This is a genomic window from Hymenobacter terrenus (assembly GCF_000972495.1).
Taxonomy (GTDB): Bacteria; Bacteroidota; Bacteroidia; order Cytophagales; family Hymenobacteraceae; genus Hymenobacter; species Hymenobacter terrenus.
On the sequence record NZ_LATM01000013.1, the window covers coordinates 1 to 115,343 of the forward strand.

Genomic DNA, 115,343 nt, shown 5'->3' on the forward strand with positions numbered 1-115,343 from the left:
CGTCGGGCTCGTCAGGCTCACACTCGGCGACGCGTTCGATACCGGCGGGGGAGTACCGCCCAATCTGACGCTTCTTTGCGCATCATAAAGAGAAACAGGGCTTACGGCAGTGCCAATAGATTCGGCATAGCCCCAGGGCTGATTTACATCGGCCGTCTGTTTCGCTTTATTGAGGTCTGTGTAGAATACCGTTTGTCCACTCTTACCTCGTACCCCAGCCGCGATAAACCCGGGAGCATTGTTGCCATTATAGGTAATAGCGTCGACGAAAATCGGCTGCAGGTTGTTGGTGTAAGGGCTTCTGTCGCCTACCTGCCAGTTCCACAGGGTCAGGCCGATGCTATGGCTAGGTGGAGTCGCTTTGTTGCCGGAGCCTCCGCCGGCGGCAATACCGCCGCTCAGATTGTCGAATAGGTTATAGATGGCAGGGTCACCACCGTGGCAGTCAATAGACGATGTTTCTTTACTGATGCAGTTTTTGTATACGTTTCCGGTTGCCGTATTTTCGATAGTCCAGGTATGATAAGCATTATTCCCATCAAGATTGGACATCAGGTTGTTCGTGGCCTCACCGTCCGTTGCAAAGCCATGATGCCCCTGGACACCGATGATTTTGCAGTTGTCAACCAAACAGTTTTTGGTGCTGCGCAGGTCCACCGCCATGGAAGCACCATCGTGCACAGTATTACGCACCCATCCATTTTCAACCCAGTCGAACCGGATGTGGTGATAACCATAATCAGCTTCCACAGTGGCATGATGCTTGAAAGTGCCGTTCCAGTCGGTTTTAAAACGCAGATTCTCAATGCCTACTTCCCGAATTACCGGATGCTCAGTAGCAAAGATTTTAGGCGACCACGCGGCTTTTAGTTCGAATCTTACCGGAGCATCTATTGTGATTTGATTGCCCGACTTCGCAACAACCTTAATAATCTGGCGGAATTTTATGGCATGGTTGCCGCTCGTTGCTCCCGGGAAGCTTCCGAAAGTGGTCATGCCCGGAGCCAATGCTTTAATTAAAGATTGGTCCGGGTCCTGTTGCGTTAGTGTGTAGCATTGATTTACAGTTATTTTAGATCCGTCTGCTACCGTAATCACCTTTGCATTTCTGGGCGCTGGGCTTGCGGTGGTGAGGGCAGTAGCACCCACGGATACCGGGTACCAGAAAGGCTCCTTCGTTCTTATATCTACGGATGATACCCGGAAGAAATTCGGATACTTTTGGGTTTCCCAACCATTCGCTGCATCGTTATTATTATTAGCGCGGTGGTCGTATAAAATGGTGCCGGTGGTACCACTGCCAGCTCCGCGCACAACTACATTATTGCCTGCTATCCTAACGGATTGGTTTTGGGTAGTAACATCGAAATCGAACGTACCGGCCGGAAACAATACGACGCCGCCCCCTGCGCTTACGGCGGCATCTACCGCTTTTTGAATGGCCACAATATCATCCAGTCCATCGTTGGCTACTGCACCGTAGCTCGTCACGTTGAAAATAGGTCCCGCTACGGTAGGCGGTGTTTCTCCCTGCCGGTACCCGGCATAAGAATAGTCCGGCAACTTAGACGTTTGTGGGTTGGCGAGCCAATCAGTATAAATTCGGGCTGTATTCTGTGCGTGTAGATGCGTTGATGCGCTTATTAAAAGCATCAACGCAAAAGAGGATTTTTTCATTCTAGCTCGGTTTGTGTGAAAGATGATGTATCGTGCATGAAAAGGCTTTTTTGCCTTCGTTAAGTCTACAGCTGCTAGTAAGAAAGCTAATGATTCAGTAAAGTCAAGATCTTAGACAAATACAGATTTTAATTAGTTCTTCAATTTCTGCTTATTTTAATTTGTATATCACTGTCGGAAGTATCACTCAACCTGCCTGGCTGCTGTGTTGCTGCAATAGGTTGTTCTGAGCGCATATCTGGGCTGATGTCCCCTTGCATAGTATTGTAATTACTACTGTTGGGCTTACAAATTTATGGGTGAATTGAATTAGAAAAATTCAATTTTAAATTAGCTAGAGTAGATTCATCTTTTATTGTATGCTAAAGATAATAGTGGTCGTTTAAAACCAAATTGCAATGCCTGATGCCGGATCTTAGTGACATGAATTATTTGTACGAAAAAAAGTTTGGGTTAATCGTGTGCAGGGTATTATTCTAATTTGAATTAAATGATTTATGTTAATTAAAATGCCTCTTTGGCGTTATCAAACTGGAATTTGCCCAAACATCTATCTCCGGGCATTTTTTAGACGATGACAAAATCTTTTGTCGGAAAAACTGGAGAAACCCAGGTACCAGGCTAAGCACGTACAATTCCCAGGCTGCAAGCAGGAGGAGCTTTGTTTCCTAAAGTTTCCCCTTATGCACCATATCCAATTCTCCCTCGCTGCCGCTCGCTTCTTGCTCCTTGCTGTTGGCCTGCTATTACTGTCTGCCACCGCTCAGGCGCAACGCCTCGACCCTTTTGAGGGGCGGCCCACGGACTACCAGGTTCAGCTAACCCGGTACTTCAAAACACCCGAACAAGAAAAGACCGCACGGGCCGGGCTACAGGATAGCGTCCGGACTTTTCAGCAAGACACGGCCTGGACACCGGCTAACCTAAAAGCCCGCTTAGACTTGTTTGAGTAGCTGATGTCCCGCCTGAAGCGTCACCTAATTCACCGGCGGCTGTCGAGCTCGGCAACAACCAGGACGCCTCGGCTAAGGCCGACTACCAGCAAATCAGTGCGGCCATCAATCAGCTGACCTCGTCTTGTAACCAGGGCATGCGTAAGCCTGCTATCATGGGCATTCCCGAGGCAAAAATCGCCGAGCTTGGCCTGACGCCTTATGGTCTTCTACTAAGCAGAGCCAAAACCGACGCCTCCCATGCCCTGCCCCCGCACGACCAGGCTATCATTGATAAAGTGGTCGACCCGATAAGTGAGGGCCTGACCGACCGGTACAGTCAAGTGATGGACCGGTTGAAAAAGCAGGTCGGGCCTGCGCCCCAGCTAGGCTCCTCATCAGCAGCTACGAATTCGTCCAAACTGAGCAAAAGCGCACAAGCAGCCGTCCTCGAAAAGCACACCAAAGTGCTGCTGCAGGCTTACAGCGAGCATCAGGAGGTGCTGGCCGCTATGCTCATTGATATTACTAAGCTCAACAATGCCACGGCCAAGCTCTACGGCTACTCCAATGCGCCTGGCCAAGCGTATGGTCTCCGCCTGCAGCTAACGGAGCCCCAAGTGAAGGAACTGCTCAATGAACTATCGTCCCACGCCGGGCTGATGAAAAAATATCAGCTTATGCATGCGCAGCAGCTCAAGCGTACGGTCGGGCTGGACACCGTGCACCGGTGGCACCTGTCGTTGCCGACGGAATACTCGCCCGCTCCCCAAACCTTTGCCGCCGCTCGTAAAAACATTCTACAGGCCCTGCAGCCGCTTGGCAGGGAGTACGTCAGCCGCTTCGAGCTCCTGCTCAACCCCAAAAACGGCATGATGGACATCACCGGCGGTCCGAACAGAGTTACGGAATACACGTCATTGGGCTATCCCGGCGTGCCGACTACCTTGTACATGAAGGAGTTCAGTGGTGAGTTTGGCGCCGTTAGTACCCTTGTCCACGAAGGGGGCCACGCCATTCACCGCCAGCTGATGAGCGACAACCACATCGTGCCGACCTATAGCAGCGGCCCCAATTTCTTATTTGAATGCTTTGCGTTATTTAACGAGTTTCTCCTGAACGACGAATTGCGGAGCAGGAGCAAGACCAAAGGAGAAAAGGCGTACTATACCAAGCAATTCTGCGATAAGCTGGCTCATGAACTCTTCGTTTCAGCCCAGGAAGGCGCTTTTGAACAGCAGCTTTATGACGGTGTGGTCGCGGATAAAATCAAAGAGGCCAGCGACATTGACAGCGTTTATGCAGGCGTCATGAACCAGTACGACGTCTTTTTCAAAGACGAGCCCGAGCGGCACACCGAGTGGGCCGGCAAGCGCCTCTTCTACATCGACCCGCTATACTACATAAACTACTTGTACGCTACCCTCGTCGCGGCCAAACTGTACGAGCAGGCGCACCAACACCCCAAGCGGTTTGCCACCCAGTATACTGCCTTACTGAAAAATGGCTTCGATGCTTCCGCTGAAGAGTTGCTGAAGAAGCACATGGACTTCGGCCTCAACCGCAAAGACCTGCTCGACGGCGCTCTGCAGTTGATGACCACCAAAACGGAAGAGCTCCACCAGCTATATCAACTGCCCAAGTGAAGCAGTGAGGGTTAGGTAGGTGAAATGCTACAACTACACTATAACGGTCCTGCTGCAGGCAGCAGGACCGTTTAGTTCTTACTCGGTTCGTTGTGACTCACTATTAATGGAGCTTGCCGGCAATTATGAAAACTGCACACGCCAACGACCAGTGCCATATGGGGCAAGCGGGCTATACCGCCTCATCGGGCTCGCCGAAGAAGTCGAGCAGGTGCTGGGTGAGGGCGGCGGGTTGCTCTTCTACCAGCCAATGGCCGGCGCCCTCCAGTACCAGGGGGCGGATATGGTCGGCCGCGACGGCCAGGGCCTGGGCAATGTAGGGGCCGCCACTGCACGCGCCGCCCACGGCCAGTACCGGCAGCGTGAGCTTGCGCTGGACGTTTTCACGGTTGTGCTCAGCATCGGTCCACACGGCGGCGTATAGGTTGATGCCAGCCCGGAAAGCGCCGGGCTTGCTCAGCTGGCGGGCGTATACCTCAAAATCTTCCTGCGTAACGGCATCCGGATTGCAGGAGAGGTGCCAGAATATCCAACTCAGGAACTTGCGCTCCTGCCCGCCCATGAAGCTTTCGGCCACATCGGGCAGGGTAAAGAGCGCCGCGTGCCAGTTCACCCCATTGTGCCAGTCGGGGCCGGGCGTGATGCCTTTTTCCCAAACGCCGAATCCGGGCAGGGCGTATTCCATAAATACCAGCCGCCGCACGCTTTCGGGGTTGGCCGCAGCGTAAGCGTAGGCTACTCCCGCACCCAAGTCATAGCCTACCAGGTTGATGCGCGAGTGACCCAGCTGTTGCAGCAGGCCGTGAATATCGGCGGCCAGGGTGCGTTTGTCGTAGCCGGTAGGCAGGATGCCGGACCCCCCGATGCCGCGCAAATCGGGCGCGATAACCAGGTAGTGCTCGGCCAGCGCCGGCATAATGCGCCGCCACATGTGCGAGTGCTGCGGAAAGCCGTGCAGGAGCACCAGCGGCTCGCGGCCGGGTTGGGCCTGGCCGGCTTGCAGGTAATGCAGGCTCACCTCGCCCACTTGGGCCCGGTGGTGGGTAATGGAAACAGCAGCAGTAGCCATGATGGGATGTTTTGGGATTGAAGGAAGAGTTAAAACTTGAAGGTGAACCAGGTAGCGAGGTAGTGAATGTTGCGGGCTGGCGGCGTTTCCTGGATGAATTGACCGGTATTGAAATAAGCGTAGCTGGCCGTGAGGGCGAAATACCGATGCAGCTGCCAGCTCGCATCTACTTCGGGCTGGGTGCCGAGGTAGCGCGCCCGGCTGGGGCCGCCGGGCCGCACGGGGAAGCCGGGCACGTTGTACACGCCATCGCGCAGGCTCTGGCGCCAGAAGAAATAGCAGTAGCCCAGCACGGTAAGGCCCGGCGCAGGTGTGAGCCGCAAGGTGGGCGCAAACCCCAGGATGTTGGGCGGGCCATTAGCTCCCACGGCCCCGAAGTACGCGCCCCGTGGCGCGGGTGGGGAAAAGGTCTGATTATCGGGGTTCGTGGGGTCTTTGTCACCGCTGTTGGCGCCCAGGTTGAGGCCCAGCGCCGGGTGCAGCGGCACTTGCGGGAATGCCAGCGTGGTGCTCGACGCCAGGGCCCAGGCTCGAATCCGGCCCGGGCCAAACGACCCCGTTTGGTAGGTGGCTTCCAGGTCGGTGCTGAGAGTGGCGGTGCGGTGCCAGAGGCGCCCGCCCCCCGAGTGGCGGGTTTCAGCGGCGCGGCCTTCGGTAAAAATGGCATTTTCGCGCTCGCTGCCAAGGTAATAGAGGTCGAGATTGAGGCTGGGGCTGAGCGGCCGGGTGGCGTAGAGGCCCCACAGCGCCTGGCGGAGGTCGGGGCCATCGTCGAAAATGCCACGGTTGGTTTCCACGGGCCGCACGCCAAAAGCATCGACGCGGCTCTGGCCCGCTTGCAGCACCACCCGCGCTCCGTCGAAGGTTTGGCGCACGTTGGGCAACTCCCGCACCGAGATGAGACGGCCCGCCCCGTATTCCAGCTCCTGCCGCCCGATCCGCAGCAGAATCGGAGCCTTGGTAGCCGCGTCTAGCGGCCCCAGGCCAATTTCCATAAAGCCCTGGTTGAGGTCTAGCTCGTCGATATCCGGTGGGCGGGGGCCGCCGCGCCGGCCGGTAGCCAGCCCGCTCTTCAGCTCCGCAAATACCCGCACGCGCGGTCCGAACTGGGCGCTGGCGTGCAGCATCGTGCGCAGCAGCCAGTAGCCGTTGGCGTCGGTGGGCACGGTGCCCCACTGCTCGTTCACGTACCGCTCGAAGAAGGGGCGTACTTCACCACCAAGCGTCAGAAACCATTCGGGTCGCGTATCAGGCGCATCGCGTAGGGGCAGGTACTTGAGTCGGTCGAGCCAATCGGTGCGGCGGCCGGGGTCGCGGAGGTAGCGGTAGTCTTCTTCGTAGCGCAGGGGCAGGGTTTTGGGAGGAGGGGCCACGGGCACGGTAGGGAGCACCACTGCTACCTCTTGCGCGTGCGTAGGCAAGGGGGGGGGGCCAATCCCCAGGCCAATTACCATCCCCAGCTTCACCAACCATGGCAGGGTGGCCAGGGCCGGGTGGAAGCAGGGCTTTAGTGGACGCATTGGCGTGGTTCGGGGATGAAAGCAGGGGGAAGGAGCACGATTTATCAGCCTGGCGGTAGCATCAGGCTGTAAGCCTTCGAACCAATGCAGCTACTTGACGAGTAAGCGGGGAAAGCCGTCCCAGTGGCGGGGCCGGCACCCAGGTAGATTTATCGGGTTACCGTTTGAAGGACATGCCGGTCAGCGGCGTTTGGTCGAGGTAGAGTACCCGGTAGTCGCGCTTCTGGAAAAGCCAGCGGCCATCAGCTTTCACCAGTTCATCGGTGTAGCAGGAGATGTTATAATTGCTATTGGTGCCATCGGGCTGGCCGCGGGCTATTTCGTTGACGTAGAAATTGGCCGTGGCCGTCTCGCCGGTCACGGTGATGTGGGCGCTGGTAGAAAGCTGCACGAAGAAGTCCCAGGAGCCGAGCAGGTGCTCAAAGGCCGCCACGATGTTCTCCCGGCCCACGAACTGCCGGCTGATGGGCGGGCCGATAATCCACTCCGCATCGGCCGTCCAGAGGGAGCGAAACAGCGCCGTATCCACGCGGTTGGCCGCGTCCGAATACTGCTCAGCCAGCTTTCGGATGGCGAATTCATCCTGCATTTGTTGAAGGTCCATGGGGAAAATAGGGAAAAGGGAGAGTGGTTGTATGGGAAATTGGGGCCGGGCTAGCGAGTCAGAATCTGCAGGCCCGCATTAGGAAGCAGGCCGGTGGTGGCGGCCAGCTGCACCCACACGGTAGCCAGCGTTTCGAGGCTGCGAGCGTGCCGTAGGGTACCCAGGTCCAGCGGCTGGTAGCCGGCCTCGGCAATGAGCTGGGCGGCCACGGCCTTGGCGGGCGCGTGGTCGCCGCAGTAAAGCACCGACGGATTCTGGTCGCCAAAGTGGCGCTTCGGGGCTTGCAGAATTTCGGCGAAGGTGGTGTTGAAGGCCTCTACCACCTGGGCGGCGGGCAGCAGCCTGGCAATTTCTTCGGCCACCGACTCAGTGCGCTCCGTGGGCAGGCCAATGGTCTGGCCCTCAAAGTCGGGGCGCAGGCCGCTCACGCAGGTAAGCACGGGCTTGCCGGCCATGGCATCGGCCACGCCGACGAGGGCTTCGGCCAGGGTGGGGTAGGGCACGGCCAGCAGCACGACATCGCCAAAACGTGCGGCCTCGGCTGGGGTGCCGCTGCTGGCGCCGAGCAGCTCGGCCACCTGCCGCCGGAGGGCCACCTCGTCGCGGGCAAAGCTCAAGCAAATGGCGTGGCCCTGCTGCGCCCAAATGGCGGCCAGCGCCCGGCCCATACTGCCCGCGCCGATAATTCCAATCTTCATAAGATATTCATTTAAAAGGGAGTTGCTTACTTCTGAAACCAGGCTGGATTTACATAGCCGAAATACTCCTGGAAGCCGGTCAGCCGGCCGTGCTCGATGCGCAGGCTGATGCTGTTGAACCCCTCGTAGGGAAAGCCGCCGGACACGGTGCCCACCGAATCGAATTGAAAGGAGAAGAGCGTGGCGCTGCTCGTAAGTTCGACGCGGGAAAACGTGAGATTATTGGGCGTTTTCTCCCGCTCGGCTATCAATTGGTGCAGCTTGGCCAGGCCCGCCGCGCCGGTGGCCTGCCCAGCCAGGGGGTAGGAAAAGTGCCGAAACTCCGGCCCCAGAAAGGCCTTAAATGCCGTGTAGTCGCCGGTTTTCTCACCCTGCTGCCAGGCCTCGAAAATGCGTTGGGCCAAGCCGGCGGCCGGCTCTGCTTCCGGGCTATTGGGGGCGGCGGCCAGCGCCAGTGGCATGGCCAACAGGGCCGCAGTGAGCAGCCCCACAAAGGGTGAAAATGCGCTCATGAGTTGGAAGTGAGGTTTTGAAAGAGTAGTGAAGTAGTGTGCCCGGCATTAATAAATGTCGGCTCGACGATGCTCCGCGTAGCTGAGCATAAGCAAAGCGCTTTGTGGACAAGCTTTTTGACTGATTTTCCTGGCTGCCGGAGCTACTACCCGGTCTGTTCCATGCTGGTCATCAAGGCTATGTCAATTTCGCCAAAGTATTCGCGGTAGGCGGCAATTTTGCCATCCCGCACGTCGAAGGAGGCGGCAATCCGGTTGTGGTAGGCGGTGCCGCCGAACAGAGTGCCGCCATCTTCAAGCTCGAACACCACCGTCTGGCCGTTGGTGGTGGTGCGAAAGGGTTCCTCGTAGAGGATGTGGGGGTTGGACGCTGCTATTTGCCGGTAGCATTCCGCGGCCCGTTCGCGCCCTTCGTTGCGACCCCGGAAAGGTCCCACTGGCATGTAGAACACGAAGTCGTCGGTGAGCAAATCCAGGTAGGGCTCCACCGGCGCGCCGGAGTGGATGGCGGCCAGCAGGCGCAGGGCGTGCCGCGCCGTTTCGATTGCCTCGCCCGCGCCGCCAGCCGCGGGGGGAGCTTGGCTTTTTAAGGATTCAGCAGACATGGTTAATATTCAAGAGTGACTCTTCGGAAGAGGTTAGGCTGTTGGCGAGGCTGTGCGCTGAAAGAAACGCAGCAAGGCCTCGGTTAAAAATTCGGGGGCCTCTTCCGCCACCATGTGGCCGCAGTTCGGGATAATGCCGCCCTCCACGTTTTCGGCCACCGCCGCCAGCTGCTCTTTCACGTAGGACGTGCCATACTGGCCACCGTAGCCGAGCACGGGCAGGGTGAGCTTGCCCCGCGCGATGACTTCGGCAAACCGGTCGGTGGTGGTTAGGGCGTCGCGATACCAGCCCACACTGCCCCGAATGCCGCCGGGCGCGGCGTAGGTGCGCAGGTATTCGCGTCGGTCTTCGTCGGTGATGGCCGCCGGATTGAACAGCATCAGCCCGTGCAGGTACTGCCAGAATTCCCGCTCCCGGCCAGTAATGAGCATCTCGGGCAGGTCGGCCGCGTGATTGAAGCCGAAGTGCCAGTAGCCGCCGAAGGTTTCCTTGCGGAAGGTGGTCATCTCGGCTAGGTTCACGGCCGGCAGCGGCTCGTCGAGGTAGGTGAGGCTGGCCACTTCGGCCGGGTGGTGGGCCGCGAAGAGGAAGGCAAGTAGGGCGCCCATATCTCAGCCCACCACGTGCACGGGGCCGGCAGAATTGGTCTGGGCCAATAGTTGGCGCAGGTCTTCCACCAAGGTCAGGCCATCGTAGCCGGTGGCGGGTTTATCGGAGTCGCCGTAGCCACGCATGTCGGGAGCAATAACCCGAAAACCGGCGTCTACCAGGCGCGGCGCCACGTGCCGCCAGGTGTGGGAGGTGCCCAACCAGCCGTGGATCAGCAGCACAATTTTGCCGATGCCAGCGGCGCGGTAGTGTAGCTTCACCCCACCGTTGACGTAGGCTCGTCAGTGTTCGAAGTTAGTGTAAGAAGGCATCAGCAAGTCCGTGAAAGGTGATCAGAAGAGTACGAGAACTACTTCTTGCCGGCCTCGGCAGTGTAGCCCGAGTAGAAGCCGCCCCAGGCGCTGTGTTCCTGGTAAATCTGCCCCAAAGTGGCCCCTTCCGGCTTTTTCCAGTCGCCGAGTAACTCGGAGCCGAGCGACACCCACGACGTCATCACAGCTCCGGCCTGGGTCAGGCGCATCATGGCGGCCTCTTCCACCAGCTTTTCATTCGAGCCTGAGCAGTCGGTTACTACGTACACCTCGTAGCCGGCTTTCAGGGCATCCAGGGCCAGGTGGGTTGTGCAGTTATCAATGGAAATACCGGCCAGAATCAGCTTTTTGCGGCCGGTTTTCTTCACCGCTTCCACAAACTTGGGCTCCTGCCAGGCGCTGACGGTGTGCCGCTCGATGCGCGGGGCATCGGGTAGGTACTGAGCCAGGGCCGGGTAGAACTTGCCACGGAATCCGCCCTCATCGCCGATGACGAGCGTGGGCAATTTGAAGAGCTTACCGACCTTGGTCAGGGCCGTCACATTGTTGTTAAACAGACTTTTGTCAATGGTTTTCAGGCCGGGGTCGAAGCCGGTGAGAAAGTCCACCATCACCAGGACGGAGTTTTGCGGCGTGAGCTTTTCCAGGTAGTTGGCGGGCGGTACTGCCGCTGGCTGGGGCGTTTTTTTCGGGTGAGGGTCACCGGCCCACGCGGCGGGTGGGGTGCTAAGGCTGCTGGTCAGAAGCAAGGCGGAGAGTAGCAGTTTGTTTTTCATCGAAGGTGTGAAGGGTTAAATGAAGGTTGAGAGAAAATGCGTGGCCGTGTGGCTGCCGGACCTAGGCAAGAAATAGGGCTGAAAAAAAGATTGGAGCATGCTGAGCAGTGAAACCAGCCGAAGCCGCAAGCCCCGTCGTTCGTCGTCGAGCGACCAGTATAGCTTCAATTCAATAAGCGAGAAGTAAGGAACCCAGCAGAATGACACTGGCCCGGTGTCTGCCGCTAAAGCCAAGTGCTATGCCAGACTCGCTAGGCAGCCATCGTTACAGCTCCTAAAAGATTATAAGCAAGCGAACTATAGTTTTTACACGAGTTGGCTGCTAGCACGAAAGCGCGAATACGCCTCCAACTAATTGGAATTATCTAACTCTGCCTCCAATATATTGGAGCGTGATGCTCTGAAATTTTGGCTCATTAGGGTGTTTCGTAATTTTCGGTATTCAAACACCAAAGCTCTCTTCATGCAACCCAGAATCATAAAACCAGGCAACGGCAACCGAACTGCTGCCGATGAGCGGGAGAAAGCCATGCTGCTGGCTGTGAGCCAGGCCATTGCCACGGTTCGCGACAAGCAGGAGCTGTTGGGGCTGGTGCTGGAGAAAATCAAGCCCATATTTGGGTTTTACGACTGCGGCCTGTTCGTGCTCGATGCCGATGGGCAGCACCATAGTGACTGGACCGCGCTGCTATCGGAAATCGACCTGGCCGCCGCAAATACGGGCTTGCGGGTAGCTGATCTGAGCCACCACCCGCACTCTGGTTCCATCATCGAGGCACACATGCAGCAGGCCGCGGCCGGCCCCTTAATTCTGGATTTTGAGGTGGAAATGCTGCGCCAGCCCAATTATTCCTCTTTTGCCCTCACCTTGGCTGGCGGATACCGTGAGGTCATGGCCGGACTGTTGCAGGTAGGAGGCCAGCCGATGGGCATGTTTTACGTGAACTCCCAACAAAGCGCATTTTTTTGCCCAGAGCAACTACCAAAATTTCAAGCTATTGTCGACCAGATGGCCGTCGCTGTTGCCAACATTCTGGCCAACGAGGAGCTACGCGCACGGGAGCGGGAGAAGAGCGTGCTGCTGTCTATCAGCGGGGCCATTGCTACGGTCCGCAACGCCGTAGAATTGCTGGCAGTCATTCGGGAAAAGGCGCAGGAGTTGCTGCCTTTCTTTGACACCAGCATTTTGCTGGTGGAGAAAGACGGGCTCCACCATTACGACCTGGCCGCGACCCTGCCGGGCTGCGATTCCGCAGCCAACAACCACGAATTGCACACAGCCGGCCTGCCCCGTGTGGCCCATCCGGATTCTTATGTTGCCCACGTCATGGAATTACTGGCCCGCACCGGTGCCCCCCTCATCGAGAACTACGAGCGCCGATTCACGGAGTTTGGCTATTCGTTATGTTCTACTCTGCATGAGGTGGGATATAGGGAAGGCATCGTCACTGAGTTGCGGTTAGGGGGAAGTGTCCTCGGTACTTTTTGGCTCAATGCCTTAGCGCCCGGCGCGTTTCGTCTCGCACAGTTTGAGGTGTTCCAAGCCTTGGCCGATCAGGTGGCGGGGGCCGTGGCCAACATCCTGGCCCACGAGGATATAGCGGCGCGCGAGCGGGAAAAAACCGTGCAGCTGGCCCTGAACAATGCTTTGGTTAGCAGTAAGAACCGCGAGAGTATGTGCCGCGCATTAGCCGAGCAGATGAACCAGCTCGTTCCCTTTTCCCTATTCGTGCTTTGCATCTGGCCCCTTGATGATGACAGCCGCTACCAGGTTACGCTCCGCCGCCAGCCCGACGGCCAGTTTGCCTCTATGCAGCGCGAGGTAGTACATCGTTCGCCGCCACCCCTGAGTATGGCCCAGCGAATGCGGCTGTTCGAGCGGCCGGGTCTTTTCACAGGGGCCGATTTTGAGGCGCTGTGCCGCGAGTACCCACTCTATCGCTTCGTGAGCCAGCAGTTTGGGGTGCGTTCCCATCTGCGACTGTCGCTGAACAGCTTGGCGGGTACGCAGGCTTCCATCGTGATATCGGGCATGGGCCCGACCGATTTCCGGCCGGCTGACTACCAGACGCTGCTACACCTGGTACCGCAGATTTCGCTGGCTCTGAACAATTTGCTGGCCTTCGAGCGACTCGAACAGCAGCGCCGCGAAAAGGCCGCACAGGTAGCTATTACTAACGTGCTGACCAGTGAATTGGCATTCAACGAATTGGTGCGGGAGCTCGCCCCGGCAATTGATTCGCTCGTGCCGTGCGACCTGCTGCACCTGTGCCTGCTGCCACCCCACACCACTGTGCCGGCGGCCGATATAGCCGTGGTGAAGGAAGCCGGTGGGTTCCGGGCCCTGTCGTGGGCGGAAGTGAATGACCACCAGCCAACGGAAGCGCTGGCCACGTCGTGTGACGAATTGCGTGCCCTGACGAACGAGACCCGCTTGTATGTGGGCGACGAGGTGAGTGCGGCCATTGGGCTCACGGGGCTGCTGCGGTATTTTCACGATGCGCAGGGTATGCGGGCGCTGCTCTTGGTACCGCTGCGGGTGGCCGGGCGGGTGGCGGCCGGCCTGCTGCTGGGCCACCGCTTCTCCTACGGGTTTTCGCCTACGGATGTGGTCAGAGTAGAGGCCCTGGCCGGGCAGATGGCGCTGGCGCTGGGTCACCGCTTCGCCTATGCTGAAATAGCAGCCCTCAAGGAGCAGCTGGAAGAGGAAAACAGCTATTTGCAGGACGAAATAAAAACCACCCACAACTTTGAGGAAATCATTGGGGCCAGCCCACCGTTGGTCGACTTGTTTCGGCAGGTCGGCCAGGTGGCTGGTACCGATACCACCGTGTGCATTGGGGGCGAAACCGGAACCGGCAAAGAACTCATTGCCCGCGCCATTCACAATCTTTCTCCTCGCCGCGACCGTCGCCTGATAAAGGTGAACTGCGCGGCGCTGCCCGCCCTGCTCATCGAGTCGGAGCTGTTTGGCCACGAGAAAGGCAGCTTTACCGGGGCCGTTGAGCGGCGCATCGGCAAGTTTGAGCTGGCCCACGGCAGCAGTATTTTCCTCGATGAGATTGGTGAATTGCCTTTGGAATTGCAAGCCAAGTTACTGCGCGTGTTGCAAGAGAAAGAAGTGGAGCGCGTGGGCGGCAAAGGCCCCATTGCGTGCGATGTGCGCATCATTGCGGCTACCAACCGCGACCTGGAGCAGGAGGTGCGCGCCGGCCGGTTCCGCCAGGACTTATACTTTCGGCTGCTGGTGTTTCCGCTGCTGCTACCCCCGCTGCGGGAGCGCAAAGAGGATATTCCCGCCCTGGCCACCCACTTCCTGTTTCAGTTTACCAAGAAGATGGGCAAGCCCCACAAAGGCATTTCAGCAGCGGCCCTGCGCGAAATGATGACTTACGACTGGCCCGGCAACATTCGGGAGTTGCAGCACGTGCTGGAGCAGGCCGTCATCGTTTCCACTAAGCCCTTGCTGGAGCTGGCCCGGCCCCTGCGCCCGGCCGCGTCTGCGTCCGTAGAGCATTGCCCAGCGTTTCGGCGGCTCAGCCTCAATGAGTTGGAACGCCAGCACATTGTGGCTACGCTGCGACACACCAACGGCCGTATTCGTGGGGCCGGCGGCACGGCAGAGCTACTGAACATCAAAGCCACCACGCTGGAGGCCCGCATGAAGAAGCTGGGAATTTCTAAGCGTTATGCGGTGACTTCTTAGGAAGATGCAGGTAGGGAAGGCGTAGAAGCCCTGAGTTTGTCGAGGTACTGCGTGTCATATACTCTGCTAATCTGCTTCATGCTTATTGCCGGAGGTATCATCCGTAATACCGGGAAGAGAAGCGGCTTGAGCCACGCCGGCAGGTTAACTACCTGGCCTATTTGCCGCGATAGTTGCACCGTGAGGTCGGCTTTGGCTTTGCGGAGACGTTGGTACTCGGCAAATGCTGGAGCGGGGGCATCGTGGGCGGCCAGGCAGGCCGCGATGGTGTAGGCGTCTTCCAGAGCCTGGCAAGCGCCTTGCCCCAGGTTGGGAGTCGTGGCGTGCGCGGCATCGCCCAGCAGTGCTACCGACCTGGCCGACCAGGTGGGCAGCGTGGGCAAATCAAACAGGTCGGCGCGGGAGAGCTGATGCTCGTCGCAGGCGCGCAAGACCTCAGCCACGGACGGCCCAAATTCGCGGGTGAGTTCCAGCAGGGTGGCAACAACGGTGCCGGGAGTATCCAGCTGTTCGGCTGGCGCGGCAGTGGTCACGAACACGTAAATCTGCCCGGCTTCCATGGGCACCAGGCCAACCCGCAGGCCCGGCGTGCTGCCCCAATACTCAACCGATTGGTGCGGCTGAGCCGTCGGAAGCGCACAGTCGACGACGGCGCGCCAGCACGTCTGGCCGGAGTAGCGCAGAGCCTTGGCACCGAAAATCGCTCGGCGCACAGCCGAATTGATGCCATCGGCGCCAATGACGAAGTCGCCGTCAACCGCGGACCCATCGGCAAAGGCTATCTGGGTTGCAAGGCGGCCAGTGGTTATGCCAATAACTTTTTTATTGGTTTGCACGGCCTCGGCCGGCAATGCATCGAGCAGAAGTTTTTGCAGGGCACTCCGGTGAATAACGCGCATGCCGTAGCCGAACTGCTTCGCCAAGGCATCGGCATCGACCATCGTCAGGGGGCGTCCGTCGGTGGTGGCAACGACTGCGCGCGACAGAGGCCAGCTTACTGCTTCCACCGCTTTTGACAACCCCAGCTGCGCACAGACACGCAGGGCATTGGGAGCCAGGACCAAGCCCGCGCCCACTTCGCGAATAGCCGTTGCCCGTTCGTACACAATCGTCCGGATGCCGCGCTGGTGTAACGCCAGCGCCGTAGCCAAGCCGCCAATGCCTCCGCCAATGATGATTCCTGGAGAATTCATATCAATGTGCTATATTTAGAACAAATGTACTAATTTGTGGCCTGATTAGAGCAAGTGTTCTAAGTTGTCTTATCTATAGATGTCAACCAAGGAAAAGATTCTCGCGGAGGCGCTGGCGCTGTTCAACGAGCGTGGCACCGATGTCGTGACAGTGCGCCACATTGCCCAAGCAGCGGGCATGAGCCACGGCAACCTGTGCTATCATTACCCCAACACCGATGCCATTGTCCAGAGCCTATACAATCAGCTGGTGGGCCACATCAACGAACAAATTACCGCAGTGGCAACGCCCGGTTTCGAGCTGATTGCCGCGGGGCAACTAGTAGCGCACGCCATGGAGGCATTGTACCGCTACCGCTTTCTGCTGCTTGATTTCGCCGGCATTATGCGCCGGATTCCGGCCATTCGCGACCAGCACCAAGCATTGCTCAAGCAACGGGGCCTGGTTTTTCGGCAGCTGCTGGCCTACCTGCGCGAAGCAGGGCTGATGAAGCCGGAGCTCTACGCTGGCCACGACGAGCACCTGCTTACCCAGCTGTTTATCGTCGGAGACTTCTGGATTGCCAGCGCCGAATGGCTTTATGAGGGAGAAGCGGCTGACAAGCTGCCGTATTATCAGCAGGTGCTGACGGCGCTGCTGGTACCCTTGCTCACGGAGCAGGGCTGGAAGCAATGGCATGAGGCCGCGGAACAAAGCCGCGAGAGCCAAACGTAGCCAGAAGCAAACGCACAAGGCGAAACGGCCGTTTGCTAAAGAAGCCGTGCAGGACAGAAGTTATAGGCTGGGCTACTGGCCTATTCTGGAGTGCGGTTTTAGACTTCGCTTGCGCTTTTGTCTACCTCAATTATGCCAAAACCCAGGGGAACTTTAAGCGCGTAAAAGCACTAACAAAACTTAAAAAACGCCATGAAGACCGAGTGGGACTTATTCGCCGATGTGCATAAGCGCCTGACAGAAGGGGAGGAGCTTATCACCTATTACTTTGTTGACCGCCCAACGTTTCCGCCCGATAGCCAGACGGGGCGAGTGCTCGATGAGCAGGGTACTGAATATGAGCTGGGCGAAGACTACAAACAAGCCTTGGAAGAGTGTATCCGGGCCCGGCATATTTCATGGAATATTCGCTTCCCCGAACGCACCATCAGCTTTGGGCCCGGCTTGAATAAGAGGAGCAACCGGGAAAAAGTAACCTTGACTATCAGTCCTGATTTCGACATCATCATCAAGTCAGACTAGCTGGCTAGGATGCGTTGACTGCTGCCGTTCAGGCGGCATATTTGGTGTTGATGAAACAAATAGAGGAACCTTCCAGCTTGGAGGTTTCCCGCAACTGCGGTTAATTAAAAAAGCCGCCCCATCAGTTGATGAGGCGGCTTTTTATTAAGCTGGTGTCCTGGATTAATTGCTTGTCAACAAGCAGGACGCCGCAGAAAAAGAGCGTTCTATTGCTTTTCTACCCGGCTCACGCTTGAGTGCTGGCCGGCCTGAATGCGCACGTAGTAGGTGCCCGGCCGCAGCTCAGCCAAGCAGGTTAGCGGGAGCTGGTGGGGGCCGGCATCCTGGGGGCCATTGAGCAGCGTCAGCATCTTTTTGCCGCGGCCGTCCAGCACTACCACGGTTACGGGGGCGGCATTGGGCAGCTCGTAAGTCAGGGCGGTTTTGGTTTCTACGGGGTTGGGGTACAGCTCGGCCTGGAACTCAGTCGCGGCGGTCCGGGCCAGGGCGGCGGGCTGATTGATAATCAGGTCCAGGTTGCCGGTGGCCGACCAGTTGTTGGCCGCGTCGCGCACCAGGCTCTTGATTTTGCCGGCCGGTGTGGCGCTGTTGGGCGAGGCCCGGCGCAGGTCTTTCGTGTTTGCCGGACCCACCGTGATGAGGCGGCTGGCGCCGCGCGACTTAAACACTTTCAGGTCATCGAACTCGACCTGCGCCTGGTTGGTGCGTAAGGAGATGTAGCTGCCACTGGTCAGCGGCGTGGAGTCGGTCCAACTCAGCACCAAGCGGTTGTTCTGGTACACGCGCACCTCGCCGGTGCTGGTGCTGTAGCTCACTTTGTAGTCGGCAAAGTCGCCCGCCGATACCATCGCATCGCCCACGGCCTGCTCCGTAAGCACGTTGTTGACGCTTTCGATAATGCGCACCTTCTGGTCGTTGTTTGAAAACCAAATCAGGTAGGCGTTGCCGCGCTCGCGCAGGGTTACGTCGCTGGCCATGATGTGGAGGCCGAAGCGGCCGGTGCGGGTCAGGTCGTCGCCCAGCACGCGGGCGGCGAACTGGTAGAGGTAGGTGTTGCCGGCCGTCTGTGAAAGGAAGGTGGAAATGGCTGTATTACTGGGTACCGCGTCATTTTGCAACAGGCGCCCCTCTGGCGTTACCGACCAAGTGCCCTGCCAGTCGTCGGCGCCGAAGGTGTAGTCGGAGTGAATGACGCCGGTGCCGAAGTTGTCGTTGTAGAAACCGTTGCCGCGGTTGGCGCGCCATTCGCCGGGAGTGGCAATATACTCCAGGGGCTGGTAGAAGCGCTCAACCACGCCCACGTTGTCGGCATCGGCGAAGTTCACGTTGAAGTCACCCGACTGCGTGCTGCTCCCGTCGGCCGTGGCGAGGCTGGTGGTGGGCACGGTGGCGTCGGTGGAGGTGGGTGGGGTAGAGGTGCCGTTGGGCGTGGTCGAAAGGTATTTCCAGCCCTGGCGCGGCTGGCCTACATCCGAAAACGTGCCTGTGGTAGAGGCATTGCCCCCGGCCGCCCGCCACTCGAAGTGGATGTGGTCACCAGTCGAAGTTCCCGTAGTGCCCTCAACCGCCAGCGCGGTGCCGGTTTGCACCGTTTGGCCCACCACCACTTTAAAGCTTTTATTGTGGCCGTAGTACGTCCGGGTGCCGTCGCCGTGCGACACCACTACCAGGTTGCCGTAGCCGCAGCCGCAGTTACCAGCCACCGTCACGGTGCCGGGTGCGGCCGCCCGCACCAAATGGTCGGCATTGTCGGGCGTGTCGAAGTCGATAGCCGCGTAAGAATGCTGCCCAATACCGTCGTAGATGGTGCTGCGGCTGCCCTTGGGCGTGTGCGGGCCCGAGGGAGCCGGCGTGCCGTGCCGCGACACATAGTACTCCAGGCCGGAATCCCACGGCAGGCGGTAGTCGATGGCCGAAACGCGGGCCGCCGTTTTTGGTGCGGCCGGGTCGGTGGCCGTTTCGGCATCGGCGGCGGTGAGGGGCGCGGCGGCCCAGCCAGCCACGGTGTGCGGCACGCCTTTTTGCTGCGCCACCACGGTCTCGGTGCGGGTGCCGAGGTCGTACACGGCCACTTCATCGGCGAAGCCGTGCAGCAGGTCGCGCTGCTCATTGGTGCTCACCGAGTACAGAAACTGGGTGCGGTCCGGCGACAGCACGGGGGTGGAAAAGTACTTCGGTGCCAGCCCCAACCGCTGCACCTGGCCCGTGCGCAGGTCGAAAGCCCACACGCCCTCGTGCTCAAAGTCGGTATCAAACTTCAGTGCCTCCAGGTACAGCACGTAGCGGTCGGCCGACCATGCGATGGGCTTCAGCGCATAGCCCGCCACCGGGCTGTCGGGCTGGGTAAACAGCTGCTGCTTGCTGCGCGTGCTGGTGTTGTACAGCCACAGGTTGTAGGCGTTACCGATTTCAGCGCGCTCCAGGTATACCCATTCCGGCTGGTGGGGCGACTGCAAGCCCTGGAAGAATACCATGCCGGCAGGTACCGTCAGGCGGGCATCAATTTGCTCGGGATAAAGCACCACCTCGGAGGTAGCAGCCAGGCGGCCGGGCTTGGTGGCCACTTGCTTGCCCAGCAGCCTGGGTTGCCCGGCGGGCGCCGCCATGTAGAGACGGTCCTGCTGGTAGAAGGTCGCCAGGGCGCTTTGGGCCTGGGCCGTCCAGGGCAACACGCAGCAGGCGGTAGCAACTGCGAGGCGGATTGATTTTTTCATTTGTGGAAGGAGATATGTGGAAAATGAAGGCAATAGAATACTGGCTGCTTAAAAGCAGGAGTGAGTTAAGCCCATAAAATGAGCGGCTCGTGGAAACTCACGTGCCTCCACGAGGCTGCCCCTTGGAGGTTCGTGAGGTTCCCTTAATCCTTCAGCACCCGGACTACCTGGCTTTTCTCCCCAGTGGATAGTTTCACGAGGTAGATGCCCTGTTTGCCCAGCGTTTGGGCTGGTACTGCCACCTGGTGGGCGCCGCGCAACTCCCGGCTCACGAGGGTTTTCACCTTAGTGCCCCGGCTGTCGTAAATGTCGATGGCTACTTCCGCGTCCGCATCCAGAGCGTAGCTGATGGTCAGCTTGCCGTCGGTTATCGGGTTGGGGTACACGCTGGCCATCGCCTCGTCCGCGGCTGGGCGGGCGGCTGCGGCCGGAATGGCAATATTCACGTCGAGGTTGCCCAGGGTCGACCAGTTGTCGGCCGCGTCTTTCACCAGCGACTTAATCTTGGCCCCCGGCGAGGCCGAGGTGCGGATGTCGTTGGTATTGGCCGCACCCACGGTGATGGTGGCGCTGGTGCCGCGCGCTTTAAAGACTTTCAAATCGTCGAATTCCACGTCGGCTTCGCTGGTGCGCAACGAGATGTTGGCCCCACTCGTGAGCGGTGTCGGGTCCTGCCAGCTCGTCACTAGGTTGTTGTTTTGATACACATTGATAGCGCCCGTGCTGGTATTGTAGAGCACTTTGTAGTCGCTGAACGTGCCACTGCTCAGCGAAACGGTGGCCACGGCCTGGGTAGTAAGCACGTTGTCGTTGACCTCATAAATCGTCACTTTCTGCTGGTCGATGGCGAACCAAATCAGGTAGGAGTTGCCGCGCTCGCGCAGGGTTACGTCGCTGGCCATAATGTGGAGGCCGAAGCGCCGGGCCCCCGCCGTGTTGTTCACTTTGGCGGCGAAGTTGTACAGGTAGGTGTTGCCGGCCGTTTGCGAGAGGAAGGTGGAAAGGGCCGTGTTGGTCGGCGTCACGTCGCTTTGGCGCAGCGTGCCGGCTGTCGTTTCAGCCCAGGTGCCCTGCCAGTCGGCCAGGCCCGGCACGTAGTCAGAGTGGAGGGTGCCGTTGCCGAAATTATCGTTGTAGAAGCCGTTGCCGCGGTTGGCGCGCCATTCGTCAGTACGCCATTCCAGGGGTTGGTAGAAACTGGCCGTCACGCCCACGTTGTCGGCATCGTTGAAGGTGGCTGTGAAGTTGCCGGTGGCACTAACCGGCCCCTCAATCCCGGTGGTGGGCACTTGCGAGTCGGCCGCCGTGGGCGATTGCAGGACGATATTCGTCGGTGTATAGTAGTGGTCGACTATCCAGAGGTAGGTTTTGCCGTTGTTGTGCCAGAAGCTGGTGCCGAACTGGCACATGCCGCGGCCGTGGCCAAACTTGGCGCGGCCTGCGCACAGCGGGTCCGAAATGCAGGGCGACACCGTGGTGCCGAGCCCAGCGAAGCCGTTGCCGCAGCCCGAGTTGTTGTTTTCCGATGAGTACTCGGCGAAGGCAATGCTTCCATTTTTTACCAGCACCATGCCCTGGGTGGCGTTGGCCGCGTCGCGGGTGGAGGCTACTTCGGTGCCATCCCACACCTGGCGGCAAGTGGTGCTGCTGATGTCGTAGTTGGTGGCAATGGGGCGGCTCACGTGGTAGGCCCCGTAGGAGCGGTAGGCAATGGCGCCGGCCCGCAGCGAGTTGGAGCCCCAGCTGGCAATCCATTCATTGTCGAGGCCGGTGCGCACGTACGACTCCAGCGAAAGCACCGTCACGTTGGAGCAGCTGTTGCACGAGCAGCTCGTGCCCACCCGAATGCTCGTTGGCACGGCCACGGCGGTGGCGCGGTTGGCCGGCTGGCCAGTGGTGGCGGGAGCAGCGGCTTTATGGTCCTGGAGCGGCTCAGGTTCGGCCCCGGTTTTATCGAAAAAGCCGTGGGGAGTGCTCAGCGTTTCGGTAGGCACCGAGCCCCGGCCGAGCCGGGTTTCGGCTCCTTTGGCCAGGGGCGCCAGTGCGGTTTTAAATGTGTAGTTCGCGCCGATTATCCGGAAGGCGGGCAGCTGGTAGCTGACGTAGCCATCGCGCGAAAAGGTCACATCTTCCCGTTGTTTCACAAATTCTTCCTTGGTCGAGCCCTGGCCGCTGAGTACCAATTGATAGTAGCCGGCCGCGTCGGATACGGCCGTGGCGGCCCCAATGCGCACCTCCACGCCGGCCAGCGGCGAGCCCTGCTCCCGGTCGCTCACGTAGCCGTCAATCAGGGTCTGGTTAGCAGCCGGTGCCGAGCGTTGCTGCTGGCGGGGTAGGAGGCGCTGGAGCGGGTCTAGCTGCACTTCGGCATTAAGCTGGGCCACGTCACCGGCCCGGAACTGCGTGGTGAGGGGCGCATACCCGGGAGCCGAAATTAAAAACGTGAGGTTGCCCTCGCGGTTCGGCAATGCCAACTTGCCATTATCCCGCGAAGCGAGGGTTTCCGGCCGCCCCGCCGGGCCCAGCAGCTCAACCCGGGCATTGCGCACGGCAAAACCCGTCTGCTGGTCAATAACGCGAAGCTCAATAGTGCCTTTCTGCGCCCAGGCGCCCAGGCTGATGAAGGCCAGCGCCCCGCTGAGCAGGGTAGTACGAAACGGTAGAGATGCCATCTATAGACTGTTGGGTAGTGATTAAGGAAAGGAGGAATAACTAGAATAAGTGTCGTGCTGAGACCGGGTGGAGGCCAGCCCCAGCACGACGACCTACCCTTAATCCTGGGTTTCCAGGATGATGTGGGAGCCAGCCGAGGCCAGACCTGGGATGAAGAACCGCAGGGGGACATTCAGCGTGGCGCCGGCCGCTACCGTTAGCGGCAGCGAATTGCCATTGACATCTGCCGTCAGCTCTTGCTTGGGGCGGTTTGTGGCCGAGGTGGCGGGGGTGATGAGGACTTTCACCGGTCCGCTTCCGTTAAACTGGAACGCCCCGTTGTAAAGGAGCTGGCGGTCGGCCGTGATGGCATTGGCCGCAAACCACACCCGCACCCGGCGCGGACGGCTCAGGGGGTTCTGCAAACGCAGGTTGATATTGTATTCGTGGTTGTAGTTGCCGCAGGTGCGGTAGGCCGAGTCACCCAGGCGCAGGGTTTGGCCGCTGCCGTTCTGGGAAGGTGGCGCGGTTTGGATAAACGAACTGTTGGGGATGGGGGTGTAGCCGGCGTAGTTCACCGTCAGGCCAATGTGGCCGATGCCCGCGGGCAGGGGCACCGGCGCATCAGCCGTCACTTTCGAGAAGGCATACACGCCGGCTTCCGTCCCAAAGGCCGCGGTGGAAGGCGGCTTGATGTTGCCCGCGGCAGGCCGGCGGGTGGCCGAAGCACTAGCCAAGGCGAGGCCCTCTTCTATCTTGTCGGTCGCCGTGGCCACCACGTAGGTGAAGACGCCGGGTGAGCCAGCATTCACGAAAAGCGTGCCGTCAGCGCTGCCGCTGGGGTTCATGGTTTTCAGGGCAACAAATACGGCCCCACCGGCCGGAATGACTTTGGTGGTCACGGTGGTGGGCAGCGTGAGCAGCCGCTCGCTCACGGTGTAGTAGTTCGACTTGCCGATGACCCCGTTGGCGTCGCCGGCCTCGCCCGATGTGAGGATGGAGCCCCGGTACGAAACGGTGATTGGCGTACTGTGCGGATTAACCAGGATGACTTGCAGATAAGCCAGTGCCCCGGTTCCGTTGAGGTGGCTGACGTAGATGTTGAAGTTGCCGCTCAGCCAGGTGTTGTTGCCCCCGCGGGTGGGGTGCGTGTAGGCGTGCTGCACGAGCCAGCCCGTGCTGGTAAATTTCTCCGGGTTGTTGCTTTTCACGAAGGGCACCCCGCCCAGCACCACATTGGGCAGGCCTTTTTGCCGGTTTTCGGGCACCACTACGCCAGTGCTCGTGAGAAAGCCGTTCGTCCAGGATTCGGCCGTGAGCGCGGGCGCGGGTACCAGGTCGGCCGCCACCGCATTGGATGTGGCCGTGGTGCCCGTCGGGGTAGGAGCAGGCGTCGTACTCTCTTCACGAGAGCAGCTGCTAGCTGCCAGCAGCGCAGTAATGCTCAGTGCCAGCGGCGCGGTAGTGCGCAGGGCTTTCAGGTGTTTTGTCATTACAAGAAAGGAAAAATGGGTTAGGAAAAAGTGAAAACTATTGGGAAACTATTGATAGATAACATGCACGGCCAGGAGCAGCGCTAGCTTACTCACTCGCTACCGCTTTTGGCCGGTTGCCGTACCCGCAAAGGAGATGAGGATTGGTTGGGGGGTAGAAGGGCTTAGTCCCGCCAGGCGTGAGCACCGGCCGGTGGCCTGGTCGCTCGCAGCGCGTGGTTGGGCGGGTAGCAGGGGGCCTGGGTTAGCAGGACTTGTGATAGAAGGGAGAGTGAAAGGCAGTTGATTAGCTGCTCCGAAGTTGCCGAGTCAGGCGCACTTCATCCTAGCGTCAGGAATACCTGATTGGACCAACGACGCCCTAGCCAGGACCAACGACAAAATTCCTTGGATCACCCCACCACCATTTCCCTCTACAATCCGATTTCGCCCCGCCGCCGGCTCCTGCCCGACTGCCTCAGATGTATTACTGCAACCACTATTATAGGTGTATAAAATAGCTGATACACAGAGCTGTGATTTAGTAACGTGCTTTTTTTATGATTCGTCAGCAGCCTTTTTTTGGTGAATTCGGTCTGGTTAGCGCATCCAAAATATTCTAGAATATCTCCCGGATCCACTCCCGCTTAACCTCGTTTGCCGGTCCCATCCTGGGGCAATGCATGATGCTAATGCGTCAAAAAAGGCCAGCCCCAGCGTGCATGAGCCACTCAGCTAAGCCCGACTCGAAAGAGTAGGCTCAAAGATTTCATATCCACTTGCCTTCCATGGTTAAGCAAGCTTCAGTTGCCATTCATGCTCCCGTGCGGGATGATGCATTCCGCATCAGCCGCAAGACCCTGCTTATCCTAACGGCTTTTACGGCGGGCTGCTATTTCGTCTTCTCCTTTGCTTCCACGGGGTTCTATCAGCAGGATGAGGTTGGCCATTTTCTGGGCATGCTCACCTTCTGGGACGACCCCAGGTCCATCCTGAGCAACTGGGCGAAGTTTGGCTACAAGCTCCTCTACGCCGTGCCCGCGCTGGCGGGGATAAACGCCGTTACGCTGCTCAACTGCCTGCTGGCTGCTGGTTCCGGCTACCTGGCTGCACGCGCCGTAGAGGCCCGGGGCAGCCGCATGGCGCTGGCCGCTTTCGTGCTCACGGTGGCCCAACCGCTGTGGGTGGCCCTGGCCTTCCGCAACTACTCCGAAATCCCCACGGCTTTCCTGCTCGTGCTGGCCTACTACCTCCACGTGCGGCGCCGCCCGCTGCTCTCGATGCTTTGCATCAGCTACATCTGCACCATTCGCCAGGAGTTTTTTCCTTTTCTGGGGCTCTACGGGCTCGATTTGCTGAGGCGCCGGGAGTGGGCCGCGGCTGGCTCGAGCATTCTTTTTCCCCTGCTTCAGAATTTCTACGGTGCGTATTTCTACGGCGACCCCATCTACCTCCTGCATCAGATTATGGGCCAATCCGGGAATACCCAGGACCTTTATCCGCGCCAGGGTTTCGGTCACTATTTCCTTACCAGCATGGTCATTTTCGGGCCAGCCGCCGTCACGCTGCTGGTGCACTACCTCGGCTGGAGCACGCTGAAGCGGCAGCGGCCCGACTGGTACCTGGTCGTGCCCATCGTCGGCTACCTGCTGCTGCACTGTTTCTTCAACTGGAAGGGGGCCGCGGTCGGCCCTTCTACCGGCGGCAACCTGCGCTATTTGCTGGTTGTCTCGCCGCTGGTAGCCGTAGCCGGGGCCTACGGGCTGGCCGCCACCCTTGGCCACAAGGAGCGCTTCAAGGCGGCCTACTGGCTGGGGCCCCTGCTGGTAGGCACCTTCTTATACCTTAATTATAAGAACAATGGGGTTAAGCTCACTACCGACCCCGATGACAAGCCCGGCCTTGGAGTGCTCATGGCCTGCACCGCGCTGTTGCTGCCCGGCACGGCGCGGCTGCTCAACTATTCGGTGGCCGGCGTAGCCGCCTTCGTCGCCTTGCTGAACGTGCGGCCCATCAAGCTGAGTGAGGAAGACCGCGCCATGCAGGACCTGGCCTATTGGTTTCGGCGAAACGAAGAGCAGTATGCCGGCCGACCCATCTACGTCAATCACACCATGTTTTTCTACTGGCTCAAGCGCAGCCGTTCCCAGTTCACACCCGCCGCCCGCTACATCGACCAGCCCAATGTCGATGCCGCCCCCAAAGGCAGCCTCTTTCTATGGGATAGTCACTATAGCTACCGCCTCAAACACAATCCCAAAGCCATCAACTATGATTATTTTCTCCAGAGCCCCACGCTCTACAGCCTGCAGGAACAATTCGTGACCCCCAGCCAATCCTTCGCCATAGTAGTCTTTGAGAAAAAATAGCGCAGTATGGGTTGTCATCCATGAAGTAAGGTCTTGAAACTGTTATTAGGAAGTCATCCAGAACCCCCCGAAATGTTATGCCCATCTGGCGTCCGCGCAGCCGAAGCATGCCGAAAACCGACTTCCTAAACAGCTTCAGTAGTTTTAAATAGCTTCTAAAGAATCCGCCCTAGCTTCTTCGATTTGCTGATGGTAGACGAGGGTCACTCGGGCAGTTGGTCCTGTTGAGCGCCACGGAATCGACGCAGGGCGCTTACCTGCTCAGCAGAAAGCCCCGCTGCCGACTGGCAAGCGCGGCTTTTTGCTGGCGCCAGGGGGGCAGCTAGGCGGGGAGGGCGGCGCGGCGGGTAGCGCCCGCTTTCGGCGTGTTGGCCCGTGGCCGGGCTAACGCGCCGAAACAGCGTCAGCTCGGCCTGCGTGAGGCCAAACCAAGCCCGGACGCGGGCCGGCAACCGGGTAGAAAGAACAGTAGAACGCGGCATGATAAAGGCCTATGATATTATTCCATTTTGCAAAAATATCATAGCACATGGCTATGATCCCGCTATGATATTATTTCATTTTGCAGAAATATCATAGCCATTAGCGGTGGGCCGGTAGTGCGCCGCGAAGGCGTACGTCAGAAGCAACCACCGGTGCCCAAGGCGGACGCCAGATGAGCAGAACGTTTGAATTTCCTTTGAGCGACTTCCTAAACAGCTCCAGTAGCTTCAACATGAAATGGGTTGATTGAAATTATTTTTCAGGCCGCACACAACATTTGATTCCTGATGCTCGTTAAAGGCAAGTTCAAAGCCGCGCTTTACTAGTGTCGGCAATTTTTCCACTAACCTTTTGGTATTTTGAAAAAGCAACTCTTCCTTCTCGCCCTCTTGTTCGCCACTGGTGGCTACTCGGCAAGTGCTCAAACCAGCACTACCACGACTAAGCAGACCACCGTTACGCCGGCTGCTCCCGCTCCTGCTGCTCCCGCCGCAGTAGAAAGCACTCCTGCCCAGGCGCCTTCCACCACCGTGGAGACGACAACGACGACGACAGAGCCCGCTTCAACCACCACCTCTGCCCCCGCCGTAGCGGTGCCGGCCGATGCCAAGGTGAAGGAAAAGCGTAACAAGACGAAGATTAAGCCGAAAGACTAAGGCCTAATCGGCTTTTAGCCATTACCAAAGCCCGGCCGCAAACACTTGCGGCCGGGCTTTCTGTTGAATTGAGGGCCACCCAGCGCATTCAGCGACGAAATCAGCTGAACCGCGGCGCTGGTTATTCCCTGACTAGCTGCTCTTCCTGCCGGTCAGGCCCGTTAAATAATTCGATTAACTGCTAGATACTCTATCACCTAATGGCCGAACTGATAACAGTACTCGAAGATAGTTAGATGATTATCGAGTGATAAGTGGCTGGCGCGTCATTCTGATGAATTTCTTAACAGTCCGGCAACTGCCCAATGCCTAGTTTTTTGTTTTCTTAGCAGATCATCTTACCGTCCAGTTACCGCGAGTTTCATTTTCTACCGTATGGCCCAGATTCTCATTGTTGAGGACGAGTTTATTATCGCTGAACATTTACGGTCTATTGTGGAGGGGCTGGGCCACGAGGTGGTAGGCGTAGCCGACCACGCCACCGATGCCCTGAAGCTCTTGCGCAGCCTGCCCATGATGCCCACCGTCGCCTTGCTCGACATCACCCTGCGCGGGGAGCTGGATGGCATTGACTTGGCCGGGCGCCTGCGGGCCGAGTTTGGGCTGCCGTTCGTATTCGTGACTTCCCTGGCCGACGCCGCCACCGTGGCCCGTGCCAAGCAGGCACACCCGCGGGGCTACCTCGTCAAGCCTTTCGATGAGCACGAGGTGTTCGTCGCGCTGGAAATGGCCCTGGCCGAAGCACCGGCTCCCTCCCCGCCGGCCTTGCTCACGCCCACCAGCTTGTTTGTGCGCGACCGTAAACAGCTAGTGCGGGTTGATTTTGGGGACCTTTACTGGCTCGAAGCCGATGGCAACTACACCACCCTGCACACCCGCTCGGGTACTCGCTACACGGCCGTGGCCTCGCTCAAGCAAGTGGAGGAGCGCCTGCCGCCGGCCGATTTTCTGCGTATCCACAAGTCTTATATCGTAGCTGTTAGTCGCATAACGATTTTGGATGGCCAGACAGTAGTGGTGGCCGGCCGGAGCATTCCGGTGGGGCGGGCCTATCAGTCGGCCCTGATGGCGCGGCTCAACCTGCTGGGTGGGCCCGTCACCTAACTACGGGTCACAGGTTTTGCCACCGGGCGTGCGCAATACAGGTTGAACTCTGGCGGAATTTCTAATCAGGAATTTCCGTTCATGGCGGCTACTCGTAATCTTCGAGATGCCATTTCGGAGAATGCACTATCTTTCCCAATCCCGCACGCTTAATCTATGGTTGGCGGCACAGCACCCGCATCAGCGAATGATAGTTAGTTTGAAACAATGAGGCCACCCCGAATTCTGGGGCTATTAAAAGCGGGAGTGGTTCTGCTGGCGGCTCTATTTATGGTTCCCGCCATTCCTGTTGGAGCCCAGCCGACGGTACGGGCCCAGGTGCAGTCCCGGCTGGCCACCAGCCGAGCCACCTACGCCACCGATACGGCAGCCAGCCGCCGCGCCGCCCAGCAAGCATACGCTCTGGCCCGCGCCGCCGGGCTCGACAGCCTGGCCGTGAGTGCCCTCATTCAGGCTGGTTTGAGCGGCGTCAATGCGCCCGAGCGGGCGGCGTGGGTAATTACCTACATGCGGGCTGCCCGTGCCCAGGCGCAGGTGCGGGGCCTACGGGCGGAGGTGGCCCGTACCTATCGCACTGAGGGCGAAGCCGAAGAAGGGCGCGGACAGTTTGCGGCCGCGCAGGCTGCATTTCGGGCCGCGCTGGAGCTGTGGCGGCAGCTCGGCAACACGCACGAAATGATGGTGGCCTACAACGACCTGGGAGTGGTTCATCGAAGCGCGGGCCAGTATCCCGAAGCAATGGAGGCGCACCTCCAGCAACTGCGGCTGTCCGAGAGTACTCACAGCCAGGTTCCCCAAATTATAGCCTTGCGCAACCTGGGCGCCCTGAGCCAGGTGCTCGACGACCTGCCCGGGGCCGTAGCCTATACCACCCGCGCGCTGGCCTTGCTGCGCGGGCAGCCCCGCCTCGATACTGTGGCACTGGTTGGGGTGCACGCTGCGCTGGGGCTTTTGTTTCAGGAGCAGCAGCGCTACCGGGCCGCCTGGCAGCACTTGCTGGCCGGCCTCCGCCTGGGGCAGCAGCTGCATACAGCCACGGCCCGCGCCGAACTGGGCTACCTGGTGCATGGGCTGGGGGAGGTGGCCTACGCCCAGCGCGACTATCGGGCCGCGCTGGGCTACTACCAACGCGCCGTGACGCTATTTGAGCAAAATGACCAGTCCACCCCGCTGGTTTCTGCCCTCAACGCCCTAGCGCTGGCGCAGCAGCAGATGGGCCAGTGGGGGCCCGCTCTGCGCTCGGCCCAGCAGGCGCTGGCTCTCAGCAAAAAGCTCAAATCAGCCTATGGCCTGCTAGGATCCTACGAAGACTTTGCCGCCCTGAGCGCCCTCCGCTACGAGTACGCCGCCGCCTACCGCTACCAGTTGCGGAGCCATCAGCTCAGCGATTCGCTCTTCACCGTCGAAAGAGCCGCGCAACTGGCCCATTTCACGGCCCGCTACCAGGCGGGGCAAAAAGAAGCCCAGATTCGATTGCTGCGCGGCCAAGCCGCCCTGCAAAAGGCCGAAACTCGTTGGGAGCGGTTCACCCGCGACCTGCTCGCCGTCGGGCTGCTGCTGGCTGTGGCCGCCGGGGCCGCCACCTACCACCGCTATCGTTTGCAACGCCGCACCAGTCAGAAGCTGCGCGCTGCTGAAGCCGAAAGCCGGATTCGCAATGACGAACTCGAGTATGTGCAGCAGCGGCTGCGGCGGAGTCTGAATGATAAAGAAGTGCTCCTGAAGGAGATTCATCACCGCGTTAAAAATAACTTACAAATCGTGAGTAGCCTGCTGGCGTTGCAGGCCCAGGCGCAGAACCGATTGCCTCACGTGGTGGCGGCCCTGCGAGAAGGCCAGAACTGGGTGAAGTCCATTGCCCTGGCCCACGAGCTGCTTTACCAGGCTGACGACCTAGCTCAGATTGATTTTCAGCAGTTTGCCGAGCAGCTGGTCAGGCATTTGCAGCGCACGTTTGCCGTGCCCGCCGTGCAGGTAACCGTGCAGGGCGAGGGGGTGTGGCTAAGCACAGATGCGGCCGTGCCGTTGGGTCTCATTGTAAACGAGCTGTTGAGCAATGCCTTCAAGTACGCCTTCGCCAATGGCCGGCCCGGTACCGTGGCCGTGGCTTTGGGCCCCGACCTAGCCGCCGAGGCCAGGCAGTACCGCCTGGTTGTGACCGACGATGGTCCCGGCTTACCACCCGATTTCGTGGTCAGCCGGGCCTCGTCGTTGGGCTTGCGGCTGGTGCAGAGTCTGGCCCACCAGCTGGGTGGGGCTCTGCATTTGCCATCCCCCGGCCAACCCAATGCCGAGTTCGTCGTCACATTTCCGGTGCCCGATGGGTCCCCAGTGGGGTAATTTTCATGGCGTGCTGCACTGCACGTTAAAAAGCCTACTCCTAGTATTAGGAGCAGGCTTTTGCTTTTTGAACGTGAAGGGTACCTGAAGAATCAGGAATTAACTGGATGGGCGAGTCCGGTTCAGCAGCTGCTCAGTTCAGGCCGGTTAAATGCCCGATTCGAGCGTCAGTTGCAAGCCAGCGCCGAAATCCAGGCCGGGCACGTAGCAGATAATACTCACCGTAGTCGAGCCATTGGCCGGTACCGATACCGTCGGTAGAGAACGGCGCTGAAGGCCGTTGCTGGCCTGACGGCCAACGCGGTTGTATAAAGTACCTGAGACTTTTTCAAGTCCGCTTATTTTCCATCGGAGCGTGAGGCCGCGCCAGCCTTAAAACTGAAAATAGATAAATGGCTGGATTTCGGCTGATTTCACCTGAATAACCAGCCAGATAACGGCCGTGAGCACCACCGCCTGCGTCACCACCGAGCGCCGGGCCAGTACACCTTCGAGGTGAAGCGTAAGCCCATCGGGCACGAAATGCAGCACGTAGCCCAGCGCCACTAGCGCAAATACTGGCCGGAAGGAGCCCACCACCTGCAACAGCAAATCGGGCCGCAGAGCGTGGGTAATCTGGTAGATGACCTGGGTGGCGACCTCGAAAGTGCCGGCCCGGAAGAAAATCCAGCAGAAGCACACGAAATGGAAGGTGATGAACCAGCCCAGCAGCTTGTTGAGCCAGGTAGCCCGCGGCCGAAATACCTGCTGATACAGCTTGTCTACGGCCAGGGCCAGGCCGTGCAGCGCGCCCCAGGCCACAAACGTGAGCGAGGCTCCGTGCCAGAGGCCGCCGAGCAACATCGTCAGAAACAGATTGATGTACTGCCGGACCACGCCCTTGCGGTTGCCGCCCAGCGGGATGTAGAGGTAGTCGCGCAGCCAGGAGGAGAGCGAAATGTGCCAGCGCCGCCAAAACTCGGTGATGCTCGTGGACTGGTAGGGCGACAGGAAGTTGGGCGGCAGCCGGTAGCTCAGCAGCAGCGCGATGCCGATGGCAATGTCGGAATAGCCCGAAAAATCGCAGTAAATCTGCAGGGCGTAGCCATACACGCCGAGCAGGTTTTCGATGCCGCTGTACAGGCCGGGGTTGTCGAAAATACGCTCGACGTAGTTCAGGCTGATGTAGTCGGAAATCACGGCTTTCTTGAACAGGCCTGCTGCGATGAGCAGCACCGCCCGGCCCATGTCCTCGCGCGAGATGAACACGCGCTTGCTTATCTGGGGAATAAAATCGGAGGCCCGCACGATGGGCCCGGCCACCAGCTGCGGAAAAAACGACACGAAAAATGCGAAGTCCCAGATGTTGCGCAGCGGCTTAATCTGACCCCGATACACGTCAATGGTATAGCTTAGGGTTTGGAAGGTATAGAACGAGATGCCCACCGGCAGCAACACGTGCAGCATTGGCACCGGCTGCCCCGTCAGGGCCTGGTAGCCGCTGAGAAAGAAGTTGGTATACTTAAAATAAAAAAGCATGCCCAGGTTGACTATCAGGCTGAGCGTGAGCAGTAGCTTGCGGCGGGCGGGGCTGCTGGAGTCGGCAATCCAGCGGGCAAAATTGTATTCGACTACCGTCGAAAACACGAGCAGCAGAAAGTACAGCCCGCTCGACTTGTAGTAGAAAAACAGCGAGAATGCCGTGACGTATAGCAACCGGGCCCGGTGTTGGTGGCGCAGCAGCTGGTACCCGGCCAGAAAGACCAGGAAGAGCAGCAAAAAGAACCCCGTATTGAAAATCAGGGGGCTTTTGGGGTGGTAGACGAACTGGGCAAGCAGCCGGTCGAAGTCGAGTTTATCGGTGAGGGAGCGAAGCAAATCCATCCTGGAGCGCGAGGTAAAGCAAAAGGCCCTGCACGTCGTAGCCTTTGGGGGTGAAGTGAACGAGGTCGGCCTGGGCGAGGCCGCGCGCCTGCCAGGCACGCATGGAGCCGTAGCCGCCCTGCACGGCCGCGAAGTCCCAGTAGGCCAGGTCGTGCTGCTGGCAGTAGGCACGCAGCACGGTGCGCAGGCGGGCCAGGTCGGGGTTGCGGTAGCGGCGGGCGCGGTACGAGTCGGCGGGGGCAGTGAGTAGCACGTCGGCCTGAGGGCAGCGGCGGCGCAGGCGGCTCACCAGCGTGTCGAGCTGCTGGGCAAAAAGCACGGCGTCGAAGTCCCGTTCGTAGGCGTCGTTGGTACCGAGCGAAATAATGAACAGGTCGGGCTGGAGCACCGGCATCTGCTCGAAAAACAGCGGAGCTCGGTTATAGTGGCGCACGGCCGCGCCGTTCACGCCGATGGCGTTGTAAAACAGGCCGGCCTGACCATTTTCGAGCAGCAGACCGTAGAGCAGGCCATTGGTTTGGCGGGGGCTCGTGCGGGCGGCGCTCAGCTCTACAAAGCTGCGTAGCGAGTCGAACAGCAAAGCCGAAGCCAGGCCCGGTGTGTCGCCCGGCAGAGTGCCCAGCAGGCGACCATGGGCTTCGCGCAGCTGCCAGTCGAAGGCCGCCGGGCCGGGCTGGCGCAGCAGCGTCAGCTTGCTGAAGCGGTAGTCGGGCCCGGGCAGGGAGGGAATGCGCAGGGTAAAGGTGGCATCCAAATCGCTGGTTGCCAGTGAGAGGCCACTCAGGCCAATGGGCAGCAGGCTGTCGGGTGCGGCCAGCACGCGCCGCGCCTGCCACTGGCCACTCCGGGTGGCCGTGCGGACGGTGGGCGAGCCGTTGGTGCGGGCCACCCGGTACGGAAACACGAGGCCCCGCCCGGCGTTGCCGTAACTGCGCTGCAGTTCCTGCCGCACCCGGCCCGAAAACTCATCAGCCTGCACGTGCGAGTCGCCGAGGTGCACCACGCTCACCCGTCTGCCGGGCGGGGGCAGCCCGGCCCAGTGCCGGGGCAGCTGCTCCAGCCGCTGGTAGAAGCGTTGCAGGCCAATCTGAGCGTTTTCAATACGGTTGGCCGACGTGTGCAGGAAGGGGTAGGCCGCTTGTAGGCTGTCGAGCCGCCCCGCTACCTGCGCCCGCGCCGGGTAGCAGATTGCCAGCAGCAAGCTGACTAGAAGCAGGCGAAAGAAGGGCAGCGACATGCGGGGCAAAATGCGAAAATAAGGCCGGCCGTCGCTACGGCGTCGGAATGCTGTCGGGGCCGGCAGGGGCCGCGGGTGGCGGCGGGGTTACCGGTGCCGCCGCCGGGGTTCCGCCGGGGTGCGCATACTCGCCCATAAGGTAGGCATAGAGTAGGTTGGCTATTTTCTGGGCGCCCCGGCTATTGACGTGCGTATAGTCCTTGTTGGCCAGCGGCGGCGAGGCTTCGACCCAGCTGGTCATCGTGTTTTCGCCACCCATTGCCTGAAACAGGTTCCAAAAAGCGGCGTGGTTGCGGCGCGCCAGGCGCTGCTGGGCCGCCAGCAGCAGCGGCACGCTCGGGTCGGTCACAAACTCACCGTCGAGGCGGTAGCTTTTGTCGCTCATGCCAATGATGAGGATGCTCGCCTGGGGAAAAGCCCGCTGCATGCGGTCGACCACGCGGGTCATAGCGCGCTCGTAGAAAACGTAGTTTTTGTTGCGCGCATCGGCCACGTTCACCCCGTAGTGCAGGATGATGAGGCGGTAATCCAGGACTTTGCCAAATGCCGCCAACTGCCGAAACGGAATGCGGGTGAGCGACATGCCGCTGTTGCCCCGGAAGGAAAAATTATCCAACGTAATGCCAGTCGGGCTTTCAAAGCTGACCCCGTACACCGGGCGCGGGCCGTGGGTGGTAAAGTCCAGTCGCAGCTGCCGGGCTGGCCGGCCTGGCTTGAGCACCAGCTCGGTAAGCGCATCGATGCCGGTGAGGGCGTGGGGCACGGTGTGCCCGTCAGTTGTCACTAGCACCTGGTCGCGGCTTGTGCCGGGGCCGTAAAAAAGGTGGGCTTCGGCAAAGCGCCGCGTCCCCGGAAAGCGTTGGCCGGCCTGGAACTGCACCCAGCTGCCGCCCACGGCCGCGCTCGTGCTGTCGGCCGCGGCCGGCACCACGCGGGGCAGGAAAACGTGCCCCGAAATTCCCAGTGGGTATGTAGCCGGCAGCTTGGGCGACACTAGGTTATATTCCTGCCAATTAGGAGAAAACGTTTCGTGGATGGTTTCCCGAAACGCGGCCGTAACTGAGCTTATGGGCACGAAGCCCACGCCGGAGCCGCCAAATTCGGTCTGGAGGCGGTTGCGCAGGTCGCCGGTGAGCAGGTCGCCCTCAATCATCGAATCGCCGAAGTAGGCAATGCGGGTTTTGTGGCCGTCGGCCTTGGTCTGGCGCAGCGCGGCCAAAAAACTGTCGAGCCCACCCAAGTTGGCCACGGCCGGGGCAGCAGGCTTGGCTTCCGCGACGGTGGGCACCTCGGCCGAGTCAGGAGCCGCGGGGGCGGCCTTGGTGCCGCCCGCTTTGGGGGAGGGAGAGGCGGGGCCGTTGGGCGGCGGCAGAACCAGGGACGCTACCGCGGGGCGGTCTTTGCGTAGCACGTCGGCCAGCAGACGCACCGGGCGCAGCTCAACGCCACCCACCGTCAGGCCCGGTTTTAGTAAAGAAAGCAGACCCAGCAAGCCAACCGTGAGCAAAACCAATAAGAATGGGTTTTGCGAGCGCAATAAATTCATACTTCAACTAGTAGCGGTTACAAAATTAAGCCGCTTACCTAGGCCAAACCCCGCAAAAAGTACTAGCTCAACTGCCTTGTGGCCTAATACATTCAGTGCTAGTGAGCAAAAAATCGAAGTATACCGGTTGTTGCTTGCGAAGAAAGCCACCTTATCAAGTTAAGCGCAAGCCACAAGTAATGACTAGCGCGTTTTGAGAGTGACTATACAAACGGACGTAGCGTGGACTCTGCGAGTCCGCGCCTGAACGGACCGGCAGCATCCTGACCACGCGCGGACTCGCAGAGTCCACGCTACACGGACATCGAAACCAAATCGTCTGTCTCCCCTCTCTTCTGGAGAGGGGTCGTACCCGGTAGGGCCAGGGGTGAGGTTCTCCGGCTGCGCCAATAAAACACGCTCTAAATAAGCTTGTCCGGCGTGATGGGCAGCTCCCGGATGCGCTTACCGGTGGCGTTGAACACCGCATTGGCAATGGCGGGGGCCACGCCGATAATGGCAATTTCGCCGATGCCTTTGGTGCCCAACGCATTCACGTGCGGGTCGGGCTGGTTCACGAATAGTACCTCCACGGCGGGGGCGTCGGCATGCACGGGCACGTGGTAATCGGCCAGGTCCTTGGTGATGTAGCGGCCGAACCGGTTGTCAATCGTAGCCGCTTCCATCAGGGCCATACCGATGCCGCCCACGGCCCCACCTTTCATCTGATTGGCGGCGGTTTTCAGGTTGACGATGGTACCCGCGTCGGCGCATGACACCAGCTTGCTCACCCGCACTTCGCCGGTGAGCGGTTGTACACGCACCTTTGCAAAATGCACCGAGAATGAATACATGGAGTACTTTTTTTGCTCTTCGCTAGGCTTCGACTCGACGGTGACCAGGGCGTCGTCGGGCTGCCGGACCAGGTCGGCATAGTTGGCCCGTGCCGCCGGGTTGCCGGTCAACGCCAGGTAGCCATCAGCCAGAACCACGTCTTCCTTCTGAGCCACTGCGAAAGCCGAATTGCTGGCCGCGGCCAATTGGCGCAACTTGTCCCGGAGGGCCAGGCAGGCCTCCTGCACGGCCGCGCCCACGCTATTCACCGTGGAGGAGCCACCCTGCGTCGGGGCAGTCGGAAACTGCGAATTACCCAGCTCAAACCTGATTTTCTCGGGCGGCAGGCCTAGCGTGTCGGCCGCAATCTGGGTCATGGCCGTGCCCGTGCCGGGGCCGATATCGGTGGTGGCGCATTGCAGGAGTACGGTGCCGGTGGGCAACAGGCGGGCGCTGGTTTGGGCCTTGCTCCGGTGGGCGCCGAAGGTGCCGACGCCCATGCCGTAGCCCACTAGCCAGTCGCCGTCGCGCAGGGTGCCGGGCGTGAGCGGGCGCTTGCTCCAGCCAATGCGCTCAGCCCCCATCTGGTAGCACTCTTTCAGAAACTTGGTCGACCACGGCCGGCCGTTTTCGGGGTCCTGGTCGGCGTAGTTGCGCAGGCGAAATTCCAGCGGATCGAGGCGCAGCTGGTGGGCCATTTCATCCATGGCCGACTCCAGGGCAAACGCGCCGGTGGCCTCGCCGGGGCCCCGCATCCAGATGGGCGTGCTCACGTCGAGCGCCGCCAGGCGGTAGCGGGTGTTCACGTTGGGGGCCGCGTACATCATGCGCGACTGCTGCACCGTCGATTCCGTGAATTCTTCGTAGGTCGAGGTTTGCCCAGTGGCCTCGTGAGTGAGGGCCGTGATTTTGCCGTCAGGCGTGGCGCTCATCCCGATTTTCTGCCAGGTATAGGGCCGATAGCCCACCATAGTAAACATCTGCTCGCGGCTGAGTACCAGCTTCACCGGCCGGTTCACCTGCTTGGCGGCCATAATGGCGGCCGACTCGTGCGGCCAGCTGTGCAACCCGTTGCCGAAGGCCCCGCCCACGAAGGTGGCAATGACTTTCACATTGGCCTCGGGCAGGTTCCATTCCTTGGCGAAGTCGTTGCGGGTGCGGATGGTGCCCTGGGTCTTGTCGTAGAGCGTGAGACGGTCGGGCGCCTCCCAGTGCGCCGTCACGGCCTGTAGCTCAATGGGATGGTGTACTTCGGTAGGGATAATATACTCGGCTTCCAGCTTAATGGGCGCCGTCTGGTAGGCATCGGCCCGTCCACGCTGGTAGTCCGCCACCGGCGACTTCGGGTTTTTCCGGGCCTGGGTGGGCTGAAAGGCCTGCCTGGTTCCCACGGTCATGTCGGTTTGGTGCTTCTCCTGGACGTATTGCGCCTTCACCAGCCCCGCCGCGAAGCGGGCTCGCTCGTAGGTATCGGCCACTACCACGGCAATGGGCTGGTCGTTAAAACGCACTTTATCGTCCTGAAAAACTTGCAATGGCTGGCCGGCGGTGGGTGGCTGCGAAGGGTTTTGGCCCTTGGCGAAGCCCGGCACCTTGGGCGCGTTGAAGTGGGTGATGACGGCCAGCGCGCCCGGCGCCCGCTCCGCCGCCCGGGTATCGATGCTGCTGACGCGCCCCCTGGCGATGGTGCTACCCACCAGCACCGCGTAGGCAAGACCCGGCAGCTGGTACTCGGCCGAATACGTCGCCGCTCCCGTCACTTTCAGGCGGCCATCCACCCGATTCATCGGGGTTCCAATTTGCTTGTTCTGCGCTTTCATAATGAGGTCGGATAGTGAGTAATGTAGCGTGGACTCTGCGAGTCCGCGAGTAGTGGGGTTCACCCGTGGACTCGCAGAGTCCACGCTACATGCAGTTAAGCCGCAGCCGCGGTTTTCAGGGCCTGCACAATGGTATTCGGCGCCAGCTTTAGCTTATATTCGTTGTGTTTGAAAGCCTTCGCTCCCTGCATGGCTACGTCCGCCGCCTGCCGGAAGCTGGCTTCCGTGGCGGGCTTGCCTATTAGGTGCTGCTCGGCGGCAGCGAGCCGCCAGGGCTTGTGGGCCACGCCGCCCATGGCCAGGCGGGCCGCTACGATGTTGTCGCCATCGAGGTCGAGGGCCGCGGCGACTGATACCAGGGCAAAGGCGTAGCTCGCGCGCTCCCGCACTTTGTAGTAGCTCACGTACCGGGTAAAATGTCCGTCGGGCACCTCCACGGCAGTAATGAGTTCGCCCGGCTCCAGGGTCGTGTCTTTTTCAGGAGCGTCGCCGGGCAGGCGGTGCAAGTCGGCAAAAGCAATGCTGCGGTCGCCTTTGGGGCCGCTCACCAATACGGTGGCATCCAGAGCCGCCAGGGCCACGCTCATGTCGGAAGGGTGCACGGCAATGCACTTGTCACTGAAGCCGAAAATGGCGTGCATGCGGTTAATGCCTTCGAGTGCCCCGCAGCCGGAGCCCGGCTGGCGCTTGTTGCAGGGCAGGGTCACGTCGTAGAAATAGGGGCAGCGGGTGCGCTGGAGCAGGTTGCCACCCACGGTGGCCATGTTGCGCAGCTGGGCCGAAGCCCCGGCATTGAGCGCCTGCGCTAGCAGCGGGTGCCGCTCGCGCACCAGTTGGTGGTTGGCCACGGTCGCGTTCAGGGCCAGCGCGCCGATGCGCAGGCTATTTTTCTGGTGCTCGATTTTGGTGAGCGGCAGGCGGTTGATATCGACCAGCTTTTGCGGGGTCATCACGCCGCGCTTCATTAGGTCGACTAGGTTGGTGCCGCCCGCAATGAAGGTGGCATTAGGGTCTTTGGCCACGGCAGTAATAGCCGTCCGCTGCTGGGTTGGCCGCACGTACTGGAACTGGTTCATACCTTTTGCCCTCCCTGCTTCACTTCCTGAATGGCGGCCACAATGTTGGCGTAAGCCCCGCAACGGCAGATGTTGCCACTCATATATTCCCGGATTTCCGCCTCCGAGTCGGCGTGGCCCTCGCGCACACACGCCACAGCACTCATAATCTGCCCCGGCGTGCAGTAGCCGCACTGAAAGCCGTCATGCTTCACAAACGCCTCCTGCATGGGGTGCAGCTTGTCGCCATCGGCCAGGCCCTCGATGGTCGTGATTTTCTTGCCCTCGTGCATCACCGCGAAGCTTAAGCAGCTGTTCACGCGCTGCCCGTCTACGTGCACGGTACAGGCGCCACACTGGCCGTAGTCGCAGCCTTTTTTGGTGCCCGTCAGGTGCAGCTGTTCGCGCAGCAAGTCGAGCAGGGTGGTGCGGGGCTCCACCGAGAACTTATATTTTTTGCCGTTGATTTCCAGCTTGAGGGGCATTTTTTCGAAGGCGGCAGCCACCGTCTCGTCCAGTTCGGCGCTGGCGGCGTGCACTACCGGGCCCGGCACCAGCGCCAGGGCCGTGAGCAGCGACGACTGCCTAAGAAAGCTCCGCCGGGCCTCGTCGTGGTTGGTCGGCGGTAGGTCAGTTTCAGGGTTCGTAGCCATGGGAGGGTAGTGGTAGGGGACAGGTAGGTTGAAAATTGTGGCAAGAGCCGCGTCACAGCCGCTGGCCCAGGTGCTGAATTCAGTACTGAATAAGCAGGTGGCGGGTTGAGCAGCAGTCTTATCTATTTTGCCGGACAGTGATGAGCTGTCCGTGATTAATTCCCTGCGACTAGAGCTTCCCGCCTTCCCACAGCTTTATGCCTGCCATGCGAACGGCTCTGGTGGAGCTGAAATACTGCGATGTTCTCGCTTCAAATGTAGTATTCTGGGTAGGGCGAATGTGCCAGGCAAACAACCCGCGCAGCGCTGGAAAAGACTAGCCTTTGAGGGTGGGGCACTGCTAGCCGGAGTGGCAGCGACCGTCTGAACTGTGGGCTATGGTGCGAGCCTTCCGCGCAAACAGTTGGGTTGAGATGGCAGCGCGAAAATTCTTATTAACAAGGCCGCATACTGCTTGCTCTCCCCAAATATGTTAGGAGTTAGCACCCACTATACTAGATATTATCGACTAATTGGGCCCTAGTTGTCGGGGGGGGGCAGTGTAAATGAAAGTATTATACTATATATTAAAAAATATGTAACTCGCTGCTGTATAGCTGTGCTTTGCTGCCGCGCCGCCAACCATTGTCGCTGACTTCACTATTGCTTTTTCTTCCTTTTACCACTTTTCACCCCCTCATTCATGGACGAGTTCATCGGCATCATCAAATTATTCGCGGGCAACTTTGCGCCCAGGGGCTGGGCCTTCTGCAACGGCGCTCAGCTATCTATTGCGCAGAATTCCGCTCTTTTCGCTATCATTGGCACCACTTACGGCGGCAATGGCCAAACCACCTTCGCACTACCGAACCTGAATGGCCGGGTCGTTATTGGAATGGGCCAAAGCGGCGGTACCAGCAACTACAATCAGGGAGAAGTGACGGGTAGCGAGAACGTTACCCTCACCACCAACCAATTGCCCGCGCACACCCATGCGCTGGCATTTTCGAGCGCGGCGGCTACTACCAGTTCCCCCACTGGCAACGTCCTGGCCCAAACCAACGGCCTGGTGACGAGCAGCGAAGAGGCCGTAACCGTGAATGCCTATGGCCCCGCAATCAACTTCGTGGCCGGCAACCCGGCCGCAATTGCTCCCGCGGGCGGTAGCCAGCCATTTCCCGTGCTACAGCCCTCCCTGGTATTGAACTACATCATTTGCATGGAGGGCGTGTTCCCACCCCAGAGTTTAGCCAACTGCCCCGCCCGAAAAGGTGACCCGGCCTTCTGTTCTGATACCCGGAACAGGGTCGCCTTTTTGGGTTAGGGGTCGCCGGTTATTTCATATTTCTACCTAGCTACTTACCGTGAAACACCACTACCTCCCAAAAAAGCGGCTGACGCAGGCGTGCCTGCTGTTGGCGTTGCTGCTCAGCCTCGCCTCAACCAGTCAGGCACAGGTGTATTACACCCTCTTCGACGCCGTGGCCACCGCGGGCGTGGGCGACGAATTGCGCCGGGTGCAAACCACCGGCACCGGCGACGCGCCGGTAACCACCAGCTTCGCCGGTGCCCCTGGAACCATCGTGGTCGATGCGGCCAACAACCGGGCCTTTGTGGCCGATGTTCGCAGCACTGCTCCAGCTATTCTGGTGTTTAACCTGGGCTCTGGCGCGCCGACCACTCTGCTGACTTTCTCCAGTGGCAACGTCCCGACCGGCCTGGCTCTCGACCCCGTCAACAACTACCTGTACTACATCTCAGCGATGGCTCCGCTGTCACAACCAACGACGAGCTACGCCGCATTAATACCGACGGCACGGGCGACAGACTGATTGAAATCAACTTGGTGAACCTGCCGGGTCCCATTGCGTTCGATGCGGGCAACAACCGGATTTTTATATCCAACATCCGCACGATTACCACTCAACCTAAATTGGTTACCTACAATCTGTCTACCCTCAGTAAGAGCACGTTTCTGAATCTGACCCTGGGCAATCCGGCTCCCGGCCTGGACATCGACAGCACGCTGGGCTACCTGTACTACGTAGTCTCTGATGGTAGCGCCACTAGCACAACCGATGCCGTTCATCGCATCAACCTCGATGGCAGTGGTGATATTGTCTTGGCTACCAGTTTTATAAATACCCCTAGAGCGCTGGTGCTGGACAAGCCCAACAACCGCTTGTTGATAGTCGATGCCCGCCTGGGTAGTTCCACGGTCACGCCCAAAATACGTGCTCTGGCCCTGAGTGCCAATCTTCCCAGCGTCTTCTTGAACCTGGCCTCAACCAGCCAGACCATGGCGGGAGTGGCGCTCGCGGAACAAGACCCGACGGTAACCACCAGACCACCCGTTATCATAAGCAGTACCTCGGCCAGCCTGGGCGGTGACGTAACGGCGGCCGGTTCGGCGGTCGTCACCGAGCGCGGGGTGGTGTACAGCTCAACCAATGTCACGCCTACGCTTGCCAATGCTACCAAAGTAACCATGGCGCGGGTACCGGCACCTTCTCCCAAATCATGGGCCTGACAGTCGGCACCAAGTATTATGTCCGGGCTTACGCCACCAGCGCGGTGGGTACGGCCTACGGAAGTATTCGAGACGTGACGATGCCCGCCAGCAGTGGGACCATCCGGCTGGACCTGGCCAGCGCCACAGGCCTGACGCCTACAGTTTCGAACGTGCCGTTCACCTTCGGCCAGGTTTATACGATTGATAAGACTGCCCCCGCCGCGCCGGTCGTGACCACGCCGGCTAACGGCAGCACTACCTCCGACACTACGCCCACCTGTGTTGGAACTGCCGACGCCAGCACTACCGTAAGCATCTACCTGGACGGGGTGTTAGCAGGCACAACGACGGCCGATGCCAGCGGCAATTGGAACTTCACATCTGCTCTGCCGCTGGCTAATGGCTCCCATACCGTGCGGGCCACGGCGACTGATGCCCTCGGCAACGTCAGTGGCAACAGCAACTCCTTCATCATTGATACCACGACGCCTACCACTATCAGCATCAGTAACTCGACCGTGTCGGAGAACCTGCCCGTGGGCACCCTCATCGGCATACTCACCGCGACGGCTCCCATAACGGGCCAAATCCATACCTACACGCTGGTACCCGGCACCGGCAGCACTGATAATGGCTCCTTCACCATTGTAGGCAATGGGCTGCGCACGGGTGCGGTGTTTGATTTTGAAACGCAGAGCAGCTATACAATACGGGGGCGGGCTACTAATGCTCTCAGCCAGTTCGTCGAACGGGCCTTTGTCATCACGATTAGCGACGTGGGAAATGCCGGGTACGTGAGCAGCACCACCGAGCAAATCACACAGGGCGTGCTGGCTGGCACCACCAACCAAGCCCTGCTGCGTATCATCGTGACGATGAATGATAATGCCGATAATTCGCTTAGTGCCAAGGCCTTCAACCTGACCAATGCCGGCACGACGCTGCCCGCCGACATAGCCGTGGCCCGCGTGTACTACACCGGCCCGAGCAACGCCTTCGCCACCAGCGCGCCGTTTGGCAGCCTGAATACGCCCGGGGCGGGCGCCTTCAGCATCAGTGGCAGTCAGGTGCTGCAACCCGGCGACAATTATTTCTGGCTGGCTTACGACGTGGCCCCGACCGCCGCCACCGGCAACCTCCTCGATGCCACGCTGCCTTCGTTTACGGTGGGCGGCACGGGCCGCACGCCCGCCGTCACGGCCCCGCTGGGAGCCCGGACGGTGGTGGCCGCGAGCCAGGTGGCCGGGCAGGCCCTCCGCTTCAGTGGCACGGCCATCGGCTACGTCGATTTCGGCGTCGCCAATCTCGACCTGATACTCGGTTCGCAGTACACGCAGGAGCTGTGGGTGAAGCCGACGGCCGCCAGCGGCAGCACCATGAACGGCGTGCTGGGCTATGACCCCGGCGTCGCTAATCAACGCTCGCCCTACAGTGCTATTTCCGAAAACAACCGGGTCGAAGCCGGTTTCGGCACAGGCCTGGGTATAACTACAATTACCACGAACCCTAACACTGTGACGCAGGGCCAGTGGAACCACGTGGTTGCTACCTACGATGGCACCGAGCTGCGGCTGTATGTGAATGGTAGCCTCGCGCTCTCAACAAATGCAGTAATACCCCCAGTTGCTATACCTGCGCGCTACGTGGGCACGCTGAATAGCACGGCGACCAGCTTCTTCAAGGGTGAAATAGACGAAGTAACGCAGTGGAAGCGGGCGCTGAGCCAGGACGAAATACGCCTGCGCCGGCACTTGGTGCTCAGCGGCCGCGAAATGGGGTTGGCCTCTTACGCGCAGTTCAACGAGGCCAGCGGTAATGTTTCCAACCTCATTAGCAGCATATTGGGTGCTCTTACGGGCAGTGGGGTGACGCGCGTAGCCAGCACGGCGCCCGTGGGCTTCGGCGAGAGCAGCCTGCAAGCGGTGAGCAATGGCAGCCTGACTTTTACGAACACGCGCACGGCCATCAACTTCACGGGCGTTACGGGTTCTTCCGCGGTGGTGGTGGCCCGGCTCGCCGGCCGCCCGTTGGGCACGCAGCCCACGGGCCTGCCCGCCACGCTCAACAATACGTACTGGATTATCAATCAGTACGGTACAGGTTTCTTCAACGCGGCGGTGACGTACACGCTCAGCACCAACAAAATCAGTGCCGCCGATGCAGCTACTCCGAACAACCTGAAGCTGCTCAGGCGCACCAGCAACAGCGACGGGGCTTTCGATGCGCCCCTCGCGGCCTCGGGAGCCAACCAGGCCGCAAGCTCCGTTACTTTCAGCGGACTAACCTCTTTTGGCCAGACGGTGATTGGCACCTCGGGCACCTCGCCCTTGCCGGTGGAGCTGGTCAGCTTCATGGCCGAGCGTCAGGCCGACGACGTCCTGCTGCGCTGGCAGACGGCCCAGGAGCTGAACAACGCCTATTTCGTGGTGGAAAGCAGCCCCGACGGCCGCGAGTTTCAGGCCCTGGCCCAAGTGCCGGGCCACGGTAACAGTGCCGAACCCCATTACTACCAGCTCACGGACGTTCGCGCCACCCGTTACGGTCAACCCCTTGTATACTACCGCCTGTGCCAGGTCGATACGGATGGCAGCAGCCGCTTTTCCCCCGTCGTCACGATGGCCCTTACCTCGCTCGCCAGCGTCAAGGTCGACGTTTTCCCCAACCCGGCCGCCGACGAGCTGCGCGTGCGTATCAGTGGCCTGAGCCAGGGCAGCATGCTGGCCCGCTTGGTTGATGCGCAGGGGCGCGAAGTGCTCCAAACCGACCCTCAGCTGGTTTCTGATTCTCAGTCGGAACTCTCCACCTCGGTTCGCCACCTGCCGGCCGGCGCTTACATCCTCACCATCACCCTTCCCGACCGCGTGGTACACCGTCTGGTGCTGATTGGCCGCTAGTTGAGCGTCAAGCAAAAAGCTCCGGATATGTAAAGCAGAAAGCCGCATAGCGGTGACAGAAACGCCTGGCGCCTCTGTCACCGCTATGCGGCTTTCTGCTTTTCCACTGTCGCTCTGTCGGGCAGAGTAGTTTCGTTCTGGCCCGTTCTCGTGTTGCGCCTCACGAGAACCCTTCGGGGCCGGCCCTCTCAAAAGAGAGGGGGGCCGAACGAGTCAAAACCAAGCAAGCAGGGTAGAATTTAACGACTCTGCGTCCTACCAGAAGACCGCGATACTGGCTGACAATAGCTTGATTAGGTGGTTACAGCCACTCCCATATTGATTCCCATCTCATCCGCCCCCCTCTTTTGGAGAGGGGCTTGCCGCTTAGGGGCACGTGAGGTTTCCGCGCGATGACCAACAAAAATCAACTCAGCAACGGCAGCCTGACGGTGAACTGGCCGCCTTCGCGCAGTATTTCTACGGGGTGTTCGGAGAGCAGGCGGTAGCGGTTGATGATGTTGCGCAGGCCGACTTTGGTTGATTGCTCGAAGCCGGTTTTGGGCTGTACGTTGTTTTGCACGCGCACGTAGGTGGAACCGGTTTCTGTAGCTAGCGTCACGCACAAGGGGTTTTCGGGCGAAATGACGTTGTGCTTGATGGCGTTTTCGACCAGCATTTGCAGGCTCAGTGGGGCCACATTGGTGGCGTAAGCGGCCGTGGAAATATGCTGCTCCACTTGCAGATTCTCGCGAAAGCGGGTTTTGTTGAGGTAGAGGTAGGCTTCCACGAAGGCTATTTCCTCGTGCAGGGGCACGGTGGTTTTGTCGCGGCTCACGAGCACGTAGCGGTACACGTCGGCGAGCTGTTCGAGGTAGGTCTGCGCGGGCTCGTTGTCGTCTTCGATGAGGGCGGCCAGGGTGTTGAGGGAGTTGAACAGGAAATGCGGGTCGAGCTGGCTACGGAGGGCCTCCAGCTCCGACTGAATGCCGGCCCGCGCCAGTGCCTCCGAGCGTTGCAGGTTCTTCTTCCACTCCCCGAAAAAATAGATGCTCTCGTAGAAGGAGGTGACCAGGATTGTCGGCACCATCTTGCCCAGAAACCCACTGAATATATTGCCTTTCTCACAGAGCGGTACGCCAAATAGTAGGCGGTGCAGCTCGTTCAGGAAGATAGTAGCCACGAACGTGAATGCCATGCTGCTCAGCGTTTGCAGCACCAGGCGGCGGGCAGTTTGGTCGTGGCGGGAAAACAGGCGGCGCAAGAGTATAAAGAGGGCCCGGTTACCTTCCCAGAGCAGTAGCGTAATGCTGAAGGCGAATAGAAACCCGTTGAGTATCGGAATGGTAAACTCCCGCGGCCACCCGTCGAAAAATAGGTGCATGATAACCGATACCAGCGGGATGCCGAGGAGGCGTAACCATTTGTCGTTCATGACGGGAAGAGAATAGGGTGAAGAATAGCAGCGGCCGCGCTCGCGCTACTGGCAAGCCGAAATCGGAAATGCCTTGGCTACTGGATTACTTAATGACAAGGGAATCCTGGCGGACGGTGTAGCCCGCGAAGTAACCTACGGCCTTGCGGGGCGATTTCGGCTGGACGTTGCGCACGTTGGTGCGGACGTTGGCCGGTGGCGCGGCAAACAGACCGCTGTTGTTGAGCTGGGTGACGACCTCGTTCAGAAAAAAGTAGTAGTCGCGGGGTAGGGAGTTCATTTCCACCCGGATGCTGTCGCCAAGCTCGAAAGTTTCTTCTTCTCCTTGATTGTTGTTCAGCTCGAAGGCGCCGATGTAGCGGCTGTCCACGAGTTCGTCGGAGCGCACGAACAGGTCGGAGGGCCGGTTCAGGAGGCGGCCGTTGCGAAATACCTTGAAGCGGTAGTAGTCGCCTATGCCGGGCAGCTCGGGGCCGTAGTACAGCACGTAGTAGCCTTCCTCATCCAGGGTAGTTTCCTCCCGGAATTCGGCCCGGATGCTGTCGATGGGGGGCGTGCGGCGGATTTCCGTTTCGGCTTGGTATTCTTCGCCTTCGGCCTGAATGGTGAGCGTGTAGCGGTTGCCGATTTTACCCCGGAATGTGTTGGTGGCGTACACGCCCGGCGCCTGTTCGCGCAGGATTTCGCGGTTGCCCTCGTTGTCGCTGATGGTCAGGACCGCGCCTGGCACCGGAGGCAGGGCCTGCTCATCAAAATAAGGAACCGTTTTGGTCAGCTTTACTAGGTACGGGCCGGGTTGGTCCGTCACGGCGCCATCGACTACCAGCAGGGGTTGGCCTTCGGGAATGTCGACGTCAATAACCTCTTCGCAGGCGCTGAGGCTGAAGGTGGCGGCTAGCAGCAGGAGAATGGTGCGTTTCATGGATGGTGGAGGTGACGCCCCTAAAAATTGAAGTTGTAAGTAACCGCCGGAATGATGGAGCCAAACACGGCCAGGCGGACGGCTTCGGTGCGGTTGGGGCTGTCTTCGTTTTGGCGGAAATAGATGCTGTAGGGGTTGCGGCGGCCGTACACGTTGTAGATGGAGAATACCCAGTTGCTTTCCCATTTGGGAGCCCAGCGGGGGCCGCGGCCCTTGCGGCCTTGCAAGGTGGCGGCCAGGTCGAGGCGGTGGTAGGCGGGCACGCGGTAATTGTTGCGTATGTCGTTGTTCACGTTCGGGATGACCAAGCCCTGGTACACGTAGCGCGAGTCGGGGAAGGTGGTGGCAATGCCGGTGCTGTAGTTGAACGTGCCCGACACGGTCCAGCGCGGGGCCAGGGCGTAGATGCCCACCACGGCGAGGTAGTGCGTTTTATCGTACTTATTCACGTACCACTCGCCGTTGTTGATGCCATCAATTTTGCGCTCCGAGCGACTGAGCGTGTAGCTGACCCAGCCGGTGAGCGGGCCGGTGTTTTTCTTCACGTAAAACTCGGCGCCGTAGGCGCGGCCATCGCCGTAGAGCAGGTCGGCTTCGAGGAATTCGTTGAGCAGGGTATTGGCGCCGTCGATGTAGTCAACCTGGTTGTCCATGCGCTTGCCGTACACTTCCACGCTGGCCTCGTAGGCGTTGTCCTTGAAGTTGCGGAAGTAGCCCACCGCCACTTGGTCGGCGTGCTCGGGCTTGGTGTTGGTGGTGCTGGGCGTCCAGACGTCGAGCGGCGACGAGGCCGTGGTATTCGACACCAGGTGAATGTACTGCACCATGCGGTTGTAGCTGGCTTTCAGCGAGCTGGTTTCCGAAAGCGAGTAGCGCACCGATGCCCGCGGCTCCACATTAGGGTAGCGCTTGATAACGTCACCGCTAGTGTATTCGCGCGGGTTGACGGGCGTTTTCTGGCGGCCATTGGGGCCCACGTAGTCGTACACGGTGCCCGCGCCCAGGTAGTCAAACGCCGTGACCCGCAGGCCATACTGCGCCGAGAAGCGCGGCGAAAACGTGTGCTCGTGGTCCAGGTAAGCGGCGTATTCGTTGGCCTGCTGCTTCTGCAGGTTCAGCGGGCGGAAAATCGAGCTTGGGTCGGTGGGCCGCACGGTGCCAGGCACGAAATTGTACCGAATGGTGCTGGCCCCGAAATGCAGGGTGCTTTGGTCCGCCAGCTGGTAGTTGAAATCAAGCTTGCCGCTGTAGCTCACAATGCTCGATTTCCAGTTGAAGCCCTGCGCACCCTCCGGCACGCCCAGCGCGTAATCGTACTGGCTGGCCGTGGCCGTTACCGTCGAAAACAGCCGGGAGTTGAAAGTGTGGTTCCAGCCCGCGGTGCCAAAGCTGTTGCCGAAATTATTACGAAACTCCTGCCCAAAGTTGAACACGTCACGGCCCAGGTAGCCTGACAAGAACACCCGGTCTTTTTCGCCCAGACTGTAGTTGGCTTTAGCGGTAAAGTCATAGAAGTAAGCCTGGTTGTCGCGCTGGTCAGGAATCAGCTTCAGAAACAAGTCGCCGTAGGAGCGGCGGCCCGCCACCACAAACGAGCCCTTGTCCTTCACAATCGGTGCCTCGATCGACAGGCGCGAGGAAATGGAGCCGATGCCGCCCGTGCCGCTCAGCCGCTGCTTGTTGCCTTCCTTCAGGCGCACGTCGAGCAACGACGATAGCCGCCCGCCGTACTGGGCCGGAATACCGCCCTTCACTAGCTTCAGGTCGCTGATGGCGTCGGGGTTGAACACCGAAAACAGGCCGAACAAGTGCGAACTGTTGTAGATGGGCGCCTCGTCCAGCAGCACCAGGTTCTGGTCGATGCTGCCGCCACGCACGTTGAAGCCCGAGGCACCCTCGCCCACCGTGCTCACGCCCGGCAGCAGCTGAATGCTGCGAATTACGTCGACTTCGCCCAGCAGCGCCGGCACCAGCTTAATGGTTTTGGCATCGAGTCGGTTCACGCCCATTTCCGTGCTTTTCACGTTCTCATCGGGCCGGCGGCCGCGCACCACCACTTCATCGGTTTGCACACCCTGGGTGGCCAGGCGCACGGAGCGCGTGGCGTTACCAGTGAGCGTGAGCGTGACGCTCTGCGGCTCGAAACCAACAAACCGGTAGGTAACCAGGTGGGTGCCCTTAGGCAAAGCCAGGGAATAGAAGCCTTTTTCGTCGGTGGTGGTGCCCGTGCTCAAGGCTTGCACAAAGACTGTGGCCCCAATCAGCGGCTCGCCTTTGGCGTCTTTCAGGTAGCCGCTCAGCGTGGCCTGCTCAGCGGTAGGCGTGGTAGGAATGGAGGGTAGCACCGGCTGTTGCGCTCGCGCCGCCCCATACCAACCGGTACCGAGCAGGAGCAGCGTGGTGGCGCCTAGCAAGCGTGAAAATTGCTGATTCTGAAACATAATGGGAAAAAGATAGGCATATCGACTATGCAGGCAAACAGTTGAGGCAGCACCCCAACGCTCCGGTTTCGTGGCCTTTGAGAATGGGGAAACGCTACCGCAGTCACCCACTACAACGCTTTCTCTACCGAAATACTGTAATTATGAAATTATGAACTCTGCTTTAGTCCAAGCCCTTCGCACCCGTGACCAGCGCCGGACAATGGACCAGTCAAGGCTTCGGGCGGCGGGGTGTGGGTGGCCATGTAGTAGCTGAACTCATCGGGGGTGATGAACGGCACGTCGTCGGGAATAGTGATGTGGAAGCTGTCCTCCAGCTCCAGAATGATTTCCACCGCCTCAAGAAGGTCGAGGCAGAGCTGAATCAGCCAGCGGTTGAGGCGCAAGCTGTTCAGTCGAAAGGGCTCATGCTGGCCAGTAATGCGCAGCACCTGCTGCCAGATGAACCGAGAGGCAAAAACACTGGTCGGAGTCATGAGAACGAATGAGAGGTTGAAACCAAAACGCAACTAAACCCGCAAGCTAAGCGGGCAGCTTGCAGGCCCCAAGCGTGAGGCAGGAAGCGGACTTTGGTAGAAACCTTGCCAGCAGACGGTGCCAAGGTGGTTAATGAGGCAGATTCTGGAATTATTGGAATATCAATTGACGGCTCAAAATTGACCCGTCACCGCCCGCAGTCGCAATGGAAATTCGGGTGAAGCGTCGTCTAGCGAAGCTGAATCGTCAGCAAATGCGCTCGAACCGTTGGCGCATTTGTGGCCTCGGCAGCCGGTCAGCAGGCGCCGATAGTGTTGAGACCACCGGGTCTTTCATGGAGTCAAGATTTTGTTGTCCTGGTTCTTTCACTTTGTCAGGACAAAGGTCCGGCGGGGCCACCCCTCAAAACATTAACATAGGTTAATAAAAGCGCTTGCTATTCGCCCCACGGCAAAACGTTGCTCACCAAAGTGACTTAGCTGCTGCCTACACCAGCCCGGCGTTGAAATCAATGCGTCAGGCTCTCCGCCGGAGGCGGGGAGGAGGTGCCTGCCACGTAGCGGGGCTCCTTCCGAATCCCGAGCTTTTCCATCTTCGATTCCAGCGTGGTAGGTTTCATGCCCAGGGCCTGCGCCGCGCCACGGGGCCCGCGGATTCGACCCTGCGTCTGCGCCAGCGCGGCCAGAATGCGGTTCCGCTCCAACTCGTCGCGCTCTTCCCGAAGCGAGGTTCCGGCCGCGACGCTGCCGGCCGGGCTGGGTGGGGAGTAGGCAGCCATAGGGGCCGTCGGCCGCAGGATTCGGGCCCACTCCAGCGGCCCCGGGCACACGATAACGGCCTGCTCCACCAGGTTTTCCAGCTCCCGGATATTGCCCGGCCAGTCGTAAGCCAACAGTTCCTGCAAGGCCGCCTCCTGGATGCCATAATACGGCTTGCCCAGCGTGCGGCTGAACTTCCGGGCAAAGTGCTGGGCGAGCAGCGGAATGTCTTCCGGCCGCTCGCGTAGGGCCGGCATCTGGATGGGAAACACGCTGAGTCGGTAGTACAAATCGGCCCGGAAGCGGCCGGCCGCCACTTCATCGGCCAAGTGGCGGTTGGTGGCGGCCACCACGCGCACATCGGCCTTAAATACCTTATTGCCACCCACGCGCTCAAACTCCCGCTCCTGGAGCACGCGCAGCAGCTTGCTTTGCAGCTCCAGCGGCAATTCTCCCACCTCGTCGAGGAAAATAGTGCTACCCTGGGCCAGCTCGAACTTGCCCACCCGCTTTTCCACGGCGCCGGTGAAGGCCCCCTTCTCATGGCCAAACAGCTCGCTTTCGATGAGCTGAGCCGGCAAGGCCGCGCAGTTGAGCTTGATGAGCGTGTGGCCCCGGCGCGGCGACTGGCTGTGCAGCGCGCGGGCAATAAGCTCCTTGCCGGTGCCGGTTTCACCGGTGATGAGTACCGTGGCATCGGTGCTAGCCACCTGACTGACCTGGCGAAATACTTGCTGCAAGGAAGAACTCACGCCCACCATCTCCTCGAAGTTGTAGGTCGATTTCACCTCTTCGGCCAGATATACTTTTTCCAGCTCGGCGCGCTTGCGGAGTTGATTCAGCTCCTCGTGGGCCACCATGTTTTCCACGGCCAGCGCAATTTGGGGGGCGAAGGGGAGCACCTGCCGCAGGTCGTCGTCGGTGAAGGCGAAAGCCGCCCGGCTGCTGAGCACCAGGACCGAGCGCAGGCCGTTGCGCACGGGCAAGGGCAACTCCAGCGTGGACGCCACCTGAAACACGTCGCGCCGCACCCGATAGACCAGGTGTTGCGCGCACATGGCCTCAAACGCTTCGCCCGTGTAAACGGCTGGTCGCAGCTCGCGCTGCATCAGAGCCTCGGTTTCCTGCATATCCATATCGGAGTAGGCCGCCCGCGACGCGTCGGTGATATCCGCAAACATGCCCTTGTCGTCCTTGCGTACCACCGTGAAGTGCAGCAGCTGCTGGGCCGTGAAGGTCCAGGCACTAAGCGAGTCCAGCGGCACCAACGGGTTTAGCTCCTCGGCTACGGCCTGGTAAAGACTGAAACTGCTTTTCATAGTAACCAGAGCGTTGCTCAGGGCCAGCTGCCGGGTGCGCTCCCGCTCCTGGCGCTCAATTTTTTCAAACGAAAAGAGGTTTTCCAGGCCCAGTGCCAGCTGCGGGGCCAGTCGCTCCAGCACCGCCAGTTGGGCTGGCTGGTAGAAGCTGGGCTGGCGGCTGTCCAAGATGAGCACCGCCACCAGCTCGTCGTGGTGGCGCACGGGCAGAAACAGCTTGGACTGCACACCCCATTTCTCCTGCGTCAGCTTCAGCAGCCCGTATTGCTGCACCAGCCGCTCCATGTCGGCGCCCCCGTACAGGGCCGGGTGCTCATGCAGAGGGGTCATTGCTTGCATCAGCTCCCGCAATTCCAGCGGGGCTACCCCCAGCTCGCGCACAACCATCTGGGGGTAGAGGCGCTCGACGCCTTCCGTGTCGGTGCGGCGCCAGCTCAAATCCAGGCTGCTGCGCTGTGGAAACACGAATCGACAAACGTCCCAGCCCGCCAACCAGCCAATTTCTTCGGCAACCGTCAGAAACTTGGTGGCCCATGCCTCCGAACTAGTCAGGGCCGTGGTGACCGTCAGTTGCAGGGTTTTCTCCCGCTCTCGCTCAATGATTTCTTCGTTGGCCAGAATGTTGGCCATGGTGGTGGCAAATAAGCTGAGCAGCTGCTTGAACAAGGGCAGTTGGCGGGCGTGGAAGGTGCCTTCTTCGCGGCCCCAAAGGCAGAGCATGCCCATCCGGTGACCATTGTGAACGAGCGGCCCGCCCAGGATTTCACGTAGCCCGGCATCGATGAGGTAAGGAAAGTGTGGGTGACCGGGACAGTGCTCTAACACCCAAGCCAGGGACCGGATGCGGGGCTCATGCAAAAACTCATCGACCGCCGGGTGAGCAGGCAGAAAGCCATACAGCCCTGCTTGGCCAATGGCCATGCCACTTGGCATCCCGTCGAGGTCGTTGTCGACCGTAAGGTCGCGGTGAGCACCGTCGGGCCGTATCTCAAACAGGCCCGCGTCAGCAAAGGGCAACACGGTCCGAATCTGATCGAAGATGACCTGCAGCAGCTCCCGGTGGATGCGGGCTTCGGCCAGGGTTTCGGAAATCTCCAGCAGAGTGGCTTTCACCCGCTCGCGTTCGGTAATTTCTTCGGTGGCCAAAATATTAGCCACGGCCACGGCCAGCTGATTGGACACATTCTGGAACAAGCGGTACTGCGCGGGCCGGAAGTGCCCCGCTTGGGTACTATTGAAGAAGAGAATGCCCAGTAGCCGGTCGCCGGTGCGCAGCAACGTGCTCAGGCTTTCCTGGTAGCCGTCCGCCCGCAGCGCCGGAAGCTGGACGTAATCCGGAAAGCGGGCGAATAGCTCCTCGTCGTATCGAAACAAGACTGGGCCATCCGCCTGCTGCAGCTCCTGCACCACCCACTCCAGCGCCGAACCAGCGTATTTCAACACGCCGGCCTCTTCCTTGTGCAGGCGGTCGACGGTGGCGGAGGGGCAGATTGAGGGGTCGGTTACGGTCAGGTCCTGGATGTATTCCTGTGCCTCATCGAGCACAAAAAAGCCCGTGTCGTAGAAGCCAAATAAGGGCTTGAGCTTATCGAAGACGACTCGCAGCAAGGCGCTTCGGTCGGCAATAGTGGCCACAGCCTCGCTGATATCCAGCAGCACCGTCTTTTCCCGCTCCCGTTCCAGAATCTCCTCATTGGCCAGGATGTTGGCCACGGCCACGGCTACCTGGTCGGCAATAGCTTGGAACAGCTTCAGGTCGATGGTTGCGAAATAGCCGGCGCGCTTGCTGTTCAGGTTGAGGCTGCCCAGCAGCCGGCCCCCGGTTTTCAAGGTGGTCATGAGGCACTCCTGGAAGCCCTGCTCGATTTCTACTGGCAGGTACACGGCGTCGGGCCACTGCCGAGCCAGCTCCTCGGTTATGGGTAGTATGAGGGGACTGCCGGCCCCTTCTATCTGGCTGTAGGTGTGCTCAAGCAGCGTGCCGGGGTAGGGCAGGCGCTCCTGTTCCCGCTCGTGCAGAATGTTGTTCACCAGCGACTCGTACACCTCTGGCCACACCGTAGCCCAATCCACGAGGTGCTGGTCGTCTGCGTCAAAAACCGCCAAGCCCAAATCCTCAAACTCTACCAATGGCCGCAGCAGCCCGAAGATGGCAGTAAGCAACGTTTTTTTATCGTTGACGGTAGCGATGGTTTGGGCCACATGCAGCAGGACGTCCTTTTCCTGTTCCCGCGCCATGATTTCTTCTCGGGCCAGAACATTGGCCACGGCCCCGGCCACCTGGTCGGCCACGGCCTGAAACAGCTCAAACTGGGCGGGCTGAAAATAGCCGGTTTGTAGGCTGTTGAAGCACAAATAGCCCAGCACCTGTCCCCCGGTTCGCAGCAGCGTGCCCAGGAATTCACGGTAGCCGCCGGCCGCAATGATGCGTGCGCAGTGAGCCTGCAGGTCCGGGTCATCGGTCAGCGCTAGGTAGGCGTCATCGTAGGGCACGACGACCGGTTGCCCGGCGTGGGTGAGGCGGTCAACCAGCACGGAGAAGCTGGAGTCGGGGTAGGCGAACTGTTGCGGCGGTAGTTGGTGAAACTTCTCGTTGCCAACCGAGGGGCTGATAGTCGGGTCGACCGTGGTCCAGTCGGCAATGTGCTGGCCGTCGGGGCTGAGCACAAACAGCCCCACGTCGTGAAAACCGAATACGGGCTGCGACTTCTCAAAGAGCAGGCGTAGCAGGGTCGCCCGCTCCCGCACGGTGGCCAGGGCCATGCTCATGTCGAGCAGCAAGCGGCGTTCCTGTTCCTGGCGCGATACCTGCTCGTAGGCGTGCCGATAGAGGGCAACCTCCACGGCAGCCTTGATGTCGGCTTCCATAAATGGCTTCACGACGTAGCCATAAGGCTGCGTGAGGTTTGCCCGACTCAGGGTAGCCTCGTCTACGTAAGACGTTATGTATATGAAAGGCAGGCTGTAGTGTAGCCTGATTTCCCGGGCCAGGTCAATGCCATCGCGCTGCTCCTGCAGGTTAACGTCAATCAGGACCATATCCACCGGGTGGCGGTGCAAGGCCGCTAAGGCCGTCGGCATCGAATGCGCGATGCCGGTAACGTTGTAATTAAAGCTCTGAAGAATATTGCGCAAATCGTTGGCAATGACAAAATTATCTTCAACAATTAGAATCCGTGCTCTGGTCAGGTCCTGGGCCGCGGATGGCGCTTCGGGAGGGGTAGGATGGGGGCTCATAGGTTGGTTAGCTCAGCCGTTGGTTCCTCGGCGAATGACTCCGCCAGCAGCGGCAGTTGGAGGTTGAACTGACAGCCTTCCTGATTGGCGAATCTTATCTGGGCCTGGAGCTGACGCGCTAGCCCATAAATCAATTGCAAACCCATCGAAGGGCTTTGCTCGGGCACAAACCCCGCGGGTAGGCCAATGCCGTTGTCGGCCACTTCAAGGTGGACCTGGCCGCCCAGCTGCCGCAGGCTCACGCGAATGATGCCGCTGCCAGAGCTGCCAAACGCGTACTTGAGCGCATTGGTAAGAACTTCGTTGAGGATCAGTCCCATTGGAGTGGCCTGATCCACGTCGAGCAACAGGGAATCCAAGGCCAGTTCAAAGCCTACCTGTCCGGGCCGGCCCAGCGTTTTGTTGAGGTAGCTCACCAGCGTGCGGACGTAGCGGTCCATTTCCAGCTGGCCCAGACTGGCCGATTGATAAAGGAACTGATGAATCAGGCTGATGGCCTGCACGCGGGCCTGGCTTTCTTGCAGGGCTTGCAGGGCGCCCTGGTCCTGAAGCTCGGCGGCCTGGGCGCGGAGCAAGCTCATCACCATTTGTAGATTATTTTTCACGCGGTGGTGAATCTCCTTTAGCAGCAACTCCTTCTGGCCCAGTAAATCCTCTTTGTCGTGCAGCAGGTGCTCCAGCGTCAGCTTCTGCTGGTTGATTTGAGCTTGTTGGGCTTCCAGATAGCGGTTGGCGCGCTGCTTGAGCCGGTAGCGGTTGTAAAGCAGCCCTAGGAGCAGAAGCAACAGCACGGCTCCACCCAAGGTGGTATTACGAGCAAGTTGTTGGCGTTTGAGTTGGGCTTGCTGTAGTTTGAGCTGGGTCTGCTGTAACTGATTTCGTTGGTTAAGTAGTAAGATATTTTGGTCCTTTTTCTCAGACTCGTAACGAGTCAGCAGCTCGGTCAGTTGCTGGCTCTTGCGGCTGTTGAATAAACTGTCTTTTAAGGCTATGTATCGTTTAAAATGCCCCAGGGCTGCCCCGGGCCTGCCCTGCGCCGAGTCTACCAAGGCCAACTGCTCTTCTACCTGCATCTGGGTCTCGACGGTTCCTAGCCGTACGGCTAAAGGCCGGGCTACTTGCAACTGCTTGCTGGCTTGCGTATACTGGTGCAGGGTACGGTAGGATATGCTCAACTCTACCAGCATATTCAGTATTCCTGGTTGGCTGCCAATTGTGCGGTATATTACCAAGCTACGCTGCTGTGCCGCTAACGCTAAAGGGGTTTTACCAGTGGCCCGATAGAGCATGCCAAGTACCATTAAGCTATTAGCGATGCCCTCTTTGTCGTCAATTTTTTCCTGAATGCGCAGCGCTTTCTCAGAATACAATAGACCGCGCTTATACTCTTTCAAGTATAGATATCCGGATGCTACGTTGTGTAAGCTCTGAGCAATTTCGTACTTGCTATCTGTCGCTTGCCGGTATTTCAACACCTGCAGATGATAATTGAGCGATAGGCGATAGTTTCCTTCCTTTATGTACACGTTAGCAATATTGTTCAGCATACTTATTACTCCTTCTGAATCATTAATCTGCTTATACAATTGTAGCGCCTGAAAATAGTGACGCAGTGCAGCAGCATATTCGCCCTGCTCTTTCAGTACCGCGCCTATGTTGGATAACTCCGAGGCCTCGTTGCTTTTATTCTTCAGTGATTTATTCTTTAATGATTTATAAAGTGCCAGCGCCTGGCGGTAGTAAGCCAGCGCTTCGGGGTATTTTCCTCGCTTATAGCTGACGAAACCTAGATTATTAAGAACTCCCGCCTGCTCATTTGACTTATTTAAGCGCTGATATACTCGAGTAGCCTTTTTGAAATATAAAAATGCGCTATCGTATTCGCTCTGCCGGGCATACACGTTTCCAATGCAGATCAGCGCCACGGCAACACCTGTTGAGTTAGGGGTGCGTTGTTCCAACTGAAGCATTTGGTTGAAACGGCTCAGCGCCTGACGGTGCTTTCCTTGCACCCAATACGCAAATCCCATGTGGCGCAAGCTGGAACTCAAGCTGCGTCGATGCCCCGTTTTCCTGCTAAGCTGGTAGGCTTGCTGGATATACATCAAGGCTGAATCCGGACTCGAACTGGTATAGCGCTGCCCGATTTTGTTCAGCACTGCAATGCGGTAGGTATCTGGGAGCTGAGTTTTTAACAGGTTCTGCAGGCTGTCGAGCGGGCCGCCCTGTCCGTAAGCCGAGCCGATGGCCCACACTGCCATGAGCAGTCCCCGCAGGAAGTTCATAAAGAGGTTGAACTTAGTTGGCATAGTGCTCTTGATAAAGTGAAACGGGTGATGCGGCACAATGAGTGTAGCCCCAAATAAAAGAGCTAACTCAGCCAGACCTTGGAAACGGTAATTACCATATCTGCTGACCGCAGCCTAGTAGAAGCTTGACCAGTTAGATTGTAAATAATCAACAACAGAAATTGTTATATTCTGGCAAGTGCCTTGCTCAGGCAGCGGCCCACCATCTGAGAAGTAGCTATCACTGAGCCTTTACAACTCACTTTGAGCTTTTTGCAGTGCGACTCGCACCCACAAATAAACGAGCCAGGCAGGGCTTGGAGAGCCGCTACAGAAAAACTCCGATTTTTCGTAGGTATTCGGTGAATATGTACTCAGTTGTCGGAGTTTTTGGCCCAATCCGAGCCATTCACTTTCGTCGGGGCGAAGTCCAAAAAGACCTTTTTTGAGCGTTTGAGGACGGTTTTTGGCTTGAAAAGGCTGATTGGTGCCGGTCTCGGCACAGCGCTTGACATTACCCCACTGCCAGGATAGCCCAGTCTTGTCAAGCTGACTGGTTGGCGCCACATCATCTCACCTCTTTCGTTCAGCTCAAAAAATGCACAATGAATAACGGAAAACTTACCTACGTACTGGTTCATGGGGCCTTCGCTGGTCAATACGCATGGCAGTTGGTCAAGCCCCGGCTGGAGCAAGCGGGGCACAAAGTGATAACCTTCGACCTGCCTGGCCACGGCGACGACCCCACCCCAGCGGCTCAGGTTACGTTCGAGAGCTACGTCAGGACTGTGGTGGACCACATCAATGCCGAGGCGGGCCAAGTAGTGTTGGTAGGGCACAGCATGGGCGGGATGGTTATTTCGCAGGTCGCCGAGCAAATTCCCGACAAGCTGGCTAAGTTGGTGTACTTGTCGGCTTACCTGCCGCAAAATGGCCAGAGCATTCAGGACCTGTCGGGCGCCGGCGATTCGGAAAGCCTGATTGGGCCCAACCTGAAGCTGGCCGCCGACTATTCCACAGCCAGCCTGCCCACCGATATTGCGGTGCAGGTATTTGCGGGCGACTGCTCCGACGACATTAAAAAACTGGTAGCCGCGACCAACAAGCCCGAGCCCCTCGCGCCCTTCCAAGCCCAGGTGGCCCTGACGGCGGCGAATTTTGGCCGGGTGCCCAAGTATTACATCGAGACCCTGCACGACCAGGGCGTGGGTACCGCGCTGCAAAAGCAAATGGTGAGCAGCGGCGCCGTAGCCAAGGTCTATACCCTCGAATCGGGCCACAGTCCCTACTTCGCCAAGCCGGCCGAGCTGGTGACCATTCTGGAAGAGCTACCATAGCTTATCAGCCTCCGTTCAATTAGTAAACTCATTGCTGCCCAGGAATTGGGCAGCGTATCTGCTGCTTCCCCAAACCACTACCACCTAAAAATCTATCTCATGGCCAAGCAAAAACGCGTTTGGTTTATCACCGGCTGCTCTTCCGGCTTCGGACGGGCTCTGGCGGAAGCCGTCATTGCCCACGGCGACCACCTGGTAGCCACGGCCCGCCGCCTGAGCACTATTGCCGACCTCGTCGCCCAGGCGCCGCATCGGGTGCTCACCCTCGCCCTCGACGTGACCAAGCCCGATTCGGTGCAGGTGGCCATTGCCGCGGCCATCACCCGCTTTAACGTCATCGACGTGCTGGTGAACAACGCGGGATATGGCTTGCAGGGCGCCATCGAGGAAATCAGCGACGCCGAGGCTCGGCAGCAGTTCGAAACCAACGTGTTTGGGGTGTGGAATGTGCTGCGGGCGGCGCTGCCCCACTTGCGTCAGGCCGGGGGCGGGCACATTCTCAACTTCTCGTCTATTGCTGGGCAGCGGGCCTCGCCGGGCCTGGGCGGATATAGCGCCAGCAAGTTCGCGGTGGAAGGCCTATCCGAAGCACTGGCCCAGGAAGTTGCCCCGCTCGGTATTCGGGTGACGCTGGTGGAGCCCGGCGGCTTCCGTACCGACTGGGCCGGCCGCTCCATGGTGTGGGCGGCGCACGAAATTAAGGAGTACGCCGCCACCAGCGGCCGGCTCCGCCAAGGGCTCAAGGGTTTTCACGGCCGCCAGGCCGGCGACCCCGCCCGCGCCGCGCAGGCCCTGCTGGCCCTCGTGGAGCTGCCGGAGCCACCCTTGCGCTTGCCGCTCGGCCCCGACGCCTTGCAGGGTATTCGCAGCAAGCTGAAGGAGGTGGAGCGCGACATTTCCGCTCAGGAAGCCTTGTCGTTGAGTACCAATTTTCAGCCCTGATTCAGTCCGTTTTTCTCTTCTCCCTTTTCCCTCATCCCTTCTCCATGAGCACCAAAATTCACCACGTCAATTTCGGCGGGATGCGCGCCATTCCGACCGACGACAACCCTACTACCATTTGCCACTGCCTGATTTTGGAAGATACCAACGGCCTGGCCCTGGTAGATGCGGGGCTGGGGCTGCTGGAAATGCAGCGCCCGCTGGAACGCTTCGGCGCGGGCCTGCTCAACGGCTGGGGCTTCACCATTGATGAGCGGCTGGCGGCAGTAAGTCAGCTCCGCGAAATCGGCATCGCGCCTAAAGACATCTCTCACATCCTGATGACTCACGTGGATGTGGACCATGCGGGCGGCCTGCGCGATTTTCCCAATGCCCAAGTGCACCTACTGGCCGAAGAACTGCAAAACCTGCACAACAAAAACCCGCGCTACGTCTACAATCAGTTCGAGCATAACCCGCGCTTTGCCGCGCACGGCCCCGGTAGCCAAAACTGGTTTGGGCTGGAGGCCCGGCCTCTGGCCCTGGGTTTTAGCTCGACGGTGCAGTTTATTCCACTGAAGGGGCATACGTTGGGCCACGCTGGGGTGGCCATTGAGCAGGACGGCCGCTGGGTGCTGCACGCCGGCGACACCTACTACCGCTACGTGGAAGTGCAGAATGAGCACAGCCGCGTGGACGCCACGGCCGCCCACTCCGCCGACGACAACGCTGCCCGCCTGCAGAGCCTGGCCCACCTGCGCCGCCTGCGCCGGGACCACGCCTCCGAAGTCTCCTTCTTCTCCACCCACGACGTGCTGGAGTTTAAGGACGAGCCCGACGAGCCGGTGGTCATCATGAGCAAAATCAACCTCCAAGCCACTCCTCAGCCCGCTTAGCCATGCCGCGCATCCTGATTGTAACGACCAGCCACGACCGATTGGGTTTTGGCGATGATGCCCGGCCCACGGGCGTGTGGTTTGAGGAATTTGCCGTGCCCTACCTCGAATTTGAGCGGGCCGGGGCCCAGCTTACCGTGGCCAGCCCCAGGGGCGGCGCCATGCCTATCGACCCGCGCAGCACGCCCACCGCAGCCCAGGAGCAGGAATGGGCATCGGCCCTGGAAGCGTCGCGTCACACGCTGCTGCTGGCTGGGCAGCAAGCCGCCGACTACGATGCTGTTTTCCTGCCGGGCGGGCACGGGCCCATGTTCGACCTGCCGGATAATGCTGACTTGCAGCGCTTGCTCTACGATTTTCAGGCGCAGGACAAGTTTATCGTCGCCGTGTGCCACGGCCCGGCCGGGCTGGTGGGCGCCAAGCGCCCCGCCGATGGCCAGCCTCTGGTGCAGGGCAAAACCCTGACTTCCTACACCTACGAAGAAGAAATAGCCGCGCACCTGGACCAGGACGTTCCTTTCATCCTAGAGAACCGACTGAAGGAACTGGGGGCTACCTTCATTGCCGCCCCCGTGAAAGCCGAGCATGTGGAATGCGACGGTAAGCTGATTACGGGCCAGAACCCGGCCAGCAGCGCCAAAATTGCCCAAGTGCTACTCGCCGCGCTACGAAACCAGGCGGCCATTGCGCTGTAAATCAGACGGCCGTCCCGGGGGCTGATAGCATGTAGCACAGATTCATCCAGAGCGGTTCTACAGTGGATGTGCATGTAGCGTGGACTCTGCGAGTCCGCGCCTGAACGAGCCGACACAATCCCGGCTACGCGCGGACTAAAAGTCCGCACTACTAGCATACTCATGCCGAAATGGTTCTGGTTTCCCTGCCCATTTTCCCTATAAAACATGACGATGAAAGCAACTCCTAAAGAAGAGAAGAAGGCCCGGAAAAAGGCCAAGCAACAGCAGGCAAAGGCAGACAAGAAGCGCAACCTGGAAGTGGTGCTGCGCTATATGAACGAGGGCATCGGTAAGGTTGACCTGACGGCTTTCGATGCTTGCCTGCACCCGGACGTGCAGATTTTCACCGGCCTCAAGCCACAGGGACCTATCGAGGGGGTGGAAGAGTATAAGCAGGTTTTCGCCGGCTTCGCCGAGGCCTTCCCGGTGCGCCAGTTTACGATTGACGAGGTGTTTGCCACGAAGAACAAAGTGGTGGTGCGCTTCACGGCTGTCGTGGCCTTCAAGCGGGATTATTACGGTGTCGTGGCCACCAACGAGGTGATTGAGATGAAGGAAGTCCACGTTCTTACCCTGCAAGAAGGCCGCGTGGTGAGCAACATCGTCAGCGGCACCAACTTTCCCTTTGAGTACCTGATGTATCCCGTGCTCAAGGATGCCGTTATCGGCCACTTACCCCTCGATGTGGAGGTGTAAGCAATAGTAAATCAATTTTCTGCTTGAAGTAGGCTTGGAGTTTTCTTCATGCTGCCGCCCCTGCAAAATGCGGGGCCTGGCTACGCCTTTGCCCTTTTATAAAATCATTTTCTAACGCTTGTACTCATGGCAATTACACCTATTCCCGACCAAGTTCTGGCTACCTCTGCCCACCGCGCTCCACGGCGGCGCCTCATCGTGGGCATTAGCGGGGCGACGGGCGTGGTGTACGCCATTCGCCTGCTGCAACTGCTGCGTGAGGCCGACATCGAAACCCACCTGGTGGTTTCCAAGCCCGGCGAGATGACGCGGGCTTACGAAACCGAAATGTCGGCCAAAGACCTGCGGGCCCTGGCGGATGTGAGTTATTCGATTACCGACGTGGGAGCGGCCATTTCCAGCGGCTCCTTCAAAACCATGGGCATGGTGGTGGCGCCCTGCTCCATTCGCACGCTCTCGGAAATTGCCACGGGCGTCACTAGTTCCCTGCTCACCCGCGCGGCCGATGTGGTGCTCAAGGAGCGCCGCCGCCTGGTGCTGCTGGTACGCGAAACGCCCCTTCACGCCGGCCACCTGAAAAGCATGCTGGCCGCCACCGAAAACGGGGCCATCATTGCCCCGCCCGTGCCGGCTTTCTACACCGGCGCCCAAACCATCGATGATTTGGTGGACCACACCGTGGGCCGGGTGCTCGACTTATTCGACATCGACACGGCCGTTGTGAAGCGCTGGGGCGAAGGCGATGGCCTCCGCATGCTGGGCAAAGCCCTGCAGGCCGCCAACGGCTTCGACAGCGCCGCGCAGCTCTAGCGCCGCGCACTCAAACTTCTGCTGGAAAACCCTTTAACCAAGAGCCTTTCGGCTCAGGCTAGCCCGTGCCTTGCCTTTTCACACCGTCTTTTCTTCAAGCCCAACCCCATGACCCTCGTCACTGAAACCGTTCCCTCCCGGCCAACTGCCGCCCTGCGGCCCACGCGCCATCTCAAAAGCCTGCGCGAATACCTCGCTGCACTACACGAAATCGGCGAAGTCCAGGAAATCGACCAAGAGGTGGACTGGCACCTGGAAATGGGTGCCATTGCCCGCCGCTGCTACGAGCTGGGTGCGCCGGCGCCGCTCTTCAACCGCGTCAAGGGCATCGAGCGGGGCTTCCGGGCGCTTAGTGCGCCGGGCGGGGTAAGCAGCCAGCCCGGCCTGTACCTGGCCCGCATCGCGCTTTCGCTGGGTCTGCCGCCGCGCGCCACCGGCCCCGAAATCGTGGAAGCGCTGGCCGCTGGCAAGCTGCGGGCGCCCATCGCGCCGGTGGTGGTGCCCACCGGGCCGTGTAAAGAAAACGTGCTGCTCGGCGAGCAAGTGGATTTGCTGCGCCTGCCCACCCCGCTCATTCACGACGGCGACGGCGGGCGCTACCTCAACACCTACGGCGTCATCGTAGCCCAAAGCCCCGATAAGCAGTGGACGAACTGGTCCATTGCCCGCATCATGCTGCTCGACCGGAACACGATGACCGGCATCGTGGCGCCTAATCAGCACATCGGCATGATTCATAAAATGTGGAAGGACCTGGGGCAGGACATGCCCTTTGCCCTGGTGCTGGGCGGCGAGCCGGCCATTCCGTTCGTGGGTGGTATGCCGCTGCCGGCCTGGGTGAACGAGGCCGACTACCTGGGCGGCTATTTCGGCGAGGGGCTGGAAGTGACGCCCTGCGAAACGGTGGACCTGCACGTGCCCGCCACGGCCGAAATCGTCATCGAAGGCTTTTTGTCAAAAGATGAAAAAGTGAAGGAAGGGCCCATGGGCGAGTACGCCGGCTACGCCTGGGGTGGGGAAGGGGCCTTCCAGCCCGTGTACCACGTCACGGCCCTGACCTTCCGCAACGACCCCGTGCTGCCCTTCGCGGTGGCTGGCGAGCCGGTGGAGGAAGACCACACCGCCTGGGGCATCCCGAACGCCGCCGAGCTGCTGGCCGAGTTGCGCGAAAAGGGCATTCCGGCCACCTCGGCCTGGCTGCCGCTGGAAAGCGCCAACCACTGGGCCGCCATCACTTTCCCCAATAACTGGCGCAGCACGCTAAGCTACAACACCGACGAGCTGGTGCGGCGGGTGGGCGAAATCCTGTTCGCGTCCAAGGCCGGCATGGGTGTGCCCAAGCTGCTGCTCGTGAACGACGACGTGGACCCCAGCAACACCAAGGAACTGGTGTGGGCCTTCGCCACCCGCTGCCGCCCCGTGACCGGCGAAGTGGCGTTCGGCAGCGAGAATACCAATCCGCTGGTGGCTTTTCTGAGGGCCGAGGAGAAGATGTCGATGCACACCACCAAGGTGATTTACAACTGCCTGGCCCCCGAGGAGTGGGGCGATGACCTGCCCAAGCGGGTCAATTTCCGGCGCGCCTGGCCCGTGGCTGTGCAGGAAAGAGTGCTGGCCGAATGGCACAACTACGGCTTCAAATAACATAACTGGCGGCTGACCCGGTCGGGTGACCGCCCTCATTTTTCACCTTTTTCCATTTTTCCCAATCCAACCATCATGGCAGACCTGATTGCAACCCGCCCCGCCCCGTCGAAGAACGGCCACGGCAAAGCCCAACACGACTGGCACAAGACCTGTCCCGTTCCCAAGCCGGCCGAGCAGCACGCCAACGGCGCACTGCAGCCCATTAAGATTGAGCCGGGCCAGCTGTTCATCAACGGCGTATGGCGCGACTCATCGGACGGTAAAACCTTCACCACCACCAACCCCGCCACCGAAGAAGTTATCACCCACCTGGCTCAGGGCACGGCCGACGACGCCAACGCCGCCGCCGAAGCCGCCCGCAAGGCCTTCGCCGAAGGCGAGTGGGGCAAGATGAAAGGCAAAGAGCGCGCAAAAATCATGTACCGCATTGCCGACCTCATTGAGCATTACGCTGACGAGCTGGCCTTCCGCGAAAGCACCGACATGGGCAAGCTCTACCGCGACGTGACTCACGTGGACATTCCGCACATTGCCAACATGTTCCGTTACTTCGCCGGCTGGGCCACCAAGCTCGACGGCTCGGTGAAGAACTCGGAAGGCATCGGCGGCAACAACCACCTGCTCACCTATACCCGCCGCGAGCCGCTGGGCGTGGTGGCGGCCATCACGCCCTACAACTTCCCGCTGATTCTGACCGTGAGTAAGATTGCCCCGGCTCTGGCCGCCGGTAACACCTTCATTCACAAGCCCGCCTCGCTCACTCCGCTCACGGCCGTAACGCTGGCCAAAATCATGCAGGAAGCCGGTATGCCGGCCGGTTCCTACAACCTGGTCACCGGTCCCGGCGGGGCCGTGGGCGACGCGCTGACCAAGAGCCCGCTCATCGACAAGATTGCCTTCACTGGCTCGACGCCGGTCGGGCAGGGCATCATGCGCGGTGGGGCCGAAACCATGAAGCACCTGACCATGGAGCTGGGCGGCAAGTCGCCCAACATCGTCTTTGCCGATGCCGACCTGGACCGCGCCGTGGAGCTGGCCGTGCTGGCCATCTTCTGGAACAAGGGCGAGGTGTGCGTGGCCGGCTCGCGCTGCCTGGTGCAGGAGTCTATCTTCGACGAGTTTGTGGCCAAGCTCAAGGTGCGCACCGAGAAGCTCAAGACCGGTGACCCGTTCGACCCGACTGTCGACATGGGCCCGATGTCGGGTAAGGGCGAATACGAGAAAGTGCTGAAGTACATTGAGTACGGCCACGAAGACGGCGGCAAGCTCATCACCGGCGGCAAGGCCTTACAGGTGAACGGCAAAGGCTATTTCATTGAGCCTACGGTGTTTGTGACCACCAACGAGGCCCGCATTGCCCGCGAGGAAATCTTCGGGCCGGTGCTGGCCGTGGTGCCCTTTAAAGATGAGGCCGACGCAGTGCGCCTGGCCAACGACTCACCATTCGGTCTGGCTTCGGGCGTGCAAACCCGCGACCTGACCAAGGCCCTGCGCGTGGCCGAGAAAATCGAAGCTGGTACGGTCTGGATTAACACCTGGCACCAGTACGACCCCTCTTCGCCCTTTGGCGGCTACAAGATGTCGGGCTACGGCCGCGAGCACGGCATCGAAACCTTCGAGAGCTACACCCAGACCAAAACCATCTGGGCTGACCTGAACGCCTAGCGTCGCGGTTAGTTTCGCCCGTCGTTGTGGCCCCTGCGGGTTGCGGCGGCGGGCGTTGCGGCCCCGGAGCGCGGGGTTTTCTTTGTTTTGTACTTCCTGTTTTATTAACTCACTTTCCATGAGCACCTTTTTGATTACCAGCGGCAATATCGGCGAGCCCGCCGCGTTGGAGCTGGCCCGGCTGGGCCACCGCGTGCGCCTGCTCGTGCGCCACCTCAAGCCCAACGCCACACTCGACCAAGCCGGCATCGAGCAGGTGGAAGGCGACCTGAGCCAGCCGCAAACCCTGACCAAAGCCTTCGATGGTGTGGAGAAATACCTGTCGGTGACGCCCTTCGTGGAAAACCTCGTGGACCTGGGCCGTAACGCCGTGCAGGCCGCCAAGGCCGCCGGCGTGAAGCATTTCGTGCGCTCGTCGGCGCGCGGGGCCGGGCCCGAGGCCATTACCATGGGCCGCTGGCACTACGCTGTGGAGCAGCTGGTCGAAGACTCCGGCCTGGATTTTACCATTCTGCAACCGGCTTCTTTCTACCAGAACTTTATGGGTAACGCCGGCTCCATTGCCAGCAGTAACACGTTCTACTCTTCAGCCGACACGGGCCAGGCGGCCCTGATTGACGCCCGCGACATTGCCAGCGCCGCTGTGGCCGTGCTCACGCAGCCGGGCCATGCGGGCAAGCGCTATGAGCTCACTGGCAATGAGTCGCTCTCGAATGCCGACCTGGCCACGCAGCTTTCCGAGGTGCTGGGCCGCCCCATCCATTTCCACAACCTGACCGAAGACGAGATGAAAGCCGCCATGACCGGGCAGCAAATGCCCGCCTGGATGGCTGATGCCTTTGTAGAGCTGGACCGCGTCACGCGCCTGGGCTACGTAGCGGCCCCCACGCCCGACACCGAGCGCCTGCTCGGCCGGCCACCCATCACATTCCGGCAGTTCGCCCAGGAAAACAAGGCGGCGTTTGCTGCCAAAGTGCCTGTAGCGGCCTAGTTCGTTGATTTTAAGTAGCCAAGCAAACGTAACCGCATCACCCAGCCGTCATGCAGAGCGCAGCGAAGCATCTCGCGTGCCATCACTAATTCAATCGTGAAGACGCCCCCGAGCGAGATGCTTCGGCTGCGCTCTGCATGACTGCCTTGTACACTTAGCCATAGTCGACCACTTAGATTGCTTCAGCAGTTCCGTTCCCGGTTTGAGGTCTTGCCGGGGGCCGGCGGTATTTAAAATCGAAGGCGTAATCGGAAGCGCCGTGGGCTTGCAGAAAGGCGAGGCGCGCTTTGGCTTCGGCCAGCGTGGGCTGGTGGCCGGGCGCTACCGGCCAGATGACCACGGCCGGCTGCTCTAGGCGCTCGAACCACTGCTGGCGATTGCGCAACACTGTGGCGTGGGCCGATTGGTAGGCGAAAGCCAGCATCGTTTCCACGCTTTCCCACACCGACAGGTTGACGATGATGCGCTCATCGTCGTAGGGCTGCATGCTGGTGGCGTTGCCGGCGTCGTCTTTCAGGCGCCACACGAAACCGGGACTACGTTCGGCCAGGGCGTTGATGGCATCCAGCTGGGCTACGAAGCTGGCCATGACGGGGTCTTCAATCGAGGATACCAGCATGCGGGCAATGTTGAGCTCGGCGAAGTGGCCGGGCGCGGCGGGGTGGGGGAGCATAGGGGGGCGGAAAATAGGTACGGCCAAAACTAGAAAGCCCCCTTTGGCCCGACAATAACGAACAAAAAGGGAAGCATCTGGCTGGCCCGGATTCACCCTTGCGCGGCCTCTTTTTCCAGCGTCCGCTCGCCCCACTCCCACATCTGCTGCACCACGGCGCAGAGCGTGAAGCCGTGCGCCGTCAGCGCATATTCCACCCGCAGGGGGGCCTTGGTGCCGGTCACGGTTTTCAGCAGGATGCCTTCCTGTTCCAACTCCCGCAGCTGCTTGCTCAGTATTCGTTCGCTCACGCCCGCCAGTCGGCGGTACACCTGCGAGTAGCGTTTCGGGCCATGCTTGAGGTAAATAAGGATGGGCAGCTTGTACTTGCCCTTCACCGCCGCCAGAAACTTGGAGAGCGGCGCGTAGCGGTCGGGAGTGGTCATGGAAGGCAGAAAATAGTGCTTGCAAACGACTGCAAAAGTCGCATTTCAGTGAAGGGCGAGTCCCCTGGTCCGAAGTCCCTCATTGGGTGGCCAGGGCAGAGCCGCTTTTCCAGTTTATCATTCATCAAACTCAAATAGCCCATGAAAATCCTCGCCATATTTAAAGTAAAAGAAGGAGTGCCCATGCAGCAAGTGCTGCCGCTCATTGCCGAAGAAGAGCGCCTAGCCTGGCAGAAATACCTCGCCGACCAGTTGCGGGAAACCTACATGACGAGCCAGCCCGGCGTCGTTATCGACGTGTTTGAGTACGAGTCGGTAGCCGCTTTGGCGCACGACATGCAGGCCCTGCCGCTGATGCGCGCCGGCCTGCTCGACGCGACTTACTACGACCTGCTGCCCTTCAAAAATTGGGAATCTCTCTTCGCTGAAGAAAACCGAACCCCCGAAGCGCGGCGGGCCGAATAGTACCACTCTCATTTTTTACATCAAGCCGCGATGTCACACCTTCCTAATTGCCTGATTATCGGCGCGGGGCCCGGCATGGGCGCGGCCGTGGCCCGGCGCTTCGCCCGTGAGGGGTTTCGCATCCTGCTCCTCGATTTGAATGATGCGTGCGCCCAACTCACGCAACAGCACCTGCGCCAGGAAGGCTTTGCGGCTGCTGCCTACCAGGTAGATGCTGCCGACCTGCCGGCACTAAGCGCTCTACTGACTCAAATCAGTGAAGAGTACGGGCCAGTGGAAGTGTTAGTATACAATGCCGTACGCTACCAAACGGGCATGGCCAGCACCATTGCGCCCGCGCAGTTCACGGAGGCTTTTCGGGTCGACGTAGTGAGCGCGCTAGTGGCGGCCCAGCAGGTGTTGCCGGCTATGCGCGCCCAGGGCCGGGGCACCCTGCTGTTCACCGGCGGCTCCTTTGCCGATAACCCGCGCGTCGACTTTGCGACCCTCTCGCTGGGTAAGGCGGGCATCCGCCTGCTGGCCACCCTCCTGAATCAGGAGTTGGAAGACACGCCCATCAAGGTTGGTACGGTCACCATTTGCGGCTGGATCGTACCTGGTACCCGTTTCGACCCCGGCAAAATTGCCGACTGCTTCTGGGACGTGCACACCCGCGCCAAGCAGGCGGTTGAAATATTATACCAGTAACTTTGCCTACTGATACCTATGAATAGTCCGCTCTGCATTCTCATTGGTGCCGGCCCTGGTGTGGGCCAGGCCGTCGCCCGCCGCTTTGCCCGCGAGGGCTTCGCCGTGGCGCTCGTTGCCCGCAATGCTGACAAGCTCCAGCTAGCCGTCGTGGAACTGCGCGGCCAGGGCGCCACGGCCGCCGTTTACCCCGTAGATGTTGCTGATTTCGAAGCCTTGAAAGCCACGCTGGCCGCCATTGAGCAAACCCACGGCCCAGCCGCCGTGCTAGTGTATAATGCCGCTGCTTACTCGCCCGGCTCGCCTTCGGCCATCAGCCCCGAGCAGTTTTTGCGGGACTTTGACGTCAGCGTAGTGGGTGCTCTAGTGGCGGCTCAGCAGGTGTTGCCGGCTATGCGCGCCCAGGGCAGGGGCACCCTGCTGTTCACCGGCGGGGGCATCGCCGATTATCCTGACCACCACGCCACTTCCCTTTCGTTCGGCAAAACGGGTATTCGGCTGCTGGCCACGCTGCTGCACCAGGAGCTGCGCGACACGCCCCTGAAAGTGGGCACCGTCACCATTCGCGGCGGCGTGCGGCCCGGCACCCATTTCGACCCTGACCTCATCGCGGAAGCCTACTGGGAACTGCACACCGGCGACAACCAAGCCGTGGAGCGAACCTATGACTGACCCCTTTGTTACCCCCGCGATAATGGCCCCGCTTACCAGTGGCGCGGAGTTGCCTCCGCCCGTTGGGTCTGTGAAACACTAGCTCCCAATATGATGAAAAAGCTACCATTAATAGCCCTCAGCCTGGGTTTAATCGGCTTAATTGCCTTCGGCAGTACTTGGTGGAGCCAACGTGCTTCTCAGGGCTCGGCGCTGGCCACTGCACCGCCGGTTTCCACTACTATTGATTCTGGCCGCAAAGCCGCGGGGCCCGTAGTCACGGGCTTGATTGGGGCCGGGGGTGAAGAGCCCTTGCTCGCGCACGTTGCCGGGCGAGTGAAGCGGGTGTCTTTTGCCGATGGTGACTACGTGCATCAGGGCGACGTGCTGGCCAAGCTGTTCAACTTCTCATTCATCATTGCGCCGCGCAGCGGGTTTCTGGGCAAGCGCCAGATAGCCGAAGGGCAGTACGTGACGGCCAAGACGGTCGTAACCAGTATTTCCAAGAGCAACCATCTAGTGGTAATTCTTGACTCATTGCCCGATGGCCAAGCTAGCTACCAGCCCGGCGACTCCGTGCGCGTTTGGGTAGCTAGCCGGCCCGAACGGGTTGTGACGGGCGTTGTAAGCCCCGCTTCACCGACCGGTGCCGCGGCTTCAGTCGAAATTACCCTTGGACCCGGCGCGCCCTTCCGTATCGGCGAGCGGGCCTGTACCCAGCGGCCCGACGCGTCGCTCATGGCTGCCGAGTTGCCCGCCCACTAAAGACCGTGTTTATTAAATCGTAATATTGCCGCTGACATGCTCGTGCACGTCCCTAGTTTTGCTTATCTCAAAAGAGCAAGGCCCGCTCTCCGGTCCCCATTGCCCGCGGTATCCCGCGGTGTCCGCGCCGTATTGCGGGGGCTGGCGCTGGCCACCTTGGTATTGGGTAATTGGGCGGCGGTGGCTCAAGCCCCTGCCCCGGCGGCCATCTCCGTATTTCTGGTTGGTGGTACGGAAATAACGGCGGGCAGCGCTACGGCGCCGAACGTGTGGTCGACGCTGCTGGCGCAGGCCAACGCGGTAGGAAAGTCCAGCGTGTTGGTGGTGCTGGGGGATAATCTGAAGGTACCAGGCCTGCCTGGGGAGCGCGAGCGTGGTCGCGCGGCGGCGGAACAGGCCCTGGCCCCGATGATAGCGGCGCTACGCGCCTTCCCCGGCCGCATTGTGTGCGTGCCCGGCGGGGCCGAATGGGCCGGCGGCAGGTCGCGCGGGTGGGAGCGGGTACGCCTGCAAGCCGCTTATCTGGAAGAAAAAGTGGGTCGCGGTCCTTTCTTCCTGCCCGAAGGTGGCTGCCCCGGTCCGGTTGAAATTCCCCTCGACGCCACGCACACGCTCGTAGTTCTCGACACTCAATGGTGGCTGCACGCCTGGGACAAGCCCGCCGAAGAATCGGCCTGCGAAGCCCAGGACCCGTCCGCCGTGGTCACTCAGCTTGATGACATTCTGGGCCGTAACCAAGGCAAGCACGTACTCGTGGCTGGTCACCACCCGCTGTTCAGTTCGGGCTACAGCGTGTGGAAGGCGGTTTTGCCCAACCCCCGCCTGCGCCTATTTCGTCAGTCGCTGATTACGGTGCTCAACCGCTACCCCAACCTGACTTATGCCAGCGGGCACGAGCGCAGCCTGGAATACCTGGAAAAAGGCAATCAGCTTCACTACGTTGTTAGCGGAGCGGGCACTGCTGCCGGCGGGCGCACCCCGCGCCACAACGCGGTGTTCACAGCCCGTACCACCGGCTTTGCCCGGCTCGACTATGGCCGGACTGACAGTGTGGCGCTGACGCTGTGCAGCGCGGCCGGGCCCACCCTGTTTCGGCGCGGCTGGGTAGAGCCGACTACCGCCAGCCAGGCCCTGCCCACCACCGCTCCCAGCCGCCCCCGGGCCGATAGCATGGCCGTGGTGCGGGCCGGGGCACAGTACCACGCCGGCCCGTTGCGGGGCTGGCTGCTGGGCCGTAATTACCGCGCCGAGTGGGAGCAGCCGGTGCCGGTGCCAGTGCTCGACCTTGGCGCGAGCCACGGCGGCCTTACGCCGCTGAAGCGCGGTGGGGGACTGCAAACCAAATCGTTGCGACTCCGCGGCGGCGACGGCCGTGAGTACGTGCTACGCTCCGTCGGCAAGGAAGTTGACCGGGCCGTGCCTACGTTCTTGCAACACACGTTGGCCGCTGGTGTGGTGCAGGACCAGATTTCAGCGTCGCACCCTTACGCGGCGCTTACGGTGCCGATTTTGGCCGAAGCGGCCGGTGTGCCGCACACGCGGCCGCAGGTGGTGCTGGTGCCCGACGACCCGCGCCTGGGGCCGTACCGCAAGGCTTTTGCCGGGACTCTGGCCGTTTTCGAAGAACGTGACCCACTGCCCCCGGCAACGATGCCCGGCCGGCCGCAGAATAAAGCCTACAGCACCCAGGACGTGCTCGACCAATTACAGGCCGACCCGCGCAACCGTGTGGACCAACGCCAGGTGCTGCGCGCCCGCCTGCTGGATATGATGCTGGCCGACTGGGACCGGCACGAGGACCAGTGGCGCTGGCTGGCCTACCGCCGGCCCGGGGGGGGGCGGGTGTTTCGGGCCGCTCCGCGCGACCGCGACCAAGCCTATTTTGTGAATCAGGGCCTAGTGCCACGTCGGGCCAGCGTCGATTGGGGCCTGCCCAAGTTTCAGGGTTTTGATTACACCTTTCGCAACGTCAACAGCTTCAATTTTCAGGCCCGGTACTTCGACCGCAGCTTCCTGACTAGGTTGAGTGCGGCGGACTGGCGCGCCGTGGCCGACTCGGTGCAGGCCAGCCTTACCGACGTCGTGCTGGCGCAGGCCCTGCGTCAACTGCCCGATTCGGTATACCATATTTCGGGCCCCACTATCTTAGCCAAGCTGAAAGCCCACCGTGAGCAACTGCCCGGCTGGGCCGACCAATACTACCGCTTCCTGGCCCGCGAGGTCGACGTGGTGGGCAGCCACCAGCGCGAAGTCTTCGAGGTGGAGCGCCGGGAAACCGGCCAGACCAGCGTGACCGTGGTAGCGCTATCGGCCACTGGCCAGCGCGGGAGCGTGCTGTACCAGCGCACCTTTCAGCCTGAAGAAACCCGCGAAATCCGCCTCTACGGCTTGGATGGCGCCGATGTATTCAAGCTGCGTGGGGAGGCCTCGCGCGGTCCCGTCGTGCGCATCATCGGCGGGGCGGGGGCCGATAGTCTGGTCGATGCCTCGCGCGTGCGGCACGGTGCCCGCAAAACCCGCGTATACGACGAACCCAACGGCATGCAGCTGACGGCCGGCCCCGAAACCCGCGACTTGCGCTCCACAGTGCCTAATATCAATGCCTACAACAGTAGGGCGTTTCAGTACAACTATACCGGCCCGCTTTACCCGCTGGCTTACAACCCTGATGACGGCGTGTTTTTGGGGGCGGGCATCTTGACCAAGCGGCCTGGCTTCCGGAAAGAGCCTTGGGGCAGTACGCAGCGCCTTACCGGTAACGTGGCCTTGGGTACGGGCGCGTTTTCATTTGCCTACGCCGGCCAGTTTACCCACGTTGTGGGGCGCTACGACGTGCAGCTGACAGCCGACGTGCAGGCGCCCAACTACGTGCGCAACTTCTTCGGGCTGGGCAACAAGTCCGCTTACAACCCCGACATTAACATTAGTTACTACCGTGTGCGCTTCCGCAACCTGGCCTTCGGCGCGCAGCTCCAGCGCCGGCTCGGTGACCATTGGCAGTTCTACGGCGGGCCCTTGTACCAAAGCGTGGAAGTGGAGCGCACCGCCGAGCGGTTTCTGGTCGAAACGACCGATGAGCGCCTGTTCCCCACCACTTTATTTGAGCAAAAACACTACGCCGGTGGCAAAGTAGGCTTCTCCTTCGACCGCCGCGCCAATAAGCTCTTGCTGCCGGAAGGCGCCACCTGGCGCACCGAGCTGACGGCCATCGGAAGCCTTACGAATGCCGCGCGCCCGCTCACCCAGCTTACTTCGGAGCTGGGCCTGTATCGCAGCATCCGCTTCCCGGTGCGCCTCACGCTGGCCACCCGTTTCGGCGGCACGGCAGTGCTCAGCCGCGACTACGAGTTTTTCCAGGCCGCTACCCTCGATGGCCTCGGCAACCTGCGCGGCTACCGGCGCACCCGCTTTGCCGGTCGCCAGAGCGCCTACAACAACGCCGAAGTGCGCCTGCAAGTGGGCCAGTTCCGCAGCTACCTGTTTCCAGCCACGTTTGGCATCATCGGCTTCCATGATATGGGCCGGGTGTGGGTACCCGGCGAAAGCTCCAGCACCTGGCATCGCGGCTACGGCGGCGGCGTGTGGCTGGCCCCGTTTCAGCAACTCGTGGTGTCGGCTATGTATGGCATCTCCGAAGAAGACCGGCTACCGCTGGTGCGGCTGGGGTATTTTTTCTGAGAAGCTGGTTGTATTAGCCAGAAAGCGGCCAGTGCGATGTAGAGACGCGACCCTTCGCGTCTCGTCGTCCGCGCCGTTTGCCCGTCATCGTTCAACGACGAGACGCGAAGGGTCGCGTCTCTACACCGGGCGGACTACTTCTGCACGAGTATTTAAGCATCAATGATGAAGTGTCAGCCACCTAAGTTGCGCTCAGCGCTTGGCGGGCGGCGTGGTGTGAGTGGCTACGTAGTTCACGAAGTCGCCGAGGGTGACGAACGGCACATCATCAGGGATGGTGATGTGGAAACAGCTCTCCAGTTCTAGAATGATATCTACGACGTCGAGCAGGTCGAAATAGAGCTGGGTTAGCCGCAGGTTAAGACGCAAACTTCTCACGCGGAGAGATTTGCGCTGGCCGATGATGCGCAGTACTTGTTGTTGCAAGGACCGGGGAGCGAAAGCAGTGGCTGAAGTCATACGAGCGAAGAGGGAGTTGATAAGAAGGTGAAATGTGTTGGTTCGGTACTGAGCCACTGGTAAGACGGCCCTACTCAGCCCGATGGCCTTGATTTTTTAGTATGGTGGAGAGGCGATTAACAGTCCCAAAGTGACTCTCTGAAGCTGCCGGCCACAATGAGAATTTGTGTGAACCGTCATCTACTGAAGCCGAATCGTCGGCATTGGCGTCCGAAACGTTTGTGCCATTGCAGCCCCTGGCCCAGAGGCATATTCGTCGGTGCCGGATGGCCTTGGTTTTGCCAATTTGCGGGACTTCACCACGCCCTTTTTGATTTGGATGATGGTAGGCATCTGACTTGCTTATAGTTTGATAGCTCCCGAAAGCTTCACCACGAACCGTCCTCCATCAAATGGCGATGCCCCCGCTTCGGGCGTGCGATAAGTGAGCCGGTGCACGAAGTCGACGCGCAGCACTTTGAAGATATTTTCCACCCCGTAGCCCAGCTCCACGTAGGGCACGGCCGAGCGCAGGGTGCGGAAGGGCAGGTAGGTTTTTCCATCGGCGGCAGTCAGCTCGTTGGCCCGGGCGTTTTCGGAGCGCAAGCCGCCCCAGAGCACGCTGCTGGTGGCTAGCAGGCGCCAGCCGAGGCGGCGGTTCAGAGCCCGCACGCCGGGTAGCTGGCCCAGGATGAGGTCGTTGAAATAGTGCGTGTAGTGCAACTCGGCCCAATGGTCGCTCACCAGCTCAAAAGATGACAGCGTTTGGGTGGCGTCGCGGAACAAAAACGGCCCCGGCCCGCCGCCCTGGTGCACTTTCAGCAGTGCGTAGGGCGTGGTGCCAAAGACCCAGCCCGCCTGAAAAGTCAGGTCGCCCAGCCCCAGGCCGAACACCGGAAACTGCCGCTGCTCTACCCCGGCGGTCAGTTTCTGGTAGCCCGTGCCGCCGTCGAAGCGGCCCAGCACGCCCGCTGCGGTGAAGGTAGGCGAGGGTTGTTGGCGCAGGGCGCGGCGTTGGTTGTTGCGTAGCAGCACGGCCCGTTCGTTGCGGGTGAATCGGAGGCTGAATGTCGCCTCATCGGCCCGAATGGTGCGGGCCGTGCCAAATGCCAGGGCCGGCTCTTCGCTCACCAAGACTCCGCGGGGATAGAGTGGCGCCAGGTTCAGGTTGCGCAGCGTGAAGCTGCCAGTCAGGCCCGGCCGCAGCAGCTGCTCCAGCCAGAGGGTCGTTTCCTCGAAGGCGAAGGGGTTGCGCTGGCGCAGGTTGCCCCAGCGGTTCAGGGCCAGCAGAATGGGCGTGGCCACGTAGCCGGCTCCCAACTGAGCCAGGGGCACCAAGTCGGAACGAGTGCGCACGCCTATCACGGTGTAGCGGGTGCGGCTCAGCACTTGGCTCACGGCTAGGTTGTACTTGAGGGCCTGGTCCTTGGTACCGTAAGCCAGGGTGCCCTCCAGGTTCAGGTTGCGGCTGAAGGTGGGCGTGGTGCGCAACCCCAGCGCCAGGCGGGAGCCCTCAATATTGTTGTAGGCGTAGGTGCCCGGGAGGTAGCCCAGTTCGACTTTGCCCAGGCTGGCGTAGCCGGTAGCCAGGGTGCGGCCCACGTAGGTGTAGGCGCGCACGGCCGGCAGGGCCCGCAACGAATCCAGCAAGCCATAGCTCGTCGTTGGTCCATCCAGGGAATCGGCCGCCGGGGCCGTTGCAACTGGCGTGGCGGTAGAATCGGGCGGCACCACGGCCAGCGCCGGAGCGGCGGGTGCTCCTGCCCGGTAGGACCGCCAAAATGCCGTATCCGCTTCCGTGTTACGGTCTGGCTCCGGGGCGGCATCGGCGTAAAAGCTGCTGGACTGGGGTTCGGTAACGGCCAGGCGGCGGTTGTCGGTGTGCAGCTGCATGCGCACGCCGGGTAGGGCCTCGCTCAGGTCCTTCAGATTCAGAGCAATGGCGTAGTCCACGGTGCGGGCCAGCCAGGTGCCGTTGGCTTGGCGCTCGCCCTCCTGCCGCAGCCGCAGGCCATCCACGAAGTTGAGGTGCGACTTGGGCGAGAGGCGCAAATCGACCCGCCGCAGGGCATAATCGGCCTTGGTTACCCAAATAGTGCCCGTGAAGACCAAGTCGGTGGGCCGGCGCGGCTCCACGCCCAGCCGGTAGCAAAACTCGCCGGCTATGCGCACGCTGTCTTCGAGCCAGAACTCGTAGTGCAGCCGCCAGGTGTCGGCCAGGGGCGAGGGCAGACTTTGGTTGAGGATGCGCACGCTGTTCTGGTACAGGTCGTAGTCGCGGAAGCCGCTGCCGCTCAGTAGCTGAGCCACGCCGTCGCCGGCTTCCAGGCCAAGGCCCACGGTGCGGGTGCGGGCAATGGCTTCTTTCTGCTCCCGCGGCTGGCGGCGGTAGTAGGTGGTCGACACGGTTTCGGTGCGGCTCAGGGGCAACAGCAGGCGGCCGCGCGCGTCGCGGTAGCGGGGGCCCTGGCGTTCCATCAGCTCGCGCACGGGGCGCAGGGCGCGGCTGTTTTGCAGGGCGCCGGTATTGGTGAGCAGCAGCTCCAGGCGGTTGTAGGCCGTCAGCTCGTAGGCCGGCAGGTGCCCAATGCTGTTTTGCTCCTTACGGGCCACAGCGCGGCGAATGATGGCGTAGGCGGGGTTTTCGCCGGGCTTCACCACTACTTCGCCTAACTCAGTTTGAGCCGCTTGCAGCCGCACCCGCAAGGAACCCTGGCCCGGCCGCCAGCGTAGGGTTTGGGTCTGAAAGCCGACACAGGAAACAACCAGCAGGGTATCGGCCGGCAGCCCCGACAGCCGCAGGACAAACTTGCCTTCGGCATCGGTGGCGGTGCCGTTCTGCGGGCGCAGCTTCGAGTACACGCTGGCTCCCGGCACGCCTTCGTTGGCTTTGCCATCCAGCACGGTGCCCGTCAGGGGCGGCCCGGTTTGGGCAAAGGCTGGCAGGCTAGCCAAGGCCATAAGTAGCCCTGCTATCAGCAAAATAGCTTTCATCGCGTTCAATAGGATGGAATAAGCGGCGCAGACAAGATGCCCAGCGACTACCAGCGCCCTCGTTTCAGCAGCGGTGGCAGCACCTCTGCCCCTGGCATTGACTGGGCCGCCCGCGCCTACATTCGGTGAGCAGCCACGGTTTCGGAGGTGGTGGCCAGTGGCGTGGTCACCTCTGTAGCAACGAGAAGGATGGTTTTATCATGTCGGAGAGGTTGGCTTCAGGTAATAGATACCTAGCCGACTCTTTCCCCCTACGCCACTACAACTTTTTTTTATGGCTGCGGTGCGGCCGGTAAACCTCACCCCGGTCCCGGTTCGCTTGATGCGCGAAGCCCCAGGAGAGGGGAGTCTGACGACTTGGATATTGATTTAAAATCAACTATTAATTTAAGGTTTGGAACATATACTGGCGCGCATTTCCAACGCGCGCCAGTATGAGAATGATATTAAATTGTTACTGTGCCAACGGACTTTCTCGAGCTATTTTAAAGCAAGCTGTAGGGCACCATCAGCAAGCGGGTTTACAAGGGCAATTTCATGCCCAGCAGCGGCGTGAAAAACTGGAGTTGCTGGCCGCTGATTACCGCATCGGGAAGCGAAACCCATGTCAACTCGACGTAGGGAATGAGGCGCCGCTTGGGCGGGAGGTATTCTAGCGTGACCCCGCTGCGCACGGCGTAGGTCATAAAGGAAGGCCGGCCCAGGTTCAGCAGTTGGCCGTTTTGTTCCGATTTCACCTGGGTTGAGCTCACGTAGCTGCCGCCCGTGCCCACGAAGATGCCCGGCGCAAACCGGCCTATTTCCCGCCGGAACCCAATGTCGGCAAACACCGAGGCCACGGTCCCGTTCAGCGACACGTCGTAGCGGTAGTCATTGGGCCCCTTCACTTGCTGTTCCAGCTGTAGTTGCAGTGCATCGAGGGTGATGCGTAGCCATAGGAACCGGAAAAAATCTGGCCGGTTCAGGCTCAACTCGAACGTGGTCGTGGCATCAAAACCCGTCTTCGCTTGATGCTGCAAGCCGCTGCCTGGCAGAGAAGGCCCCACGGCAAACCCGCTGAGCACCGTCAATCCGCGCTTGGAGAGCGGGGCGGGCGGGGCTTCGGCCGGCGGCGTGGTTTGGGCCGGCGCCAGCAGCGGCAGCGCCAGCAAGGCCAGCCCCGGCACGAGCCGGCTGGCTATCGGGACAAAGGAAACTGAAGAAAAGGCCATCGTGAAAATGCAGTTTAAAGACATGAGAACCCGCCGCACTGGCTTGGTCGGATGGAGTAAATCAAACAGCTAATCTGGCAGCGCCAGGGCCGGCCCGGCAATCTTATTTGGGGCCGGGCTGGCGCGTCCAGGCCTCTTTGTGGGCCGTCAGGCCCATCACTTTCACGCGCAGTTCCAGGGTGTTGGCGCCGGTGGGAACCAGCGTGGCGTTGTAGTCCTTGCCCGTGTCGGGGTCCAGCACCTTGCCAGTCAGGTCGTTGCCGTCCGGCTTCATTCCTTTCAGGATGTAGGTATTGAGCTGCGCCTTCTTTTTGGGGTTGTTGGGGTCTTTGCGGAAGGCCACGTAGCGGCCCGAATATACGTCGCCTTGGCGGGTGATTTCGACTACTGCGTCCTGGTCGGCAGAGAGCCAATAACCGGTAAAGTTGGCCGGAGTGAAGGAAAGCAAAATATTGAGCAACCAGACAGTTAGCATGATGAATGAGAAAAGGTGAAAAGAAAAAAGGAGATTCTACCTATAGACCACTCGCGGTGGCCAGCTCCAGCTCCACTTGCGCGGCTTGGAGGTCGTAGAGGGCCTGCAAGCGGTTGGCGCGGGCCTGGGTGAGGTCTTCCTCGGCGTTGGTAAGGTCGGTCCAGCGGGCCAGGCCCTTGCGCCAGCGGCTTTGGGTGAGCTGGTAGGCCCGTTCGGCGGCGCCTACGCTGAGCTGCTGGGCGGCCAGCTGCTCCTGGGTATCGCGGAGGGTGGCGGCGGCCGTGCGGGCTTCGGCGGCTACTTGCGTGGCCTGGGCGCGGCGCTGCTGCTCGGCCTGCCGCACGGCCACCTGGGCCTGCTGGGTGCGTAGGCGAGTGGTGGGGTTGAAGAGCGGCACGTTGAGCTGCAAGCCGCCGTAGAGCGTCTTGGGCCATTGCTGGTCCCGGAACCGAAAGTCCTGGGCCTGCGAGGCCGTGCTGTACTGCCCAAATAGCGCCAGCGTGGGCAAGCTGCGGGTGCGGGCCAGCCCGACTTGCTCCTGGCTCAGGCGTTGGTTCAGCTCGGCTTCGCGCAGCTCGGGGCGGCCGCTCAGGGCCCGCTCCACCGCGGCGTTTTCGTCGGGCAGCGCGGGGCTGGCGGTGGGCTGGTAGGCCAGCAGCAAGGTGTCGGTGAGCACGGGCAGGGTGCCGGGCGGCAGGTCGAGGCGGGTGGCCAGGTCGGCGCGGGCGGCCAGGGCCGAGCGTTCGAGGCGGCTGAGCGTGGGGCGCACGCCCACGGCGCGCACGTAGGCCCGCAGCGTGTCGGCGTCGGTGGCCAGGCCCACGCGCTGGCGGGCGCGGGCTTCGCGCAGCAGTTCCTGGTAATGAGCCAGGCTCTGGCGGGCCACCCGTTGCTGAGCCTGGGCCAGGAGCACCCGCAGGTACAGCCGTTTCACGTCGGCCACTTGCTGGGCCTCGGTGCCGCGCAGCCGCTCCTGGCTGATGGTCAGCTCGGTGGCGGCCAGGCGGCGGTTCGCCCGCAGTTCGGGCTGCAGGAGGGGCAGCGCCGCATTCACGGCCCCGGAGTAGGCGTTTTTGGCCGCCGCTTCCACCGCCTGAAATTCGCTGGTCGAGAAGCCCAGCCCGCCGGTGGCGGGGTCGGGCGCGATGGTCGGGAAGAAAAACACCGGCGCCTTGAAGTTGCGGGTGTACTGGCCGGTGGCGTTGAGCGTGGGCAGCGCGGCAGCCGCGGCTTCGCGGCGGCGCAGCTCGCCGCGCTGCACGTCGAGGCGGGCGGCTTGCACGGCTGCGTTCTGGCTGCGGGTGCGGGCCAGGGCTTCGGCCAGGCTCAAGGGCATTTCCGCTTGCGCTGCCTGGGCCGGAGTTGGCTGCCCAGATTGAGCTGGTGGGTTCACTTGGGCCCGAGCTGGCAAGCTGCTCAATATCAGTACCAAAATAGTAGCCGTGCCGGCTGCCAGTGCGGGGGTGCCGCGCCGTTTTTCCAGCCAATTGCTGAGGGTGGTTTGCAGCTTGGCGAAGGTGAAGTACACGGCTGGCACCAGCACCAGCGTCAGCACCATCGAGGAGCTCAGGCCGCCAATCAGGGTCCAGGCTAGGCCGGTTTTCAGCTCGGCGCCGGGGGCGGTGCTCAGGGCGATGGGGAGCATGCCGAACACCATGGCCAGCGTCGTCATCAGGATGGGGCGCAGGCGGGTGGTGCCGGCTTCGAGCAGGGCGGCTTGAAGCTCCTGGCCTTCGTCGCGGTTGTGGTTGGCCCGGTCCACGAGCAGGATGGCGTTTTTGGCCACCAGCCCCAGCATCATAATCAAGCCCAAGATGGTGAAGACGTTGAGCGAATTGTTGGTGATGGCCAGGGCAAACAAGGCCCCCACCAGCGCCACCGGAATCGAGAAAAGCACCACCAACGGGTACAGCCACGAGTTGTAGAGGGCCACCATCACGAGGTACATCAGCAGGATGGCCGCCCCAAACACCACCGCCAGCGGCCCGAAGGCGTCGTCTTGCAATTCCAGGTCGCCGGCGTAGGCCAGGCGCACGGTGGGCGGAATGCGGAGCTGGTCCACGGCCGTGCGCAGGTCGTTGCCGATGTCGCCCACCGGCCGGCCCACGGCCTGCGCAAACACGGTCACGGCGTTGTCGCGGTCCTTGCGTTCGAGCACGGCGCGGGCGTAGTCGCTGCGCAGCCGGGCCACTTGGCCCAGTTCCAGCAGCTGCCCTTGGGCGTTGATGACCGGCACTTTGCCCAGCTGCTCGGGGCTGGTGCGGGCCGTGGAATCGAGCCGCACCCGCAGCGTGGTGCTCTGCTCGCCGCGCTGCACTTTCAGGTCGTCGTAGCCGGTGAGGGCCGTGCGCAGGGTGCCGCCCACTTCGGCGGTGGTCAGCCCGAAGCGCGCCACTTTTTCGCGGTCGAGGTCCACGCGCACTTCGGGGCGGCGGCTTTGGCCGCTCACCCGCACGTCGGCGGTGCCCGCAATGCGGCGCAGGGCGTCGGAAATGCGGACGGCGTGGCGCTCCACTTCCTCGCGGTTGGCCCCGCTCACGATGAGCTGCACCGGAGCCCCGTCGCCCGAGCCCAGGATGCCAATCGGCGACACCCGCGCCGTAAGGCCGGGGAACTTGGCCACGTCCTGCTTCACGGCGGCGGCTAGCTCGGTGAGGGTGGCTTTCCGCTCGCTCTGGGGCACGAAAGTGATGTTGATTTCGGCCGTGTTGGTCGACGACAGCCCCACCAGCCCGTCGGGGTTGGCGCCCACGTTGGTGAACACGCGCCGCACTTCGGGCCGGCGGCGCAGGGCGGCTTCGACCTGCTGGGCGGCGCGGTCGGTTTCGGCCAGCGTGGCGCCCTCGGGCAGTTGCATCACCAGCGTCACCTCCCCCTTGTCGGTGGGGGCCATGAAGGCGCCGCCCACCAGCCCGAGCGCCGGCAGCGCCACCGCCGCCACAAACAGGGCCAGCACCAGCGCGTACACCGTGCGGCGGTGGTTCAGGCTCCACTGCAATAGCTGGGTGTAGCCGTCCTGCAGCCGCTCGTACTGCCGCTCAATCCAGCGCCCGAAAGCGCCCATCACGCCCGGCGCCTGCACGTCTTCCAGCTTGCCAAAACGGGCGGCAATCATGGGCGTGAGGGTGAACGAAACCAGCAGCGAAGCCATCGTGGACACCACGACCACCAGCGAAAACTGCCGCAGCAAGTCGCCCACCAAGCCCGGCGCCAACGACAGCGGCACGAACACCACCACGTCGACCAGCGTCACGGCCAGGGCCGCGAAGCCGATGGTCATGCGCCCTTTCAGGGCTGCCTCGCGCTTTTCCACGCCCTGCTCCAGTTGGTGGTAAATGCTTTCGAGCACCACAATCGAGTCGTCGACCAAGATGCCCACCACCAGGCTCACGGCCAGCAATGTGAGCAGGTTTAGGGTGAAATCCATGAGCAGCATGGCGCCGAACGTGGTCAGCAGCGAGGCCGGAATGGCCACCATCACAATCAGCGAGGAGCGCAGCGAGTGCAGAAACACGAACATCACCAGCGCCACCAGCCCCACGGCCAGTATCAGGTCGTGGTTCACGGCTTCGGCGGCGGCCAGCGTGAACTCGGAGCCGTCCTGCGCAACCAGGAATTTCAGCCCGCTGGCCTTGTTTTCGGCTTCGATTACCTTCAGCTCGGCCCGCACCAATTCGCTTACCTCCACGTTGTTGGCGCTGCTTTGCTTGGAGACGAGCAGGCCCACCGCCGCCTGCCCGTTGAAGCGGTTCAGGTTTTCGATGGGCTTCTCGCCCAGGCGCAGCGTGGCCACCTCGCCCAGGCGCACCTGGCGGCCGTTTTCGCTCACCCGCACCACCACCTGGCGCAGGCCAGCGAGGTCGTCGCTCTTGCCCAGCACCCGCACGGCGTAGCGGCTGCTGCCCGCGTCGAGGGCGCCGGCCGGCACGTTGAGGTTGGCCGCCTGCAACGCCCCCACCACGCCCTGCACCGACACATCCAGGGCGCGCAGCTTTTCGGGGTCGAGGTTCACTTCCACCTCGCGCTCGGTTTGGCCCACCAGCGTGAGCTGGCCCACGCCCGGCACCTGCGCCAGCCGCGGCCGAATGCGCGTTTTCAGCAGCTCGCCCAAGTCGGCGGCCGAGAGCCGGCTGGTGGCCGCCAGGCGCAGCACCGGCAAGTCGGTGAGGGCGAACTTGCTCAGGGCCGGGGCTTTCACGCCCGCGGGCAGGGTGCTCGTCAGCTCGTTCACCCGCCGCTGGCAGTCCTGCAGGGCCAGGTCCACGTCGGTGCCGACCCGGAATTCGACCGTCACCACCGACACGTTTTCCAGGCTTTGAGCGGTGATGCGCTTCACGCGGCTGGCGGCGGCCACGGCGTCTTCCATGGGTTTGGTTACGCTGGTTTCCAGCTCCTGCGGCGAGGCGCCGGGCCAGGTGGTGGTCACCGTCACGAAGGGCGTGGAGATGTCCGGCAGCAGCTCGTAGCGCAGCTGGGTGTAGGCAAACAGCCCGCCCAATCCCAGCACCAGAAACAGCACGATGATGAGGATGGGCCGCGAAATCGATAGTTGGGTCAGGTTCATGGGGAGCTAGTGGTTTGGGTAGCGGTGGGCTCGGCTTTTCGCATGGCCACCTACCGCGCATTATTCACGTAATCAGGTGCTTATTTGCCGCCGAACAGGTAGTGGGCTTGCAGCTGGAACACCGAATTGCGCACGTTGGGGTTGTTCTGCCGCACGCTGGTGCCGTCGGCCACGTAGCTCCCTTCTTTGTACACCCGGGAGAAGTCGCCGGTGTAGCGCAGGCCCAGGCCCAAACCGCTGGTAATCTGGTAGCCCAGCCCGGCTACGAAGCCGCCCGCCACCTTGTTGAACGAGCCGGTCGATTTGCCCAGCGGGCCGGCCAGGTTGTCGTCGGTGCGGTCGTTGACGGTGCGCTGCCCGGCCAGGAAGCTCACCTGCGGGCCCAGCTCGAAAAACAGGCCCGTGCCGTCGTCATTGCCGCCAGCTGTGATTTTGGCCAGCACCGGCACGTCGATGTAGTGCAGCGTGGAGCGTACCTCGTCGTTCAGCCCGAAAGGCCGGCCGTTTTTCTCGTAGGTCACGCCTTTTTGCGAATACAGCACCTCGGGTTGCAGGGAAACGATGTCCGACAGGCCGAAATTGAACAGCACCCCGGCCTGGAAACCGGGCTTATAGGCGAGGTTTTTCGCGTTTTTGCCTACGAACGAGCTGAGGCTGCCCCCGCCTTTGATGCCGACGCGGGGACCCGATTGTGCGTGCGCTGTGGTGGCGAGGCCGGCCACGAGCAGGGCCAGCGAAAACAGAGTCTTTTTCATGAGTGAAACAGGAATTGGGTGAAGAGGAAATGAGGGAAAGAGGCGGAAAATTTGGCGCAGCCGGGCACCGTTCCACCGGCCCGGTGGCCGGCGGTCTGATCAACCGTTGTGTCTATTGATGAAGGAGTTAATTCGTGCGCAGGCGCACTTTCAGGCCGTCGCGCAGGGCGTCGGTGCCGCTGGTCACCACCCGTTCGCCCGCCCGCAGGCCGGCCCGGATGGCCACTTCGTTGCCGAGCGTGGGGCCCAGGGCCACGGGGCGCCGCTGCACCCGCCGCGCGGCGTCGAGCACGTACACGGCGGGCTCCTGGGCTTGCGCGGCCAGGGCGGTGCGGGGCACCAGCAGGTGGCGGGCGGTGTCGGTGGACGCCAGGCGCACCCGGGCCGTGAGGCCCACCCGCAGCGGGGCGGCGGGGCGGTTGTTGGCAATGCGCAATTCCACCGGGAAGCGGCCAGCCTCGCCGCCCTTCAGCCCAATGTGGTGCACGGTGCCGGCAAAGTCCAAGTTCGGGTAGGCCTCGAAGCGCACCGGCAGGCGGCGGCCCACGCGCCACTCGCGCAGCTCGGCTTCGGGCACTTGCACGAGCAGCTTCACCTCGGCCACGTCGAGCAGGGTGAGCAGCGGCGCGCCGGGCTGCACGTACTGGCCGGGCTCCACCGGCTTTTCATTCACCGTGCCGCTGATGGGGGCCTTCACCACGGCATCGGCCAACTGCTTTTCGAGGCCGGTGACTTGGGCGCGGGCGTTGGTGGTTTGCAGGCGGGCGGCTTCCACGTCGGCCAGCGGGGCGTTCTTTTCGGCCAGCAATTCTTCCTGCCGTTGCTGGTCGAGTTGGGCCTTGGCCAGCGCCGCGCGGGCCGCGCCGAGGTTGGCCTGGGCGGCGGCCTGGTCGAGGCGCAGCAGCGGCTGGCCGGCGCGCACGGTTTGGTTCAGGCCCACCAGCACCTGGCGCACCAGGCCGGGCGTGGGCGCGGTGAGGGCCACTTCGCGCCGGGCTTCGGTTTGGCCGAGGTACTCGCTTTCCGGGGCCAGGCGCCGCAGCGTGGCCGGGGCCACGGCCACCGTTACGGGCAGTGGCGCTTGGAGGCGGGCCGTCTGAGCAGCCTGGCTTTCTTGCCGGGCGAAAAGCCAATAAAACAGGCCAGCCAGGCCCAGCGCTCCCACTAATACGGTTATCCAGAATTTCATATGCCGCGTCGCTTTTGGTTGTTTGACGAGGCGAAATACGCGGCGCATTCAGGCCCCGGACGGCCCAAACTGCCTCAACTGCCGAAACCCGAAACCGAACTGCCGAAAGCGGCTACGCAATGAATAATTGTGGTTTCGTGCCGGCGGCTGTTTGGCGCCTGCATGCATGCCAATCGCGGGGCTTTTTGCGGTGCCGGTTGTCGTACTTGCCGGCTCGTAGACATTCCCAATTCGTAGACTTGAAAACTAAGAATCCCAGCTTTCCAGAAAATGGTGATTAACCGAAACAACAAAGCGCATCAGATCAATGGCTATCTGGACGGAGTCGCCGTTTTTAGCAGCATGTTCTTGCGCAACGGAGCAGTTACGTTCGAAACCGAGTTGCTGGAGCCAGGCAGCTTTCAGAAAAGCGCGGCTCGCGAATCCACCGAAACTGAGTTTAAAGTGGTGATGCTGCAATGGCTGCGATTTGGTCTTATCGAGCGGTATGCTAACGAATTATCGGCCCTTGGGCCAGCTGTGGTAGCGGGCAACAACTCCTACGAACGCGCCCTACTGATGGCGACCGATGATGTGATAACCGAGGCGCTGAACCACATACGGGAGTTCTTTTTCGGCGAGGAATTCAAGATTTATTACCCGTTAAAAAAGATAAAATCCATCGAAGTGCTTCAGGATGAATTCGTGTTTATGAGCACGGAAGCGCAATTATATATTCGGGGCGGATGGTCTGACTAATCAAAAATCACCCCTTTATTTTGAGGCTTTAATCCTACTGAAACGGATAGTTCGGAGAAAATTATAGAGAGCCACCTTCACCTGAAAGAAGAAGGTAAGCAGGCTGCTCACTTCCGGTTAAAAATTAAATCAGTTATAATTTCACCGGGAGCTTACCCTAGCAGAGAGCAACCAACACGACACAAGTGGCACGTAGATGAAGCAATTCTTCCTAACTCAATTACTGGTTCTTTGCCTGCCAGTGGCGGCATTTTGTAAACTCTGGACGCTATCGGACGCGTCGCTGGAAGTGCAGTTTGATGACCAGACCGTCCGGCTCTCGGTTACGGACAAGCGCTGCGGGAAAATCTGGACCCAGGATGCCGGGCAACAGAACTATACCGTAATCAGCGCCAAGCAGACCGGGAATGTATTAGCAGTGAATTTCAAGGGGAAATATCCTTTCAGCGCTACGTTCGAGTTGGCAACTCCATCAGCACTCAAGGTGAGCGTGTTGGCTAACAAGGACGTGCAGATGGATGAGCTAGCATTTCCTGCGGCCTTTTCCTCGCCCAAAGAGCATTTATTGCTCTATACCGATGGCGGCGGTTTTCTGCTTCCGGTAGAGGACAAAGAATATCCGGTAGGAAACGGGATTACTTATTTCTGCGGGGGTGGCCTTTCAATGGCGTGGATGGGGCTTACGGATGCCAACTTCAAAACGGGGTACATGGCTATTCTGGAAACGCCTTATGATGCCGCGTTGAGGACGAGGCGAGATAATGGCGTGGTTTCTTTCTCGCCCATCTGGCTTTCCTCTATGGGAAAGTTCAGCTACAAGCGCACCGTAGCCTATCATTTCTTTGATGCGGGAGGGTACGTGGCGCAATGCAAAAAATACCGTGACTTTATCTGGAAAAAGAATAAGGTCATCACGCTAAGAGAGCACGAAAAAAGAACGCCGGCCTTGGCTAAAATGATGGGTGCCCCGCATATCTACGTGTGGGACAACGCCCGGGAGGCTCGCTTCGCAAAAGAAATGAAGCAAGCCGGCGTCGAGAAGGCCTTTATTTTGTGGGACGGGAACCACACCCCTTATCCCGAAAAGGATTACGACAGCCGCTTGAAGGAGCTGGGCTACGCGGCCGGCGCCTACGATTTATATACGGATTTGCATTACGCCGACACGGCTTCTTTTGCCGTGGACGAGCAGGGGCCCAGGCGTTTTGCCAGGGGCGGCTATCCGGGCCTGTTCAATGAGCTGGCGGCCCGGAAAGCGAATGGCAAGACCTACTTCAACCAATTCGGGCACACCATCTGCCCAGCCGTAATACGCCCGCACATCATAAAACGGGTGAGCCGGGAGTTGAAGGAGTTTCCGCACGAGGCCTATTTCCTGGACGTTTATCAGGCCAACGGCTTGTTTGAATGCTATTCGCCGAAGCACCCGTTAACGCGGCAGCAGTTCGCCGAAGAGGCCATCAGGAACTACCGGTTAGTCGCCGAGAAATACGGGCAGTACATGGGCGGCGAATGGGGCGCCGACTACGTGGGCCCCAACAGCGTGTTCGTCCACGGCATGATGACCCTGCAACGTACGTGGTTCGGGTCCGATATTACCAAGAAAGGCTCCATCTACTGGTATGGCGATTGGAAGAACAACGCGCAGCCTTCGCAACTGCTTGGCACCAACGTGGCGCCCGACCAATACCTGCGCTATTCCATCAACGAGTACAACCGGGTGCCGCTCTATGAACTCGTCTACCATGACGCTGTGGTTACCTCCTGGCGCTGGGAAGACGGCAACCAGCACAATCCGGAAATATGGTGGAAAAAGGACCTATTTAACGTTTTATACGGTTCCGCACCGTTGTGGAACCTCGGCGGCGATGTGTGGGACAGGTACAAATTGACGTTTCTGGAAAGTTACCAGAAAGTGTGCCCCTGGTTGCAGCAGATTGGTTATGATGAGATGGTAGCACACCAATTCCTTACCAAGGACCACACGTTACAGGAGAGCATTTTCTCCTCCGGAAAAAGAGTGGTGGTGAATTTTAGTGCTGAAGCGACGGCCTATCAGGGAAAAGTAATTAGGGCTAAAGGGTTTGTGATTCTTTAATTAGAGCGTAAAGAAAGGCCATTGGCGGTGGTAAAGCAGCCGGTGATTCGTACCTTATCTTAGCGCCGTCTGAATCGTTCACAAATGCGAGCTACCTCGTTCGCGCTACCACCTGCTCCTCAACACGGAGGACGAACCCGCTCCGCACTCGACCCGCCATGCCTCAAGAGTTGACCATCCGCGCCGCTACTTTGGACGACTTGGAAGTATTGCTCGGCTTTCAGCAGGGAGTAGTGGCCGCCGAACGTCCATTCGACCCCACGCTCAAGCCAGGCGAGCTCCAGTATTATGATATTGAGGAATTGATAAAGGCGCCCCACGTGTACCTCGTCGTCGCGGAGTACAACCAGCAGCTTATTGCCTCGGGTTACGCGCGAATTCAGGCGGCGAAACCGTATTTGCTTCACGACAAATACGCTTATCTGGGGTTCATTTACGTGCGGCCCGAATACCGCGGCCAGGGCGTGAGCACGCGCATCCTGGCGGCCCTCAAGCAATGGGCGCAGCAGCAGGGGCTGACGGAAATGCGGCTGGAAGTGTACTCCGATAATACCGCCGCGCGGCGCGCCTACGAGAAATTTGGGTTCAGCGCGCACATGCTGGAAATGCGGGCGGCGGTGTGAGTACTGGCGCTGCTTTGGCCGGGGCTACTCCGTGCGCACCTCCAGCAAGTCCACGTCGTCGGCTTTGCCGCGCAGGCGCACCGCGCCTACTTCGCGCACGACCAGCCCCGACAAGTCCCCCAGCCGGGCGCGAATTTCCCCCGATATGAGGAAGTGCGCGCCGAGGCCATTGCACTGGGCCTGAATCCGGGCGGCGGTGTTCACCACGTCGCCGTGGTAGGCGATTTCGCTTTTGATGTCGCCGACTTGGGTGGCCGTCACCCAGCCGCCGTGCAGCCCGGCTTTGAACGTGGGCACCGCGCCGTAGCGGTCCAGGTACTGCTGCTGGCGTTGCCGAAACTGCTGCTCGATGGCAAAAAAACAGTGCAGGCACCGCGCCTGCGCCAGCCCGTGCCGCGCCAGCCAGGTGATGACCACCTCGTCGCCGACGTATTGGTATACTTCCCCGCGGGCCGCCAGAATCGCCGCCCCCATGTCGTGAAAACAGTCGCTAATGAAGCGGCTGTACTGGCGGCTGCCCAGCCGCTCGGCCAGCGAGGTGGAGTCTTTCAAGTCCAGAAACATAAAAATCCGGTCTTCCGGCACCGGACGAAAATAACGCCCGGTAAGAAATGCCCAGAACACCCGCGGGCCCATCAGGCGAATCATCTGGTGCAGGAACACCGCCCCCACCATGGCCACGCCATAAGCCAGCAGCAGTTGCCGGAAGTCGGGCCGACGCAGCAGTGACCAATCCGGATGCTGCATGGCTTGCATGAAGGCGTCGGCTTGCCGGAACGAGGCCAGCAGGACGGGGTATTCCGGGGCGCTCCGAATCACCTCCTGCATCAGGCCCGCCAGCAGCACGATGAACAGCAGCAGCACCAGCAGGTGCAGCAGCGCGGCCAGAAGCAAGGCCAGGGGCAAGCGTTTGCGCGCCAGAAAGCCGGGAAACACCCCCACTTCCAGCACGCCAATCAACACTCCGACCGGAAACGCGATGAACAGGATGAAGAGCAAATCGGTCAGTTGTCCGCCCGAGGATAGGAGGCTCGTGAGTTCCATCAGGGCCGAAAACACCACCGCCATCACCAGAATGGCGCGAAGTTTATACTGCCGCACCGGCGTCAAAAAACTACTGGCTGGCTGTGGCGCCAGCACCGATTCGCTCGGTAAAAAGGAAAGGTCGTTTTTCATGGCGCCGACGTGTTTTTCAGTCGGTTAAATACTGAATTTCATATTATTGGACCGTAATGCCGGCAGAAGGAAAAACGAGCGAAGGGCCGACAACACGGCTCACGAGTTCAGCCACTGCTTAAAGCCCGGGGCGGTGAGGCGGCTCACCAGCACCTCCAATTTGCCGGGCGTGAGCTGCACGCTCAGGCGGCCGTCGAAGTGCCGGTGCATTTTGCCGATGGCCGCCGCGCTGGCGATGCACTGCCGGGTGAGGCGGAAAAACCGGCGCGGGTCGAGCGAAGCTTCCAGGGCGTCAAGCGGCTCTTCGATGATGAGCTTGCTGGCGTCGCGGCACACGAGGTGGGTGATTTTATTTTCGAGGTAGAAGTAGGCCACGTCGGCGGCGTCGACCATGCGCAGCTCGTCGCGCACGTACACCAGAAAGCGGCTGCGGTAGCGGCGCTCGGCCTGCCAGGTTTCGAGCAGCGCCGTGAGGTTGGCCGGGGCGGTTTGCTGGGCCACTCGCTGCTGCCGAAAGCGGGCCAACGACTCGCCCAGCGCCGCTTCCTCAATGGGCTTCAGCAGGTAGTCGAAACCGTTGTATTTGAAGGCCTGCAACGCGTATTCGTCGTAGGCGGTGCAGAAGATGATGGGCACCGGCTGCGGCAACTCGCGCAGCAGCTCGAAGCTAAGGCCGTCGGTGAGCTGAATGTCGGACAGCACCAAGTCCGGCAGGGGAGGGGCGGCTGCTAGCCACTCGCGGCCCTTCCGCACCGACGGAATGCGGCCCACGACCCGGGCATCCTGCTGCTGCCGCAGCAGCAGGCGCTGCAGCCGCTCGGCTGACAGCGTTTCGTCTTCAATAATCAATACGTCCATTGTCAAACAAATCTTTCGCCTTTACCGATTGAGCCATTAGGGTGTGTCAGCAGCGGCAGCCTCACCCGATAGCAGTCCGAGGTGCTTTCTACGTGCACGGGAGCCGTGGCGCCGGCGGCCTCGTAGCGGCGGGCTACGTTGCGCAGGCCCACACCGGTGGAGGCGGCGGGGTAGGCCAGCGGTTGGCGGTTGTTTTCGACCACCAGCCATTGGTCTTCGGTGCGGATGCGGATGCGCAGTGGCTCATCGGCCTCGATGCGATTGTGCTTCACAGCGTTTTCGACTAGCAGCTGTACCACCATGGGCAGCACCTGGTGCGCTTGCTGTTCCTCGCTCACGCAGATTTCCACGGCCAATCCTTCGGGGTAGCGGGTTTGCAGCAAGAAGAGGTAGGCCCGAACCAGGTGCAGCTCGGCGTGCAGCGGCACGCGGCTGGCGTGGCGGTGCTGTAGCACGTAGCGGTACACCGTGGCCATACGCTCTACAAACGTGACTGCGCGTACCGGGTCGGCCTCAATCACAGCCGTGAGCGTGCTGAGGGTATTGAATAGAAAATGCGGGTCCAGCTGCTGTTGCAGGGCGTGCAGGCGGGCCTGGGCGGCATCGGCGGTGGCTTCCTCGCGGGCCTGGGCCTCCACCTGCCAATAGCTGAAAAACGAGGCCCCGATGTAGGTGCCTGACAGCAGAAACGCTGTGAACAGCCCCACCAGCAGTAGCGGCAGCAGCTCGACGAAGCGCACGGGCTCGGCTGCGGTGTCGTAATCGCAAATGTAAATATAAAGCCAGGCCGCCCCCAGCGTAAATAGCAAGGCAATAGCAGTTTGCAAGCCCATTTGCAGCGCTACCCGCCGCAGCGGCCGTTGTGCCCAGGCCACGTGCCGGTCGAGGTACCGTGAGAGCAGCACGCCGGTTTCAAAGGTTAAATAGGCCAGGATCACGCCCATGCTCAGCGCCGCCCCGTTTTGCGGGCTTAGGCTATTCCAGGCCGGGTCGCCGGGTTCGGTTTGGGGGTACACAATCACGAGGGCCATGTAGAAGAGCAAGCCCACCAGCGGAATGCCCAGCCGCCGAAACCAGCGCATAAAAGAGTCCATGAGCAGTCTAGATAAATGAAAGCTGAAAATTACTTCCTGCGGAAGCAGTCGGCTGGGTAGGTGTAGAAGCCCCGCAGCATTGACCTAAAGGTCAGATTACTGCCCGAAAAGGACCTATTATTAAGCAGTTTGGACGTACAGAATAAGCATCGGAATTGTTTAAAAACCACCTCCAAAGTGTTGCCCCCTCTGTCTGGGCGAGCAACGGCTGGCGTTGATACAATGAATACCCCGGCCCGGCGTAGAGGTAAGGGGTGAAGCGGCGCGCCGCTGGCCCCAGCAAAAAGCGGCCGTTGAAAAACAAGCTCAGCAGCTCGGTATCGCTTTCCAGCCTGATGCCCGGACACAAGGCACTCGACGTATAGCCGTGGCGGTTGCAGGAGAACGTGAGGCCGACAAACGCTTGGTCGGTTACGATGAAATCGGCTCTGTGCTGCTGCCTGGAGGGGCAGCAGCGACACCAAATAGCTGGCGGGGAGAGAGGCGGGGAACTGCAAAGCCAAAGGGAGCACGACGTAACACCGGGCGGGACCTACTGCCAGTGGCCGTTCAACCGGTAAACCTACCGACTCCACTCCCCGCCCGTTACCGAAATCGGCCTCAACTGCTACCCACGCCTGCCGAACTGCCGAAACTCGCTACCAAGCTGCCCGCCGGAGTACTAGCGCCGGACCAACGCTGTCTGAGCTTTCATGAAAGCGGAGCAGGTTTGGAAACGCACGATAAAGCCTTTTTGCCCTTAATAACAAAGACGTCGACGGTGGTGCAGTAGGCGCCCCAGGCGGTTCTGAAGGAACTATACTTGGCGTGTCGATGGCAATTATGGAGGTAGTAGCTGTGATGTGGGTTGCAGCTACTACCTCCATACGGCAACATGCTCGCGGCTTTTTGGTACCCAGGTTTAGGTTTGTAGGCCAGCTATGTACCATTGGGGTTAAGCGTTTAACCAAGGCTACTATTCCTTGCTGCTCGGGCTGCCGGGGGCGGAGGGAGCGCCCATCATGAGGCCGAGTAGCTGCAGGCCAATGGCTGGCCCGTCTTTGCTGTAATCGAGGACGGGGCCAGTGGTGGCGATGTGTAGGTCTTGGGGGGTGACAGGCTTGGTTTGGACGCTGGTAAATTCGTACAGCATCTGCTGGGTGTGGGCCTGGTCGAAATAAACCACAATCTTCATGATGCCCTGCTTCTCCTGGACGTAGATGGGGTGGGCAAAATTCAGCGCCACCGGCATCTTGCTCGACGTCCAGACGTCCAGGGCCACGGCCTCCAGATTCAGTGGGCCGGGCTCTGGGCGGGCGGTTGCGGGGGCCGGTGACTTGCGGGTATACCGGGTTTTCACGCAGGGGTAGCCCGCTACCAGCCCCGTTTCGGTGGTGGGTTGAACGGTGTACTCGGCGTCGGTCACCGCCAGGGACTGCCACTCCTGTTTCGTCTTCGCGCCAGCGTAGTGAAAGACGATTTGTTTGGGACTTGACTGGGACTTAAACAAGCACAGGCCGGTGTTTTTTGCACCGTTAAAATAATTCTCGAGGTGGTAAGTCAGCGCGTCGGTGGTGGCGCGGGCTTCCTGGCCGCGCACGTAAATGGTGGCCTTCCGGGGCAGCATGAGAGCCATCATGGTCAGGCCCGGGTTTTGCTGGGCTTGGGCCTGTGCCTGCTGTTGCTCCGCCGCCGACATGCCGCTCATAATGCGCTGCACTTGCTCCTGCAGGTGGCCCTTGGCGGGGTCCAGTTGGCTCATGGCCTTATCGTAGAGGTTGCCCGGCAGCGACACGCGGGTAGTGACGACTCCCAGCGTAAAAGCCGGCACCGATGCCAGTGGCCGCCGCACGGGCGGGTGGTTACCAGTGGTCAACAAGGCCATGGGGGCCAATAGTAGGAAAACGACCTTTCGACGAGTTGTACGCATGGGAAAAAGGATTACACGATGAGAAACCTGCCCCGTTCTACTGAGCCGGCATGGTATGCCACGGCCTAAGGGCCGTCTTGCAGGGCTCAAAGCTACTCTCCATAAAAGCAACGGCACGAACCTGATAATAGCCAAGTTGCCAGATTTTACGGGTTCCTACACCGGGTAAACGTCTACCGGCTCGACGACTTTTGGGCTTGCCACTGCGAAGACGAGTTGCGAGCCACCTAGCCACCTTCCCGCCCCTTTCTGCAAGCTGTCCCAGACACTATGAGCATCACATCAACGAGACGCGGCCGTTGAAAAACAAGCTCAGCAGCCCGGTACGGCCTTCCAGCCTGATGCCAGGGTGACGCGTAGCCGTGGCGGCTGTAGGTGGTGAGGCCGATAAATGCCTGGTCGGCTACAGTAAAGTCGGCACCCGTGGCCGCGCTTAACGCCGGCAGAAGTTCGTCTTGAAGTCATCAAGCGGCATCGCGATGCTAGTGCCTCCAGCGAAAGCGAAGCGACGGCTTACCGGAAGCTGGCGGGCTGGGGCTGCTACGCCGACGCGGCTAACCTGCCAGCGAATACAACGAATCTATCGGTCCGCCCCGGCCAGCTTTACCTGTTGCGGCCCCACGTGCAGCCCAGCCGGCTCGAACTGTCGAAATCCGCTTCCGAACGGCCAACCGCGTTGCAACACCCAGCCACCATTGAGTGGCCTTAATTCGCAGTTGCGCCGGGCGCTGGCGCAACTCAACTCGAAATTCCAACAACCCAGGCGAGGCGAAGAATAGTTTTGCCAATCTATCCGTGGGGCCCCATCCAAAACGCACCTGTTGGCCCACCCACCGCACGCTTTTTGCTTTACCGCCCACGCGCCGGCGCATGCCCCCCGCACTGCTGATTTGTTGGCAAAAAGCTAGAATTTTGGCACGTATGGTGAGGCCATTAAGGTCCAATACTTGGTTATCTAATCTAAGTTATGCCTCTCTCTCTCGCTATTTCTAAAACCCTGGGATTCGTCTTATTAAGCCTCTCGACCCTAGCCACAGTCACCGGGCTAGTACTGCCGTTCGTGTCCGTAGGGCTGCCGCGCAAGCCGCTCTGGGTTAGCGGCTGTCTCATTGCCGGCGAATTGCTATTCGCCGCCGCGCTGGTGTTTTTAGGTAGTCAGTATGGCCGGCGACTCAAACTCAAACTACTCGCCTGGTTACACCGAACATTCGGATGGCGGCCCGCAGCCAAACGGCAAGCCGATGGGGGCTAGTAAAGCAAATCATTCAGAAGAGGGCATTCTTTCCTGCCGCTCGTTGTGGGTCAAATTACTGTATATTGACTGCTGATAGTTGGGTGTTTACAGCGGAAAGCTTGCCGCCATTCAGCTCTTCAAACTGGTGCTAGGAAGTGTTTGGCAGCCCTTCAGCGTGTGTAACCAAAAAACCCGTGCCCGAAGGAAGCACCTCGATGTCCTTTCAAAATTAGGTCTGCCATTAGAGGTGCCGGCGGCAGGTCCGCTTCGGCCACTTTCGGTTACAGCACTTCCTTACAGTAGCGCTACTTTACGCAACTCTCGGTTTGCCTTGACAGTTTCCGCGCTGAGGGCGCCTAGTCGGTCGTTTGCTTCCTAGAAACCGGCAAAAGATTCCCGGGATTTGCCTTTATCCTTGCTCCACTCTGCTGCAGAGCAACCTTCCTCGGTGTTCATGCGCAGGCGCTGTCCGTTGAAAGCAGCCCGTACGTAAACAAGGCCGCGGCCCGCGGCGTCGGGCTGGTCAGTACGCCGTTCAAAAGTAATGGTCATGGTAGTGGCGAGTACAGGGGCGCGCTTAGTGGCATTTTTCCCGTAGTAAGTCGGTGTATCTCGCGTAGCAGACCGAAACGCAAGAACCCCCGAAAAGTACCTTCACGACGTGAAAGGCGGCTTTTCGGGGGGGGCCGTGGCAATGTAATGTACCCGGAGCCGGGGTAGCGTCCAGCCTCAAAAACGAGACGCTAACTCCTTGATTGACTTCCGGTAGTGTGAAAATTAATTGGTGGTGAAAATAAACAGGTGGCGTAGCAGGGCACGTAACCACCTGAACTGCTTTTTTCAGGTGGCTACACCAGCCGCAGCTGCTCGCTCTGTCGGCTCGTAATCCGCTCCATCATTTCCAGGAGCCGGCCGCGCATATCCGACAAGTCACGCGCCATAATTTCTAGCAGGCCCGCTACCCGCTCAAAGGCTTCTTCCTTGTTGGCCGGTACCCGCGTGGTCAGGATGCCGCGCACTTCCCAGATTTCCCAGATGGTTTCGCGGGGAATGACGTGCGGGGAGAAGTACGAATTATCTGATAACAACTCCACCTCCTCGTCGCCGTTCTGAATAGGCCGCTGAATGCGCTTCACCATCATTGTTTCGGCGGTCACCACCACGTATACGTGTCGGGGCTTCACCATGCGCCAGTCGTCCACGCACCGCGCAATCACCACATCACTGGTCCATAGCGTAGGCTCCATGCTGGAGCCTTCCACTTCAAACGCCCGGTGCGACTTGCCCGAGAACTGCGGCAGCGCCAGCAGCTCCAGGTCCATTTCCTTTAACAGTTGTGGTTTCTCACGCGCCAGTTGGTAGCCAGCCTGCGCCGGCGTCGGCACCAGCATGATGCCTTCGTCGCCCGCCATGTTGAGCGTGATAACCGCCGGGGCGTGCATCCCGCCATAGTGCACATGGGCCTGCTCACCAGCAGGCTTTTTTGTCGTTTTCGGTTCCTCAGCAACTTTGGCCGGGGTCAGCATTTCCCCGTTGCCCAGCAGCAGCCAGCCCGGATTTACCTCCGGGTAAGTCTGCAGTACTTCCACCAGCGTGTCAAAGCCAGGCTTAAACTTGTGACCAATAAAGTTGTATAGTTTCGTTGGCCGGTCGTGTCCAAGTTTCTTGGCAGCACCATAAACAGAGTCGCCATAGTGCTCAATAATAGCTGCTAAACGGTCGCCAATCTGCTTTTGCTGTTCCATTTTGTTTTACATTACTGTTAAAACTAATTTGGCAGTTCAAATTTGTTGTTGTAAAATTGTCCTGCTTCGGAATCAAAGTTAAACAATCGGCAAATAAAATGGAACACATTGCAAAGAAAATTTCAGAGCAGCGCCACCTTTTCGGCAAGCGCAGCAACTACACGGCCCGCATCATTGACAACTTAGAGGCTAAGGGTAAGACGTTTACACGCCAGCAAGTTTACAACGTCGTTTCTGGTCGCTACTTCAACATGGATGTGGCCGAGGCTTTTTTTGAAGAGCTTGCAGTTGAAGTAAAGCGCCGCTCCGACCTCGAAACCCTGGCTAACGGGCAGTCCGGTGTTGCATTAAGCCCCCAAGTCCCCGCCTAGCCATGCAAGTTGCCCTGCTAGTCCCCGAACAGGAGTGGCGGCAGCTGTTGGCCGATGTGCAGCGCCTCAAAGCCACCGAGGCCGCCACGCCCGCCCTCGCCCCAACTCCGCCACCCGCGCCCGACCTCATCCTAACCGTGCGCGAGGCTGCCCACTACATGCGCCTCAAACCCGAAGGCGTCCGCAACGCCCGCCGCGCCGGTCGCTTGTCCGGCCTGCGCCTCAACGAGAAGGAGTGGGGCTTCCGTCAGTCGGAACTCGACCGCTACCTGTCCCGCTACAACCGCCGACCCCTCGACGCGCCCTCAACCCCCGCACCGCTCCGGGTGGCCGCCTAACCCCGCTTGCCATGTCCCAACTACTTCCCCTTGTCGGGCCCACGCGCCCCGACGACCACGAGGTTACGGCCTCCCTCATCACCATCCAGAAGGCTCGGGTCAAAGACCAGCACCTGACCTGCGAATTCACCTAGCAGCGCACCACAGACGCGCCACCCCGCGCCTTCGCTCTCACCTGCACCGAGCAAATCCACCCCGACCTGGGCCACGTCCTCAGCCGCCTAGTGCCGCACCTGTGCCTGCTCACCGAGCAACTCATCGAAATGCCCGACTTCTGGCCCGATGTGGCCGAGAAGCTGCCCACCCGCTTCGAGCCGTTCACCGTCACCGGCTTCTCCATGGGCAAAGGGCAGGGGGGCGTGACGCTTGTGGGCCAACGCACCCTCATGGGCAACAAGGGGCTCAACCTGACCAGCCCCTACGTCAGCTTCGCCGATGAATCGGATGCTGCCTACCCGTATGCCCCCCTGCTCGAATCCAAGCTAGCCGCCGCCCTGGCCGAGGTTGAAGCGGCCCTCCGCGGCAAATGCACCGAATACCGCCAGCTCGACCTGTTCGACACCTACTCCACTGATTCCGTCTCCTTGGTGCCCACGCTCCCGCAGGCATGAAGCTTCCGGCTATCCAATTCTACCCCGGCGACTGGCACAAGGACCAGGGCGTCCAGGCCCTCGACCTGGCACAGCGCGGGGCCTGGTTCGAACTGCTGTTGATGATGCACGACAGCGATGAGCGCGGCGTGCTGCTCGTCAACGGCCAGCCCATGCCCGACGCCGTCATCGCCCGCCGCCTCGGTTTGGATAATCAAACTGCCAACCAAATCCTAACCACCCTGCTCGACTTTGGCGTGGCCAGCCGCCGCGAGTCCGACGGCGCCCTCTACTGCCGCCGCATGGTCAAAGACGAGCACTTGCGCCAGGTACGTACCGAAGCGGGCAAAAAGGGCGGAAACCCCAGTTTGCTTAACCAAACCGCCAACCAAAACCCAGCCACCGGGGATAAGCAAATGCCAACCACCAGGGTTAAGCAAAATTCAACCCCTTCATTTTCATGTTCAACTTCAATTACATCTTCAAAAGAAGAGAGGGGAGCGGCTAACGCCGCTGCGCCCGCCCGCTCCTCCAAAAAGTCAGTTGCCAAGCCGGCCACCGACCCGAAGAAAGGGGGCCCGCGCCCCACGCTGGCCGACGTACAGGCTTACGCCGCCGAGCAGCACCCCGCCAGCGCCGACGCCCAAACCGAAGCCGCCGCCTTCCACGACCACTACGAAAGCAACGGCTGGCGCGTGAGCGGCAAAACCCCCATGGCCAACTGGCGCGCCGCCTTCCGCAACTGGATGCGCCGCCGCGCCCAGTTCCAGGCCGCTGGCCAGTCGCCGGCCCCAAACCGGGCCCGCACCGCCCCCAAACCCACCGACCCCTCCCGCTGGAGCTAACCAATCCTTCCCATGAACCCCCGTCCCGCAACCTCTGCTCCCCGCCAAATTCAACTCCCCCCGCAAGTCCTCGACCTCGAAGCCGCCGTGCTCGGCGCCGCCCTGCTCGAAGCCGATGCCCAGCGCACGATGCTGGCCATCCTCACCAACGAGGAAATATTCTACTGCACCGCCCACCAGCAGGTTTACCGGGCCATCCGCGACTTGGTGCAGGTCGGCGACCACGCCGACATCCTCACCGTCACCCAGGAGCTGCGCCGCCGCGGCACCCTGGCCCGCACTGGCGGCCCGGCCTTCGTCGCCGGTCTCACCAGCAAAATCAACTCCGCCGCCCACCTCGAAACCCACTGCCGTGCCCTGCAGGAGCAGCATGCTCGCCGCGTCATCATCAAAGCCGGCACCGAAATGGCCGCCTACGGCTACGACGACACCCGCGACCCGCTCACTCTGCTCAGCGACGCCCAAACCCACCTCACCACCCTGCACCGCAGCCTCGAAACCCGCCCCGGCCAAACCGCCGCCGCGGCCGAAGAAGCTACCTTCGCCCACTTGGCCCAGGCCGTTGGCCAGCACGGCCTCACCGGCGTCCCCACCGGCCTCACCCAGCTCGACGGCCTCACCGGCGGCTGGCAACCCTCCGACCTCATCATCCTGGCCGCCCGCCCGGCAATGGGCAAAACCGCCGCCATGCTGCACTTCGCCCGCACCGCCGCCCTCGACCACGGCCAGCACACGGCCATCTTCAGCCTCGAAATGCCCATCCTGCAGCTCATGCAGCGCCTGGTGGCCAGCGAAGTGCCCGGCTACAGTAACTCCGACCTGCGCCGCGGCAACCTGCCCGGCGGCCTCGAGCAAGTAGCCCACATCCGCCAGCAGGCCCAGCGCCTGCGCACCCACGGCCACGCCCTGCACCTCGATGACACGCCCGGCCTCACCGTCCAGCAGCTGCGCGCCAAATGCGCCCGCCTGCACGCCCAGCACCCCCTGAGCCTGGTCCTGGTCGACTACATCCAGCTGATGCGCGGCGACACCAAAGGCAACCGAGAGCAGGAAGTGGGCAGCATTAGCTGCGGCCTCAAGGAGCTGGCGAAGGAACTCAATGCCCCCGTCATTGCCCTCTCCCAGCTCAGCCGTGACGTGGAGAAAAGGGGAGGAGAGAAGCGCCCGCTGCTCTCGGACCTGCGCGAGTCCGGCAGCCTGGAGCAGGATGCCGATTGCATCATCTTTCTCTGGCGCGGCGAATATTACAATATTACCGAGTACGAGGATGGCACCGCCACCGCCGATACGGTGCTGTTCGACATCGCCAAGCACCGCAACGGCGCTACCGATGAGGTGGTTGCAAGCTGCGCTATGCGTCGTGGCGTATTCTGTGATTTAAGCAGGTGGAATACCTGATTTCATCTAATATTTCAATTCCTAACTCTACTGTTACGCAAGAGTTTTGTCTCCGCGTGGAGCATGACAGGTTATCTATGCTTGTCAGTCACCTATCTTCGTAGCCTGTTTATACTTTCTAGCAACCATCCCATTAATTCTTCCCAATATGTCATCTTTTTCCGGGACAATGACCATCGGCGGCAATCTGGCTAACTCCTACCCGGTGCTCATGTGCAACATCGGCTACCAGCAACGTATCAGTGAAACTGGCCGCCCCGCTTCTAAAGTCCGCAATAAGCCCGTGTTTGTATTGCTATCAGCCCCTGCCGATAACACGTTGCTGGAATGGATGATTAATAGCGAACGAACCCTTGATTGCCATATAAAATTAGCTACCATTGATAATTCGGGCACTTTTCTGAACATCATATTGCTCGAAGCCTATTGCGTGGAATACGATATGACTTTCAGCGCCATGAGTAGCTCTGAAACGCGCACGGCTCTTTATATCAGCCCCAAGTCAATCGTGGTCAACGGAACAGAGCACAGCAATAACTGGTAGCTGTCATGGTACAAAAGGGTCGGATAATATTCGTAAATGGGCACTGGACGGCTATTGATGGTGGCCTATCGGGGTCTAGTGTGCCACTCAAGCCGTATTGGGGTGGCCCGTTCGAGCAGGAGGCAGAGCGTTTTTTTGGACTTAAAGAAGCCGCTAATACGCATGTGTACCTCGACGGAACTACGCTGATTGGATTTGATGAAAGCGGTGAGGAGCGACATGACCGTGGCGCTCGCGATTATAATGCTTATGACTGGGACAAGTCCTTTTTGAAGCGGCTCCACGATAAAGTGAATGATAATTCCGAACAAACAAGCTCCCTCCGCAATGCCAAGTACAGCAATGAGCTTCGCAACAAAGCGTTAAGCAGCCTTACTGCCGGCATGACCAAAGGCCAGCACAGCTTCTACATTATCACTCACAGCGAAGGAAGTGCTTACGGAGCTGGTTTGGCGCGTGTACTTATCGCAAAAGGATGGAATGTGCATACCGTTATTCACATTTCGGCCGACGAAGGCGACGAGTTCAGTTCCCCGGCCGGGCCACTGACCTATCAGATTGGCTATACCGGCCGTTTATTCGGTGATTGGGTAACCAGCAACGAGCGGATACGAGGCAATGTCGATAAATGGGGATTGGTTTACATCAATAATTATAATGGATGGGATGAATTCAAGGCTATTCACGGCAGTACACGCAGTGCATCCATATTCCGCCGCTTGTGGGACCTGAAAACGGTTTTTGTACAGCAGGTACTCGATTCTCAAGGTCATATTCACTGGCAACAGGCACCCGGTAGCACCCCGAATGGTACTCAATTCGCCCAAGTAAATGGCTTTGTGATTCATGGAAACGGACGGACATCAGGAACCCGCTGGGGGGCAATTAGAGACTTAATGCATTAAGTTCTGTTATGCTCGTAGGAATCCATTATGAGCGCAAGTTATGATAGCTCCTTTTATGTATGCGCTTTATGAAAATCACGTATAAAGTAGTCAATGGAACGCTCATGTTGTTGGGTGTATTACTATGTGCATTTTGTTCAAATGCAACACTCGGTACCCCAGAATCATTAAGAAGAGCAGCGGAAATAGAGCCTTACCACATCTTTTTCCTACGCACACTAATGGTCATGTTAGCACTCCTGGCTTATTCCGGCTTGGTAGCTGTTTTAAACCGTACGCTATTCCGTCGGGTCGCTAATCCCACTAAAGTATTTTGGACCTCGTTGGTGATTTATCTCGTCGTTACGATTGTGTGTGTGTACTTCTTTATTAGGACAAGCCTCGTCATTCACGACCCCTCCTAACCCATATAGTTCGACACAAAATCTACCGAGACGAGCACTCCGTTTGCAAAGGTGAACGTGAAACGCTGGTAGCCTTCTGTTTCGGCCAGTACGACCACCGCCGGCACGGCCCGGAGGCGAAACACTGCGGCAAACGCTGCTTTGCTCATCCCAACCCTGATGTTTTTGGGCAATTTGACGGTAGAAGAAACAATCCTGGCCTTAATCAACAATGCGCTATTCACCGTTGGATCCCCGCTCTGCAAATAGGTGAAGGAGTTCGACCGGTCCGAGAATGTATTGATCGTGTCTGTCATCTGTGGACTGTCACCTGGCTCCGTTTGCTGGCTAAGGGTAAAGCTGCGCCGGCTTTTAATCACGTTTTTGTAAGCCAAAAATTTGTCAAAAACCTGACTGACAAAGTCGTCATCGATAACCGCCAGGGTATCCCGGCCCATGCCGGTTGCGCGGTCGATAGCAGCGGTATCTGCGTTTGTTGGTAATACAGCTTGCTGTTCAAGCCGTTGCTTTGTTTCAGGCGGGGTTGAGTTTGTCGCCTTCTTATCAATTGGGTTGCAGCAGATGCACAGGCTTGCCAAACAGAATACCAGCAGATATCTCATGTTATTCACCGCGCAGCAGTTTGCGGAGGTCGGTTGCTTTGTGCTTGTATTTGAAGGCATAAAAATCCCAGCTACCAAATGGGGCATTGGTTTGGATCACTTCGTAGTGGCCGTGATACCCTTTGGGAGGCGGCGGAACCACATGCCCCGTATTGCCGGAGAGAGAAACGACATCGTTAACCGCAACTAGCTGCCCTTGTCTCACAAGCAGCTTACTGGCGTGCGCATATATCGTGTAAACGTGAGCGCTTCCATTGTATCCAGGTCCGTGGTCAATGATGATGACGTTCCCGTACGTTTTGGAAAAACCAGCCTTGACGACCTTGCCCTTGGCCGTAGCGTGATACGGAGTACCGCCGGGGACTTTGTAGTCGGTGCCCGGATGAGGCTTGCCTCCCCTGATTTTAGCGAACGGCGAGTTGATGACCGCGTTACCCAACGGGCTATCCAGGATGTCGGGCTGCCCGGCGCTGGCGTGTCCGCTTATTACTACTTCATCGAGCAAAACACCCCCGTACAGGGTACGGTAGCCGCGTCGGGCAAACAGGCTGGCCAGGGGCAGCCCCGATTTTACCCGCGTAGCATCGGGCTGGCAGTTGTAGAGTCGGTTGGAGCGTTGCAGGCTCGTCGCAACGGTGCTGACCGCGCGCAAGGAGCTGGCGGAGGAGGTTTGTAACCCGGCCACCCGGGCACTGACTACCAAAGCAGCCGGCTGCGGCTGGGCCTGGCCTTGTCGTAAGGCAAGGACCTGGCTGCTGCGTATGCGCGTAGTTGGCTGAGAGGGCATAAGGTTATAGTAGAATGTCGCTTACCGGGGCCAGAATCGGCACGCGCCGGCGCGCCGGCCAGTATCAATATGCGCATAAAGATAGTAAGTTTGTGAAGTTTCAATTTATGCTTGCGCCGAGTGCGTCGGAAGTCTATTCACTAGCAACCTTTTATGGCTCGTCAAATTACCGTAGCGCTGGAATGCGCCGGGGCGCAGCTCGTTCAGCCCAATGAGCGGCAGCACCTAGTACTCCGGCAAAGCCTCTATGCGCACCATGCGTTCGAGATTACCCTGCCTTTTGACAAGGCAGAAGGGCACGAAACCGGCTTCTTATCCAAGGCCCCGGAACAGCTCATGGGCAAACCCTTTTCCCTCAAGCTGACCGCGGACACCTTCAACTTCAATAAAGGCCAGCAGTTTGAGTTCAACGGCGTATTTACCAACCTGCAAACCGGGCGTGATAATGACCTGGCTACCCTGTCGGTCAGGGGATTCAGCCCCTGCTACCTGCTAGCAAGCGGCCTTAAAAAACGCACGTTTGTCAACCAGACGCTGACGGCCATTTTTCAGCAGGTCATGCGGCCTTTCCCCGATAACCTGCTGCCCCGGCAGCTGAACCCCCAACATCGGGAGAAGCTGCCCTACGTGGTGCAGTACCAGGAAACCAACTTTGATTTCCTGAGCCGCCTGGCCGCTGAATACGGCGAGTGGTTTTGCTACGATGGCAAAACGCTGCAGCTGGGGCCGCCGCCGAACGGCTCGACCGTGGATTTCCACGCGGATGGCATCTACAACGGGTTTTCCTTCAGTATGGCCCTGAAGCCAACCTCCGCCACGATGTACGAATATGATTATGAGCAGCACCAGCACTTTACCAGCGAAACCACATCTCAGCCGCTAACCAAGCTCGACAAACATAAATTTAGTGGCTTTGCCCTGCGCGAGTCGGAGAAGCTGTTTCCCGATGCTGCCCACGTGGCCGCCGAAACGCCGATTACCGGCCTGGGCGAGCTGGTGGCGGAAGCGAAAGCATACAAAGCCGCGGCCGCCGCCGACCTGGTCACGGTCAATGGCTACAGCGACAATCCCTTAATGCAACTGGGCGGCTTGCTGGCTATCAGCGGCCAAGGCCTGGGCAGTCTCATTCCCGCCAAAGAGCCTGCGGAAAGCTTTGGCACCTATCGGGTGGTCGAGCTAAGCCACTACGTGGACGAGGAAGGCGGGTACTCCAACACCTTCACGGCAGTACCCGACCTGCTTGACACGCCGCCCTTTAATCCGCATTACGATGCCCCCTCCGGCACCCCGGAGCTGGCGGAAGTAATCGACGTGAAGGACCCGGCCGGCCTGGGCCGGGTACGGGTTCGCTACCCCTGGCCAGTGGCCAATCCCAAAGATGCCGAAACCGGCTGGCTCCGCGTGCTCACCCCCTACAGCGGCGCGGGTAAGGGGCAGCTGTTCACCCCCGAAGTCGGCTCGCAGGTCATTATTGGCTACGAAAGCGGCCTGGCCGAGCAGCCCTATGTGCAGGGCAACCTGTTTCACGGCAACAACCCCGCCGGCGCGAAGTACTCGCACAATGGCGGGGAAGTCAAGGGCATTCAGACGCTGGCTGGCAACCGCATCACCTTTCACGACAAGAAGGGCGAGGAAAAGATTGTCATTACCAACGGCAAGCAGAAAGACACGGCCATTGAGATTTCCTTCAAAGGGAAGGGCAAAATCGAAATAAAGACCCAGGGCGACTTAAGCTTCGCGGCCGGCCAGAACGTCAGCATTCAGGCGGGTAAAAAGCTGAGCTTGACCGCTGGGGAGCTAACCATGCAGGCCAAATCCATTCAGGGCAAGGCCGACTCAACGGTGGAGTTGGCCGCCGCCAGCGCTGAGCTGAAAATGGCTGGCGCGGCCACCCAGGTTAAAGGCACGCTCACCCAAGGCTAAGCCCCATGCCCCATACCGATTATGTCGTGAGCCTGGCCCTGGCCAAGTGCTCCAAGGGCACGCTGCCTGTGCCGCTGCCCGTCACCAGCCAGCCGCTGCACCTGGTGGGCGGCCTGGCCGTGGCCACCGAGCTGGACATTGCCCCGCTGGTCAACATTCCGTGCTTTGGCATCTGCCAGCAGCTCACTAAGCTCGCCAGCGGCGTGCCCACTCCCTGCGTGCCCGTGCCCACGGGCTGGAAAGGGGCCAACCCGGCCCGCAAGATTATGGGTCTCAAGCCCCTGCTGGAAAAGGCGACCTGTGCCTGCGCGCTGGGCGGCACCGTCTCGTTTCAAAGCTCGGGGCAGTTGGGCCCGGCCAAGTTCCAGACCGGGCCCAACTTCCTCATGTTTACGGCCGGCAGCGTGGGGGGCTGGAACAAGGCGTTGAACAAAACGCCCCTGGAGCCCAACCATGACTATCTGGTCGACAACTACCTCTACAGCACGGACGCCGATGGGCGGGTAGTGAAGGTGCGCGGCGACCTGGAAGACGCCGAGCGTGACCGCTACCCCAGCCAGCAAAGCGCCTCGGTGCCCAAAAAAGACGGGCAGGCCAACGCCCAGCACCAGGCCAAGCCCGCCGCTCCGCAGCCCGACACGCGCCCGATGCTGGCGCGCCGCCGCTACACCGATGACGGCGGGCACTTGCTGGCCGCTATGTTCAACGGGCCGGGCGAGCAGATCAATTATGTGCCTATGGATATGGACCTCAACCAAGCGGGGCCTAACACATGGTACGCAATGGAGCAAGAATGGAAAAACACGCTTCGTGGCGGTAACCCACCGCCACCACGTCCTCAAAAAGTGGATGTGGAAATAAATATTGTTTATGCGGCTAGCAAGCGACCTGTTGGTTTTGAAGCGAACTTTTGGATTGGCAATGGCGCACGACAAAGAAGAAGATTTCGTAACGCCAAACCGTAGAAATAGTGACAATGAAAAGTGTGCAAGAAATATATGAGGCACTTGGAAGAGTGGCAATTGAAAGTGCGCCTAAGGATGATAATTGGCAGCTTATCATCTTAAGATTTGAGCACGAAGAGAATATGGTGGGCGATAGTGGTCTATACATAGACTCCGAAGGAGTGAGAAAGCCTCTCAGTGTAGAGCTTAGCTGGGATGATTCAGAGCTGATTCATGACCTTCACGCGACTACGACAGAAGGTGGCAACAATCGTTGGAACCTCATGCATTATATCGTGCGGCCCGATGGTAGCTTCGACGTAGAATTTATTTGGGATGAAGACCAGGCTGAAATCATGGCCTATATCGCTGCCACACCGCACGTCCCTGAACCACGTCGTGGGAACGAATTGGACCGCATTAAAAAAGGACAGTTAGAGCGTAAGACGGACCGCATTTACAATAGCATCGTCCAAGTGCTGCTACAGAATGCGCCGCCCCATACGTGGGAGGTGTTGCTTCTAAGCCTGACCCGACCTCCGTTGCACTACGAGGCTCAAGCCCAGACTGCTCCCGGCCGGCGCACCTCGCTGCTCCTGCTGGGCGAAGAAGCCGCCGTACAAGCCCTGGAAGAGCTGACCCTGGAGGGTAACCACCTCGGGTGGGAATCGGCCACGCTCGCCGTGGAGCCTAGCGGCCAGTACCGCTACAGCTTTGTCTGGGCCGGGGCCGGCGAGTTCAACCTACCCACCCACTACCACCGTGAGGGGCACGTGACGCTTCCCTCCAAGGAAGCCTAGCTCTTCGCTAGGGGGCGGTCCTAGTCGGTGCCAAAAAAAGACGGGCAGGCCAACGCTCAGCATCAAGCCAAGCCTGCCGCCCCACAGCCCGACACGCGCCTCATGCTGGCGCGCCGCCGCTACACCGACGACGGCGGGCACTTGCTGGCGGCTATGTTCAACGGGCCAGGCGAGCAGATCAACTACGTGCCCATGGCCATGAGTTTAAACCAGGCGGGGGGCGAGTGGTATAAGATGGAGCAGGTAATGAAAGAGGCGTTGCGGGGTAGTAACCCGCCGCCATACCCTAAAAAAGTAGAGATTGAAATCGCAATTGTCTACGGTGCAGATAAGCGTCCAACAGACTTTAATGTTAATTTATGGATTGATAAAGTCAAGAAAAAGAGAAGCTTCTCAAACAAAATATGTACAATGGCTACAACTGCCGAGATTTATGCCTTCATTGGTCAAACCATCATTGACGACATCACCGAGGACGGATGGCAAGTAGCCATTCTTGATATTGAGTACACAGGAGGTGATAGCACTGAATTTGGCGGGTTTTACATTGATGAGAGCGATTCAAAGCAAGGGCTTGAACTGGAAGCAGAGGGATTTAATGTAGGGTTTTCGGTTCGAATTCAAGAACTACATGCTGTTACTACCGCAGAAAACAGCAATCGTTGGAATCGACTGCGCTACACGTTGAAGCCAGATAAGACTTTTGAGATTGATTTCATCTGGGACGAGGACTTGGCCGAAATCATGGCCTACATCAACAGCACGGTAGAGGTGCCCGAGCCGAAGCGAGGTACCGGATTGGACCGCCTCAAGCAAGAACAGCTGGCGCGCAAAACAGCCCGCATCTATGATGGCATCGTCCAAGTGCTGCTACAGAATGCGCCAGCTCCTGCGTGGGAGGTGTTGCTTCTAAGCCTGACCTGGCCCCCGCTGCACTACGCGGCTCAAGCCCAAACTGCCCCCGGCCGGCGCACTTCGTCGCTGCTGCTGGGCGAAGAAGCCGCCGTACAAGCCCTGGAAGAGCTGACGGCGAACGGTGACCACCTCGGGTGGGAATCGGCCACGCTCGTTGTGGAGCCTAGCGGCCAGTACCGCTACAGCTTTGTCTGGGCTGGGGCTGGAGAGTTCAACCTGCCCACCCACTACCACCACGAGGGGCAGGTGCGCTCCAACCTGACTTAAACCCCAGCCAAGACACTCGGCCGCTACCGTAACGCCGCCCATGGCTACGGATGACGCCCGCGACCCGCTGGAACTGCTGGCCACCGCCCGTACCTGGACGACACGCCCAGCCTGAGCACTCAGCAGTTGCGCGCCAAGTGCGCCCGCCTCCACGCCCAGCACCCCTTGGGCCTGGTCTTGGTCGACTACATCCAGCTCCTGCGGGGCGACACCAAAGGCAACCGCGAGTAGGAAGAGAGCAGCATCAGCCGCGGCCTCGAGCTGGCCAAGGAACTCAACGCCCCCGTCATTGCCCTCTCCCAGCTCAGCCGCGACGTAGAGAAGAGAGGCGGGGAGAAGCGCCCGCTGCTCTAGGACCTACGCGAGTCGGGCAGCCTGGAGCAGGACGCCGACCGCATCGTCTTTCTCTGGCGCGGCGAATACTACAATATTTCTGAGTACGAGGATGGCACCGCAACTGTTGATACAGTCCTGTTCGACACCGCCAAGCACCGGAACGGGGCTACTGATGAGGTCATTGCCGCCTGCTCCATGCGCCGAGGTGTTTTTCAAAATCTTGCTCTGTAGGATTAGATATAGTACCTATGCTAAATCAAATACGTTTACGTTTAGTCAGCAGAATTGAAAGACCTGCAAACAAAAAAGCCCTGACTTCTAGACCAGGGCTTTTTAGTATATTCAAGTAGCACGTTCAGGCTACAGCATACAATTCAAACGGATTGGTGATAGTGCGTCCACCAAATTCTTTAAGCATTTCAGCTGTATTGGTTAGGTCGAGGTGCTTACGGCGTGCTTTTTCCTGAACATGCGGTTGGTCCGCGCTTGGTATGCGACTCGAAAAGAACGGCTAGAGTTGTTCATTCCGATACTTCTTATGCACGTCCGGAAATCCAACCAACGGCTTGATATGGTGCTGTTTTAAAAATGAGTCCGTGTATACAAACTCCCAAATACCATCTTCAAACAAGCTCAAGCAACCAATCTCCAAATGATTAAAATTTAAGTAGAAAGTGGTCGGCTCATGCACTGGCGTGCGCATGGGGGTTGTGGCTTCAGGTTGAAGCCGTTTCAGCCAGGATTTCAGTGAGTTAACCTGCAAACAGCGCTTCATTAAATCTAATCGTTCTGGACTGAGCAGGTCCGCGAATTCAGTGTCCAGTACGTGTAAGCAGCGGTTTAATTTCTCAAGTTGATAAAATTATTTGACTTCTTCGGGTGGCAAGCAAAACTCGGTGGTGGCAAGCAGCTTTACGACGTCAAAGTGGTTGATGTTCTTGTGTCCGTCCCAACTGAGTTTCGGACGGGAGTCCTTGGTATAGCGAGCTAAAAAGTCAGCCAACCGTTTAGGCTCCTTATGCAAAGCTACTAGTTTTGCCTCTGGTTCGTTCCACAATAGGGCACGAGCCGTGTCGTAGATGGGCGAAAAATAAGGTGCCTGCTGCCCCGTAACGTCGCGCACTACGCCGTAGTTGTAGAAGTGCCGGTCGTTATTGCCCACCAAAGCATCAAACAGCAACAGGCGGCAAAAGTCAGCGAGTAGCCTATTGTGATGGCCTGGAAATACCGAACGTAAGGCCTTACTAAATAGTTGAACACTGTTCAATTCCCGTTCCCGGTCCTCCAACTCAATGGCCTCCACAAACGCTTTGTCGTTGAGGTAATCGGCCAGTATATCGGCTCCATGTACAAGCTCCAAGCAAGGAGAAGATAAGAAATAGCGGCTCAGAAACCGGAGCTGCCCGCTAGCCCACACCAGCCGCGACCTTGCCATGGGCATCCCCCATGCTTCACCCAAGCGGTTGAGCGCGTATTCCATTACGCTCTCCGTCGGGTACCATTTGCGAGCGGTTTTCGCGATGTACAGCGGCCAAGTACGTTGGTTCACTTTGTGACCACGGCTGCTTACGATGCCAGTATTGTCGCTTCCCTTCCTATGTCGTTGTACCGAGCGGTTCTTTGGGTTTGACTCGTGTACCCGAAGAAATTGTTTTGGAGCTTCACCAGTGATGGAATAGCCCGATTGCACTCGGTACTCACACCGCTTTAAGGTTGGCAAAGCTCCCGGCCGAAAGGTTCTCGAAATGGACGTATTATCTGGTGTTACCCGCAATAGTGGCTCAACACTCAGGCGGCGAGCCGCTGCTTTTGCGTTCTTCTTCATTAAGGCATTTTAACGACGCGTAACACGTGGTTGATTTTAAATCAATGCAATTGATGATGAATCTTAGAAGTTAATGATTAGACTTATCCTACCGCTAATTGCTGACCTATCGCAAGCCCTCTCGAGCCATCAAATCAAGTACCCGTCCACCGGGCTCCAAGCTAATAGAAGCGTGCCGATGCGCCAGTGCCACCGGCACAATGGCGTCGGAGTACAAGTCCAGTTCAAAGTACCGAATCAGGTCGCAGGCCCGTTCTAGCAGCGAGCCGTAGCGCGCCAACTCCACCTTGCGCGCGGCAAAGTCAGCCCGGCTGCCGTCCTTAGCGGCGAAGGGGTATGGCAGAGCAAAGTTGAAGATGCGCCCCGTTTCTGTTTTGAAAAGAAAGTCTTGGCCGTAATACGACTCATGGCCGAAGTTCTCCGCTGGGTCATCGCTGCCCGTAATGTAGTCGTTACGGTAGGTGTCGTCAATCACCCGCAGCACCCCCTGGCGAGGATAGGCCTTTTCCAAAAAGCGCTGCATTAGCCGGCCGTGGTCCATCACAATGCCGGTTTTTTGCAGACCTATCACCAGCAAGGGCTCCTGCCCCAACCGGGCCAGCTTTTCGTTCACCTGATGCATCAGCTTCATGATGCGCGGGTGCAGCTTGGCCGGCTCCCCAAATAGGGCCAGTGGCCCATCCATTACGAATGCCACCTTGGTCAGCGCCATAGGATTGCCTTGCAGCATTTCCAGCATAAAGGCCCCAAGCAGCAAGTGCTCCACGGCGTTCATCATCCGAGTCATTGCGCTGGCATTGTCGCCAAAGTCGCTGATGCCCTCATGCAGCCGCAGCCAGTCCGTGACATACACCGTCTTGCCGCAGTGGGGGCAGGGGTGCGTGGGTTGCTGCACGGTAAATACCAGATGCCCGATTTCCTTCTTACAAGTAACCGATGGGCAGTTTGCGATGGGCAGCTGGTTGTCGTTCAGCATCAGTAGCGTTTCCGACAGCACTATTCGGTTGGCCCCAGTCCGCCGGTTGGCGGCCAGTTGGTCATACACCGCTTTCCGAAATCCGTCCCGCACCGTGGGTGCGTTGTGATACTTAATATTGCTGCCCGGCAGCACAAACGTAATGGGCTGCGCATTGCGATGCATTTCAGCCACCTTAAACGGGTCCACGAAGCGCGACTTGGGGTCTATTAGCTCCTGGTACTTTGCCATCACAATCAGCACGTGGCTCACCTTGATGAAGCCAAATTGGGTGCTTGGCAGCTTGTCCCCTATCGGCGAGTCACTTTTGCTGGCATCTGAGGCTACCACGAATTCCGGTAGCCGGGCCGGCTGCCCGGCCGGAGCAGGGGAATAGCTGGCCACGATGTTCCCCGCCTCCGAATCCGAGGGCTCCCGCAGGTAAGTACATTGCTTTAGAAATGCCTGCACGTCCGGGTTACGGACGAATTCGGCGTGCCCGCTTTTATCGGCAGTCTGTCTGGAGTACGGCATTATTTGGCTTCTGCGCGTTTAGCTTCAATGGCCGCAATCCGCTGCGTAATGTCTTCAGGTGTAAAACGCCGAATCTGCGTCGGTATCACAAAGGGTGAGGAAAGCGTTTTGATGCGGGCAAAGCCCACGTCCTGCGCCGCTTTCAACGACCCGATGAAATCCTTGAAGTCGTAAAACTTGGCCAGCGTCTTCAGCTCGTCGTCGTTGTTGAGGTAGGTTACAAACCAGTTTTCCGTGTTGGCCAGAATGTTCGGATGCACCGACGACGGTTCCTGCGTGGCGTACACGAACGCAATTTTTGCTTTAGCACCTTCCTTCGCCAGTCGGGGCCAGGTATCCGTCAGGTCAGCCCCTTTGCCGATGAGGTTGTGGGCTTCCTCCACGTAAATCACCAGGTTCTGCGGCATCTTGCCCTCGTTCATAATGCCCATCTGCCGGTCGAAGATGCGTGCGGCAATGCGCTTCGAAAGCACTTTGCGTATTTCCACCGGCCCGGCCGACAAGTCCAGAATCACAATCTTGCCCGCATCGATATGCGCCAAAATTTCCTCTGTCACATCGGCCGACCGGCGCGGCGAATGGTAAGGAATGTATTTCTGAATGGCCCGCCAGCCCCCAACTGGAAGCTCCCGGCTGCTTTCCCGCGCCAGCATGTTCAGGTAAGCTTCCAGCATGGCATCCACCCAGGAGTTACCCGGAGTCGACGATTTGATGCCCACCACCGTTTGGTTGGCTGCTTTTTGTATCTTCTTGAGCGACAAATTAACCCGGCGCAGCAACTCAAACCAGTCTACGGCTTCGTCCACCGGAACCATCGCCTGTACTGGCACCACCGGCGTTACCGGCGGCGTTTGGGCAGCTCCCCAGGCGTTTACTTGCTTAACCAGTGCCGTTGCGGTTGGAACCTCCACCCGAAAGCCTGTTGGTACGGGATAGCCCGCCCGAAATAGCAAGCACTGGAACACGGCCCGGTGCCGTTTCCAGCGCGTGTGCTCCGACACGGCCGTGTCATCCGGTTCTTCCAGCGTCGATTCCAAAAACGCCTCTAAGTCCTGGCCCGAATAAGGCTGCTTGTCGCTCCTGAATAAGCTCTGAATGAGCCCGAGCCCCTGTTGGCTTTCCTGGTAAAAGTTCGTCCGTAAGTCCTCAAAGCCGGGTGTTTCCAGAGCCAGATAGCGTACCGTCAGCTTATCAAATACTTTGGCAATCGAGCTGTCGTCGTCCTGGTGGTTGGCATTGGCGTATTCGCCGTTGATATCAAAAATCAACTGTCCTACCTTTATTCCGTCCTGCATGGCTGCCAGTGCTACCGCCGAAACCGTCGTCTTCACTGTATTCGATTTGCCTGTGCGCGTCATACCCAGCACCGCCGTGCGACGGGCCAGAAAGTCCGTAGGCTGAATCTGAACCGTTACTAGGTCGGCGGGCAGTCGGCGGTGCATTCGGTCAGTCGAGGTGTATCGTACCGTGCCCAATTCAATGGGCGACGGCATCCCCTTAAAGCCGGACTTGAGCGCTTCCTCCTTCGACTTTTGCAGCACCTCTGGGTTGATGTGGTTGACGATGGTAGCCAGCGCTTCCCGTGTGGGCTTGTATGCCCGCAGGCGCGATAGCGTCATGAAGTTTTCAATGTCGCTGCCCAGCCGCAGCTTCCCGTCCTGTAAGAAAAAAGTGCCCAAGATGCGGCACTTCATGCCGCCGTATTGCAACTCGGCGTGCGTCATTGGGTCCAAGCCGTCGTTTATTGCCCCCGGAAACATATCTTCGGCTCGCCGGCGCTGGTGGTGTTCCAAGCGGGTAC

At 59.8% G+C, this 115,343-nt stretch carries 90 protein-coding genes and 1 pseudogene (1 of these 91 running past the window's edge); 44 read left to right on the plus strand and 47 right to left on the minus strand.

Annotated features, from left to right (window positions below; translation table 11 throughout):
* Nucleotides 1–1,677, minus strand: a 1,677-nt coding sequence (locus tag WX88_RS15765) for a DUF4955 domain-containing protein (protein ID WP_046245365.1), incomplete at its 3' end; no start/stop codon positions are given.
* Between the two features lie 683 nt (nucleotides 1,678–2,360).
* On the opposite strand from WX88_RS15765, the gene WX88_RS15770 reads away from it, so the two are divergent.
* Nucleotides 2,361–2,630, plus strand: coding sequence for a hypothetical protein (locus tag WX88_RS15770; RefSeq protein ID WP_156176174.1), 270 nt, complete (start codon nucleotides 2,361–2,363; stop codon nucleotides 2,628–2,630).
* A gap of 137 nt (nucleotides 2,631–2,767) precedes the next feature.
* Nucleotides 2,768–4,255 carry a M3 family metallopeptidase gene (locus WX88_RS15775; protein WP_082116074.1) on the plus strand — a complete coding sequence of 496 codons (1,488 nt, stop codon included), beginning with the start codon at nucleotides 2,768–2,770 and terminating at the stop codon, nucleotides 4,253–4,255.
* 172 nt (nucleotides 4,256–4,427) lie between these two features.
* Here WX88_RS15775 and WX88_RS15780 read toward each other — a convergent pair whose 3' ends face one another.
* The 9 genes from WX88_RS15780 to WX88_RS15815 form a co-directional block, all read right to left on the minus strand.
* Entirely contained in the window at nucleotides 4,428–5,324 is an 897-nt protein-coding gene (locus WX88_RS15780; protein WP_046245368.1) for an alpha/beta fold hydrolase, read from the minus strand.
* Nucleotides 5,325–5,353: 29 nt separating this feature from the next.
* Entirely contained in the window at nucleotides 5,354–6,844 is a 1,491-nt protein-coding gene (locus tag WX88_RS15785) for an alginate export family protein (protein ID WP_052732738.1), read from the minus strand.
* Between the two features lie 157 nt (nucleotides 6,845–7,001).
* Complete coding sequence (locus WX88_RS27755; protein WP_052732739.1) at nucleotides 7,002–7,448, minus strand: nuclear transport factor 2 family protein; 447 nt, start codon at nucleotides 7,446–7,448, stop codon at nucleotides 7,002–7,004.
* 50 nt (nucleotides 7,449–7,498) lie between these two features.
* Nucleotides 7,499–8,188, minus strand: coding sequence for an NADPH-dependent F420 reductase (locus WX88_RS15795; RefSeq protein WP_394331752.1), 690 nt, complete (start codon nucleotides 8,186–8,188; stop codon nucleotides 7,499–7,501).
* Nucleotides 8,173–8,658 (minus strand): nuclear transport factor 2-like protein, encoded by a 486-nt coding sequence (locus WX88_RS15800; protein WP_046245370.1) that lies wholly within the window; start codon nucleotides 8,656–8,658, stop codon nucleotides 8,173–8,175. The genes WX88_RS15795 and WX88_RS15800 overlap by 16 nt, the downstream gene beginning before the upstream one ends.
* A 146-nt stretch (nucleotides 8,659–8,804) precedes the next feature.
* Nucleotides 8,805–9,263, minus strand: coding sequence for a nuclear transport factor 2 family protein (locus tag WX88_RS15805; protein WP_052732740.1), 459 nt, complete (start codon nucleotides 9,261–9,263; stop codon nucleotides 8,805–8,807).
* Between the two features lie 33 nt (nucleotides 9,264–9,296).
* Complete coding sequence (locus WX88_RS29490; RefSeq protein WP_052732741.1) at nucleotides 9,297–9,872, minus strand: alpha/beta fold hydrolase; 576 nt, start codon at nucleotides 9,870–9,872, stop codon at nucleotides 9,297–9,299.
* Nucleotides 9,873–9,875: 3 nt separating this feature from the next.
* Nucleotides 9,876–10,133 (minus strand): alpha/beta fold hydrolase, encoded by a 258-nt coding sequence (locus WX88_RS29495; RefSeq protein WP_052732742.1) that lies wholly within the window; start codon nucleotides 10,131–10,133, stop codon nucleotides 9,876–9,878.
* A gap of 89 nt (nucleotides 10,134–10,222) precedes the next feature.
* Nucleotides 10,223–10,960: an isochorismatase family protein gene (locus WX88_RS15815; protein WP_052732743.1), complete on the minus strand. Its 738-nt coding sequence runs from the start codon at nucleotides 10,958–10,960 to the stop codon at nucleotides 10,223–10,225.
* 463 nt (nucleotides 10,961–11,423) lie between these two features.
* Here WX88_RS15815 and WX88_RS31450 point away from each other — a divergent pair, with 463 nt between their 5' ends.
* Nucleotides 11,424–14,666, plus strand: coding sequence for a sigma-54-dependent Fis family transcriptional regulator (locus tag WX88_RS31450; RefSeq protein ID WP_052732744.1), 3,243 nt, complete (start codon nucleotides 11,424–11,426; stop codon nucleotides 14,664–14,666).
* Here WX88_RS31450 and WX88_RS15825 read toward each other — a convergent pair.
* Nucleotides 14,663–15,859 (minus strand): FAD-dependent monooxygenase, encoded by a 1,197-nt coding sequence (locus WX88_RS15825; RefSeq protein WP_046245371.1) that lies wholly within the window; start codon nucleotides 15,857–15,859, stop codon nucleotides 14,663–14,665. The genes WX88_RS31450 and WX88_RS15825 overlap by 4 nt on opposite strands.
* Nucleotides 15,860–15,938: 79 nt before the next feature.
* Here WX88_RS15825 and WX88_RS15830 point away from each other — a divergent pair, with 79 nt between their 5' ends.
* Nucleotides 15,939–16,574, plus strand: coding sequence for a TetR/AcrR family transcriptional regulator (locus WX88_RS15830; RefSeq protein WP_046245372.1), 636 nt, complete (start codon nucleotides 15,939–15,941; stop codon nucleotides 16,572–16,574).
* Between the two features lie 192 nt (nucleotides 16,575–16,766).
* Nucleotides 16,767–17,096 carry a hypothetical protein gene (locus WX88_RS15835; RefSeq protein ID WP_046245373.1) on the plus strand — a complete coding sequence of 110 codons (330 nt, stop codon included), beginning with the start codon at nucleotides 16,767–16,769 and terminating at the stop codon, nucleotides 17,094–17,096.
* A gap of 206 nt (nucleotides 17,097–17,302) precedes the next feature.
* On the opposite strand, the gene WX88_RS27765 is transcribed toward WX88_RS15835, so the two are convergent.
* The 3 genes from WX88_RS27765 to WX88_RS15850 form a co-directional block, all read right to left on the minus strand.
* On the minus strand, nucleotides 17,303–19,810 hold the full coding sequence (locus tag WX88_RS27765; protein ID WP_052732745.1) for a peptidoglycan DD-metalloendopeptidase family protein: 2,508 nt from the start codon (nucleotides 19,808–19,810) through the stop codon (nucleotides 17,303–17,305).
* Nucleotides 19,811–19,953: 143 nt separating this feature from the next.
* A complete protein-coding gene (locus tag WX88_RS15845) occupies nucleotides 19,954–22,482 on the minus strand; it encodes a SpoIID/LytB domain-containing protein (RefSeq protein WP_046245374.1) in 2,529 nt (842 codons plus the stop codon).
* A gap of 99 nt (nucleotides 22,483–22,581) precedes the next feature.
* On the minus strand, nucleotides 22,582–23,955 hold the full coding sequence (locus tag WX88_RS15850; protein ID WP_046245375.1) for a hypothetical protein: 1,374 nt from the start codon (nucleotides 23,953–23,955) through the stop codon (nucleotides 22,582–22,584).
* Between the two features lie 767 nt (nucleotides 23,956–24,722).
* Here WX88_RS15850 and WX88_RS15855 point away from each other — a divergent pair.
* Nucleotides 24,723–26,303 carry a DUF2029 domain-containing protein gene (locus tag WX88_RS15855; RefSeq protein WP_046245376.1) on the plus strand — a complete coding sequence of 527 codons (1,581 nt, stop codon included), beginning with the start codon at nucleotides 24,723–24,725 and terminating at the stop codon, nucleotides 26,301–26,303.
* A 203-nt stretch (nucleotides 26,304–26,506) separates the two neighbouring features.
* Here WX88_RS15855 and WX88_RS15860 read toward each other — a convergent pair whose 3' ends face one another.
* Entirely contained in the window at nucleotides 26,507–26,785 is a 279-nt protein-coding gene (locus tag WX88_RS15860) for a hypothetical protein (RefSeq protein WP_156176175.1), read from the minus strand.
* Nucleotides 26,786–27,145: 360 nt separating this feature from the next.
* On the opposite strand from WX88_RS15860, the gene WX88_RS15865 reads away from it, so the two are divergent.
* The 3 genes from WX88_RS15865 to WX88_RS27770 all read left to right on the plus strand — a co-directional run bounded on the left by WX88_RS15865 (nucleotide 27,146) and on the right by WX88_RS27770 (nucleotide 30,886).
* Nucleotides 27,146–27,442, plus strand: a complete 297-nt coding sequence (locus WX88_RS15865) for a hypothetical protein (RefSeq protein WP_046245378.1) — start codon at nucleotides 27,146–27,148, stop codon at nucleotides 27,440–27,442.
* 375 nt (nucleotides 27,443–27,817) lie between these two features.
* Nucleotides 27,818–28,546: a LytR/AlgR family response regulator transcription factor gene (locus WX88_RS15870; RefSeq protein WP_046245379.1), complete on the plus strand. Its 729-nt coding sequence runs from the start codon at nucleotides 27,818–27,820 to the stop codon at nucleotides 28,544–28,546.
* A gap of 270 nt (nucleotides 28,547–28,816) precedes the next feature.
* The gene (locus WX88_RS27770) at nucleotides 28,817–30,886 is read left to right on the plus strand and encodes a sensor histidine kinase (protein WP_052732746.1); all 2,070 of its coding nucleotides are present in this window, start codon (nucleotides 28,817–28,819) and stop codon (nucleotides 30,884–30,886) included.
* A 372-nt stretch (nucleotides 30,887–31,258) separates the two neighbouring features.
* Here WX88_RS27770 and WX88_RS15880 read toward each other — a convergent pair whose 3' ends face one another.
* The 6 genes from WX88_RS15880 to WX88_RS15905 form a co-directional block, all read right to left on the minus strand.
* Entirely contained in the window at nucleotides 31,259–32,749 is a 1,491-nt protein-coding gene (locus WX88_RS15880; protein ID WP_046245380.1) for an MBOAT family O-acyltransferase, read from the minus strand.
* Nucleotides 32,721–33,986, minus strand: a complete 1,266-nt coding sequence (locus tag WX88_RS15885; protein WP_046245381.1) for a GDSL-type esterase/lipase family protein — start codon at nucleotides 33,984–33,986, stop codon at nucleotides 32,721–32,723. Before WX88_RS15885 ends, WX88_RS15880 begins: the two co-directional genes overlap by 29 nt.
* A gap of 34 nt (nucleotides 33,987–34,020) precedes the next feature.
* Nucleotides 34,021–35,532 carry an SGNH/GDSL hydrolase family protein gene (locus tag WX88_RS15890; RefSeq protein WP_052732747.1) on the minus strand — a complete coding sequence of 504 codons (1,512 nt, stop codon included), beginning with the start codon at nucleotides 35,530–35,532 and terminating at the stop codon, nucleotides 34,021–34,023.
* A 401-nt stretch (nucleotides 35,533–35,933) separates the two neighbouring features.
* Nucleotides 35,934–38,165, minus strand: coding sequence for a xanthine dehydrogenase family protein molybdopterin-binding subunit (locus WX88_RS15895; protein WP_046245382.1), 2,232 nt, complete (start codon nucleotides 38,163–38,165; stop codon nucleotides 35,934–35,936).
* Between the two features lie 95 nt (nucleotides 38,166–38,260).
* Entirely contained in the window at nucleotides 38,261–39,241 is a 981-nt protein-coding gene (locus WX88_RS15900; RefSeq protein ID WP_046245383.1) for an FAD binding domain-containing protein, read from the minus strand.
* Complete coding sequence (locus WX88_RS15905; protein WP_046245384.1) at nucleotides 39,238–39,873, minus strand: (2Fe-2S)-binding protein; 636 nt, start codon at nucleotides 39,871–39,873, stop codon at nucleotides 39,238–39,240. Before WX88_RS15905 ends, WX88_RS15900 begins: the two co-directional genes overlap by 4 nt.
* A 682-nt stretch (nucleotides 39,874–40,555) precedes the next feature.
* Here WX88_RS15905 and WX88_RS15910 point away from each other — a divergent pair.
* Genes WX88_RS15910 through WX88_RS15925 form a run of 4 tightly spaced genes read left to right on the plus strand, consistent with a single transcriptional unit; the run spans nucleotide 40,556 to nucleotide 45,258 of the window.
* Entirely contained in the window at nucleotides 40,556–41,176 is a 621-nt protein-coding gene (locus WX88_RS15910) for a phage tail protein (protein WP_072053031.1), read from the plus strand.
* Between the two features lie 40 nt (nucleotides 41,177–41,216).
* Entirely contained in the window at nucleotides 41,217–41,684 is a 468-nt protein-coding gene (locus WX88_RS15915) for a YncE family protein (RefSeq protein ID WP_046245385.1), read from the plus strand.
* Nucleotides 41,685–41,698: 14 nt separating this feature from the next.
* Nucleotides 41,699–42,382 (plus strand): hypothetical protein, encoded by a 684-nt coding sequence (locus WX88_RS15920; protein WP_156176177.1) that lies wholly within the window; start codon nucleotides 41,699–41,701, stop codon nucleotides 42,380–42,382.
* Entirely contained in the window at nucleotides 42,373–45,258 is a 2,886-nt protein-coding gene (locus WX88_RS15925) for a LamG-like jellyroll fold domain-containing protein (protein WP_046245387.1), read from the plus strand. The genes WX88_RS15920 and WX88_RS15925 overlap by 10 nt, the downstream gene beginning before the upstream one ends.
* 406 nt (nucleotides 45,259–45,664) lie before the next feature.
* Here WX88_RS15925 and WX88_RS15930 read toward each other — a convergent pair whose 3' ends face one another.
* From WX88_RS15930 to WX88_RS27780, 6 genes are all read right to left on the minus strand, one after another.
* Nucleotides 45,665–46,672 carry a sensor histidine kinase gene (locus WX88_RS15930; protein WP_046245388.1) on the minus strand — a complete coding sequence of 336 codons (1,008 nt, stop codon included), beginning with the start codon at nucleotides 46,670–46,672 and terminating at the stop codon, nucleotides 45,665–45,667.
* Nucleotides 46,673–46,757: 85 nt separating this feature from the next.
* Entirely contained in the window at nucleotides 46,758–47,594 is an 837-nt protein-coding gene (locus WX88_RS15935; RefSeq protein WP_046245389.1) for a DUF4249 domain-containing protein, read from the minus strand.
* Nucleotides 47,595–47,614: 20 nt separating this feature from the next.
* Nucleotides 47,615–50,035, minus strand: a complete 2,421-nt coding sequence (locus WX88_RS15940) for a TonB-dependent receptor (RefSeq protein ID WP_082116075.1) — start codon at nucleotides 50,033–50,035, stop codon at nucleotides 47,615–47,617.
* A 149-nt stretch (nucleotides 50,036–50,184) separates the two neighbouring features.
* Nucleotides 50,185–50,511, minus strand: coding sequence for an acyl carrier protein (locus WX88_RS15945; protein ID WP_052732748.1), 327 nt, complete (start codon nucleotides 50,509–50,511; stop codon nucleotides 50,185–50,187).
* A gap of 509 nt (nucleotides 50,512–51,020) precedes the next feature.
* Nucleotides 51,021–55,826: a sigma 54-interacting transcriptional regulator gene (locus WX88_RS27775; protein WP_052732749.1), complete on the minus strand. Its 4,806-nt coding sequence runs from the start codon at nucleotides 55,824–55,826 to the stop codon at nucleotides 51,021–51,023.
* Nucleotides 55,823–58,135 carry a tetratricopeptide repeat protein gene (locus tag WX88_RS27780; protein WP_052732750.1) on the minus strand — a complete coding sequence of 771 codons (2,313 nt, stop codon included), beginning with the start codon at nucleotides 58,133–58,135 and terminating at the stop codon, nucleotides 55,823–55,825. Before WX88_RS27780 ends, WX88_RS27775 begins: the two co-directional genes overlap by 4 nt.
* A gap of 584 nt (nucleotides 58,136–58,719) precedes the next feature.
* Here WX88_RS27780 and WX88_RS15960 point away from each other — a divergent pair.
* The 9 genes from WX88_RS15960 to WX88_RS16000 all read left to right on the plus strand — a co-directional run bounded on the left by WX88_RS15960 (nucleotide 58,720) and on the right by WX88_RS16000 (nucleotide 67,814).
* On the plus strand, nucleotides 58,720–59,451 hold the full coding sequence (locus WX88_RS15960) for an alpha/beta fold hydrolase (protein WP_046245390.1): 732 nt from the start codon (nucleotides 58,720–58,722) through the stop codon (nucleotides 59,449–59,451).
* Between the two features lie 99 nt (nucleotides 59,452–59,550).
* Nucleotides 59,551–60,393 (plus strand): oxidoreductase, encoded by an 843-nt coding sequence (locus tag WX88_RS15965; protein WP_046245391.1) that lies wholly within the window; start codon nucleotides 59,551–59,553, stop codon nucleotides 60,391–60,393.
* A 44-nt stretch (nucleotides 60,394–60,437) separates the two neighbouring features.
* Nucleotides 60,438–61,268, plus strand: a complete 831-nt coding sequence (locus tag WX88_RS15970) for an MBL fold metallo-hydrolase (RefSeq protein WP_072053032.1) — start codon at nucleotides 60,438–60,440, stop codon at nucleotides 61,266–61,268.
* A 2-nt stretch (nucleotides 61,269–61,270) separates the two neighbouring features.
* The gene (locus WX88_RS15975; RefSeq protein WP_046245392.1) at nucleotides 61,271–61,963 is read left to right on the plus strand and encodes a type 1 glutamine amidotransferase domain-containing protein; all 693 of its coding nucleotides are present in this window, start codon (nucleotides 61,271–61,273) and stop codon (nucleotides 61,961–61,963) included.
* Nucleotides 61,964–62,176: 213 nt separating this feature from the next.
* Nucleotides 62,177–62,701, plus strand: coding sequence for an ester cyclase (locus tag WX88_RS15980; RefSeq protein ID WP_052732751.1), 525 nt, complete (start codon nucleotides 62,177–62,179; stop codon nucleotides 62,699–62,701).
* A 126-nt stretch (nucleotides 62,702–62,827) separates the two neighbouring features.
* Entirely contained in the window at nucleotides 62,828–63,511 is a 684-nt protein-coding gene (locus WX88_RS15985; protein ID WP_046245393.1) for a UbiX family flavin prenyltransferase, read from the plus strand.
* Nucleotides 63,512–63,619: 108 nt separating this feature from the next.
* Nucleotides 63,620–65,155 carry a UbiD family decarboxylase gene (locus WX88_RS15990; protein ID WP_052732752.1) on the plus strand — a complete coding sequence of 512 codons (1,536 nt, stop codon included), beginning with the start codon at nucleotides 63,620–63,622 and terminating at the stop codon, nucleotides 65,153–65,155.
* Between the two features lie 75 nt (nucleotides 65,156–65,230).
* Entirely contained in the window at nucleotides 65,231–66,823 is a 1,593-nt protein-coding gene (locus WX88_RS15995; protein WP_082116077.1) for an aldehyde dehydrogenase family protein, read from the plus strand.
* Nucleotides 66,824–66,941: 118 nt separating this feature from the next.
* Nucleotides 66,942–67,814 carry an SDR family oxidoreductase gene (locus WX88_RS16000; RefSeq protein ID WP_052732753.1) on the plus strand — a complete coding sequence of 291 codons (873 nt, stop codon included), beginning with the start codon at nucleotides 66,942–66,944 and terminating at the stop codon, nucleotides 67,812–67,814.
* A 172-nt stretch (nucleotides 67,815–67,986) separates the two neighbouring features.
* On the opposite strand, the gene WX88_RS16005 is transcribed toward WX88_RS16000, so the two are convergent.
* Both WX88_RS16005 and WX88_RS16010 read right to left on the minus strand, forming a co-directional pair.
* Nucleotides 67,987–68,487 carry a DUF3291 domain-containing protein gene (locus tag WX88_RS16005; RefSeq protein ID WP_046245394.1) on the minus strand — a complete coding sequence of 167 codons (501 nt, stop codon included), beginning with the start codon at nucleotides 68,485–68,487 and terminating at the stop codon, nucleotides 67,987–67,989.
* A 92-nt stretch (nucleotides 68,488–68,579) separates the two neighbouring features.
* Nucleotides 68,580–68,912, minus strand: coding sequence for a winged helix-turn-helix transcriptional regulator (locus WX88_RS16010; protein WP_046245395.1), 333 nt, complete (start codon nucleotides 68,910–68,912; stop codon nucleotides 68,580–68,582).
* A gap of 141 nt (nucleotides 68,913–69,053) precedes the next feature.
* On the opposite strand from WX88_RS16010, the gene WX88_RS16015 reads away from it, so the two are divergent.
* The 5 genes from WX88_RS16015 to WX88_RS16035 all read left to right on the plus strand — a co-directional run bounded on the left by WX88_RS16015 (nucleotide 69,054) and on the right by WX88_RS16035 (nucleotide 75,158).
* Nucleotides 69,054–69,377: a hypothetical protein gene (locus WX88_RS16015; RefSeq protein ID WP_046245396.1), complete on the plus strand. Its 324-nt coding sequence runs from the start codon at nucleotides 69,054–69,056 to the stop codon at nucleotides 69,375–69,377.
* A 30-nt stretch (nucleotides 69,378–69,407) separates the two neighbouring features.
* Nucleotides 69,408–70,064, plus strand: a complete 657-nt coding sequence (locus WX88_RS16020; RefSeq protein WP_046245397.1) for an SDR family NAD(P)-dependent oxidoreductase — start codon at nucleotides 69,408–69,410, stop codon at nucleotides 70,062–70,064.
* Nucleotides 70,065–70,082: 18 nt separating this feature from the next.
* A complete protein-coding gene (locus tag WX88_RS16025; protein ID WP_046245398.1) occupies nucleotides 70,083–70,736 on the plus strand; it encodes an SDR family NAD(P)-dependent oxidoreductase in 654 nt (217 codons plus the stop codon).
* Nucleotides 70,737–70,829: 93 nt separating this feature from the next.
* On the plus strand, nucleotides 70,830–71,480 hold the full coding sequence (locus WX88_RS16030; RefSeq protein ID WP_046245399.1) for a biotin/lipoyl-binding protein: 651 nt from the start codon (nucleotides 70,830–70,832) through the stop codon (nucleotides 71,478–71,480).
* 99 nt (nucleotides 71,481–71,579) lie between these two features.
* Nucleotides 71,580–75,158 carry a hypothetical protein gene (locus WX88_RS16035; RefSeq protein ID WP_156176178.1) on the plus strand — a complete coding sequence of 1,193 codons (3,579 nt, stop codon included), beginning with the start codon at nucleotides 71,580–71,582 and terminating at the stop codon, nucleotides 75,156–75,158.
* 192 nt (nucleotides 75,159–75,350) lie between these two features.
* Here WX88_RS16035 and WX88_RS16040 read toward each other — a convergent pair whose 3' ends face one another.
* The 7 genes from WX88_RS16040 to WX88_RS16070 form a co-directional block, all read right to left on the minus strand.
* The gene (locus WX88_RS16040; protein ID WP_046245401.1) at nucleotides 75,351–75,617 is read right to left on the minus strand and encodes an acyl carrier protein; all 267 of its coding nucleotides are present in this window, start codon (nucleotides 75,615–75,617) and stop codon (nucleotides 75,351–75,353) included.
* 342 nt (nucleotides 75,618–75,959) lie between these two features.
* Entirely contained in the window at nucleotides 75,960–78,590 is a 2,631-nt protein-coding gene (locus tag WX88_RS16045) for a DUF5686 and carboxypeptidase-like regulatory domain-containing protein (RefSeq protein ID WP_082116079.1), read from the minus strand.
* A 521-nt stretch (nucleotides 78,591–79,111) separates the two neighbouring features.
* On the minus strand, nucleotides 79,112–79,801 hold the full coding sequence (locus tag WX88_RS16050) for a hypothetical protein (RefSeq protein ID WP_156176179.1): 690 nt from the start codon (nucleotides 79,799–79,801) through the stop codon (nucleotides 79,112–79,114).
* Nucleotides 79,802–79,904: 103 nt separating this feature from the next.
* Nucleotides 79,905–80,276 (minus strand): DUF2147 domain-containing protein, encoded by a 372-nt coding sequence (locus WX88_RS16055; protein ID WP_046245404.1) that lies wholly within the window; start codon nucleotides 80,274–80,276, stop codon nucleotides 79,905–79,907.
* A gap of 40 nt (nucleotides 80,277–80,316) precedes the next feature.
* The gene (locus WX88_RS16060) at nucleotides 80,317–84,840 is read right to left on the minus strand and encodes an efflux RND transporter permease subunit (protein ID WP_052732755.1); all 4,524 of its coding nucleotides are present in this window, start codon (nucleotides 84,838–84,840) and stop codon (nucleotides 80,317–80,319) included.
* Between the two features lie 80 nt (nucleotides 84,841–84,920).
* A complete protein-coding gene (locus WX88_RS16065) occupies nucleotides 84,921–85,595 on the minus strand; it encodes a porin family protein (RefSeq protein WP_046245405.1) in 675 nt (224 codons plus the stop codon).
* A 127-nt stretch (nucleotides 85,596–85,722) separates the two neighbouring features.
* Complete coding sequence (locus WX88_RS16070; protein ID WP_046245406.1) at nucleotides 85,723–86,784, minus strand: efflux RND transporter periplasmic adaptor subunit; 1,062 nt, start codon at nucleotides 86,782–86,784, stop codon at nucleotides 85,723–85,725.
* A 270-nt stretch (nucleotides 86,785–87,054) separates the two neighbouring features.
* Here WX88_RS16070 and WX88_RS16075 point away from each other — a divergent pair, with 270 nt between their 5' ends.
* The 3 genes from WX88_RS16075 (at nucleotide 87,055) to WX88_RS16085 (ending at nucleotide 90,243) form a co-directional block, all read left to right on the plus strand.
* On the plus strand, nucleotides 87,055–87,522 hold the full coding sequence (locus tag WX88_RS16075) for a hypothetical protein (protein WP_046245407.1): 468 nt from the start codon (nucleotides 87,055–87,057) through the stop codon (nucleotides 87,520–87,522).
* Between the two features lie 196 nt (nucleotides 87,523–87,718).
* On the plus strand, nucleotides 87,719–89,620 hold the full coding sequence (locus WX88_RS16080) for a glycoside hydrolase (RefSeq protein WP_082116080.1): 1,902 nt from the start codon (nucleotides 87,719–87,721) through the stop codon (nucleotides 89,618–89,620).
* A 158-nt stretch (nucleotides 89,621–89,778) separates the two neighbouring features.
* On the plus strand, nucleotides 89,779–90,243 hold the full coding sequence (locus WX88_RS16085; RefSeq protein ID WP_046245409.1) for a GNAT family N-acetyltransferase: 465 nt from the start codon (nucleotides 89,779–89,781) through the stop codon (nucleotides 90,241–90,243).
* Between the two features lie 24 nt (nucleotides 90,244–90,267).
* On the opposite strand, the gene WX88_RS27785 is transcribed toward WX88_RS16085, so the two are convergent.
* From WX88_RS27785 to WX88_RS16105, 4 genes are all read right to left on the minus strand, one after another.
* On the minus strand, nucleotides 90,268–91,419 hold the full coding sequence (locus tag WX88_RS27785) for an adenylate/guanylate cyclase domain-containing protein (protein WP_052732756.1): 1,152 nt from the start codon (nucleotides 91,417–91,419) through the stop codon (nucleotides 90,268–90,270).
* A 99-nt stretch (nucleotides 91,420–91,518) separates the two neighbouring features.
* A complete protein-coding gene (locus tag WX88_RS16095; RefSeq protein ID WP_046245410.1) occupies nucleotides 91,519–92,277 on the minus strand; it encodes a LytR/AlgR family response regulator transcription factor in 759 nt (252 codons plus the stop codon).
* Between the two features lie 2 nt (nucleotides 92,278–92,279).
* Nucleotides 92,280–93,371: a sensor histidine kinase gene (locus WX88_RS27790; RefSeq protein ID WP_052732757.1), complete on the minus strand. Its 1,092-nt coding sequence runs from the start codon at nucleotides 93,369–93,371 to the stop codon at nucleotides 92,280–92,282.
* A gap of 955 nt (nucleotides 93,372–94,326) precedes the next feature.
* Complete coding sequence (locus WX88_RS16105) at nucleotides 94,327–95,235, minus strand: hypothetical protein (RefSeq protein ID WP_046245411.1); 909 nt, start codon at nucleotides 95,233–95,235, stop codon at nucleotides 94,327–94,329.
* A 1,012-nt stretch (nucleotides 95,236–96,247) separates the two neighbouring features.
* Here WX88_RS16105 and WX88_RS30120 point away from each other — a divergent pair.
* Nucleotides 96,248–96,532: a hypothetical protein gene (locus WX88_RS30120; protein WP_156176181.1), complete on the plus strand. Its 285-nt coding sequence runs from the start codon at nucleotides 96,248–96,250 to the stop codon at nucleotides 96,530–96,532.
* 357 nt (nucleotides 96,533–96,889) lie between these two features.
* Here WX88_RS30120 and WX88_RS30125 read toward each other — a convergent pair whose 3' ends face one another.
* Together WX88_RS30125 and WX88_RS16110 are read right to left on the minus strand one after the other, a co-directional pair.
* Nucleotides 96,890–97,066, minus strand: coding sequence for a hypothetical protein (locus WX88_RS30125; RefSeq protein WP_156176182.1), 177 nt, complete (start codon nucleotides 97,064–97,066; stop codon nucleotides 96,890–96,892).
* 296 nt (nucleotides 97,067–97,362) lie between these two features.
* Nucleotides 97,363–98,259 (minus strand): S24 family peptidase, encoded by an 897-nt coding sequence (locus WX88_RS16110; protein WP_046245412.1) that lies wholly within the window; start codon nucleotides 98,257–98,259, stop codon nucleotides 97,363–97,365.
* A gap of 98 nt (nucleotides 98,260–98,357) precedes the next feature.
* Here WX88_RS16110 and WX88_RS16115 point away from each other — a divergent pair, with 98 nt between their 5' ends.
* The 8 genes from WX88_RS16115 to WX88_RS16145 all read left to right on the plus strand — a co-directional run bounded on the left by WX88_RS16115 (nucleotide 98,358) and on the right by WX88_RS16145 (nucleotide 103,250).
* Nucleotides 98,358–98,630: a hypothetical protein gene (locus WX88_RS16115; protein WP_046245413.1), complete on the plus strand. Its 273-nt coding sequence runs from the start codon at nucleotides 98,358–98,360 to the stop codon at nucleotides 98,628–98,630.
* Between the two features lie 2 nt (nucleotides 98,631–98,632).
* On the plus strand, nucleotides 98,633–98,968 hold the full coding sequence (locus tag WX88_RS16120; RefSeq protein ID WP_046245414.1) for a helix-turn-helix domain-containing protein: 336 nt from the start codon (nucleotides 98,633–98,635) through the stop codon (nucleotides 98,966–98,968).
* Between the two features lie 11 nt (nucleotides 98,969–98,979).
* Nucleotides 98,980–99,102, plus strand: coding sequence for a hypothetical protein (locus WX88_RS31810; RefSeq protein WP_262489846.1), 123 nt, complete (start codon nucleotides 98,980–98,982; stop codon nucleotides 99,100–99,102).
* Nucleotides 99,103–99,192: 90 nt separating this feature from the next.
* Nucleotides 99,193–99,579 (plus strand): hypothetical protein, encoded by a 387-nt coding sequence (locus WX88_RS31455; RefSeq protein ID WP_046245415.1) that lies wholly within the window; start codon nucleotides 99,193–99,195, stop codon nucleotides 99,577–99,579.
* Nucleotides 99,576–100,403: a hypothetical protein gene (locus WX88_RS30885; protein WP_052732758.1), complete on the plus strand. Its 828-nt coding sequence runs from the start codon at nucleotides 99,576–99,578 to the stop codon at nucleotides 100,401–100,403. The genes WX88_RS31455 and WX88_RS30885 overlap by 4 nt, the downstream gene beginning before the upstream one ends.
* A gap of 12 nt (nucleotides 100,404–100,415) precedes the next feature.
* A complete protein-coding gene (dnaB, locus tag WX88_RS16135) occupies nucleotides 100,416–101,801 on the plus strand; it encodes a replicative DNA helicase (protein ID WP_052732760.1) in 1,386 nt (461 codons plus the stop codon).
* 148 nt (nucleotides 101,802–101,949) lie between these two features.
* The gene (gene tssD / locus WX88_RS16140) at nucleotides 101,950–102,345 is read left to right on the plus strand and encodes a type VI secretion system tube protein TssD (RefSeq protein ID WP_156176183.1); all 396 of its coding nucleotides are present in this window, start codon (nucleotides 101,950–101,952) and stop codon (nucleotides 102,343–102,345) included.
* Nucleotides 102,346–102,425: 80 nt separating this feature from the next.
* Nucleotides 102,426–103,250, plus strand: coding sequence for a hypothetical protein (locus tag WX88_RS16145; RefSeq protein ID WP_156176184.1), 825 nt, complete (start codon nucleotides 102,426–102,428; stop codon nucleotides 103,248–103,250).
* A gap of 400 nt (nucleotides 103,251–103,650) precedes the next feature.
* Here the strand turns inward: WX88_RS16145 and WX88_RS16155 are convergent, their stop codons facing one another.
* A complete protein-coding gene (locus WX88_RS16155; protein WP_156176185.1) occupies nucleotides 103,651–104,256 on the minus strand; it encodes a hypothetical protein in 606 nt (201 codons plus the stop codon).
* A 1-nt stretch (nucleotide 104,257) separates the two neighbouring features.
* Nucleotides 104,258–105,043, minus strand: a complete 786-nt coding sequence (locus WX88_RS27800) for a M23 family metallopeptidase (protein ID WP_052732761.1) — start codon at nucleotides 105,041–105,043, stop codon at nucleotides 104,258–104,260.
* A 153-nt stretch (nucleotides 105,044–105,196) separates the two neighbouring features.
* Between WX88_RS27800 and WX88_RS16165 the strand changes: the two genes are divergently transcribed.
* From WX88_RS16165 to WX88_RS29505, 5 genes and pseudogenes are all read left to right on the plus strand, one after another.
* Entirely contained in the window at nucleotides 105,197–106,966 is a 1,770-nt protein-coding gene (locus tag WX88_RS16165) for a type VI secretion system Vgr family protein (RefSeq protein ID WP_046245420.1), read from the plus strand.
* Between the two features lie 5 nt (nucleotides 106,967–106,971).
* Entirely contained in the window at nucleotides 106,972–107,931 is a 960-nt protein-coding gene (locus WX88_RS27805; RefSeq protein ID WP_052732762.1) for a DNA/RNA non-specific endonuclease, read from the plus strand.
* Nucleotides 107,932–108,092: 161 nt separating this feature from the next.
* Nucleotides 108,093–108,710 (plus strand): hypothetical protein, encoded by a 618-nt coding sequence (locus tag WX88_RS16175; protein WP_156176186.1) that lies wholly within the window; start codon nucleotides 108,093–108,095, stop codon nucleotides 108,708–108,710.
* A gap of 27 nt (nucleotides 108,711–108,737) precedes the next feature.
* Entirely contained in the window at nucleotides 108,738–109,892 is a 1,155-nt protein-coding gene (locus WX88_RS27810; RefSeq protein ID WP_052732763.1) for a DNA/RNA non-specific endonuclease, read from the plus strand.
* A gap of 90 nt (nucleotides 109,893–109,982) precedes the next feature.
* Nucleotides 109,983–110,408 (plus strand): annotated as a pseudogene (locus tag WX88_RS29505) (DnaB-like helicase C-terminal domain-containing protein); the annotation flags it as partial.
* 682 nt (nucleotides 110,409–111,090) lie between these two features.
* On the opposite strand, the gene WX88_RS30135 reads toward WX88_RS29505, so the two are convergent.
* The 3 genes from WX88_RS30135 to WX88_RS16205 form a co-directional block, all read right to left on the minus strand.
* The gene (locus tag WX88_RS30135) at nucleotides 111,091–112,053 is read right to left on the minus strand and encodes a HipA domain-containing protein (protein WP_156176187.1); all 963 of its coding nucleotides are present in this window, start codon (nucleotides 112,051–112,053) and stop codon (nucleotides 111,091–111,093) included.
* A 106-nt stretch (nucleotides 112,054–112,159) separates the two neighbouring features.
* Entirely contained in the window at nucleotides 112,160–113,542 is a 1,383-nt protein-coding gene (locus WX88_RS16200; RefSeq protein ID WP_046245425.1) for a hypothetical protein, read from the minus strand.
* Nucleotides 113,542–115,343, minus strand: partial view of an ATP-binding protein gene (locus WX88_RS16205; protein ID WP_052732764.1) — the 3' portion only. The gene runs 58 nt beyond the window's last position; only the last 1,802 of its 1,860 coding nucleotides appear in the window; its start codon lies beyond the right edge, outside the window; the stop codon is at nucleotides 113,542–113,544. The genes WX88_RS16200 and WX88_RS16205 overlap by 1 nt, the downstream gene beginning before the upstream one ends.

Excerpts from the sequence above, each read along its gene's own strand:
- WX88_RS15770 (WP_156176174.1), top strand. The coding sequence starts at position 2,361 with ATGCACCATATCCAATTCTCCCTCGCTGCCGCTCGCTTCTTGCTCCTT.
- WX88_RS15775 (WP_082116074.1), top strand. The coding sequence starts at position 2,768 with ATGCGTAAGCCTGCTATCATGGGCATTCCCGAGGCAAAAATCGCCGAG.
- WX88_RS15780 (WP_046245368.1), bottom strand. The coding sequence starts at position 5,324 with ATGGCTACTGCTGCTGTTTCCATTACCCACCACCGGGCCCAAGTGGGC.
- WX88_RS15785 (WP_052732738.1), bottom strand. The coding sequence starts at position 6,844 with ATGCGTCCACTAAAGCCCTGCTTCCACCCGGCCCTGGCCACCCTGCCA.
- WX88_RS27755 (WP_052732739.1), bottom strand. The coding sequence starts at position 7,448 with ATGGACCTTCAACAAATGCAGGATGAATTCGCCATCCGAAAGCTGGCT.
- WX88_RS15800 (WP_046245370.1), bottom strand. The coding sequence starts at position 8,658 with ATGAGCGCATTTTCACCCTTTGTGGGGCTGCTCACTGCGGCCCTGTTG.
- WX88_RS15805 (WP_052732740.1), bottom strand. The coding sequence starts at position 9,263 with ATGTCTGCTGAATCCTTAAAAAGCCAAGCTCCCCCCGCGGCTGGCGGC.
- WX88_RS29490 (WP_052732741.1), bottom strand. The coding sequence starts at position 9,872 with ATGGGCGCCCTACTTGCCTTCCTCTTCGCGGCCCACCACCCGGCCGAA.
- WX88_RS15815 (WP_052732743.1), bottom strand. The coding sequence starts at position 10,960 with ATGAAAAACAAACTGCTACTCTCCGCCTTGCTTCTGACCAGCAGCCTT.
- WX88_RS31450 (WP_052732744.1), top strand. The coding sequence starts at position 11,424 with ATGCAACCCAGAATCATAAAACCAGGCAACGGCAACCGAACTGCTGCC.
- WX88_RS15825 (WP_046245371.1), bottom strand. The coding sequence starts at position 15,859 with ATGAATTCTCCAGGAATCATCATTGGCGGAGGCATTGGCGGCTTGGCT.
- WX88_RS15830 (WP_046245372.1), top strand. The coding sequence starts at position 15,939 with ATGTCAACCAAGGAAAAGATTCTCGCGGAGGCGCTGGCGCTGTTCAAC.
- WX88_RS15835 (WP_046245373.1), top strand. The coding sequence starts at position 16,767 with ATGAAGACCGAGTGGGACTTATTCGCCGATGTGCATAAGCGCCTGACA.
- WX88_RS27765 (WP_052732745.1), bottom strand. The coding sequence starts at position 19,810 with ATGAAAAAATCAATCCGCCTCGCAGTTGCTACCGCCTGCTGCGTGTTG.
- WX88_RS15845 (WP_046245374.1), bottom strand. The coding sequence starts at position 22,482 with ATGGCATCTCTACCGTTTCGTACTACCCTGCTCAGCGGGGCGCTGGCC.
- WX88_RS15850 (WP_046245375.1), bottom strand. The coding sequence starts at position 23,955 with ATGACAAAACACCTGAAAGCCCTGCGCACTACCGCGCCGCTGGCACTG.
- WX88_RS15855 (WP_046245376.1), top strand. The coding sequence starts at position 24,723 with ATGGTTAAGCAAGCTTCAGTTGCCATTCATGCTCCCGTGCGGGATGAT.
- WX88_RS15860 (WP_156176175.1), bottom strand. The coding sequence starts at position 26,785 with ATGCCGCGTTCTACTGTTCTTTCTACCCGGTTGCCGGCCCGCGTCCGG.
- WX88_RS15870 (WP_046245379.1), top strand. The coding sequence starts at position 27,818 with ATGGCCCAGATTCTCATTGTTGAGGACGAGTTTATTATCGCTGAACAT.
- WX88_RS27770 (WP_052732746.1), top strand. The coding sequence starts at position 28,817 with ATGGTTCCCGCCATTCCTGTTGGAGCCCAGCCGACGGTACGGGCCCAG.
- WX88_RS15880 (WP_046245380.1), bottom strand. The coding sequence starts at position 32,749 with ATGGATTTGCTTCGCTCCCTCACCGATAAACTCGACTTCGACCGGCTG.
- WX88_RS15885 (WP_046245381.1), bottom strand. The coding sequence starts at position 33,986 with ATGTCGCTGCCCTTCTTTCGCCTGCTTCTAGTCAGCTTGCTGCTGGCA.
- WX88_RS15890 (WP_052732747.1), bottom strand. The coding sequence starts at position 35,532 with ATGAATTTATTGCGCTCGCAAAACCCATTCTTATTGGTTTTGCTCACG.
- WX88_RS15895 (WP_046245382.1), bottom strand. The coding sequence starts at position 38,165 with ATGAAAGCGCAGAACAAGCAAATTGGAACCCCGATGAATCGGGTGGAT.
- WX88_RS15900 (WP_046245383.1), bottom strand. The coding sequence starts at position 39,241 with ATGAACCAGTTCCAGTACGTGCGGCCAACCCAGCAGCGGACGGCTATT.
- WX88_RS15905 (WP_046245384.1), bottom strand. The coding sequence starts at position 39,873 with ATGGCTACGAACCCTGAAACTGACCTACCGCCGACCAACCACGACGAG.
- WX88_RS15910 (WP_072053031.1), top strand. The coding sequence starts at position 40,556 with ATGGACGAGTTCATCGGCATCATCAAATTATTCGCGGGCAACTTTGCG.
- WX88_RS15925 (WP_046245387.1), top strand. The coding sequence starts at position 42,373 with ATGGGCCTGACAGTCGGCACCAAGTATTATGTCCGGGCTTACGCCACC.
- WX88_RS15930 (WP_046245388.1), bottom strand. The coding sequence starts at position 46,672 with ATGAACGACAAATGGTTACGCCTCCTCGGCATCCCGCTGGTATCGGTT.
- WX88_RS15935 (WP_046245389.1), bottom strand. The coding sequence starts at position 47,594 with ATGAAACGCACCATTCTCCTGCTGCTAGCCGCCACCTTCAGCCTCAGC.
- WX88_RS15940 (WP_082116075.1), bottom strand. The coding sequence starts at position 50,035 with ATGTTTCAGAATCAGCAATTTTCACGCTTGCTAGGCGCCACCACGCTG.
- WX88_RS15945 (WP_052732748.1), bottom strand. The coding sequence starts at position 50,511 with ATGACTCCGACCAGTGTTTTTGCCTCTCGGTTCATCTGGCAGCAGGTG.
- WX88_RS27775 (WP_052732749.1), bottom strand. The coding sequence starts at position 55,826 with ATGAGCCCCCATCCTACCCCTCCCGAAGCGCCATCCGCGGCCCAGGAC.
- WX88_RS27780 (WP_052732750.1), bottom strand. The coding sequence starts at position 58,135 with ATGCCAACTAAGTTCAACCTCTTTATGAACTTCCTGCGGGGACTGCTC.
- WX88_RS15960 (WP_046245390.1), top strand. The coding sequence starts at position 58,720 with ATGAATAACGGAAAACTTACCTACGTACTGGTTCATGGGGCCTTCGCT.
- WX88_RS15965 (WP_046245391.1), top strand. The coding sequence starts at position 59,551 with ATGGCCAAGCAAAAACGCGTTTGGTTTATCACCGGCTGCTCTTCCGGC.
- WX88_RS15970 (WP_072053032.1), top strand. The coding sequence starts at position 60,438 with ATGAGCACCAAAATTCACCACGTCAATTTCGGCGGGATGCGCGCCATT.
- WX88_RS15975 (WP_046245392.1), top strand. The coding sequence starts at position 61,271 with ATGCCGCGCATCCTGATTGTAACGACCAGCCACGACCGATTGGGTTTT.
- WX88_RS15980 (WP_052732751.1), top strand. The coding sequence starts at position 62,177 with ATGAAAGCAACTCCTAAAGAAGAGAAGAAGGCCCGGAAAAAGGCCAAG.
- WX88_RS15985 (WP_046245393.1), top strand. The coding sequence starts at position 62,828 with ATGGCAATTACACCTATTCCCGACCAAGTTCTGGCTACCTCTGCCCAC.
- WX88_RS15990 (WP_052732752.1), top strand. The coding sequence starts at position 63,620 with ATGACCCTCGTCACTGAAACCGTTCCCTCCCGGCCAACTGCCGCCCTG.
- WX88_RS15995 (WP_082116077.1), top strand. The coding sequence starts at position 65,231 with ATGGCAGACCTGATTGCAACCCGCCCCGCCCCGTCGAAGAACGGCCAC.
- WX88_RS16000 (WP_052732753.1), top strand. The coding sequence starts at position 66,942 with ATGAGCACCTTTTTGATTACCAGCGGCAATATCGGCGAGCCCGCCGCG.
- WX88_RS16005 (WP_046245394.1), bottom strand. The coding sequence starts at position 68,487 with ATGCTCCCCCACCCCGCCGCGCCCGGCCACTTCGCCGAGCTCAACATT.
- WX88_RS16010 (WP_046245395.1), bottom strand. The coding sequence starts at position 68,912 with ATGACCACTCCCGACCGCTACGCGCCGCTCTCCAAGTTTCTGGCGGCG.
- WX88_RS16015 (WP_046245396.1), top strand. The coding sequence starts at position 69,054 with ATGAAAATCCTCGCCATATTTAAAGTAAAAGAAGGAGTGCCCATGCAG.
- WX88_RS16020 (WP_046245397.1), top strand. The coding sequence starts at position 69,408 with ATGTCACACCTTCCTAATTGCCTGATTATCGGCGCGGGGCCCGGCATG.
- WX88_RS16025 (WP_046245398.1), top strand. The coding sequence starts at position 70,083 with ATGAATAGTCCGCTCTGCATTCTCATTGGTGCCGGCCCTGGTGTGGGC.
- WX88_RS16030 (WP_046245399.1), top strand. The coding sequence starts at position 70,830 with ATGAAAAAGCTACCATTAATAGCCCTCAGCCTGGGTTTAATCGGCTTA.
- WX88_RS16040 (WP_046245401.1), bottom strand. The coding sequence starts at position 75,617 with ATGACTTCAGCCACTGCTTTCGCTCCCCGGTCCTTGCAACAACAAGTA.
- WX88_RS16045 (WP_082116079.1), bottom strand. The coding sequence starts at position 78,590 with ATGAAAGCTATTTTGCTGATAGCAGGGCTACTTATGGCCTTGGCTAGC.
- WX88_RS16050 (WP_156176179.1), bottom strand. The coding sequence starts at position 79,801 with ATGGCCTTTTCTTCAGTTTCCTTTGTCCCGATAGCCAGCCGGCTCGTG.
- WX88_RS16055 (WP_046245404.1), bottom strand. The coding sequence starts at position 80,276 with ATGCTAACTGTCTGGTTGCTCAATATTTTGCTTTCCTTCACTCCGGCC.
- WX88_RS16060 (WP_052732755.1), bottom strand. The coding sequence starts at position 84,840 with ATGAACCTGACCCAACTATCGATTTCGCGGCCCATCCTCATCATCGTG.
- WX88_RS16065 (WP_046245405.1), bottom strand. The coding sequence starts at position 85,595 with ATGAAAAAGACTCTGTTTTCGCTGGCCCTGCTCGTGGCCGGCCTCGCC.
- WX88_RS16070 (WP_046245406.1), bottom strand. The coding sequence starts at position 86,784 with ATGAAATTCTGGATAACCGTATTAGTGGGAGCGCTGGGCCTGGCTGGC.
- WX88_RS16075 (WP_046245407.1), top strand. The coding sequence starts at position 87,055 with ATGGTGATTAACCGAAACAACAAAGCGCATCAGATCAATGGCTATCTG.
- WX88_RS16080 (WP_082116080.1), top strand. The coding sequence starts at position 87,719 with ATGAAGCAATTCTTCCTAACTCAATTACTGGTTCTTTGCCTGCCAGTG.
- WX88_RS16085 (WP_046245409.1), top strand. The coding sequence starts at position 89,779 with ATGCCTCAAGAGTTGACCATCCGCGCCGCTACTTTGGACGACTTGGAA.
- WX88_RS27785 (WP_052732756.1), bottom strand. The coding sequence starts at position 91,419 with ATGAAAAACGACCTTTCCTTTTTACCGAGCGAATCGGTGCTGGCGCCA.
- WX88_RS16095 (WP_046245410.1), bottom strand. The coding sequence starts at position 92,277 with ATGGACGTATTGATTATTGAAGACGAAACGCTGTCAGCCGAGCGGCTG.
- WX88_RS27790 (WP_052732757.1), bottom strand. The coding sequence starts at position 93,371 with ATGGACTCTTTTATGCGCTGGTTTCGGCGGCTGGGCATTCCGCTGGTG.
- WX88_RS16105 (WP_046245411.1), bottom strand. The coding sequence starts at position 95,235 with ATGGCCTTGTTGACCACTGGTAACCACCCGCCCGTGCGGCGGCCACTG.
- WX88_RS30120 (WP_156176181.1), top strand. The coding sequence starts at position 96,248 with ATGCCTCTCTCTCTCGCTATTTCTAAAACCCTGGGATTCGTCTTATTA.
- WX88_RS30125 (WP_156176182.1), bottom strand. The coding sequence starts at position 97,066 with ATGACCATTACTTTTGAACGGCGTACTGACCAGCCCGACGCCGCGGGC.
- WX88_RS16110 (WP_046245412.1), bottom strand. The coding sequence starts at position 98,259 with ATGGAACAGCAAAAGCAGATTGGCGACCGTTTAGCAGCTATTATTGAG.
- WX88_RS16115 (WP_046245413.1), top strand. The coding sequence starts at position 98,358 with ATGGAACACATTGCAAAGAAAATTTCAGAGCAGCGCCACCTTTTCGGC.
- WX88_RS16120 (WP_046245414.1), top strand. The coding sequence starts at position 98,633 with ATGCAAGTTGCCCTGCTAGTCCCCGAACAGGAGTGGCGGCAGCTGTTG.
- WX88_RS31810 (WP_262489846.1), top strand. The coding sequence starts at position 98,980 with ATGTCCCAACTACTTCCCCTTGTCGGGCCCACGCGCCCCGACGACCAC.
- WX88_RS30885 (WP_052732758.1), top strand. The coding sequence starts at position 99,576 with ATGAAGCTTCCGGCTATCCAATTCTACCCCGGCGACTGGCACAAGGAC.
- dnaB (WP_052732760.1), top strand. The coding sequence starts at position 100,416 with ATGAACCCCCGTCCCGCAACCTCTGCTCCCCGCCAAATTCAACTCCCC.
- tssD (WP_156176183.1), top strand. The coding sequence starts at position 101,950 with ATGTCATCTTTTTCCGGGACAATGACCATCGGCGGCAATCTGGCTAAC.
- WX88_RS16155 (WP_156176185.1), bottom strand. The coding sequence starts at position 104,256 with ATGAGATATCTGCTGGTATTCTGTTTGGCAAGCCTGTGCATCTGCTGC.
- WX88_RS27800 (WP_052732761.1), bottom strand. The coding sequence starts at position 105,043 with ATGCCCTCTCAGCCAACTACGCGCATACGCAGCAGCCAGGTCCTTGCC.
- WX88_RS16165 (WP_046245420.1), top strand. The coding sequence starts at position 105,197 with ATGGCTCGTCAAATTACCGTAGCGCTGGAATGCGCCGGGGCGCAGCTC.
- WX88_RS27805 (WP_052732762.1), top strand. The coding sequence starts at position 106,972 with ATGCCCCATACCGATTATGTCGTGAGCCTGGCCCTGGCCAAGTGCTCC.
- WX88_RS30135 (WP_156176187.1), bottom strand. The coding sequence starts at position 112,053 with ATGAAGAAGAACGCAAAAGCAGCGGCTCGCCGCCTGAGTGTTGAGCCA.
- WX88_RS16200 (WP_046245425.1), bottom strand. The coding sequence starts at position 113,542 with ATGCCGTACTCCAGACAGACTGCCGATAAAAGCGGGCACGCCGAATTC.